94 protein-coding genes and 1 pseudogene (2 of these 95 running past the window's edge) are annotated in these 115,343 nt (G+C 72.2%); 48 read left to right on the top strand and 47 right to left on the bottom strand.

From position 1 onward, the window contains the following. The 8 genes from ngcE to dxs all read left to right on the top strand — a co-directional run. Nucleotides 1-921, top strand: partial view of an N-acetylglucosamine/diacetylchitobiose ABC transporter substrate-binding protein gene (gene ngcE, locus KME66_RS05485; RefSeq protein ID WP_073220983.1) — the 3' portion only. The gene continues 525 nt to the left of window position 1, outside the view; the window shows 921 of its 1,446 coding nt (coding positions 526-1,446); its start codon lies beyond the left edge, outside the window; the stop codon is at nt 919-921. A 49-nt stretch (nt 922-970) separates the two neighbouring features. After that, nucleotides 971-1,891 carry a carbohydrate ABC transporter permease gene (locus KME66_RS05480; RefSeq protein WP_073220986.1) on the top strand — a complete coding sequence of 307 codons (921 nt, stop codon included), beginning with the start codon at nt 971-973 and terminating at the stop codon, nt 1,889-1,891. After that, nucleotides 1,891-2,841, top strand: a complete 951-nt coding sequence (locus KME66_RS05475) for a carbohydrate ABC transporter permease (protein ID WP_073220989.1) — start codon at nt 1,891-1,893, stop codon at nt 2,839-2,841. Before KME66_RS05480 ends, KME66_RS05475 begins: the two co-directional genes overlap by 1 nt. A 231-nt stretch (nt 2,842-3,072) precedes the next feature. After that, nucleotides 3,073-4,272 carry an ROK family transcriptional regulator gene (locus tag KME66_RS05470; RefSeq protein ID WP_216319591.1) on the top strand — a complete coding sequence of 400 codons (1,200 nt, stop codon included), beginning with the start codon at nt 3,073-3,075 and terminating at the stop codon, nt 4,270-4,272. 120 nt (nt 4,273-4,392) lie between these two features. Then, nucleotides 4,393-5,505 carry a sugar ABC transporter substrate-binding protein gene (locus KME66_RS05465; RefSeq protein ID WP_073220995.1) on the top strand — a complete coding sequence of 371 codons (1,113 nt, stop codon included), beginning with the start codon at nt 4,393-4,395 and terminating at the stop codon, nt 5,503-5,505. 300 nt (nt 5,506-5,805) lie between these two features. Further along, nucleotides 5,806-6,594 (top strand): ATP-binding cassette domain-containing protein, encoded by a 789-nt coding sequence (locus KME66_RS05460; protein ID WP_073220998.1) that lies wholly within the window; start codon nt 5,806-5,808, stop codon nt 6,592-6,594. Further along, complete coding sequence (locus KME66_RS05455; protein ID WP_216319588.1) at nt 6,591-7,925, top strand: sugar ABC transporter permease; 1,335 nt, start codon at nt 6,591-6,593, stop codon at nt 7,923-7,925. Before KME66_RS05460 ends, KME66_RS05455 begins: the two co-directional genes overlap by 4 nt. Before the next feature lie 164 nt (nt 7,926-8,089). Next, complete coding sequence (gene dxs, locus KME66_RS05450; RefSeq protein ID WP_073221001.1) at nt 8,090-10,003, top strand: 1-deoxy-D-xylulose-5-phosphate synthase; 1,914 nt, start codon at nt 8,090-8,092, stop codon at nt 10,001-10,003. A 353-nt stretch (nt 10,004-10,356) separates the two neighbouring features. Here dxs and KME66_RS05445 read toward each other — a convergent pair whose 3' ends face one another. The 9 genes from KME66_RS05445 to KME66_RS05410 form a co-directional block, all read right to left on the bottom strand. Beyond that, complete coding sequence (locus KME66_RS05445) at nt 10,357-12,498, bottom strand: prolyl oligopeptidase family protein (RefSeq protein WP_216319585.1); 2,142 nt, start codon at nt 12,496-12,498, stop codon at nt 10,357-10,359. Continuing rightward, complete coding sequence (locus KME66_RS05440; RefSeq protein ID WP_216319580.1) at nt 12,495-13,937, bottom strand: MFS transporter; 1,443 nt, start codon at nt 13,935-13,937, stop codon at nt 12,495-12,497. Before KME66_RS05440 ends, KME66_RS05445 begins: the two co-directional genes overlap by 4 nt. Next, complete coding sequence (locus KME66_RS05435; protein WP_216319577.1) at nt 13,937-14,896, bottom strand: hypothetical protein; 960 nt, start codon at nt 14,894-14,896, stop codon at nt 13,937-13,939. Before KME66_RS05435 ends, KME66_RS05440 begins: the two co-directional genes overlap by 1 nt. After that, nucleotides 14,893-16,089 carry a radical SAM protein gene (locus tag KME66_RS05430; RefSeq protein WP_073221013.1) on the bottom strand — a complete coding sequence of 399 codons (1,197 nt, stop codon included), beginning with the start codon at nt 16,087-16,089 and terminating at the stop codon, nt 14,893-14,895. The genes KME66_RS05435 and KME66_RS05430 overlap by 4 nt, the downstream gene beginning before the upstream one ends. Continuing rightward, nucleotides 16,086-17,078 (bottom strand): hypothetical protein, encoded by a 993-nt coding sequence (locus tag KME66_RS05425; protein WP_216319574.1) that lies wholly within the window; start codon nt 17,076-17,078, stop codon nt 16,086-16,088. The genes KME66_RS05430 and KME66_RS05425 overlap by 4 nt, the downstream gene beginning before the upstream one ends. After that, nucleotides 17,053-18,249 carry a glycosyltransferase gene (locus KME66_RS05420; RefSeq protein WP_216319571.1) on the bottom strand — a complete coding sequence of 399 codons (1,197 nt, stop codon included), beginning with the start codon at nt 18,247-18,249 and terminating at the stop codon, nt 17,053-17,055. Before KME66_RS05420 ends, KME66_RS05425 begins: the two co-directional genes overlap by 26 nt. A gap of 426 nt (nt 18,250-18,675) precedes the next feature. Next, nucleotides 18,676-18,798: a hypothetical protein gene (locus tag KME66_RS34385; RefSeq protein ID WP_269086418.1), complete on the bottom strand. Its 123-nt coding sequence runs from the start codon at nt 18,796-18,798 to the stop codon at nt 18,676-18,678. Between the two features lie 382 nt (nt 18,799-19,180). After that, the gene (locus tag KME66_RS05415; protein ID WP_216319568.1) at nt 19,181-19,594 is read right to left on the bottom strand and encodes an NTP pyrophosphohydrolase; all 414 of its coding nucleotides are present in this window, start codon (nt 19,592-19,594) and stop codon (nt 19,181-19,183) included. Between the two features lie 39 nt (nt 19,595-19,633). Further along, complete coding sequence (locus KME66_RS05410) at nt 19,634-20,713, bottom strand: LCP family protein (protein WP_216319565.1); 1,080 nt, start codon at nt 20,711-20,713, stop codon at nt 19,634-19,636. 171 nt (nt 20,714-20,884) lie between these two features. On the opposite strand from KME66_RS05410, the gene galE reads away from it, so the two are divergent. From galE to KME66_RS05375, 7 genes are all read left to right on the top strand, one after another. Beyond that, the gene (galE, locus tag KME66_RS05405; RefSeq protein WP_216319563.1) at nt 20,885-21,919 is read left to right on the top strand and encodes a UDP-glucose 4-epimerase GalE; all 1,035 of its coding nucleotides are present in this window, start codon (nt 20,885-20,887) and stop codon (nt 21,917-21,919) included. A 73-nt stretch (nt 21,920-21,992) separates the two neighbouring features. Further along, on the top strand, nt 21,993-23,096 hold the full coding sequence (locus KME66_RS05400) for a hypothetical protein (protein WP_216319560.1): 1,104 nt from the start codon (nt 21,993-21,995) through the stop codon (nt 23,094-23,096). Next, the gene (locus KME66_RS05395) at nt 23,093-24,616 is read left to right on the top strand and encodes a hypothetical protein (RefSeq protein WP_216319557.1); all 1,524 of its coding nucleotides are present in this window, start codon (nt 23,093-23,095) and stop codon (nt 24,614-24,616) included. The genes KME66_RS05400 and KME66_RS05395 overlap by 4 nt, the downstream gene beginning before the upstream one ends. A 183-nt stretch (nt 24,617-24,799) precedes the next feature. Next, nucleotides 24,800-26,038 (top strand): CDP-alcohol phosphatidyltransferase family protein, encoded by a 1,239-nt coding sequence (locus KME66_RS05390; protein ID WP_216319553.1) that lies wholly within the window; start codon nt 24,800-24,802, stop codon nt 26,036-26,038. Next, entirely contained in the window at nt 26,035-30,579 is a 4,545-nt protein-coding gene (locus KME66_RS05385) for a glycosyltransferase (RefSeq protein WP_216319549.1), read from the top strand. The genes KME66_RS05390 and KME66_RS05385 overlap by 4 nt, the downstream gene beginning before the upstream one ends. 58 nt (nt 30,580-30,637) lie before the next feature. Further along, nucleotides 30,638-31,384: a GDSL-type esterase/lipase family protein gene (locus tag KME66_RS05380; protein ID WP_253208238.1), complete on the top strand. Its 747-nt coding sequence runs from the start codon at nt 30,638-30,640 to the stop codon at nt 31,382-31,384. Beyond that, nucleotides 31,381-32,124 (top strand): Ig-like domain-containing protein, encoded by a 744-nt coding sequence (locus KME66_RS05375; protein WP_216319546.1) that lies wholly within the window; start codon nt 31,381-31,383, stop codon nt 32,122-32,124. Before KME66_RS05380 ends, KME66_RS05375 begins: the two co-directional genes overlap by 4 nt. A gap of 100 nt (nt 32,125-32,224) precedes the next feature. Here the strand turns inward: KME66_RS05375 and KME66_RS05370 are convergent, their stop codons facing one another. The 5 genes from KME66_RS05370 to KME66_RS05350 all read right to left on the bottom strand — a co-directional run bounded on the left by KME66_RS05370 (nt 32,225) and on the right by KME66_RS05350 (nt 38,800). Beyond that, complete coding sequence (locus tag KME66_RS05370; protein ID WP_216319542.1) at nt 32,225-34,354, bottom strand: 3-hydroxyacyl-CoA dehydrogenase NAD-binding domain-containing protein; 2,130 nt, start codon at nt 34,352-34,354, stop codon at nt 32,225-32,227. Beyond that, entirely contained in the window at nt 34,351-35,577 is a 1,227-nt protein-coding gene (locus KME66_RS05365) for an acetyl-CoA C-acyltransferase (protein ID WP_073221044.1), read from the bottom strand. Before KME66_RS05365 ends, KME66_RS05370 begins: the two co-directional genes overlap by 4 nt. A gap of 296 nt (nt 35,578-35,873) precedes the next feature. Further along, on the bottom strand, nt 35,874-37,148 hold the full coding sequence (locus KME66_RS05360; protein ID WP_216319539.1) for a ribonuclease D: 1,275 nt from the start codon (nt 37,146-37,148) through the stop codon (nt 35,874-35,876). 114 nt (nt 37,149-37,262) lie between these two features. Then, a complete protein-coding gene (locus tag KME66_RS05355; RefSeq protein WP_003965521.1) occupies nt 37,263-37,925 on the bottom strand; it encodes a response regulator transcription factor in 663 nt (220 codons plus the stop codon). Nucleotides 37,926-38,137: 212 nt separating this feature from the next. Next, the gene (locus KME66_RS05350) at nt 38,138-38,800 is read right to left on the bottom strand and encodes a DUF3000 domain-containing protein (RefSeq protein ID WP_216319536.1); all 663 of its coding nucleotides are present in this window, start codon (nt 38,798-38,800) and stop codon (nt 38,138-38,140) included. Nucleotides 38,801-38,892: 92 nt separating this feature from the next. On the opposite strand from KME66_RS05350, the gene hemE reads away from it, so the two are divergent. Next, nucleotides 38,893-39,990, top strand: a complete 1,098-nt coding sequence (gene hemE / locus KME66_RS05345; protein WP_073221052.1) for a uroporphyrinogen decarboxylase — start codon at nt 38,893-38,895, stop codon at nt 39,988-39,990. A 46-nt stretch (nt 39,991-40,036) separates the two neighbouring features. On the opposite strand, the gene KME66_RS05340 is transcribed toward hemE, so the two are convergent. Together KME66_RS05340 and KME66_RS05335 are read right to left on the bottom strand one after the other, a co-directional pair. After that, the gene (locus KME66_RS05340; protein WP_216319534.1) at nt 40,037-41,428 is read right to left on the bottom strand and encodes an FAD-dependent oxidoreductase; all 1,392 of its coding nucleotides are present in this window, start codon (nt 41,426-41,428) and stop codon (nt 40,037-40,039) included. A gap of 67 nt (nt 41,429-41,495) precedes the next feature. Then, on the bottom strand, nt 41,496-42,476 hold the full coding sequence (locus tag KME66_RS05335) for a DUF4349 domain-containing protein (protein ID WP_216319531.1): 981 nt from the start codon (nt 42,474-42,476) through the stop codon (nt 41,496-41,498). A 126-nt stretch (nt 42,477-42,602) separates the two neighbouring features. On the opposite strand from KME66_RS05335, the gene hemG reads away from it, so the two are divergent. Beyond that, complete coding sequence (gene hemG, locus KME66_RS05330) at nt 42,603-44,066, top strand: protoporphyrinogen oxidase (protein ID WP_216319528.1); 1,464 nt, start codon at nt 42,603-42,605, stop codon at nt 44,064-44,066. Nucleotides 44,067-44,070: 4 nt separating this feature from the next. Further along, complete coding sequence (gene hemQ / locus KME66_RS05325; RefSeq protein WP_073221064.1) at nt 44,071-44,799, top strand: hydrogen peroxide-dependent heme synthase; 729 nt, start codon at nt 44,071-44,073, stop codon at nt 44,797-44,799. Nucleotides 44,800-44,949: 150 nt separating this feature from the next. On the opposite strand, the gene KME66_RS05320 is transcribed toward hemQ, so the two are convergent. The 5 genes and pseudogenes from KME66_RS05320 to KME66_RS05300 all read right to left on the bottom strand — a co-directional run bounded on the left by KME66_RS05320 (nt 44,950) and on the right by KME66_RS05300 (nt 50,964). Next, nucleotides 44,950-46,512, bottom strand: a complete 1,563-nt coding sequence (locus KME66_RS05320; RefSeq protein ID WP_216319525.1) for an alpha/beta hydrolase — start codon at nt 46,510-46,512, stop codon at nt 44,950-44,952. Between the two features lie 150 nt (nt 46,513-46,662). Further along, a complete protein-coding gene (locus KME66_RS05315) occupies nt 46,663-47,730 on the bottom strand; it encodes a TIGR04222 domain-containing membrane protein (RefSeq protein ID WP_216319522.1) in 1,068 nt (355 codons plus the stop codon). 5 nt (nt 47,731-47,735) lie between these two features. Beyond that, nucleotides 47,736-49,149 (bottom strand): annotated as a pseudogene (locus tag KME66_RS05310) (DUF692 family multinuclear iron-containing protein). A gap of 121 nt (nt 49,150-49,270) precedes the next feature. Continuing rightward, nucleotides 49,271-50,017 carry a DUF4142 domain-containing protein gene (locus KME66_RS05305; RefSeq protein WP_216329097.1) on the bottom strand — a complete coding sequence of 249 codons (747 nt, stop codon included), beginning with the start codon at nt 50,015-50,017 and terminating at the stop codon, nt 49,271-49,273. Between the two features lie 206 nt (nt 50,018-50,223). Next, complete coding sequence (locus KME66_RS05300) at nt 50,224-50,964, bottom strand: aminoacyl-tRNA hydrolase (RefSeq protein WP_216319519.1); 741 nt, start codon at nt 50,962-50,964, stop codon at nt 50,224-50,226. Nucleotides 50,965-51,035: 71 nt separating this feature from the next. Between KME66_RS05300 and KME66_RS05295 the strand changes: the two genes are divergently transcribed. Together KME66_RS05295 and KME66_RS05290 are read left to right on the top strand one after the other, a co-directional pair. Further along, complete coding sequence (locus KME66_RS05295) at nt 51,036-51,710, top strand: AIM24 family protein (protein WP_073221080.1); 675 nt, start codon at nt 51,036-51,038, stop codon at nt 51,708-51,710. A 138-nt stretch (nt 51,711-51,848) separates the two neighbouring features. Further along, complete coding sequence (locus KME66_RS05290; RefSeq protein ID WP_216319515.1) at nt 51,849-52,043, top strand: hypothetical protein; 195 nt, start codon at nt 51,849-51,851, stop codon at nt 52,041-52,043. Between the two features lie 18 nt (nt 52,044-52,061). Here the strand turns inward: KME66_RS05290 and KME66_RS05285 are convergent, their stop codons facing one another. The 4 genes from KME66_RS05285 to zapE all read right to left on the bottom strand — a co-directional run bounded on the left by KME66_RS05285 (nt 52,062) and on the right by zapE (nt 56,236). Beyond that, nucleotides 52,062-52,784 carry a polysaccharide deacetylase family protein gene (locus KME66_RS05285; RefSeq protein ID WP_253208237.1) on the bottom strand — a complete coding sequence of 241 codons (723 nt, stop codon included), beginning with the start codon at nt 52,782-52,784 and terminating at the stop codon, nt 52,062-52,064. A gap of 242 nt (nt 52,785-53,026) precedes the next feature. Beyond that, on the bottom strand, nt 53,027-54,400 hold the full coding sequence (locus KME66_RS05280; protein ID WP_073221085.1) for an alkaline phosphatase PhoX: 1,374 nt from the start codon (nt 54,398-54,400) through the stop codon (nt 53,027-53,029). Nucleotides 54,401-54,621: 221 nt separating this feature from the next. After that, nucleotides 54,622-55,047 carry an OsmC family protein gene (locus KME66_RS05275; protein WP_216319512.1) on the bottom strand — a complete coding sequence of 142 codons (426 nt, stop codon included), beginning with the start codon at nt 55,045-55,047 and terminating at the stop codon, nt 54,622-54,624. Nucleotides 55,048-55,141: 94 nt separating this feature from the next. Next, nucleotides 55,142-56,236 (bottom strand): cell division protein ZapE, encoded by a 1,095-nt coding sequence (zapE, locus tag KME66_RS05270; protein WP_079185608.1) that lies wholly within the window; start codon nt 56,234-56,236, stop codon nt 55,142-55,144. A gap of 37 nt (nt 56,237-56,273) precedes the next feature. Between zapE and KME66_RS05265 the strand changes: the two genes are divergently transcribed. The 4 genes from KME66_RS05265 (at nt 56,274) to msrB (ending at nt 59,615) form a co-directional block, all read left to right on the top strand. Beyond that, entirely contained in the window at nt 56,274-57,062 is a 789-nt protein-coding gene (locus KME66_RS05265; RefSeq protein WP_216319509.1) for a pyrimidine reductase family protein, read from the top strand. Between the two features lie 162 nt (nt 57,063-57,224). Continuing rightward, nucleotides 57,225-57,677: an indole-3-glycerol phosphate synthase gene (locus tag KME66_RS05260; protein WP_178378997.1), complete on the top strand. Its 453-nt coding sequence runs from the start codon at nt 57,225-57,227 to the stop codon at nt 57,675-57,677. A gap of 78 nt (nt 57,678-57,755) precedes the next feature. Next, complete coding sequence (gene murC, locus KME66_RS05255; protein WP_073221098.1) at nt 57,756-59,156, top strand: UDP-N-acetylmuramate--L-alanine ligase; 1,401 nt, start codon at nt 57,756-57,758, stop codon at nt 59,154-59,156. Nucleotides 59,157-59,207: 51 nt separating this feature from the next. Next, a complete protein-coding gene (gene msrB, locus KME66_RS05250) occupies nt 59,208-59,615 on the top strand; it encodes a peptide-methionine (R)-S-oxide reductase MsrB (protein ID WP_073221101.1) in 408 nt (135 codons plus the stop codon). 105 nt (nt 59,616-59,720) lie between these two features. Here msrB and KME66_RS05245 read toward each other — a convergent pair whose 3' ends face one another. The 6 genes from KME66_RS05245 to KME66_RS05220 form a co-directional block, all read right to left on the bottom strand. After that, nucleotides 59,721-59,867 carry a hypothetical protein gene (locus tag KME66_RS05245; RefSeq protein ID WP_175467698.1) on the bottom strand — a complete coding sequence of 49 codons (147 nt, stop codon included), beginning with the start codon at nt 59,865-59,867 and terminating at the stop codon, nt 59,721-59,723. 69 nt (nt 59,868-59,936) lie between these two features. Then, complete coding sequence (locus KME66_RS05240) at nt 59,937-60,581, bottom strand: glyoxalase (RefSeq protein WP_216319507.1); 645 nt, start codon at nt 60,579-60,581, stop codon at nt 59,937-59,939. Between the two features lie 142 nt (nt 60,582-60,723). Beyond that, a complete protein-coding gene (locus KME66_RS05235) occupies nt 60,724-61,188 on the bottom strand; it encodes a hypothetical protein (protein WP_216319504.1) in 465 nt (154 codons plus the stop codon). Nucleotides 61,189-61,372: 184 nt separating this feature from the next. Then, a complete protein-coding gene (locus KME66_RS05230) occupies nt 61,373-61,843 on the bottom strand; it encodes a hypothetical protein (protein ID WP_253208236.1) in 471 nt (156 codons plus the stop codon). A 64-nt stretch (nt 61,844-61,907) separates the two neighbouring features. Next, the gene (locus tag KME66_RS05225) at nt 61,908-62,153 is read right to left on the bottom strand and encodes a DUF397 domain-containing protein (protein ID WP_216319500.1); all 246 of its coding nucleotides are present in this window, start codon (nt 62,151-62,153) and stop codon (nt 61,908-61,910) included. Beyond that, complete coding sequence (locus KME66_RS05220) at nt 62,150-63,028, bottom strand: helix-turn-helix transcriptional regulator (protein WP_216319497.1); 879 nt, start codon at nt 63,026-63,028, stop codon at nt 62,150-62,152. The genes KME66_RS05225 and KME66_RS05220 overlap by 4 nt, the downstream gene beginning before the upstream one ends. A 153-nt stretch (nt 63,029-63,181) precedes the next feature. Here KME66_RS05220 and KME66_RS05215 point away from each other — a divergent pair, with 153 nt between their 5' ends. Next, the gene (locus KME66_RS05215; protein ID WP_216319495.1) at nt 63,182-63,643 is read left to right on the top strand and encodes an ATP-binding protein; all 462 of its coding nucleotides are present in this window, start codon (nt 63,182-63,184) and stop codon (nt 63,641-63,643) included. A 203-nt stretch (nt 63,644-63,846) separates the two neighbouring features. Beyond that, nucleotides 63,847-64,584, top strand: coding sequence for a dienelactone hydrolase family protein (locus tag KME66_RS05210; protein WP_216329093.1), 738 nt, complete (start codon nt 63,847-63,849; stop codon nt 64,582-64,584). A gap of 10 nt (nt 64,585-64,594) precedes the next feature. Here the strand turns inward: KME66_RS05210 and KME66_RS05205 are convergent, their stop codons facing one another. Continuing rightward, nucleotides 64,595-65,044 carry a MarR family winged helix-turn-helix transcriptional regulator gene (locus KME66_RS05205; RefSeq protein WP_073221124.1) on the bottom strand — a complete coding sequence of 150 codons (450 nt, stop codon included), beginning with the start codon at nt 65,042-65,044 and terminating at the stop codon, nt 64,595-64,597. 63 nt (nt 65,045-65,107) lie between these two features. On the opposite strand from KME66_RS05205, the gene KME66_RS05200 reads away from it, so the two are divergent. After that, nucleotides 65,108-65,476: a VOC family protein gene (locus tag KME66_RS05200; protein ID WP_216319493.1), complete on the top strand. Its 369-nt coding sequence runs from the start codon at nt 65,108-65,110 to the stop codon at nt 65,474-65,476. Nucleotides 65,477-65,563: 87 nt separating this feature from the next. Here the strand turns inward: KME66_RS05200 and KME66_RS05195 are convergent, their stop codons facing one another. Both KME66_RS05195 and KME66_RS05190 read right to left on the bottom strand, forming a co-directional pair. Continuing rightward, the gene (locus KME66_RS05195; RefSeq protein ID WP_216319491.1) at nt 65,564-65,962 is read right to left on the bottom strand and encodes a hypothetical protein; all 399 of its coding nucleotides are present in this window, start codon (nt 65,960-65,962) and stop codon (nt 65,564-65,566) included. Nucleotides 65,963-65,971: 9 nt separating this feature from the next. Beyond that, entirely contained in the window at nt 65,972-69,589 is a 3,618-nt protein-coding gene (locus KME66_RS05190; RefSeq protein WP_216319479.1) for an ALF repeat-containing protein, read from the bottom strand. Nucleotides 69,590-70,007: 418 nt separating this feature from the next. On the opposite strand from KME66_RS05190, the gene KME66_RS05185 reads away from it, so the two are divergent. The 4 genes from KME66_RS05185 (at nt 70,008) to KME66_RS05170 (ending at nt 75,345) form a co-directional block, all read left to right on the top strand. Then, nucleotides 70,008-70,532: a hypothetical protein gene (locus KME66_RS05185; RefSeq protein WP_253208235.1), complete on the top strand. Its 525-nt coding sequence runs from the start codon at nt 70,008-70,010 to the stop codon at nt 70,530-70,532. 54 nt (nt 70,533-70,586) lie between these two features. Beyond that, complete coding sequence (locus tag KME66_RS05180; RefSeq protein WP_253208234.1) at nt 70,587-72,761, top strand: trypsin-like serine protease; 2,175 nt, start codon at nt 70,587-70,589, stop codon at nt 72,759-72,761. Between the two features lie 130 nt (nt 72,762-72,891). Then, entirely contained in the window at nt 72,892-73,800 is a 909-nt protein-coding gene (locus KME66_RS05175) for an alpha/beta hydrolase (protein ID WP_216319473.1), read from the top strand. An 81-nt stretch (nt 73,801-73,881) separates the two neighbouring features. Continuing rightward, the gene (locus tag KME66_RS05170; protein WP_216319470.1) at nt 73,882-75,345 is read left to right on the top strand and encodes an FG-GAP-like repeat-containing protein; all 1,464 of its coding nucleotides are present in this window, start codon (nt 73,882-73,884) and stop codon (nt 75,343-75,345) included. A gap of 355 nt (nt 75,346-75,700) precedes the next feature. On the opposite strand, the gene KME66_RS05165 is transcribed toward KME66_RS05170, so the two are convergent. Continuing rightward, entirely contained in the window at nt 75,701-78,196 is a 2,496-nt protein-coding gene (locus KME66_RS05165; protein WP_216319467.1) for a GTPase-associated protein 1-related protein, read from the bottom strand. A gap of 465 nt (nt 78,197-78,661) precedes the next feature. Here KME66_RS05165 and KME66_RS05160 point away from each other — a divergent pair, with 465 nt between their 5' ends. From KME66_RS05160 to KME66_RS05135, 6 genes are all read left to right on the top strand, one after another. Continuing rightward, entirely contained in the window at nt 78,662-79,405 is a 744-nt protein-coding gene (locus KME66_RS05160) for a hypothetical protein (protein WP_216319464.1), read from the top strand. Nucleotides 79,406-79,414: 9 nt separating this feature from the next. Then, entirely contained in the window at nt 79,415-81,601 is a 2,187-nt protein-coding gene (locus KME66_RS05155) for a bifunctional serine/threonine-protein kinase/ABC transporter substrate-binding protein (protein ID WP_216319462.1), read from the top strand. Between the two features lies 1 nt (nt 81,602). Continuing rightward, nucleotides 81,603-84,029 carry an ABC transporter substrate-binding protein gene (locus KME66_RS05150; RefSeq protein WP_216319459.1) on the top strand — a complete coding sequence of 809 codons (2,427 nt, stop codon included), beginning with the start codon at nt 81,603-81,605 and terminating at the stop codon, nt 84,027-84,029. Nucleotides 84,030-84,283: 254 nt separating this feature from the next. Next, nucleotides 84,284-85,312, top strand: coding sequence for an L-threonine 3-dehydrogenase (gene tdh, locus KME66_RS05145; RefSeq protein ID WP_216319456.1), 1,029 nt, complete (start codon nt 84,284-84,286; stop codon nt 85,310-85,312). Between the two features lie 70 nt (nt 85,313-85,382). After that, complete coding sequence (locus KME66_RS05140; protein ID WP_073221148.1) at nt 85,383-86,585, top strand: glycine C-acetyltransferase; 1,203 nt, start codon at nt 85,383-85,385, stop codon at nt 86,583-86,585. A gap of 93 nt (nt 86,586-86,678) precedes the next feature. Then, a complete protein-coding gene (locus KME66_RS05135; protein WP_073221151.1) occupies nt 86,679-87,605 on the top strand; it encodes a LysR family transcriptional regulator in 927 nt (308 codons plus the stop codon). A 232-nt stretch (nt 87,606-87,837) separates the two neighbouring features. Here KME66_RS05135 and KME66_RS05130 read toward each other — a convergent pair whose 3' ends face one another. Together KME66_RS05130 and KME66_RS05125 are read right to left on the bottom strand one after the other, a co-directional pair. Then, nucleotides 87,838-89,115 carry a low temperature requirement protein A gene (locus KME66_RS05130; protein WP_216319454.1) on the bottom strand — a complete coding sequence of 426 codons (1,278 nt, stop codon included), beginning with the start codon at nt 89,113-89,115 and terminating at the stop codon, nt 87,838-87,840. A 61-nt stretch (nt 89,116-89,176) separates the two neighbouring features. Further along, nucleotides 89,177-89,569, bottom strand: coding sequence for a VOC family protein (locus tag KME66_RS05125; protein ID WP_073221157.1), 393 nt, complete (start codon nt 89,567-89,569; stop codon nt 89,177-89,179). Between the two features lie 113 nt (nt 89,570-89,682). On the opposite strand from KME66_RS05125, the gene KME66_RS05120 reads away from it, so the two are divergent. After that, on the top strand, nt 89,683-90,357 hold the full coding sequence (locus tag KME66_RS05120) for a nucleoside/nucleotide kinase family protein (protein ID WP_216319450.1): 675 nt from the start codon (nt 89,683-89,685) through the stop codon (nt 90,355-90,357). Between the two features lie 429 nt (nt 90,358-90,786). Continuing rightward, nucleotides 90,787-91,935 (top strand): aminopeptidase P family protein, encoded by a 1,149-nt coding sequence (locus KME66_RS05115; protein ID WP_216319447.1) that lies wholly within the window; start codon nt 90,787-90,789, stop codon nt 91,933-91,935. 18 nt (nt 91,936-91,953) lie between these two features. Here the strand turns inward: KME66_RS05115 and treZ are convergent, their stop codons facing one another. After that, complete coding sequence (treZ, locus tag KME66_RS05110) at nt 91,954-93,714, bottom strand: malto-oligosyltrehalose trehalohydrolase (protein WP_216319444.1); 1,761 nt, start codon at nt 93,712-93,714, stop codon at nt 91,954-91,956. A gap of 171 nt (nt 93,715-93,885) precedes the next feature. On the opposite strand from treZ, the gene KME66_RS05105 reads away from it, so the two are divergent. Together KME66_RS05105 and KME66_RS05100 are read left to right on the top strand one after the other, a co-directional pair. After that, nucleotides 93,886-95,307, top strand: coding sequence for a GH1 family beta-glucosidase (locus tag KME66_RS05105; RefSeq protein ID WP_216319441.1), 1,422 nt, complete (start codon nt 93,886-93,888; stop codon nt 95,305-95,307). A 15-nt stretch (nt 95,308-95,322) separates the two neighbouring features. After that, nucleotides 95,323-96,453: an alpha-L-fucosidase gene (locus KME66_RS05100; RefSeq protein ID WP_073221166.1), complete on the top strand. Its 1,131-nt coding sequence runs from the start codon at nt 95,323-95,325 to the stop codon at nt 96,451-96,453. Here the strand turns inward: KME66_RS05100 and KME66_RS05095 are convergent. From KME66_RS05095 to KME66_RS05085, 3 genes are all read right to left on the bottom strand, one after another. Further along, a complete protein-coding gene (locus KME66_RS05095) occupies nt 96,425-97,336 on the bottom strand; it encodes a GNAT family N-acetyltransferase (protein ID WP_216319438.1) in 912 nt (303 codons plus the stop codon). The genes KME66_RS05100 and KME66_RS05095 overlap by 29 nt on opposite strands. A 248-nt stretch (nt 97,337-97,584) precedes the next feature. Beyond that, the gene (locus KME66_RS05090) at nt 97,585-97,830 is read right to left on the bottom strand and encodes a hypothetical protein (RefSeq protein WP_216319435.1); all 246 of its coding nucleotides are present in this window, start codon (nt 97,828-97,830) and stop codon (nt 97,585-97,587) included. Then, on the bottom strand, nt 97,827-98,807 hold the full coding sequence (locus KME66_RS05085; protein WP_216319432.1) for a GNAT family N-acetyltransferase: 981 nt from the start codon (nt 98,805-98,807) through the stop codon (nt 97,827-97,829). Before KME66_RS05085 ends, KME66_RS05090 begins: the two co-directional genes overlap by 4 nt. Before the next feature lie 142 nt (nt 98,808-98,949). On the opposite strand from KME66_RS05085, the gene KME66_RS05080 reads away from it, so the two are divergent. Continuing rightward, the gene (locus tag KME66_RS05080; RefSeq protein ID WP_216319430.1) at nt 98,950-99,690 is read left to right on the top strand and encodes a DUF1707 and FHA domain-containing protein; all 741 of its coding nucleotides are present in this window, start codon (nt 98,950-98,952) and stop codon (nt 99,688-99,690) included. A gap of 471 nt (nt 99,691-100,161) precedes the next feature. After that, entirely contained in the window at nt 100,162-101,208 is a 1,047-nt protein-coding gene (locus KME66_RS05075; protein WP_216319427.1) for a cytochrome P450, read from the top strand. Nucleotides 101,209-101,575: 367 nt separating this feature from the next. Here the strand turns inward: KME66_RS05075 and treY are convergent, their stop codons facing one another. Together treY and glgX are read right to left on the bottom strand one after the other, a co-directional pair. Further along, nucleotides 101,576-103,948, bottom strand: a complete 2,373-nt coding sequence (treY, locus tag KME66_RS05070) for a malto-oligosyltrehalose synthase (protein WP_216319425.1) — start codon at nt 103,946-103,948, stop codon at nt 101,576-101,578. An 80-nt stretch (nt 103,949-104,028) separates the two neighbouring features. Continuing rightward, nucleotides 104,029-106,158 (bottom strand): glycogen debranching protein GlgX, encoded by a 2,130-nt coding sequence (gene glgX, locus KME66_RS05065; RefSeq protein WP_073221187.1) that lies wholly within the window; start codon nt 106,156-106,158, stop codon nt 104,029-104,031. A gap of 415 nt (nt 106,159-106,573) precedes the next feature. On the opposite strand from glgX, the gene KME66_RS05060 reads away from it, so the two are divergent. Further along, the gene (locus KME66_RS05060) at nt 106,574-107,809 is read left to right on the top strand and encodes an SAV2148 family HEPN domain-containing protein (protein ID WP_073221190.1); all 1,236 of its coding nucleotides are present in this window, start codon (nt 106,574-106,576) and stop codon (nt 107,807-107,809) included. A gap of 89 nt (nt 107,810-107,898) precedes the next feature. Further along, nucleotides 107,899-108,612, top strand: a complete 714-nt coding sequence (locus tag KME66_RS05055; RefSeq protein WP_216319423.1) for a 3'-5' exonuclease — start codon at nt 107,899-107,901, stop codon at nt 108,610-108,612. A 62-nt stretch (nt 108,613-108,674) separates the two neighbouring features. Here the strand turns inward: KME66_RS05055 and KME66_RS05050 are convergent, their stop codons facing one another. Together KME66_RS05050 and KME66_RS05045 are read right to left on the bottom strand one after the other, a co-directional pair. Beyond that, nucleotides 108,675-109,028, bottom strand: coding sequence for a DUF4333 domain-containing protein (locus KME66_RS05050; protein WP_216319421.1), 354 nt, complete (start codon nt 109,026-109,028; stop codon nt 108,675-108,677). 135 nt (nt 109,029-109,163) lie between these two features. Beyond that, a complete protein-coding gene (locus KME66_RS05045; protein ID WP_216319419.1) occupies nt 109,164-110,030 on the bottom strand; it encodes a phosphotransferase enzyme family protein in 867 nt (288 codons plus the stop codon). 202 nt (nt 110,031-110,232) lie between these two features. Between KME66_RS05045 and mgt the strand changes: the two genes are divergently transcribed. From mgt to KME66_RS05030, 3 genes are all read left to right on the top strand, one after another. Beyond that, nucleotides 110,233-111,432 carry a macrolide-inactivating glycosyltransferase gene (mgt, locus tag KME66_RS05040; protein ID WP_216319416.1) on the top strand — a complete coding sequence of 400 codons (1,200 nt, stop codon included), beginning with the start codon at nt 110,233-110,235 and terminating at the stop codon, nt 111,430-111,432. A gap of 558 nt (nt 111,433-111,990) precedes the next feature. Continuing rightward, nucleotides 111,991-113,193 carry a S8 family peptidase gene (locus KME66_RS05035; RefSeq protein ID WP_216319413.1) on the top strand — a complete coding sequence of 401 codons (1,203 nt, stop codon included), beginning with the start codon at nt 111,991-111,993 and terminating at the stop codon, nt 113,191-113,193. A 327-nt stretch (nt 113,194-113,520) separates the two neighbouring features. Then, nucleotides 113,521-114,069 carry a DUF1697 domain-containing protein gene (locus KME66_RS05030; RefSeq protein WP_216319410.1) on the top strand — a complete coding sequence of 183 codons (549 nt, stop codon included), beginning with the start codon at nt 113,521-113,523 and terminating at the stop codon, nt 114,067-114,069. Between the two features lie 413 nt (nt 114,070-114,482). Here the strand turns inward: KME66_RS05030 and KME66_RS05025 are convergent, their stop codons facing one another. Beyond that, on the bottom strand, nt 114,483-115,235 hold the full coding sequence (locus KME66_RS05025; RefSeq protein ID WP_216319405.1) for a sirohydrochlorin chelatase: 753 nt from the start codon (nt 115,233-115,235) through the stop codon (nt 114,483-114,485). An 8-nt stretch (nt 115,236-115,243) separates the two neighbouring features. After that, nucleotides 115,244-115,343 carry the final stretch of an ABC transporter permease gene (locus KME66_RS05020; RefSeq protein WP_073221213.1) on the bottom strand. 830 nt of this gene lie beyond the right edge of the window, so the window shows 100 of its 930 coding nt (coding positions 831-930); its start codon lies beyond the right edge, outside the window; the stop codon is at nt 115,244-115,246.

Below are 115,343 nucleotides of genomic sequence, written 5' to 3'. Positions count from 1 at the left end.
GACGGCGACCCGGTCTGGATCATGTACTACGCGTACACGGTCTACGGCGTCTGGTACTCGCAGACCGCGCTGGAGAAGCTCGACGCCACGTACCCGGAGACCTGGGACGACATGCTCGCGCTCTGCGCGAAGGCGAAGAAGAAGGGCATCGCCGGCTGGACCTACCCCGGCAAGCACCCCTACTACCTCCCCTTCTCGCTGTACCCCTTCATCGCGAAGATCGGCGGCAACGAGGTCCTCGACGCGATCGACAACCTGGAGCCGAAGGCCTGGGAGCACCCCGCGGTCAAGGCGGCCTTCGAGGCGTACTACGAGCTGGTCGCCAAGGACTACATCCTGGAGGGCACCCCCGGCCTCGACCACCGCGGTTCGCAGGGCGCGTGGGCCCGCGGCAAGGCGCTGTTCATCCCGAACGGCTCCTGGGTCGAGAACGAGGAAGCGGCGATCATCCCCAAGGACTTCAAGCTGTCCGTGGGCGCCCCCTCCAGCCTCGACTCCTCGGACAAGATGCCCTTCGGCACCCTCTGGGCGTCGGGTGGCGAGCCGTTCATCGTCCCGAGCAAGGCGAAGAACGTCGAGGGCGGCATGGAGCAGCTGCGCATCATGCTCAGCGAGGCGTCCTCCAAGTCCTTCACCGCCAGCACGAAGTCGCTGTCCGCCTTCAACGGCGGCACGGACGGCATCGAGCTCTCCGACGGCCTCAAGTCCGGTGTCGCCGCGCTGGAGAAGGCCGGTACCAACGTGGTCAACCCGCGCCTGCAGGACTGGTACGTGAAGCTCCAGAAGGAGCAGATCGGTGTCGCCGCGCTCGGCGAGATGATGGCGGGCCGCGCCAAGCCGGCCGAGACCATCAAGAAGATCCAGGCCTTCGCCGACGCGACCGCCAAGGACCAGTCCATCAAGCACTTCAAGCACCAGTGACCACGCGTCACCAGCGGCGGGCAGCACGGGAAGGTCGGAGTCGGTAACGATGCAACACGGTAAATACCGGTTCATAGTCGGTTTCTTGGTGGCCCCGATGACGTTGTACGTCATCTTCGTCATCTGGCCCTTCATCCAGTCCATCTACTACTCGTTCACGGACTGGACGGGTCTGAGCCCCGACTTCACGATGGTCGGGTTCGACAACTACGCCAAGATGCTCGACGACGACGTCTTCTGGAAATCGCTGCAGCACAGTGTGCTGCTGGCGGTGCTGCTCCCGCTGGTGACGCTGGGCCTCGCGCTCTTCTTCGCCTTCATGCTCAACGTCGGCGGGCGGCGCCGCAAGGGCGCCGCCGTCACCGGCGTACGGGGCTCGGGGTTCTACAAGATCGCGTACTTCTTCCCGCAGGTGCTCTCGATCGCGATCGTGGCCATCCTGTTCCAGTTCGCCTTCGACCCGGCCCAGGGCATGATCAACGGCATGCTCAAGGCCGTCGGCTTCACGGACGTACCGACCTGGCTGGGTGATCCGCAGCTGGCGCTGTGGGTCATCATGGCGGTCCTCGTCTGGTGCACGACCGGCTTCTTCGTGGTCCTGTTCTCCGCGGGAATGGCCTCCATCCCCAAGGACTTCTACGAGGCCGCCCTGCTGGACGGGGCCAGCCGCTTCACGACCTTCTTCCGGATCACGCTGCCGCTGCTGTGGGACACGGTCCAGTCCGGCTGGGTCTACATGGGCATCCTGGCGCTCGGCGCCGAGGGTTTCGCCATCGTCCACATCATGAGCGTCGGTCCCGGCGGGCCCGACTACTCGACCACCGTCCTGCCGCTGTACGTCTACCAGGCGGCGTTCCGTGACGGACAGGCGGGCTACGCGACCACGATCGGTGTCGCCCTGCTCATCGTGACGCTGGCCTTCGCCGCCATCGTCATGCGGGTGGGCCGGCGCGAGCGGCTGGAGTTCTGATGAAGACCACTGACACCCCTGCGTCCGGACCCTCCGAAGCCCCGTCCGGGGCCGACGCCGCCGAGGTGCCGGCCCAGCGCGCCGGCACGGTCTCCAAGGGCGCCCCGGCCCCCGCGAAGAGCAGCGAGGGCCACGTCCTCAACGTCTTCTCCCACGGGGTGCTGATCCTGTGGGCGATCATGGTCGTCCTGCCGCTGTTCTGGGCGGTGATGTCCTCGTTCAAGACCGACTCGGACATCTTCAACACCCCGTGGTCGCTGCCCGACTCGCTGAACTTCGACAGCTGGGGACGGGCCTGGAGCCAGGCCCACATGAGCGAGTACTTCCTGAACACCATCCTGGTGGTGGGCGGGTCGCTCGTCGGCACGCTGGTCCTCGGGTCCATGGCCGCCTACGTGCTCGCCCGCTTCGAGTTCCCCGGCAACCGCTTCATCTACTTCCTGTTCGTCGGCGGCATGAGCTTCCCGATCATGCTGGCGCTGGTCCCGCTGTTCTACGTCATGGACAACATGGGGCTGCTGAACACGATCCACGGCCTGATCGCCGTGTACATCGCGTACTCGCTGCCGTTCACCGTGTTCTTCCTGACCTCGTTCTTCCGTACGCTGCCGACCTCGGTGGCGGAGGCGTCGATCATCGACGGGGCCTCGCACACCCGCACGTTCTTCCAGGTCATGCTGCCGATGGCCAAGCCCGGCCTGATCAGCGTCGGGATCTTCAACTTCCTGGGGCAGTGGAACCAGTACATGCTGCCGACGGTGCTGAACACCGACCCGGAGAAGCGGGTGCTGGCCCAGGGCCTGGTGGAGCTGGCCGCCAGCCAGGGCTACAAGGGCGACTACTCCGGCCTCTTCGCCGGTCTGGTGATCGCGATGCTGCCCGTGCTGGCCGCGTACATCATCTTCCAGCGCCAGGTCGTCTCCGGTCTGACGGCGGGCGCGCTGAAGTAGCCCCCTCCCCGAGAAGGTCACGTATCCACAACGGCCCGGTGCCCCGGCGGACTCGATCCGCCGGGGCACCGGGCCGTTGCCGGGTGCGCCGGTGCTCAGGTCTTGACGGGAGGCACCCCCGAACGGTCAGCTTAGAGTTCACATGTTGGAGGAAGCCGGGGTCTCATCGCTGCGGCCCCGGCCGGGGCGGTCCTCAGGGACCGCCCGCCAAGGGCAGGAGTGGATGAGTCGATGGAGACTCCCGGGTCGCAGACATCGCTGCACAGGGCCAATCTGGAGCGGGTCGTACGCGCCGTACGGATGGCGGGTTCGCTCACCCAGGCGGAGATCGCCCGGAGCACCGGCCTCTCCGCGGCCACCGTCTCCAATATCGTCCGGGAGCTGAAGGACGGCGGAACGGTCGAGGTCACCCCCACCTCCGCGGGCGGCCGCCGGGCCCGCAGCGTCTCGCTCAGCGGCGACGCGGGCATCGTCATCGGCGTCGACTTCGGCCATACGCATCTGCGCGTCGCCGTCGGCAACCTCGCCCACCAGGTCCTCGCGGAGGAGTCCGAGCCGCTGGACGTCGACGCCTCGTCCGCCGAGGGCTTCGACCGGGCCGAGGTGCTGGTCAAGCGGCTGATCGAGGCCACCGGGATCGGCCCGGACAAGGTGATCGGCGTCGGCCTCGGCGTGCCCGGCCCCATCGACGTCGAGTCCGGCACCCTCGGCTCCACCTCGATCCTGCCGGGCTGGACGGGCATCAACCCCAGCGACGAGCTCTCCGGCCGCCTCGGCGTGCCCGTGTACGTCGACAACGACGCCAACCTCGGCGCGCTGGGCGAGCTGGTCTGGGGCAGCGGCCGGGGCGTCAAGGACCTCGCGTACATCAAGGTGGCCAGCGGGGTCGGGGCCGGCCTGGTGATCGACGGGACGATCTACCGCGGCCCCGGCGGCACGGCCGGCGAGATCGGGCACATCACGCTCGACGAGTCGGGCCCGGTCTGCCGCTGCGGCAACCGCGGCTGCCTGGAGACCTTCACCGCCGCCCGCTACGTCCTGCCGCTGCTCCAGCCCAGCCACGGCCCCGGGCTCACCATGGAGCGGGTGGTCCAGCTGGCCCGCGAGGGCGATCCGGGGTGCCGCCGGGTGATCGGGGACGTGGGCCGCCACATCGGCAGTGGTGTGGCCAACCTGTGCAATCTGCTCAACCCCAGCCGTGTCGTGCTCGGCGGCTCGCTGGCGGAGGCCGGGGAGCTGGTCCTGGGGCCCATACGGGACTCCGTGTCGCGGTACGCGATCCCCAGCGCCGCCCGGCAGCTCTCGGTCCTTCCCGGGGCGCTCGGCGGCCGTGCCGAGGTGCTGGGCGCACTCGCCCTGGTGCTCAGCGAGATGGGGGATTCAACCCTTTTGGAGAGCACCCTCCCCGTGGCGACTCCTGCCTTCACTTAGATAACGAATGGCACCGTTGTCATCTCGTTAAGGATTTACTCCTTGACGCTGGCGCTGCGGCCGAGTTGACTTCCAGCCACCTCGGCCGCAACGTCGCGGCCTCGTCAGGGAGGTTCGAGAATGAACACGCGTATGCGTCGTGCCGCCGTTGCCGTTGCCGCCACCACGATGGCGATCTCGCTGGCCGCTTGCGGGAGCGCCAAGGAGTCCGGCGACAAGGCCGAAGAGAGCTCCGAGAAGAAGGGTGACGACCTGAAGATAGGTCTGCTCCTTCCCGAGAACCAGACGGCCCGCTACGAGAAGTTCGACCGGCCGATCATCGAGAAGAAGATCAGCGAGCTCACCGGCGGCAAGGCGAAGGTCACCTACGCCAACGCCAAGCAGGACGCGACCACCCAGTCGCAGCAGGTCGACACCATGATCACTAACAAGGTCGACGCCCTCATCCTGGGCTCGGTCGACTCCAAGGCGATCGCCAACAGCGTCAAGAAGGCCAAGGACGCCGGCATCCCGGTCGTCGCCTTCGACCGCCTCGCCGAAGGCCCCATCGACGCCTACACCTCCTTCGACAACGAAGAGGTCGGCCGGGCCCAGGGCACCGCCCTGCTGGAGGCCCTCGGCGACAAGGCCGACGGCGGCACGATCGTGATGATGAACGGCGCGATCACCGACCCCAACGCCGCGCTCTTCAAGTCGGGCGCCAAGTCCGTCCTCGACGGCAAGGTCAAGTACGGCAAGGAGTACGACACCAAGGAGTGGAAGCCGGAGAACGCCAACTCCAACATGGAGGCGGCGATCACCGCGCTCGGCAAGGACAAGATCGACGGCGTCTACTCCGCCAACGACGGCATGGCGGGCGGCATCATCACCGCCCTCAAGGCCGCCGGCATCGACCCCCTGCCGCCCGTCACCGGCCAGGACGCCGAGCTCGCGGGTGTGCAGCGCATCGTCTCCGGTGAGCAGTTCATGAGCGTCTACAAGTCCTACCCGGCCGAGGGCATCGTCGCCGCGGAGATGGCCGTCGCCCTCGCCAAGGGCGAGAAGCTCGACTCCATCGCCACCTCCGAGGTCGACAGCGCCACCACCAAGGGCATCCCGACGGTCCTCGTCCCGGTCGTCTCGCTGACCAAGGACAACATCAAGGACACCGTCATCAAGGACGGCATCTGGACGATGGACGAGATCTGCACGGCCAAGTACAAGGCCGCCTGCGACAAGATCGGTCTGAAGTAGTCCTCCGGGGCTCCGGCCCCGGGGACCCGGCCCGCCCCCGAGCCGCCGGGTCCCGCCCGCTCCACCGCCACCCGGCCCGCCGCGCCCCGCGCGAGGGCCGGGCGGCCCACCGCCCGCGCGGGCGCAGGCCCCGGCCCGCCCGCGCCACGAAGCCTGTCCGGCGTCCCGCACACCAACCGTCCCGCTACCGGGCGGGGCGCCGGACGGAACGCTTCACCCCTATATCCCGTATCTCTTCTGCTCGACACCGCCGCGCCTTCCCCCGGGCGCGGCATCCCCGCCGGTCAGGCGGCGAAGGAGATGGTTCATGTGTCCGCTACGCCTGTGTTGGCGTTGCGAGGGGTCTCCAAGCGCTTCGGTGCCGTCCAGGTACTCACCGATGTAGAGCTTGAGGTCCACGCCGGCGAGGTGGTCGCCCTCGTCGGCGACAACGGCGCCGGTAAATCAACGCTGGTCAAGACGATCGCCGGAGTGCACCCCATCGATGACGGCGTCATCGAGTGGGAGGGCCGCGCGGTGCAGATCAACAAGCCGCACGACTCCCAGAACCTCGGCGTCGCGACCGTCTACCAGGACCTCGCGCTGTGCGACAACATCGACGTCGTCGGCAACCTCTACCTGGGCCGGGAGCTGCGCAGGTTCGGCATCCTGGACGAGGTGGAGATGGAGCGCCGCTCCCGCGAGCTGCTCTCCACGCTCTCCATCCGGATCCCGAGCGTCCGCATCCCGATCGCCTCGCTCTCCGGCGGTCAGCGCCAGACCGTGGCCATCGCCCGGTCGATGCTCGGCGAGCCCAAGCTGGTCATCCTCGACGAGCCGACCGCCGCCCTCGGCGTCGAGCAGACCGCCCAGGTCCTCGACCTCGTCGAGCGGCTGCGCGAGCGCGGTCACGCGGTCATCCTCATCAGCCACAACATGGCCGACGTGAAGGCCGTGGCCGACAAGGTCGCGGTGCTCCGGCTCGGCCGGAACAACGGTGTCTTCGATGTGAAGACCACCTCCCAGGAAGACATCATCTCCGCCATCACGGGCGCCACGGACAACGCCGTGACCCGACGTGCGGCGCGCAACGCGGAGGTTTCCCAGTGACCACAGACGAGACCACCGGCACGGTGGACAAGAGCAGCACCTCGCTCGACCAGGGCAGCGTTGCGGCGGACACGGTGCCCGAGAGCAACCCGGACGCCGCCGACGGCGCTGCCACGGTCGTCGACCCCCGTCTGCTCGTCCGCGAACAGGGCCTGGCCGGCTACGTCACCGAGTTCAAGCGCAAGATCAGCGGCGGTGACCTGGGCTCGATCCCGGTGGTCATCGGCCTCGCGATCATCGCCATCGTCTTCCAGAGCCTGAACTCCGAGTTCCTCTCCGCGAAGAACATCAGCGACATCGCGGTCACCATGGTCGCCACCGGCATGATGGCCGTGGGCATCATCTTCGTCCTGCTGCTCGGCGAGATCGACCTCTCGGTCGGTTCCGTCTCCGGTGTCTCCGGCGCCGTGGTCGCGGTGCTCAGCGTCACCCAGGGCATGAACGAGTGGCTGGCGATCCTCGTCGCCATCGTCAGCGGTGCGGTGATGGGCGCGATCCACGGCTTCTTCTTCGCCCGGATCGGGGCGCCGGCCTTCGCCGTGACCCTGGCCGGCCTGCTGTTCTGGCTCGGCTTCATGCTCCAGCTGCTCGGCGACTCGGGGACGATCAACCTGGACGGCGAGGGCGTGGTCGGCCGGCTGACCACGTACTACTTCACCGACGTCGCCGCCGCCTACGGGCTGGCCGCCGTCGCGGTCATCGGCTACTTCGCCGCCGCCTTCCTGGACAGCCGCCGCCGCGAGGCCGCGGGCATCCCGTCCCGCCCGGTCGCCGACATCACCGTGCGCACCGTGGTCCTCGCGGTGTTCGCCTTCGCCGCCGCGTACATGTTCAACCAGTACCGCGGCCTGCCGCTCGCCCTGGTCCTCTTCCTGGTCGTTCTGGTCGGCACGGACTTCCTGCTCCGCCGGACGGCCTACGGGCGGAAGATCTTCGCACTCGGCGGCAGCGTCGAGGCCTCCCGGCGTGCCGGTATCAACGTCACCGCGATCCGGATCTCCGTCTTCTCCATCGCGGGCACCTTCGCGGCGATCGGCGGCCTGTTCTGGGCCTCCAAGATCGCGGCGGCCAACCAGGGCTCCGGCACCGGCGACCTCCTGATGAACGTCATCGCGGCGGCCGTCATCGGCGGCACCAGCCTCTTCGGCGGACGCGGCCGCACCTGGAACGCGCTGCTCGGCGTCATGGTCATCGTCTCGATCCAGTACGGCCTGTCGCTGGAAGGCATCGCCACGCCGATCCAGTACATGGTCACCGGCGCCGTGCTCCTTGCCACGGTCGTCATCGACTCCGTCACCCGGAAGACCCAGAAGACCGCGGGTCGCGCCTGACCGCACGTTCGCGCAGGTGCCCGGCGTCCCGAGAGGGGCTGCCGGGCACCTGCGCGTGTCCGGGTATCGCTACGAACAGGCCCGCCCGCTGCTCACGTCCGGTAGCGGAACATTAGACTCATCGGATCGGCACGCTCGATCAGCTCAAACGCAAGGAGGCACGGGTGGATCTGCTGACCCGCATCAAGGGACCGCGCGACCTGGACCGGCTCAGCCTCGGTGAGCTGGACCAGCTCGCGGAGGAGATCCGCACCTTCCTGGTGGACGCGGTGTCCAAGACCGGCGGCCACCTCGGACCCAACCTGGGCGTCGTCGAGCTCACCATCGCCCTGCACCGGGTCTTCGAGTCCCCGAAGGACAAGGTGCTGTGGGACACCGGCCACCAGGCTTACGTCCACAAGCTGCTCACCGGCCGCCAGGACTTCTCCCGGCTCAAGAGCAAGGGCGGCCTCTCCGGCTACCCCTCCCGTGCCGAGTCCGACCACGACATCATCGAGAACAGCCACGCCTCCGGGGTCCTCGGCTGGGCCGACGGCATGGCCAAGGCGAACGAGGTCCTCAAGAAGAACGACCACGTCGTCGCCGTCATCGGGGACGGCGCGCTCACCGGCGGGATGGCCTGGGAGGCGCTGAACAACATCGCCGCCGCCAAGGACCGCCCCCTCGTCATCGTCGTCAACGACAACGAGCGCTCCTACGCGCCCACCATCGGCGGCCTGGCCAACCACCTCGCCACGCTCCGCACGACCGACGGATACGAACGGTTCCTCGCCCGCGGCAAGGACTTCCTGGAGCGCACGCCCGTCGTCGGCCGCCCGCTGTACGACACCCTGCACGGCGCCAAGAAGGGCCTCAAGGACTTCATCGCCCCGCAGGGCATGTTCGAGGACCTCGGCCTGAAGTACGTCGGCCCGATCGACGGCCACGACATCGAGGCCCTGGAATCCGCGCTCCAGCGCGCCAAGCGCTTCGGCGGCCCGGTCATCGTGCACTGCCTGACCGAGAAGGGCCGCGGCTACACCCCGGCGCTGGAGGACGAGGCCGACCGCTTCCACGCGGTCGGCAAGATCCACCCGGACACCGGCCTGCCGATCTCCACCTCCGGCCTCGACTGGACCTCCGTCTTCGGCGAGGAGATGGTCAAACTCGGCCAGGAGCGCGAGGACATCGTCGCCATCACCGCCGCCATGCTCCAGCCGGTCGGCCTCGGCAAGTTCCAGCAGGCCTTCCCGGACCGGATCTACGACGTCGGCATCGCCGAGCAGCACGGCGCGGTCTCCGCGGCTGGCCTCGCCACCGGCGGCCTCCACCCGGTCTTCGCGGTCTACGCCACCTTCCTCAACCGCGCCTTCGACCAGGTCCTGATGGACGTGGCCCTGCACAAGTGCGGTGTCACCTTCGTCCTGGACCGGGCCGGCATCACCGGCACCGACGGCGCCTCGCACAACGGCATGTGGGACATGTCGATCCTCCAGTGCGTGCCCGGTCTCCGGATCGCCGCCCCGCGCGACGCCGACCAGGTCCGGGCCCAGCTGCGCGAGGCCGTCGCCGTCGACGACGCGCCCACCGTGGTCCGCTTCTCCAAGGGCGCGGTCGGCCCCGCCGTCCAGGCGGTCGGCAGGGCCGGCGGCATGGACGTCCTGCGCGAGCCGAAGGCGACGCGCCCCGACGTGCTGATCGTCTCCGTCGGAGCGCTCGCCCCGATGTGCCTGGAGATCGCCGACCTGCTGGACGCCCAGGGCATCTCCAGCACCGTCGTCGACCCCCGCTGGGTCAAGCCCGTCGACGAGGCACTCGCCCCGCTCGCCGAGCGTCACCGCGTCGTCGTCACCGTCGAGGACAACAGCCGTGCCGGAGGCGTCGGCTCCGCCGTCTCCCAGGCCCTGCGCGACGCCGGTGTCGACGTACCGCTGCGCGACTTCGGCATCCCGCCGGTCTTCCTCGACCACGCCTCGCGCGGCGAGGTCATGACCGAGATCGGGCTGACCGCGCCGGACATCGCCCGGCAGGTCACGGGCCTGGTCGCCAAGCTGGACGGCCGCTTCGAGAGCCGCGCCGTGGAGCCCGCCCGCGACTGATCCAGCCTCCGCACGGCCCACGGCCGGGGGTACGACCCGTGCGGGAGTCGTACCCCCGGCCCGTTCGCACGGGCCGGTCCGGACGGCGCGCGTCCTGACGGACCGCACCGCACCGCACCACGGCGTACACCGTTCCCGCCCGAAGATCCGCGGGCGAGCCGGCGGAGGGCCGCCCTGCCGGGGGACTCCCGCGGTGCCGCCGCGTCCGGGACCCGTCCCCGGCGGCACCGCGGGGGTCCTGTCCGGCCGTCCCCCTTCCCGGCCGGACCGCCCTTCCCCGGACGGTCCGGCCGTCCCCCCTCCCGGTCGGACCGTCCGGGGAAGGCCCCTGCGGTCCCCGCCGGACCGCATCCCTACCCCGCGGCGCCCCCGGCCGGCGCCGGCAGCCCCACCTGCCCGGCCAGAAACGCCAGGCACTCGGCCTCCAGCGCCACCACGCGCGAGACGGCGCGGGCGCCGTGGCCGACGCCCCGTTCCAGGCGCAGCAGGACCGGACCGGCGCCGGACGTCGCGTGCTGGAGAGCGGCGCACATCTTGCGCGCGTGGAGCGGATCGGTCCTGGTGTCGCCGTCCGACGCGGCCAGCAGCACCGCCGGGTAGGCGGTGCCGGGCGTGACCCGGTGGTACGGGGAGTAGCTCAGCAGCGTCCGCGCCTGTGCGGGGTCGCGCACACTGCCGTACTCGGGCACCCAGCTGGGCCCCAGCCCCGACGACTCGAAGCGGACCATGTCCAGGAGCGGGACCCGGCACACCGCGGCGGCGTACTTCCCGGGCTCCTGGGTGAGGGCCGCGCCGACCAGCAGCCCGCCGTTGGAGGAGCCCATGACCGCGACCCGGCCCGGTGCGGCCCAGCCGGCCGCCAGCAGATGGTCGGACGCGGCGGCGAAGTCGTCGAACGTGTTCTGCTTGTTGGCCCCGCTGCCGGCGAGGTGCCACTCCTCGCCCTCCTCGCCGCCGCCGCGCAGCCCCGCCCAGGCGAAGACGCCGCCCGCGCGGACCCAGGCGAGGACCTGCGGCCGGTACTGGGGCGACATGATCTGGCCGAAGCCGCCGTATCCGGCGAGGAGGGCGGGGCGCGGCACGTCCGGACGTCCGGTGGGGGAGATCACGAACATCCGGACCGTCGTCCCGTCCCGCGACGGGAAGGCGACCTGCCGGGTGACCGCCCCCGCCGTCTCCGGAACGTGCCGGGCGCCGTGCTCCCACCGCGTCACCCGGCACGTCCGCCCGTCGAAACGCAGGATGCGCGTCGGCGTCACGAAGTCGGTGTAGGTGAACCAGGCCTCGTGGCTGCCGTCCGGACCGGCCGCGAAGGCGCCGACGGTCCCGCTGCCCGGCAGCGGCACCGAGGCCACCTGTCTGCCGTCCGTCAGGTCGTGCACGGTCACTTCCGCCACCGCGTGGCGGGTCCAGCCGGCCAGGCCGAGCGGATGGTCGAGCTCCGGTCCGGAGACCACCGCGAAGTGGTTGAGGACCGCGTCGGAGCGTGGCGCGATCACCTCCCGCCACGCCTCGGGCCCGCGCTGGAGGGCGTCCGGAGGGCAGGCGACGACACGGCCGCGAGCGGCCGAGTGGTCGGTGCGCAGCCACACCGGGTCCTGCGGCGCGGTCCCGGGCGCCACGTGCAGATGGGTCGCGGCCGGGGTGTTCTCCTGGACCGGCGTCAGTGACGGCCGCTCCGGCGGACCTGCCGTCAGGTCGGCCAGGTAGAGGTCGGTGCGCCGGCCGGTGCCCCGGGTGGCCCTGATCCCCAGCCAGCGGCCGTCGGCGGAGACGGACACGCTGTAGAACTGGGTCTTCTCCCGGCCCTCGCCGAAGACCAGGACGTCGGCGCCGGGCGGGGTCCCGAGCCGGTGCAGCCAGACCCGGCGGTGGTACTGCTCCTCGCCGGGGTTCAGCCGGGGGTCCAGCCGCCGGACGTAGTAGAACGCCTCGCCGCCGGGCAGCCAGGCGACCGACGACCGCCGTACCCGGTCCACCGGCCCGTCGACGATCCTGCCGGTGGCCACCTCCATCACCTGGAGCCGGGAGTCCTCGGTGCCGTCCCGGGAGATCTGGAAAGCCAGCAGATCGCCCTCCAGGGACGGCTGCCAGGCGTCGAGGACCGTGCGGCCGGACCGGTCCAGGACCTGGGGGTCCAGCAGTACCCGCCCGGTGCCCGCGCCGGGCTCCGCCACCATCAGCACGGGCTGCTCCCGGCCCGCGTCCTGCCGCAGCCAGAAGACCCTGCCGCCGCGGACCCTGGGCGGTGCCGCGCGGTCGACGGCGGTGAGCGCCGCCACTTCCGCCTCCCACCGCTCCCGGCCGGGCCAGGCCGCACGCTCCGCCGCGTACAGCGCCTCCTGCTCGGCGTCCCAGCGGACCACCGCGGGCGCCTTCGCGTCCTCCAGCCAGCGGTACGGGTCGTGGACGGGTGTCCCGTGCAGCTCGTCCACGACGTCCTGCCGGGCGGTGCTGGGATAGGCGTACGGTGTGGTTCGGGCGGCGGAGGTCACGCGGTGCTCCCTCGTCGTGGTGGGGCGGGCGCGGCAGCGGGGGCCCGTACGGCGGTCTCGTCGGCCGGTCCGCCCGCCTCGCCGGCCGGCTCTTCCCGGGCCGGCTCTCCGGCGGGCTCGCCGCCCTCGGCGGTCGCCGTCTCCGGCAGGGCGCTGCGGGCGTAGAAGCCGGACAGCAGGATGCACAGCCCGGCGGCGGCGATGATCGTGTCGACGGGACCGAACCGGAGCCCTGCCACCGAGCCCTCGAACCCGTGCAGCACGCTCCCGGCGAGCCAGCCGGACAGCGCCGCCGCGACCATCGCCGCCAGCTGCGTCATCGGCTGGAACACGGCGACGACCCGCCCGCGGTACTCGGGGGTCGCCGCCGAGAGCAGCAGAGGGGCCATCGCGGTGTTCAGGACGGTGATGGGAACGGTGAACAGGACCAGTACGACGATGCCGCCGACGAACCCGGTCTGCCGGGAGTAGACGACCAGCAGGGTGCCGCTCACCAGCAGGCTGACCCAGGTCGTCCGCCGTGCCCCGAGCCACTGCACCACACGGCCGGCGCACAGCGCGCCGACGACGCCGCCCACCCCGATCGCCATGCCCACGTAGCCGAAGAGCCGGGCCGACATGCCGAGGTTCTCCGTGGTGAAGAAGATGTTGAGCGTGTTCAGCGCACCGGCCCCGAACTGGCCGATCACGGCGAAGACCAGCAGTGCCACCAGGAACGTGCTGCGCCGGAAGAAGCGGAGGCCCGCCACGAACTCCGGCAGTACGCCGGAGCGCCCGGCGGCGGCCTTGCCCGTGCCGCCCCCGTCGGCGGGAGCCGGCTTGGAAGGCGTCACCCGGACCGCGTGGATGGCGACGTACGACACCAGGTAGGACAGCGCGTTGAAGAGCATGGCCCATTGCACGCCCAGGGTGAAGAACAGCGGGGCGGCGAGCGGCGGGCCGACGATCAGCGCCGTCTGGCTGGTCGCCTGGGTGATGCCGGCCGCCCTGGCCCGGTCGGCCTCTCCGGTCACCAGGTCCGCGATGATCGTGAAGCGGGCCGGGGCGAAGAACCGGGCGGACGCGTGGAGCACCAGCACGGTGCCGTAGACGAGGACGAGCCACACCCCGGCCGGCAGCGCGTCGGCCGGCAGGAAGGAGACGGCGGCCAGCAGGGCCACCAGCCCGCCGCGCAGCGCTTCGGTGCCGAGCATCGTGCGGCGTTTGTCCCAGCGGTCGACGAAGACCCCCGCGATCGGACCGACGACCAGCACGGCGGTGCCGCCTGCCACCAGGACGCCGCTGACCGCCGCCGGGGCCCAGGTCTCGTCCTTCGCCAGCACGGTGGCCACCCAGAGCATCAGGGTGGTGCTGAAGACCATGTCCCCGACGGACGAGACGGCCTGGCCGAACCAGAGCCGTGTGTAGTCGCGGTTGATGAGGATCGGACGCGGTGCCATCACGGCCTCCCCGTGGACAGGACGATGGTCATGAGCGCGGTCACCAGCGTGGTGTGGTACGCCTTCGTGAAGAACTCCGCGGGCGGGGCCGACGGGGACGCCATGAGCGCGGCCGACCGGCCCGGGATCGCCCCGTCGGACCGCTGTGCCCGAGCCAGGCACGCCACCGCGGCGGCTCCCGAAGGGGTGCGCAGCGGCTCCTGCCCCAGGATGTACTGGGTGATGACGAGTTCGGCGGCGAGGTCCCACCGCTCCTGCTCGACGCAGTGGTCCAGCATCCGGCGGACCAGGTCGCGCAGGGGTGCCAGGGCTTCCTCGGAGAGTCCGGTCGCGGTGTGCCCGTAGTCGCCGAGGAAGAACGCGGCGTGGGTGAGGGAGTACCCCTCGGAATCGCTGAGCGGCGCCTCGCTCTCCACCGACGGCGCTTCCCCGGCAGCGTCTCCCCGGGACACGTCTGCCCGCGCCTGCGCGGGCAGCGTGACCAGAGGGCTCAGCCCGACCAGTTCGGCGTACGGCTCGATGGTGTGGTCCGCACCGGCCTTGTCCGCGTAGAAGCGGGTCTCCATGCGCTTGAGCGGAGACTTGCCGGCCGGTGAGAGGGAGTCGGGGCCGAGCCGGGCGAGCGTGGCCCGGCGCAGCGTGTCGTCGATCCCGTCGGGCGCGAGCGCGGCGAAGACCAGTCGGTAGGTGGGGGCGGAAGGGGGGTGCGTGTCGAAGAGCCGCGGGAAGTCCGGGTTCTGCCAGAGCTTGCGCAGCAGGGCGGTGGCCCCGTGCAGCCGCTCCCCGTGGGGGCCGCCGGTCCGGGCCGAGCAGTGGCAGAGCAGCGCCAGTTCCAGGACGGCCTTCGCCTGACGGTGCGTCGCCGCTCGACGGCCGGCCGCACAGGGGTCGAAGTGGTCCAGGCCGGCGCCCAGCCAGTCGAGCGTGCCGGCGGAGAGCCGGTCCAGGGACGAGGTCATCGCTGCAGGCGCTCCGTCTCGTCCAGGTAGTCGAGCAGGGTCGCGTCCACGTCGTCGCGGAACCGAGTGAGGGTACGGGCGTCCTCGTCGTACTGGTACAGGTCCTCGCAGGAGATCCAGCGGTCGCGGGTCGACTCGGCGGGCCGGTAGCCGTCGCTCACCGTGCCGACCTGCCAGTCGGGCTTGCCCGCGGTCTCCCAGCAGCTGGCCAGGGTCCCGTCCGCGCTGACCACCGCGCCGTAGCGGCCTTCGGTGTGGCCGCACGTCAGGCAGGGGCGGCGGGCGCCGGGACGGCTCACGGTGAAGCCGAGTTCGAGCGCTCTGCGCTGCCACCGGGTGAAGTGGGTCGAGAGCTCGCCCGTGTGCAGCAGGTCGTTCGCGTAGCCGATGCCCACGTCGCCGACCCGGGCGAAGTACAGGGCGCACCGGGAGGGGTCCAGCTCGCCCGCGAGCCGCTCGATGAGCGCGTCGACGCCGCCGAAGGTCTCCTGGGAGACGTTGACCCGCAGGGTCCACCGGATCGGCGTGACCTCACCGGCCGCGACGAGGTTGCGGACGATCTTGTCGTACGTGCCGCCGTTGTTCGCCCGGTTGACCCGGATGCGGTCGTGGTCCTCGCGGTCGCCGTCGAAGGTGACCTGGACGGAGTCGAGACCGAGGTCGGAGAGCCGGCGGGCGAGCCCCGGAGTGAGCAGCGTGGCGTTGGAGATCATCCAGGCCGATGTCATCCCGACGCCCGCGGCCCGTTCCAGCAGCTCCAGGCACCCGCGCGGATTGAGCAGGGGCTCCCCGCCGAACAACAGGATGCGCAGCCGGTCCAGTTCGGCGGCGGCCATCCGCCGCTGGGTGAAGTCGAGGATCGAGGTGATGGTCTGCGAGGTGAGACGCGTCCGGGCGATCCGGGGCGGGCGGCTGCCGTTCGCGGCGTCCTGGGCGGTGTTCTGGAAGCAGTATCCGCAGCCCAGGTTGCAGTTGGTGCTGGTGAGGACGGTCAGCGCGTAGGTGCGGACCGGCGGGGCGGTGAACATGCCGTGTTCGCGCAGTCGTTGCTCCGTGTCGGGCCGCAGGCCTCCCTCGGGGGTGACGTGCCGCCCGCCGAGGCGGACCACTCCGCCCCGGCCGAGGAACCACCAGTTGCGCTTGCCTTCGAGGAGGCGTGCGCCGTCCGGGAGTTGGAGCTGTTGCAGGCTCATCGCGTCCTCCGCGCTGTGGGTGATGCCAGGGTCGGGGTGGGGCGGGTGCGGCGGCTGTTGGTGAGGAGCAGCGTCGTCAGGGCGGTGACGAGCGTCGACTGGTAGGCCCACCGGAAGTACTCCTGCGGGGCGGCGGCCGCCGGGGCCCGCCGCTGGGCGGTCTTGCCGGGGATCGAGCCGTCGGGCGAACGCGCCTCCACGAGCATCCCGAGGACCGCTGTCCCCGAAGGCGTCCGCAGCGGGTCCGAGCCCAGGCAGTGCTGGGCGAGCAGCAGCTTGGCCCCGTACTCCCACGCGCCCTCGCGCACACAGTGGTCGGCGAGCCGCTCCAGCACGCCCAGCGCCCGCTCCCGGGCCTCCGCGTCCAGCCCGGTGCCGCGGAAACCGTAGTCGGACAGGTAGAACACGGTGTCCGTCACCTGGCAGACGTCGAGTTCGGCCGCCGTCATGTCGTCGGCCCGCGCCAGCAGGCTGCACGCCCACAGCTCCTCGTACGACGCGAGCTCGTGCTCCACGCCCGCGAGTTCGGCGTAGAACCTGGTTCCCAGGTGGAGGTACGGGGACTTCCGGCGCGGCAGCAGATAGCCCTCGGCGGACAGCCGGTCGAGCATCTCGCGTCGGGCTTCGGGGACCGTCCCGGCCGGGGCCAGAGCAGCCCAGATCAACCCGAACGGCCGTGCACTGCCGGGGGTATGGGCGAGGAGGCGCGGCATCTCCGGCCTGCGCCAGGCGCGTTCGACGACCGCGAGCACAGGCCGTGCGGCGATGTCGTCCGGTGCGGCCTTGAGCCAGCAGCGGCAGAGCAGCGCCAGTTGCAGCAGGGCCTTGACCCTCGGTGTCACGGGCAGTTCGGCGCGGCCGGAGGCGGAGTCGAGACGACCCGCGTGAAGCCCCAGCCACCGTCCCGTACTCGCGGCCAGGCCGGCGACGGTCTCCTCGGCGGCGGCTGTCCGACGGTCCGGGTCAAGGCCGGGCGCTCGCGTACTCATGGTCCTCCTCAGGGATCGCGGAGTGCCGGGCCACTCGCTCGACGATGTCGGCCGCGCGGGCGGCGCCGTCCGCGGCGGCCAGCCGTCGGCCCAGGGCCCGTGCACGGTCTCGCAGGGCGTCGTCCCGCGAGGCGGAGTCCAGCAGCGCCGGCCAGTTGGACAGCGCGGACTTGGGCAGGTGCACGGCCACACCGGCACGCATCAAGGCACCCGTGAGCAGGGGCTGTTCGGAGCCGTTGGGCGATGCCGCGAGAGGGCGGCCGCGCAGCAGGGCGCCCAGTACGGGGGCGGAGGTGCCGCTGGTCAGCACCATGTCGGCCAGGTCGATCAGCGGGCCCATCCAGGGCTTGCGCACCGTCAGGATGTCGGCTCCCGGGGCGGGTTCGGGGCTCGGGGAGCGCCCCTGCTCGACCACGGCCTGGAAACGGCCCCCGGTGAAAGCCTCGTTGAGGTGGGGCCACCGGCTGCCCCCTTCGAAGACCCGCCCGAGGTGTACGTACACCACGGGCTTCTCGGACCGCGCCACCTGCTCCCTGACCGCCTCCACCTCGCCCGGTCCGGGGGCCGGCTCCCAGCACAGCGGTCCCACGTGCCGGACCCGGTCGGGCAGTTCGGCTCCCGGGTACTCCAGAGCGGGATCACCGCGCAGCAGCAGCGCGTCGCCCGGCAGGGGGTCGTCGCCCCACCGGGAGCCGCGCCCCGGCAGCCCGGCCTGTTCCCGAACCTCGGCGTACTGCTGACGCATCTCGCGGGTCCGGTTGGGCCGGGGCCGGCCCAGTGGCGGTTCGCCGGTCCCGCCTCCGCGGTAGTCCCACAGATGGACGGAGAGTCCGACCACCACCACCGGGAGGTCGAGCACTTCGGCCGCGAGCAGGGTGCCGTGACACAGCACGGAGGTGATCAGGAGGTCGGCCCGGTCCGCGCGGGCGGCACGCACGGTCGCCCGGTACTGGGCCAGGGCGGACGTGCCCCACCACGCCACGGAGAACGCGCGCCGCTCGCCGAAGTCCTCCGTCGCCGCGAACGGCAGTCCGGCGTCGGCCGCGACCGGCGCGGCGCCGGACCGGCCCAGCACGCTGACGTGATGGCCGCGGCGCCGGAGTTCACGGCCGGCCGCGATCGCCGGGTAGAGGTAGCCGCCGTCGCTGAGCGGACACAGCAGGATCCTCATGACGCCTCCCGGCGGGGCCGGGCCGGGCGGATGCCGGACGGGGCGTACCGGAGCAGAGCGTCCGGTGCCGGGAATCCCGGCGCCGTGAGCCGGTGAGCCCGGTGCGAGCGCCGGTGCTGGGCCGGCGGAGCGGCGGAGGTCACGCGGTGCTCCCTCGTTGCGTGGCGGGCGGTGGCGGGCCCGAACGGGCGGGGCGGCCGGCGGTACGGGCCTGGGAGCCGCCGACGCGGCGGGGCTCGACACCACCGACGTGGCGGGGCTCGGAGCGGCCGGTGCGGCGGGCATCGGAGCCGCCGACGCGGCCGGCCCCGGAGCGACCGGCGATGACGGGCGGCGGAGGACCGACGGCGGCCGGGCCTCCGCCGCGCGGAACGCGATGTCCGAGCGCCGGAGGCCCGTGCGGTGCGCAGGACCCGATGGGACGAGTTACTGCAGCATCTCGCTGTTGTTCGTGATGCAGGTGCCCGCCTCGTCCTCGCCTTCCTCGCTGTGCGCGACGACCTCGAAGTCCTCGGACTCGGTCGGCTCCTGGCTCTGGTTCTCAGGCATGTTCGTCTCCTCGTGTCGACGGTGTCCGTTGCACCGGCTGAGAAAGAACGTACGGAGGTGCGGTATGGGAACGCCTAACCGCCGAGCCGACACCGGTATACGGCCCATGCCAGGGGCGCGGGACAGCAGGCCTCCTGCGGGGACCCGGCAGGAGGACCGGGGGCACGCGCCGGCCCCGCAGCAGGCGGGCGCGCGAGGGAGAAGGGCCGGTCAGCGTGGTCGGGGCGCGGCGGGGTCCGGACGGCCGGACCGGAGGAAGCATCGCGCCCTCAGCGCCGAGTGCCGCCGCGCTGCGACCCGGGGCGGCGGTCCGGGAAGCAGGTTCCGTGCGCCGGCCCGGACCGCGCCGCCGCGGACCGGAGGCAGCGGCCACCTGAGGCTGTCATGGCCGGAAAGGGCCGTGGGCGTTCCGCGACGGCCGTACCGTCCGGGGCCCCACGCACCGGGCCCCGTACGCCTCGACCCGCTGCCGTAGTCCGCGGTCGGCGGTGACGACGACGCACTCCCGGTCCGGCTCCGGGGCGGCCGCCAGCTCGGCGATCAGGTCGTCACCGCTGCCGGGGGCCGATGCGACCCGGACCCCGGGCACGGATTCGACACCTCGGGCGGCTCCCTCGACCACGAGCACGATCTCGACCGGTCCCGGCAGTCCCGGCAGCCCGGCCGCGGCGTACGGAACAAGGGAGTCGCGCAGCCGGACCGCCGCCCCGCGCCGGTCCCGCCACCAGCCGTCGGGGACGGACCCGACCACATTGGCGCCGTCCACGATCACCAGCACCGCTTCGTCCTCGCTCATCCCGGCAGGGTGTCACGGGGCGAGCGGTACGACGGTTCGTCAGCCCCCGGTCGCGGGGGACTTCTTCGCTTCCTCGGGGATCGCCGTGTCCTCGCGGATCGCCTTCCACAGCTGGCCGGCCTGCGGTTCTGCCGCGATCACCCGGTTCGGGTCGATCTTGTCGTACGCCACCGGCAGCATGATCGTCTCCATCGAGGCCGGGTCGACGCCGTTCATGGAACGGGCGAAATCCGCCAGCGAGGTGAGCGAGGCGAGAGAGGAGTCCGTGGTCAGCGCCTTGGTGGCCGAGTCGGCGATCTTGTAGGAGCCGGCCGGGCTGCCCAGCAGGTCCTGCGACTTGACCTCGCTCAGCAGGGCCATCAGGAACTGCTGCTGGAGCCCGATGCGGCCGAGGTCGCTGCCGTCGCCGATGCCGTGCCGGGTCCGGACGTACGCCAGGGACTCGGTGCCGTCCAGCTTCTGCGGGCCCGCGCTGAGGTGCAGCCCGGACGCCTTGTCGTCGATGTCCTGCGGTACGTCGACGGTGACCCCGCCGATGGCGTCGACCAGGTCCTTGAACCCGGCGAAGTTGATCTCCAGATAGTGGTCGACGCGGACGCCGGACATCTTCTCCACCGTCTTCACCACGCAGGCCGGACCGACCTGCGCGTAGACGGAGTTGAACATGACGCGGTCCTTGCCCGCCACCGTCGAGCCGTCGTCCTTGACGCACTCGGGCCGGGTCACCAGGGTGTCGCGCGGGATGGAGACGGCGACGGCCTGCGACCGGCCCTCGGGTATGTGCACCACCATCGCGGTGTCGGAGCGCGCGCCGCTGACGGCGCCGCCCCCGCCCAGCTCCCGGTTCTCCGCCCCGGCGCGCGAGTCCGAGCCGAGGACCAGCAGGTTCTGCCCGCTGGTGGGGAGCTTCTCCGGGCGGTCCTCACCGAGCGCCTTGTTGATGTCGACGCCCTTGATGTTCCCGTCGAGCCGGCTGTAGAGCCAGTAGACGGTGCCGCCGCCGGCGAGGAGCAGGACGAGCAGGACACCGAGCGTGATCTTGAGGCCGCGGCGGCGTTTGCGGGGCTTGGCCGCACGTCGGGAAGCGCGGGGGCCCGGGGCCGTCTCGTCGTTGCTCATCGTGCGCGAGTCCTCAAATCTCGTGGCCCGTGGGGCGCGGGGGACTCGGGTGGGGGGTGTGTCCGGTCCGTGAATGTTCGACTGACCGAGCACTATAGAACAGATGAGCGTTGGCGCTGGTGAACCCGATACGGGTAATGGGCCGCGAGCGCATCGAACTATTATTCGCTCATGACTTGGTTGATCACAGGCGGTGCGGGCTACATCGGGGCCCACGTCGTGCGTGCCATGACGGCCGCCGGCGAGGAGGTGGCCGTCTACGACGACCTCTCCACCGGGGACAGCGGGCGGGTTCCGGACGAGGTGCCCTTCGTGCACGGCTCGACGCTCGACGCCGCCGGTCTGCGCCGCACCATGAAGGATCTGGCGGTACGCGGCGTGGTCCACCTCGCAGCCAAGAAGCAGGTGGCCGAGTCGGTGGAGCGGCCGCTCCACTACTACCGCGAGAACGTCGAGGGTCTGCGGACCCTGCTGGAAGCGGCGGCCGGCAGCGGGGTGGAGGCGTTCCTCTTCTCGTCGTCCGCGGCCGTGTACGGAATGCCCGACGTGCCGCTTGTGACGGAAGACACACCCTGCGCCCCCATCAACCCCTACGGCGAGACCAAGCTCACCGGCGAGTGGATGGTGCGCGCCGCCGGCCGCGCCCACGGTATGGCGACCGCCTCTCTGCGCTATTTCAACGTCGCGGGTGCGGCCGCACCGCGCCTCGCCGACGCCGGCGTCTTCAACCTCATCCCCATGGTCTTCGAGAAGCTGACCGAGGGCGCGGCTCCGGTCGTGTTCGGCGACGACTACGACACCGCCGACGGCACCTGCGTACGTGACTTCATCCACGTCGACGACATCGCCTCGGCACACCTGGCCGCCGCCCGGGAGCTCACGGGCCGGACTCCGGGGACGGACCTGACGCTCAACATCGGCCGAGGGGAGGGGGTCTCGGTGCGGGAGATGATCGCGCTGATCGGAGAGGTGACCGGGTACGGCCCCGCGGCCGAGCCGGTCTCCGCCCCACGCCGGCCGGGCGACCCGGCCCGGGTCGTCGCCTCGGCGGACCGGATCCGCCAGGAGCTGGGCTGGTCGGCCGCCCACGACGTCCGGCGGATGGTGGAGTCGGCCTGGGCGGGCTGGTGCCTGCGGCACCCGGGCGCGCGGCGCGACCTCGCCGGGGTCCGGTCCGTGCCGTTGGGCGCGACCCTGCCCGCCTGAGGCATTCCCGTCACCCGCCATCCATGATCCATCTGCTCCCTCGCGCGGCGAGGGCCACCTGCCCGGGAGGGTGATGACCGTGCCCAGCCCCTCCCCGCGCCCGGTCGCGCGGCCGGACAACTCCCCCGGAACCGGCTTCGGTCCTCCTCTCGGCGGCCCCTGGCTCGTGCCCGGCCACGACGGCAGGCTGACGGTCTACGTCTCCGTCCAGGACGCGATCCTGCGGTGGACACAGACCGAGATCGGCGGCGTCCGCTGGCAGGGTCCGGAGGCACTCGCCGCCAAAGGCGTGACCCATGTGAGCGTCGTGTACGGGGAAAACCGCTACGCGCACTTCCTGGGGCTCCGGACACGGCCGACGGGCGACGGCTGGTCACGGGTCGACGTCATGTGCGCCACCCAGTACCAGACAGCCCGGCCCATGACGCGGTGGCACGCGCTCGGGAACCCGCACAAGGACATCGAGATGGCCGCCGAAGTGGGTGCGCCCACGGGGACCGTCACGCCCGACGGCGCACTCCACGTCTTCGTCCCGACCGGCTCGGGCACGGTGGAGCTGTGCCGCGAGGACGCGAAGGGCGCCTGGAGTGCCTGGAAGCGCCTTCCGGCGGCCGGCGTGACGGACGCCCCGGCCCCCGCGGCGACGTCGACCGGCCTGGTGGAGCTGCTCGTTCCCACCCGAGTGTCGGCCCTGCGTCTGCACGGGACGAAGCCCGGCGCCGCTCTCGAACGCGCGGAGGAGGCGGGGGTCGTCCCGGTGCCGGGTTCGGCGACCCCGTTGGAGACCGGCCCCGGCCGGATCACCTACTACCTGACCGACGCGGCCGGCGGCAGCGTGGTCGCCCTCCGGCCGGGATTCTGGCCCCTGCCGCTCGGAGGGGCCCCGGCGGACGGTCGCGTCGCCGCGCTGAGAGCCCCTCTCGACGGCCTCGACTGCACGGTGCTGGCCGTCCGGGGGGCCACCGGGACCGTCAACCTGGGCGTGTGCGCGACCGAGGGGGAGCAGTCCGGTCTGTGGTGGACCGACACCGCGATGCACTGTCGGAGCGACCCGTCGCTCGCGCGTGACGGGCACGGGCGCGTGGTCGTGGCGGTGCTGGACGCCGAGGGCCGGCCGGCGGTGGCGCGCCAGGAGGTCGGTCAGGGCCTGACCCTCAGTGACTGGAGGCTGATATGACCACCGCCGCTCTCCCGAGGGTGACGGTCGTCGCCGCCCAGCACCGGGACGCCGTTCTGCTCGTCGCCCAGCAGCAGGACGCCGCCGCCCTGGGGGTGCTCTGCGCCCGGAGCGACGACAAGGAGGGCCGCGCGGCTCTCGACCGGGCTCTGGCCGAGGCCGAGAGCCGTGGCTGCCGGGTCGTCCATGCCCCGCGGACGCTCACCGGGCAGTCGGGCACCAAGGAGGAACTGCTGCGGCAGTTCCTCGAACTCCGCCCGCAACGGCTGCTCCTGCCGGACCCCGATCCGGTCCGGGTGGGGTACGACCGGAGCGCCGGCGTGCCGCTGCACGACGTGCCGCCGGAGCAGGCGGCCACCGCACTCGACGCCTTGGCGGCAGCCCGGGAATATCAGCACAGCACGGGAGAGCCGGTCTTCGTCGACTGCCGCAGGGCGGGGGCGGACGCATCCGCCGATGCCGCCACCGTGGTGCGCTACCCGTGCACGACGCGCTGGCTGACCGAGGGCTTCGACGGGCGACTGAGCGCCTTTCTTCCCTCCGCGGGCGGTGTGCTGCGCTGGACCCAGGACGAGCAGGGCGGCCGCGCCTGGAAGGGACCCGAGCTGCTGGCCGGGCCTTCCCTGATGCCGGGCCTCTCCGTACTCCGTGATCAGCACGGGTTCGTCCACCTGCTGGCGCTGCGCAGGACGCCGCGGAAGGACGGCGGGGAGGACGTCGCCGTCGTGAGGGCGGCGCAGTACCGCGCGGGTGGCCCGCTCACCCCCTGGCACTCCCTCGGCAGCCCCAATCCCGGCGACCGGTACAAGAGCCGTGAGGTCGGGTTTCCGGCAGCTGGCTTCGACGCGTCGGGCACCCTGTTCGTCTTCGCCCGGAACTTCGGACACAGCCTCAGCTTCCGGGCGCAGGGGGCTGACGGCCGCTGGGCGCCCTGGCAGCACCTGAGGGGTGCGAGGATCGCCGACGAGCTCGTGACGGTGACCACGGCCCGGGGCGAGGTCGAGGTCTACGCCCGTGCCCGGGACTCCACCGCCGTGGTGCGGTGGCACCGGTCCGGTGCCGGCGGGGGCTGGACCGAGGACCGGACGGCGCTCTCCGCCGCTCCGGGCTCCCTGTCGGCCGGTCCTGAGCCGGGCACCCTCCTCTTCCGGGATCCGCACACGAATGAGCCCTGTGTCTGGCAGCCGGGCGCCGTCTCCGCCGTGCCGATCGGCGGTGCGGACGGCGTGGGACCCGTCACCGGGGTCCTCGGCGTCCAGGCGGAGGGCTGGACGTACTCGGCCCTGGTGCGTTCCGGTCCCGGTGGCAGCTGTGTGGTGGGCGCCCACGTACAGGGGAGGCCCGACGCCGGTGTCTGGTGGAACGACCTCGGCGCGCACTCCTCCCGCATGCCCGCGATGGTTCACGACCGCACGGGCGCAGTGACCTTGGCAACGGTCGACGTCAGGGGCCGGTTGTCGTGGACGAGCCGTTTGTCACCGAACGGGCCTTTCGAGTTCGGTTCGTGGCACACAACGTGACACTTCCCCGTCGAATGTGATCACTCTGCGACCTGAGCGGCGGCAAAAATCCCATGGTTGACTAGTGAACATTTGGTAATGTCGAAGGATCTTTCATGTGAAGGACCCACGGGGGTTGCGTGAACATGGAGGCTCTCCTGCCTCGGCGGGGGTGTTCGCTGTCGTTCTCGTGACTGAGGGGTTATGGCCAAGCTGTCCCTGCGTGCTGTCCAGAAACTCACCTGCAAGAAACGTGACGCCTGGTGGACCGTGGTCCTGGTCGACCCGGTCGCGACCCGCATGCTCATCGTCATGGCGCGGTTCAAATTCATCACCCCCAACGGGGTCACCTGGGCCGCGCTGTTCCTGGGCCTCGGCTCCGCCGGGTTCTTCCTCAGGGGGGACACCGCGTCCCTGTTCATCGGGGCCGCGCTGTACCACCTGAGTTTCATTCTCGACTGCATCGACGGGAAGCTCGCCCGGCTCAAGGGCAACGGCACCGTTTTCGGCGGCTGGCTCGACTACGTCTTCGACCGGATCCGGGTGCTCTTCTGCGCCCTGGCCCTGATGGGCGGCCAGTATCTCCGGAGTGAAGACGAAAGGTTTCTGCTCGCCGCGCTGATGGTCGTCTTCCTCGACATGCTCCGCTATGTGGACGCTCTCCAGATCTACAAGATGCGCATGTCGATGCGCGCGAAGATCGAGAAGGTCACCAAGGAGCAGCAGGAGGCGGAAGCCGCCGCCGCGGCTTCCCGGGCCGAGGAGGAAGTACCGCAGGTCCGCTTCATGGAAGACCTGCTCCGCGAGAACCCCGAGGCCGAGGCCGAGCTGCTCAAGCAGCAGGCCGGCGACGCCCAGGTCGTGGACCTGCACGCTCAGTTCCGCCACCGGTTCCCCTGGTACCTCAGGGTCCGTCAGGCTTTGCTGCGCAGCCGGATAAGACCGCACCTCATCAGTGGCATCGAGTTCCAGATGTTCGTCTTCATCGTGGGACCGCTGACCGGGCGGATCCTGCTGACGACCGTGGTCTCAGCGGTCCTGATGGGCGTCTTCGAGCTGATCATCATGTACAAGTTCTGGCTCTCCACCCGCGACTTCACCAGGGTCATGGCCGACCTGAACGCAGCCGCTCCGAGCACGGCCGGCAGCATCGCCCCCCACCTGCACCGCGGTCGGCACCGCCGCGGGGTACCGGAACAGATCCTGGCCGACACCGAACTCCTCAACCCCCAGCCGGAGGACGATCCCGGGTTCCAGCCCTACCCCCAGCCCTATGAGCCGCTCATCCCGGGCGAATGGCCACCGTACGCGCACGAACCCCAGCAGTCCGCGGGGCGGGCGTACGACTGGGAGACGCAGCCTCTGCGGCAGGCGCGTCCGGTGTACACCCCCCAGCCGTATCAGCAGCACAGTTTTCCGGGCGAGGGAGGGAGCGTCGGATGAGCTACGAACAGGACACCCCTGACGTCTGGGTGACGGTCGTCATACCCGCCTACAACGCGGCCACGACGATCGGGAAGGCGCTGCAGTCGGCCGTCAACCAGACCTACGAGCGGGTCGAGGTGATCGTGGTCGACGACGCCTCGACCGACAACACCCTCGACGTCGTCATGAGCTTCGGTGGGAACAACAACCGGGTCCGGGTGCTGCGCAGGCCGACGAACAGCGGCGGTGTGGGCGCGCCCCGCAACATGGGCATCGCTCAGGCGGCGGGCCAGTACGTGCTGTTCCTGGACTCCGACGACGAGTTGCCGCCCCGGGCGTGCGAGCTGCTGCTGGCCGGCGCGCTGGAGTCCGGCAGCGACATCACGGCGGGCCGGGCGATCCGGGTCAACCGCGCCACCGGTGACAGCGAGGCGTGGGCCCCGGAGGTGTACGCGATGGCGCGCACGGTGCCGGGCCTCGTGGAGTTCCCCCTGATGCTGACCGACCCCATCGCGGCCGCGAAGCTGTATCGCACGGACTTCCTGCGCGGGGCGGGCGTGTGGTTTCCGGAGGGGGTCTTCTACGAGGACACCTACTTCTCCACTGTCGCCGGGTGTCTCGCCGAGGGCATCACGGTCATCACCGACCCGGTGTACCGGTGGATGTGGGAGCCCGACGGAGGCTCCATCACCGGGCGGACGGGCGAACTGCGCAGCATCATGGACCGGGTCGCCGTCCACCGTGCCACGGACGCCTTCCTGCTGGACCGCGGTCTGTGGCAGCTCAAGGTCCGTAAGGACTCCAAGTTCCTCGCGCACGACCTCAGGCTGTACATGCGGGCCCTCGCGGAAGGCGATCCCGCGTTCCAGCAGGGCTTCGCGGAGATCGCGAGCGAATACCTGTTCTCGGTCAGCGACGAGGCGTTCGAGCTGTGCGACCCGGTCGACCGGGTGCGGGCCTACTTCGTCATGTACCAGGAGATCGAGGCGGCGCTGACGACGCTGGACTACGCACAGCGCAAGAGCGTCCTCTCGTCCTTCCTCCTGGAGGACGAGGGGCGCGTCTACTGGTCGGGTGACCATCTGCACCTCCCCGACGCCCGGCGCATGCTCGATGTCACCGAACTCGGTCTGACCGCGGACAAGCTCGAACGCGAGCCGCTCTTCGCCCAGCTCGACAGCTGGTCCTTCGACGGGCCGTCGGCGTTCCGCTTCGAGGGCCGGCTGGTCAACAGGTTCGGGCGGATCACGTCCGGTGACGACTTCCGGCTCACGCTCGCCGCACGCAACCGGCACACCAAGAAGGACATCACGGTCCCCGTGCCGGACATCGAGATCGATGACCGTTTCGTGCTGTTCGGTGGTGTGGCGGATCTCGCGGAGCTGATCGGTGACGAGCACGTGGAGAGCACCGTCTGGAACGTCTCCCTCGTGGTCGAGCGGAACCGGACCCGTTCGCGCTCGGCCCTCAACGTACGCGACATCGAACTCGGCGGCCTCGGCTTCACCTCGGACGGCGAGGACTTCGAGGGCTATCGCACCATCAGCGGGAACCTCGCACTGCGGCGGGCGAAGGCGGGCCGCCGCACCTTCGAGATGGCCCAGAGCGACCCCGAAGCGCCGTGGATGTGGTGGCGCGGCCGGCTCCACCGGGCCTTCGCGACGCAGGATCACCGCTTCGAAATCGCCGTCGTCGTTCCCTGCTACAACGTGGCCAAGTACCTGGACGACTGCCTGAGTTCCATCGCGGCCCAGGAGGGCTTCGCCGCCACCCAGGTCATCCTGGTGGACGACGGCGCGACCGACGAGACACCCGGGATCCTGGACCAGTTCGCCCGGTACTACGCCAATGTGACCGTGGTGCACCAGCAGAACGGCGGGCTCGGCAACGCCCGCAACACCGGACTCGACCACGTCACCGCCCCCTACGTCACCTTCCTCGACTCCGACGACATCCTCGGCGAGCGTGCGCTCTCCCTGATGCTCCAGGCAGCCTGGCGGGACGGCTCGGAGGTGGTCATCGGCGACCTCGTGAACTTCCCGGACCGGCCGTACGGTCCGTGGAAGAAGTACTTCGGCGCCGGAGACCGCAGGATCGACGACTTCGCCGCGGTGCCCGACCTCATCTTCAGCGGCTCCGCCTGCAACAAGGTCTTCAGCACCGACCTGCTGCGCAGGCTGGGCCTGCGGTTCGGCGAGGGCGTCCACTTCGAGGACTCCTGGGTCACGCTGCCGAGCATGCTGCGGGCCAACGCGATCAGCCTCGTCGACCGCCCGGTCTACTACTACCGAGGTCGCCCCGACGGCTCGTCCATCATGGACTCGCTGTGGAGCAAGCCGGCCAACTACCGTGACCACCTGCGGCTCAACCACTTCCTGCTCAACTACACCGCCACCGAGCGGGCCGACATCCGGCGCATGTTCCAGCGCTATGTGACGCGTACGTACAAGGGCTTCCTGGGCAATGCCCGCAACGTCATGGGGCGGACCCAGCTGGAGGAGATGTTCCCGGACATCCACCGGCACTACACCCAGATACCCGACGACGTCATTCTGGAGTTCGCTACCAACGCTGTTCAGCAACTGGACCACTACGCAGCCAAGAGCGGCAACTTCGAACTCTTCCGCGACCCGGCGCCGTTCCTCGCCCAGGCTCCGCTGCGGCTGGAGATCGACGACGACGGGTTCCACCGCAGTTTCGAGGGCGGTGCGGGAAACACCCGTGCCGCGCGGGTCAACGACCCCAATGTCGTCGTGGAGTCGGTCCGTACCCGCGGCGACGTGCTGGTCGTCGAGGGCTGCATGTCCATCCCGGGGATGGATATCAGCGGCCCGATGCACAACCCCATGGAATTCGTCTACCAGACGGCTCAGGCCAAGATCAGCGTGGAGCTGCGGCAGGTGGCCCGGCGTGACCTCTGGAACTCCCGCAACGGCCGCGACCGCTACGCCGGCTGGTACGCCGAGATCCCTCTCGCCGACCTGGTACGCGGCGGTTTCGGGGTCGGGGACTTCCGGCTCCGGATCCACCGGGTGGACCGGACGCGCCAGCGCAACGTCGTCATGAAGGCACGCCTGCCGCTCCATCGGCTCAAGGGACCCGGGCGGATCGGCCGGCACCCCTACATGCTCACCATCGGTGGTCAGGAGGCACTCCACCTGCGGCTGATCGACCGGAAGCCCATGGCCCGGGTCAAGCACACACTGTGGCGCGTGGCCCGCGAGATCCGCATCCTCAAGACCCGCAACCCCGGGTGGCGCATGCGGCTCGCCTACTGGCTGACCTACCCGTTCCTCAACTCCCGCGAGATCTGGCTCATCGGCGAGCGGACGGACACCGCCCAGGACAACTCGTACCACTTCTTCTCGTGGCTGCGGACCCACCGCAAGCGCCGTCGCGCGTACTACGTGATCGACGGCAAGTCCGCCGATCACGCCAAGGTGGCCCGCTTCGGCAGGGTGATCAAGCTCGGCTCGTTCAAGCACCGGATGTACCTGCTGCACGCGACCAAGCTCATCGGCTCCTACGACTCCGAGTCCTATCTGGTGCCCGAGGGCTACCGGAAGGTGCTCTTCCTGCACCGGTTCGGCGAGTTGCTGAAGTACCAGCGGATCTTCCTGCAGCACGGAGTCATCTACAACGACGTGACCGTCGGCGTGGATCAGCGGATCACCAGCTACGACATGATCGTGACCACCGGACACCAGGAGCGCGAGCACCTGGCCCTGGAGGCCGGCTTCGGGGACCGTGCGGTGCTGGCGGGGCTGCCCCGCTTCGACGCGCTTCGCCGTGAGCCGGCCGAGCGGCCGAGGATTCTCCTCATGCCGACGTGGCGCCAGTGGATCGTGACGGCGTCCTACAAGAAGTCGGCAGGTCCCGCCAAGACGGCCTTCACCCAGTCCGAGTACTTCCGCTTCTACCGTTCGCTGCTGTCCGACCGGCGGCTCACGACGGCGCTGGAACGCTTCGGAGTCGACCTGGAGTTCTTCCCGCACTACGAGATCCGGCCGTACCTGCACAACTTCCGCATGAACTCCTCCGCCATCAAGGTCGCCGACCCGAAGACCCGCAACGTCCAGCAGGCCATGAAGGAGTGCTCCCTCATGGTCACGGACTACTCGTCGGTCTTCTTCGACGTGGCCTACATGGGAATCCCCCTCGTCCACGTTCCCTTCGACGAGGAGGATTTCTACGGACGGCACTACAAGCGGGGCTATTTCAACCTGTCGGAACACGGCTTCGGCCCGGTCTGCCGCACGGTCGACCAGGCGGTCGACGAGATCATCGCGGCCGTCGCACGGAAGTTCACGGTCGAGAGCCCCTACCGGGAGCGGGCCGAACAGTTCTTCGCGCACAGCGGGGGCGGCAACTGCGAGCGGGTGTACGAGGCGATCGACGCCCTGGGTGACGCGAACGCAGCCGACCTCGGACCGTCCGGGCCGTTGGGTGTTCCGGTCGCGGCGGCCGCCCACCTCGACACGGCGCCACTGGGCGACGACACCGGCCTCCACGCGGAGCGGGATCTTGTAAGGAACGGAGGGTGGGAGCGTGCGGTGTGACGGAGACCTTCGTCCGGCGGGGCCGCCCAGGATCTTCCTGACCGGAGGATCAGCGGTCGTGACGCGCGAGATGAGCAAGGCGCCCATGACCGGATGGGGGCAGGTACTCCACCTCTTCCTCGCCCCCGAGATGGAGGTCGTGAACTGCGCCCGCGCCGGAGCGAGCACCCGGACGTTCAGCGATCGAGGCCGCCTCGACTGGATCCTGGCGAACATCCGCCCGGGCGACTATCTGCTCGCCTCCTTCGGGATCAACGACGGCAAGCCCGAGGAGTGGCTCCGGACCGAGGCGTACGGTGACTTCCCGGTCTACCTGCGCCGGTTCATCGACGGAGCACGGGAGCGCAACGCGCATCCGGTCCTGGTCAGCCCGCACGAGCGCGACACCCACGACGTGCACGGCAATCTGCCGCAGAGCATCACCGAGTACGTGATGGCACAGGCGGACCTGGCGACCGAATGCAGCGTCCCCTACATCGACCTCTACGGTCAGAGCCGCACCTGGTGGTCGGAGCTGGGCCCCGAGGGCGTGCGTCCCTTCTTCGTGCACCTGGAGCCGGGCGAGCACCCGAACTACCCCGAGGGCTTTCACGACCCGGGCCACCTGGTGCCGGCCGGAGCGATAGCCTGCGCGCGCTTCGTCGCCTATTCGCTGGCGGCGGGGCAGATCATCCCCGAGCACTGGGTCCGTGACCTGGACCGTTCGCACTTCCCGCCGGACGCGGTGACCTGGCTCGACGACGCTACCCATGAGGCCCTGACCCGAGCACGCACTCTGGGCGGGACGGAGAGGCGGACGACATGAGCGACTTCATCCTGGCCCGGTTCCGCAGTGTGCAGAGCGATGACCCCTCGATCGTCTGCCAGTCGGAGCTGCGCTGCGACCACGACCCCGATCTGCCGGCCCGCCCCGGCCAGCAGATCGGCTTCGCATGGACCCTGACTCCGCACGGCAACGGAACGCGCTACTACGGCTACCTCATGGCGCAGTCCTTCACCCGGGTCGCCACCATCGGCAACCTGGTCGGGGTGAGCCTGCTGCCGTCCGGTGAGCGCTACGCCACCTCGACGGGCCCCGGAGTGGAACGCGTCGCCCGGTTCACCCTCCGGGTGAACACCTACGTACCGTCCGACGCCTTTCTGGTCCCCGTCCTGCGAGCGGGCATCATCGCGGACGGCGGCAAAGGACTCACCTCCACGACCTTCTCCATCAAGGACCGCGGCTTCCGGGTGGCCGCGGTGCCTCCGCAGGGCCGCAGCCTGCTGCTGATGCCGGGCCACCGCGGGGTCCTCAAGGGCCTTGCCGACGGCCTGGGCGAGGACGCCCGGCTCATCGGGGTCGGGCCGGCCCGGCACGGCGTCACCACCGTCGAACCGGATGGATCGGTGATGTACGACCCGTTCCACGGGCACCTGGGCTACGACTGGTTCGACTACGTAATCGATCCAGGCACGGGTGTCCCGGTGCGGGGCCGCGTCACGGTCCACGTGGGGGACCTGGGCCCCGTGCCCGGCGTCCTGCGTCCTGCCGCGCGTCATCACTGAGGCGCGCCCCGCGCACACGTCCGGCCGGCCGAAGTACCGGGCACACGGAACGGGCCGTACGGGATGATCCCGTACGGCCCGTTCCGGTGTGGACCGAGCGTTACGCCGGAACGCTCGCCACGCCCTGCTCCAGGAACGGCTTGCCGTTCACCCGCTGGGAGACGCCCTCACGGTCCAGGTACGGCGTGATGCCGCCCAGGTGGAAGGGCCAGCCCGCACCGGTGATCAGGCACAGGTCGATGTCCTGGGCCTCGGCGACGACGCCCTCCTCCAGCATCAGGCCGATCTCCTGCGCCACCGCGTCGAGCACGCGGTCGCGCGTCTGCTCCTCGGTCAGGACGGTGTCGCCCTGCTTGAGGAGCGCCGCGACCTCGGGGTCGAGGACCGGAGCACCGGAGTCGTAGACGTAGAAGCCGCGCTTGCCGGCCTTCACGACCGCCGCGAGGTTCTGCGAGACGGTGAAGCGCTCCGGGAAGGAGCGGTTCAGGGTCTCGGAGACGTGCAGGCCGATGGCCGGGCCGACCAGCTCCAGAAGGACCAGCGGGGACATCGGCAGGCCGAGCGGCTCGACGGCCTTCTCCGCGACCTCGACCGGGGTGCCCTCGTCGATGACGTTCTGGATCTCGCCCATGAAGCGGGTGAGGATGCGGTTCACGACGAACGCCGGGGCGTCCTTCACCAGGACCGCGGTCTTCTTCAGCTTCTTGGCCACGCCGAACGCGGTCGCCAGCGAGGCGTCGTCCGTCTGCTCGCCGCGGACGATCTCCAGCAGCGGGAGGATCGCGACCGGGTTGAAGAAGTGGAAGCCGACGACCCGCTCGGGGTTCTTCAGCTTCGACGCCATCTCGGTCACCGACAGCGAGGAGGTGTTGGTGGCGAGGATCGCGTGCGCCGGGGCGACCGCCTCGACCTCCGCGAACACCTGCTGCTTGACGCCGATCTCCTCGAAGACGGCCTCGATGATGAAGTCCGCGTCCGCGAAGCCCTCGGCCTTGTCGAGGACACCGGAGACCAGGCCCTTGAGGCGGTTGGCCTTGTCCTGGTTGATGCGGCCCTTGCCGAGCAGCTTCTCGATCTCGGCGTGGACGTAGCCCACACCCTTGTCGACGCGCTCCTGGTCGATGTCCGTGAGGACGACCGGGACCTCCAGGCGGCGCAGGAACAGCAGCGCCAGCTGCGAGGCCATCAGGCCCGCGCCGACGACGCCGACCTTGGTGACCGGGCGGGCCAGGTTCTTGTCCGGGGCGCCGGCCGGACGCTTGGCGCGCTTCTGGACCAGGTTGAAGGCGTAGATGCCGCTGCGCAGCTCGCCGCCCATGATCAGGTCCGCGAGCGCCTGGTCCTCGGCGTCGAAGCCGGCGGACAGGTCGCCGTCCTTGGCCGCCGCGATGATGTCCAGCGCGCGGTACGCCGCCGGGGCCGCGCCGTGCACCTTGGAGTCGGCGATGGCCCGGCCGCGGGCGACCGCCGCGTCCCAGGCGCCACCGCGGTCGACCTCGGCGCGGTCCACCGCCACCGAGCCCTTGAGCACGTTCGCGGTCCACACGAGCGACTGCTCCAGGAAGTCCGCGCCCTCGAAGATCGCGTCCGCGATGCCGAGCTCGAAGACCTGCTTGCCCTTGAGCTGACGGTTCTGGTTCAGCGAGTTCTCGATGATCACCGAGACCGCGCGGTCCGCGCCGATCAGGTTCGGGAGCAGCGCGCAGCCGCCCCAGCCGGGGACCAGGCCGAGGAAGACCTCGGGCAGCGAGAACGCCGGGAGCGCCTTCGAGACGGTGCGGTAGGTGCAGTGCAGACCGACCTCGACACCGCCGCCCATGGCCGCGCCGTTGTAGTACGCGAAGGTGGGCACCGCGAGGCCGGAGAGTCGGCGGAAGACGTCGTGGCCGCCCTTGCCGATGGCCAGCGCGTCCTCGTGGCGGCTCAGCAGCTCGACGCCCTTGAGGTCGGCGCCGACGGCGAAGATGAACGGCTTGCCGGTGAGGCCGACGCCGGTGATGGTGCCCTCGGCGGCCTCCTTCTCGACCTGGTCGATCGCGGCGTTCAGGTTCGCCAGCGACTGGGGCCCGAAGGTGGTGGGCTTGGTGTGGTCCAGGCCGTTGTCCAGCGTGATGAGCGCGAACCGCCCGGCGCCGAACGGCAGGTCCAGGTGGCGTACGTGCGCCTGCGTGACGACCTCGCCGGGGAACAGCTCGGCCGCGCCCTTCAGAAGCTCAGTGGTGGAGCTCACTTGTTGCCTCCGTCAGCGTTGAAGTGCGGGTTCTCCCAGACGACCGTCGCGCCCATGCCGAAGCCGACGCACATCGTCGTCAGGCCGTAGCGGACCTCGGGCTGCTCCTCGAACTGCCGGGCCAGCTGCGTCATCAGGCGGACACCGGAGGAGGCGAGCGGGTGGCCGTACGCGATCGCGCCGCCGTACTGGTTGACGCGCGCGTCGTCGTCGGCGATGCCGTAGTGCTCCAGGAAGGCGAGCACCTGCACGGCGAACGCCTCGTTGATCTCGAAGAGGCCGATGTCGTCGATGGTCAGACCGGCCTGCGCCAGCGCCTTCTCGGTCGCCGGGATCGGGCCGTAGCCCATGACCTCCGGCTCGACGCCGGCGAAGGCGTAGGAGACCAGGCGCATCTTGACCGGGAGGCCCAGCTCACGGGCGACGTCCTCGGCCGCGAGCAGCGAGGCGGTGGCGCCGTCGTTGAGCCCCGCGGCGTTGCCGGCCGTCACACGGCCGTGGGTGCGGAACGGGGTCTTCAGGCCCGCCAGCGACTCCATGGTGGTGCCCGGACGCATCGGCTCGTCGGCGGTGACCAGGCCCCAGCCCGTCTCGCCCGCCTCGGGGTTGGTGCGGCGCACCGAGACCGGTACCAGGTCCTGCTGGATCTTGCCGTTGGCGTACGCCTTGGCGGCCTTCTCCTGCGAACGCACCGCGTAGGCGTCGGCGCGCTCCTTGGTGATCGTGGGGTAGCGGTCGTGCAGGTTCTCCGCCGTCATGCCCATGAACAGGGCGGACTCGTCGACCAGCTTCTCCGAGACGAAGCGCGGGTTCGGGTCGACGCCCTCGCCCATCGGGTGGCGGCCCATGTGCTCGACGCCACCGGCCACGACGACGTCGTACGCGCCGAAGGCGATGGAACCGGCCGTCGAGGTGACGGCGGTCAGCGCGCCCGCGCACATGCGGTCGATCGAGTAGCCGGGGACGGACTGCGGCAGACCGGCCAGGATCCCGGCGGTGCGGCCCAGCGTGAGGCCCTGGTCGCCGATCTGCGTGGTCGCGGCGACGGCGACCTCGTCGATCTTCTTGGGGTCCAGGTCCGGGTTGCGGCGCAGCAGCTCCCGGATGGCCTTCACGACGAGGTCGTCGGCGCGGGTCTCGTGGTAGATGCCCTTCGGGCCCGCTTTGCCGAACGGGGTGCGGACGCCGTCGACGAAGACGACGTCCCGGATGGTACGAGGCACGGTGGCTCTCCTCCAGGGTGCGGGATGGCACTGCTGCGGGGCGCGCCACGGGGACGCACCGCCTGCCATCATGCTACTTGCGGGTAACCAGACTGCCCACCCCTCACGCCGCGAGCGGTGAAGGTCACACCCGGAAAGGGCCCGCGGCGGCGTACGGGAGGCGGAGGGCGAGGCTCCGAACCTGGCCTGATTTCGACCATCGGTTCGGTCCGCGAACAGGGCCGCAGCGAAGCCGGGCGGCCCCGGGCAGCGGAAAGCCCCCGGCCGGTGACCGGGGGCTTTCGAGGTGCGAGGGGTCAGGCGGTGGCGTCCAGGGCCCGGACCAGGAGCGGGGCGACCTGCTGGATCTGCCAGCTCCGCGCCCCGTATCCGGCGAGGGTGTCCTCGACCGCGCCCGGGGTCGGGTTCTTCGGCGGCTCCCAGCAGATCCGGCGCACGGTGTCCGGGGTGATCAGGTTCTCCTGGGGCATGCGGAGGCGTTCCGCCAGCGCGGAGACCGCCGTGCGGGCGGCCGAGAGCCGGGCGGCGGCGGCCGGGTCCTTGTCGGCCCAGGAGCGCGGCGGGGGCGGCCCGGCGGGCTGCTGACCCGGCTGCGGCAGCGCCGACTCCGGCAGAGCCTTGGCCCGCTCCACGGCCGCCTGCCACTGCTCCAGCTGGCGGCGTCCCATGCGGTGGCCGAATCCCGGCAGAGCGGTCAGGGCCTTCACATCGACGGGCAGTGCGAGCGCGGCCTCGACGATCGCGGCGTCGCCGAGCACCTTGCCCGGAGAGACGTCGCGGCGCTGGGCGACCTGGTCCCGGGTGGTCCACAGCTCCCGGACGACGGCCATCTGACGGCGGCGGCGCACCTTGTGCATGCCCGACGTGCGTCGCCAGGGGTCCTTGCGGGGCGGGGCCGGCGGTGCGGCGGCGATGGCGTCGAACTCCTCGCGGGCCCACTCCAGCTTCCCCTGCCGGTCCAGCTCCTCCTCCAGCGCGTCGCGCAGGTCGATCAGGAGCTCCACGTCGAGCGCGGCGTAGCGCAGCCAGGGCTCGGGCAGCGGGCGGGTGGACCAGTCGACCGCGGAGTGGCCCTTCTCCAGGGCGTAACCGAGGACGTTCTCGACCATCGCGCCGAGGCCCACGCGCGGGAACCCCGCGAGCCGTCCGGCCAGCTCGGTGTCGAACAGCGAGGTGGGGGTCATGCCTATGTCCCGCAGGCACGGCAGGTCCTGGGTCGCGGCGTGCAGGATCCACTCGGCGCCGCTCAGCGCGGTGCCGAGGCCGGAGAGGTCGGGGCAGCCGACCGGGTCGACCAGGGCGCTGCCCGCGCCCTCGCGGCGCAGCTGCACGAGGTAGGCGCGCTGGCCGTAGCGGTATCCCGAGGCGCGCTCGGCGTCGACGGCCACGGGGCCGGTGCCCGTGGCGAAGGCGGCGATCACCCGGTCGAGGGCGTCGCCGGACGTCACCACCGGGGGAATGCCCTCGCGTGGCTCCAGCAAGGGGATCGGCGCCGGGGCGACGTCGTCCGGGGGAGCGCCCCCGGTGGTTCGCAGTGAAGTGTCTGCTGCGGTCTCTTGGGCGTCGGTCACGTGTCAAGGGTATCGGTGTATGCGCGGAGCCCGTCGACGGAACGTTCCGTCGACGGGCGGCCATGCACGTAATCCAGCCGGAGGCGCATCGGTGCACGTCCCGGCGGGGTGCGGTCAGTGGATGATGCCGGTCCGCAGGGCGACGGCGACCATTCCGGCTCTGTCTCCGGTGCCGAGCTTGCGGGCGATGCGGGCGAGGTGGGACTTGACGGTCAGGGCGGAGAGGCCCATCGAGACGCCGATGGCCTTGTTGGACTGGCCTTCGGCGACCAGGCGGAGCACCTCCACCTCGCGTCCGGACAGCTCGCGGTAGCCGCCCGGGTGGCTCGGGGAACCGGGAGGCCTGCGGTGCATCCGGGCCGCGTTGGCGCCGATGGGGGCGACGCCGGGGCGGGTGGGGTGTCCGATGTTGGTGCGTGTGCCGGTGACGACGTAGCCCTTCACGCCGCCCGCGAGGGCGTTGCGAACGGCGCCGATGTCGTCGGCGGCGGAGAGGGCGAGACCGTTGGGCCAGCCTGCGGCACGGGTCTCGGACAGCAGGGTCAGCCCGGAACCGTCGGGCAGATGGACGTCGGCAATGCAGATGTCGCGCGGGTTGCCGACGCGGGGACGTGCCTCCGCGATGGACGACGCCTCGATGACGTCACGTACTCCGAGGGCCCACAGATGGCGGGTGACGGTGGAACGGACGCGCGGGTCGGCCACGACGACCATGGCCGTCGGCTTGTTCGGGCGGTAGGCGACCAGGCTTGCGGGCTGCTCAAGGAGAACGGACACCAGGCCTCCTGGGGGGAGTGGCGGGACGGGCCGGCTCGGGGGATGAAGCCGGGGGCGAACCGTGCTTGAAGGGTCATTGACCTCTTCGGCAGCGGACCCGTCCTCCTTTAGGGGAAGATCACGATTTGGTGAGTAACAATTCGGGCAAATAGGACGCGCGATCGATTGTACGAAAAGAGATCCGGCGTATGTGCGATACAGATGACGGAGCGTTACGGCGCCTGCGGACCACGCCGCTGCGGCAGGGTCACCACCGCCGCGTCCGACAGATCGGACGGCGGCAGCCCCGCGATCTGGCACAGCAGATCGCCCCAGGCCACCAGGTGCGACCCGGTGTCCGGGACGCCGCCGCGCGATTCCTTCGGCGTCCACGAGGCGCGGATCTCGATCTGCGTCGCGGGACGGCGCGCGGACAGCGCACCGAAGTAGTGCGATCCGGCGCGTGTCACCGTCCCGCCGGCCTCCCCGTACGACAGGCCCCGGGCGTCCAGCGCACCCGTCAGCCAGGACCAGCACACCTCCGGCAGCAGCGGGTCCGCCGCCATCTCCGGCTCCAGCTCCGCACGGACCAGGGTCACCAGCCGGAACGCGCCCTGCCACGCCTCGTGCCCCGCCGGGTCGTGCAGCAGGACCAGCCTGCCGTCCGCGAGATCCTCCTCGCCGTCCACCACCGCCGCCTCCAGGGCGTACGCGTGCGGCGCGAGACGCCGGGGCGGCCGGGTCGCCTCCACCTCCAGCTCCGGCCGCAGCCGCGCCGAGCGCAGCGCGTCCACCGCCGCCAGGAACGCGGGAGGCACGGGTGGGCCCTCCTCCGTGCGGTCCTTGCCTTCAACGCCGTCGGAATGATCGGAAAACTGTCCCTGAGCCGGAGCCATGCGGGGAAGAGTAGGCGGAAGGCGAGCCGCGTGCAGGGAGAGACACCCGTGCGGGGCCGGGCTCCTTCGGCACGCGTGCGAAGATTCTGTGCGTGAGTGCCAACGACAGCCCTTCGGGCCAGCAGACGACGACCTCCGCCAGCCTCGACGCGGTTCGCGACGCCACCCACGACTCGGCGTTCCTGAAGGCCTGCCGCCGTGAGCCCGTGCCGCACACCCCGGTCTGGTTCATGCGCCAGGCGGGACGCTCGCTGCCGGAGTACCTGAAGGTCCGCGAGGGCATCGCGATGCTCGACTCCTGCATGATGCCGGAGCTCGTCGCCGAGATCACCCTGCAGCCCGTCCGCCGCCACAAGGTCGACGCCGCGATCTACTTCAGCGACATCGTGGTGCCCCTGAAGGCCATCGGCATCGACCTCGACATCAAGCCCGGCGTCGGCCCCGTCATCGCCGAGCCGATCCGCACCCGCGCCGACCTCGCCCGGCTGCGCGACCTGACCCCCGAGGACGTCCCGTACGTCACCGAGGCCATCGGCATCCTCACCGCCGAGCTGGGCGCCACCCCGCTCATCGGCTTCGCCGGGGCCCCGTTCACGCTCGCCAGCTACCTCGTCGAGGGCGGCCCCTCGCGCAACCACGAGCGCACCAAGGCCATGATGTACGGCGACCCGCAGCTCTGGGCCGACCTCGTGGACCGGCTCGCGGAGATCACCGGCGCCTTCCTCAAGGTCCAGATCGAGGCCGGGGCGTCCGCCGTCCAGCTCTTCGACTCCTGGGTCGGCGCGCTGGCCCCCGCCGACTACCGCCGCGCGGTGCTCCCCGCCTCCGCGAAGGTCTTCGACGCCGTCGCCCCCTACGGAGTCCCCCGTATCCACTTCGGCGTCGGCACCGGCGAACTGCTCGGCCTGATGGGCGAGGCCGGAGCGGACGTCGTCGGCGTCGACTGGCGGGTCCCGCTGGACGAGGCCGCCCGCCGCGTCGGCCCCGGCAAGGCGCTCCAGGGCAACCTCGACCCGGCCGTGCTCTTCGCCCCCACCCCGGCTGTCGAGGCGAAGACCCGCGAGGTGCTGGACGCCGCCGCCGGGCTGGAGGGGCACATCTTCAACCTGGGCCACGGCGTCATGCCGAACATGGACCCGGACGCGCTCACCCGCCTCGTGGGGTACGTCCACGAGCAGACCGCGCGCTGAAGCACGGAGGCTGCAGGGGGCCGGCCGGACGGCCGGCCCCCGGTGTTCAGCTCCCCGCGCCCCGTACCGCCGCCACCGTCTTGCGGGCGGCGACCAGCACCGGGTCCCAGACCGGGGAGAACGGCGGAGCGTACCCGAGGTCGAGCGCCGTCATCTGCTCCACCGTCATCCCGGCCGTCAGCGCCACCGCCGCCACGTCCACCCGCTTCGCCGACCCCTCGCGGCCCACGATCTGCACCCCGAGCAGCCGACCCGTCCGCAGCTCCGCGATCATCTTCACCGTCATCGGCTTCGCCCCCGGGTAGTACCCCGCCCGCTGCGTCGACTCGATCGTCGCCGTGACCCAGCGCAGCCCGGCCGCGCGGGCGTCCTTCTCCCGCAGCCCGGTCCGGGCGATCTCCAGGTCGCAGACCTTGCTCACCGCCGTACCGACCACACCGGGGAACGTGCCGTAGCCGCCCCCGACGTTGGAACCGATCACCTGGCCGTGCTTGTTGGCGTGGGTGCCCAGCGCCACGTGCCGGGTGCGGCCCGCCACCAGGTCCAGGACCTCCACGCAGTCGCCGCCCGCCCAGATGGTGTCGTGGCCCACGACCCGCATGGCCAGGTCCGTCAGCAGCCCGCCGTGCGGCCCCACCGGCAGCCCCGCCGCACGGGCGAGCTCCGTCTCCGGCTCCACCCCGATACCGAGGACCACCACGTCCGCCGGCCAGGTCCCCGCGTCCGTCGCCACTCCGGTGACCCGGCCGTCGGTCCCGGTGAGGATCTTCGTCACGGCCGCCCCGTTGACCGTGGTGATGCCCAGGCCGTCCATCGCCTCGTGCACGAGGCGCCCCATGTCCGGGTCGAGCGTCGCCATCGGCTGCTCGCCCCGGTTGAGGACGGTCACCTCGAAGCCCCGCTTGAGCATCGCCTCGGCCATCTCGACGCCGATGTAGCCCGCGCCCACCACGACCGCCCGCCGCGGCCCCTCTCCCGAGCGCAGCGCGTCCAGCGAGTCCAGCAGCGCCTGCCCGTCGTCCAGGGTCTGCACCCCGTGCACCCCGGCCGCGTCCATCCCCGGCAGCGCCGGGCGCACCGGACGGGCCCCGGTGGCGATCACGAGCTTGTCGAAGCCCGTCCAGTACGCCTTCCCGCTCTCCCGGTCCAGCGCCCGTACCCGCTGCCCGGCCACGTCCAGTTCGGTCACCTCGGTCCGCATCCGCAGATCGATGTCCCGCTGCCGGTGCTCCTCGGGGGTGCGGGCGATCAGGTCGTCCCGGGCCGCCACGTCGCCGCTCACCCAGTACGGGATGCCGCAGGCGGAGTACGAGGTGTGGCGGCCGCGCTCGAAGGCGACGACCTCCAGCGCGTCCGGCCCCTTCAGCCTGCGGGCCTGTGACGCGGCGGACATGCCCGCCGCGTCACCGCCGATGACCACCAGTCGCTCCGCTGCCATGCCGGGTCCCTTCCGCCGGTTCGCCGCATCGGCGAATCAGGGCCCCACGCTACGACGCCGCAGGGGTTCAGGAGTCCGGGGCACCGTCCTTCCCGGCCGGGGCCGCCGTGACCGCCGGGGCGGCCCGACGCGCCGCGCGCTGCCTCAGCACCCGCCACACCCCGGCCACCAGGGCCGCCGCGAGCACGAAGGGGAACGTCGCCCCGAACACCACCGCGATCCACCGCAGCATCGTCACGAACGCGTCCCAGCCGCCCTCCAGCGCGTCCAGGAACCCGGGGTCGTCGTCCTTCTCCCCGTCGTCGCCCGGGGCGTCCGGCGGCGTCAGGTCCAGCGTGACCGTCGCCAGCGAGGTCCGGTCCTTCAGGCTCTCACGCTGGGCCAGCAGCGACTCCAGGTCGGACTGACGGCTGCTCAGCTCACCCTCCAGGGCCACCACATCGCTGATCCTCTCCGCCCGGTCCATCAGCTCCCGCACCCGCGCCACACTCGCGCGCTGGGTGGCGATCCGGCTCTCCACATCCACCACCTGGTCGGTGACGTCCTTCGCGTTCGAGGTGCGCGACAGCAGCTTCCCGGAACCCGCCAGCTCGCGCAGCACCTCCTCGAACCGCTCCTGCGGCACCCGCAGCACCAGGTGCGAGGTCTCGGAGCCGTCGTCGAGCCGCTCGGTCTCCTCCGAGGCCACCAGGCCCCCCGCCCCCTCCGCCGCACCCCGCGCGGCGGCCACGGCCCGGGTCACGCTCTTCACCTCGACGGAGAGCGTGGCCGTACGGATCACATGGGTGGCCCCCGCCTTCGGCGCCGCCTTCTTCCCGGCCGGCTTGTCGTCCGCCCCCTCCTCGGGAGCGGCGGAGGCGGCCGCCCCGCCCTCGTCCGCGAACCCCTCGCGCGGTGCCGCCCCTCCCTTCGCCGCCCTCACGCCGCTGTCCGCCGCGTCGCCCGACGCCCCGCAGCCGCCGACGGCGATCAGCAGGCCGAGCGACCCGGCCACAAGTGCCGCGCGTGCGCGGACGAACGACCGCCCGCTCGTGTTCCGCCTCTGCATAACTGGTCCCCCCAGAAAGCTCGTTGATGGTGACCGTTCGACGTGGCGGCCCCGGAGCCGGTTGCCGGGGAGCGGTTTCGAAGTGGTCACGGTCGGGACTCGGTAAGGGTTTGAGAGAGTGGACCCATGCAGCGTTCTCAACAGCGTGCGGAAACGCCCCCGGGGCACGTCGTCGTCATCGGCGGCGGCATCGCCGGGCTGGCGGCCGCCCACCACCTGGTCGCCACCGGCCTGCGGGTCACCCTCCTGGAGGCGACGGACCGGCTCGGCGGCAAGCTCATGACCGGCGAGGTCGCGGGCGTCCAGGTCGATCTGGGGGCCGAGTCGATGCTCGCCCGGCGCCCCGAAGCGGTCGACCTGGCCGGGGCGGTGGGCCTGGCCGGCCGGCTCCAGCCGCCCGCCACCGCCACCGCCTCGCTCTGGACGCGCGACGCGCTGCGCCCCATGCCGACGGGCCACGTCATGGGTGTCCCCGGTGACCCGGCGGTCCTCGGCGAGGTGCTGTCCCCCGAGGGCCTGGCGCGGATCGCCGAGGAGCGCGACCTCACCCCGACCGCCGTCGGCGACGACGTCGCGGTGGGCGCCTACGTCGCCGACCGGCTCGGCCGCGAGGTCGTGGACCGGCTGGTGGAGCCCCTCCTCGGCGGGGTCTACGCGGGCGACGCCTACCGGATCTCGATGCGCGCCGCCGTGCCCCAGCTCTTCGAGGCCGTCAAGGAGGGCGGCCCGCTGCTCGACGGTGTGCGCCGCATCCAGGAGCGGGTCGCCGCCCGGCAGCAGACCGGCCCCGTCTTCCAGGGCATCGCGGGCGGCATCGGCACCCTCCCGGCCGCCGTGGGCGACGCCGTACGGGCCGGAGGCGGCGAGATCGTCACCGAGACCCCCGTCCTCGGCCTGACCCGTACGGCAGCGGGCTGGGCCGTCCGCACCGACACCCGGACCATCGCCGCCGACGGCATCGTCCTGGCCACCCCCGCCTGGTCCGCGGGCACCCTGCTGGCCGCCGAGTCCCCGGCCGCCTCCGCCGAGCTGTCCGGCGTCGAGTACGCCTCCATGGCCCTGGTCACCCTGGCCTTCCGGCGCACCGACATCGAGGCGTACGAAGCCCTGCGCGGCCGCTCCGGCTTCCTGGTGCCGCCGGTCGACGGCCACACGATCAAGGCGTCCACGTTCTCCAGCAACAAGTGGCAGTGGGTCGCCGACGCCGCCCCCGACCTGTTCGTGCTCCGCACCTCCGTCGGCCGCTACGGCGAGGAGGAGCACCTCCACCGCGAGGACGGGGAGCTCGTCGCCGTCTCCCTGCGTGACCTCGCCGCCGCCACCGGCCTCACCGCCCGGCCCGTCGACACCGAGGTCACCCGCTGGATCGGCGGCCTGCCGCAGTACCCCGTCGGCCATCTGGCCCGGGTCGCCCGCATCCGCGACGAGGTCGCCAAGCTGCCCGCCCTGCGGGTCTGCGGCGCGGTCTACGACGGGGTCGGCATCCCCGCCTGCATCGCGAGCGCCCGGCGCGCGGCCGACGAGATCGCGAGCGAGATCATCGCCACGCCGACCCTGGTTCGGGGCACGGGGAGCGAGGCGGGACAATAGCCGTATGAGTGCTCCCGAGACTGTGACATCCAGCAAGAGTCCGAACGCCGGCAAGAAGGCCAAGGACCTCAACGAGGTCATCCGCTACACCCTGTGGTCGGTCTTCAAACTGCGCGACGTGCTCCCGCTCGACCGCGCCGGATACGCCGACGAGGTGCAGGAGCTCTTCGACCAGCTCGCGGCCAAGGACATCACCGTCCGGGGCACCTACGACCTGTCCGGGCTGCGGGCCGACGCGGACCTCATGATCTGGTGGCACGCCGAGACCTCGGACGAGCTCCAGGACGCGTACAACCTCTTCCGCCGCACCAGGCTGGGCCGCGCGCTCGACCCGGTCTGGTCGAACATGGCGCTGCACCGCCCCGCCGAGTTCAACAAGTCGCACATCCCCGCGTTCCTCGCCGACGAGACGCCCCGCGACTACATCAGCGTCTACCCCTTCGTCCGGTCCTACGACTGGTACCTGCTGCCCGACGAGGACCGCCGCCGCATGCTCGCGGACCACGGCAAGATGGCCCGGGGCTACCCGGACGTCCGCGCCAACACCGTCGCCTCGTTCTCGCTCGGCGACTACGAGTGGATCCTCGCCTTCGAGGCGGACGAGCTGTACCGCATCGTCGACCTGATGCGTCACCTGCGCGCCTCCGAGGCACGGCTCCACGTGCGCGAGGAGGTCCCGTTCTACACGGGCCGCAGGAAGAGCGTCGCAGACCTGGTGGCCGGGCTCGCATAGCCAGCGAGTCCCGCACCACCCCAGCCCGGAAGATCAGAGGGACGGGCACCGGGCACCGATCGTGCCGTCCGCCCCTCCAGCGACACCGGGTTCGGCTCCGGGGGCCGTCGTACCGTGCAGGTGCGGCGGCCCCCGCTCCGTGGCCCCCGGTCAGTCCAGCGACACCGGGTTCGGCTCCGGGTGCGCGGCGCAGTCCGCGCCCCGCCCCGGCACTTCGCCGGTCAGCAGATACCGGCGCAGATGATCGTCGACACAGGCGTTCCCCGCCCCGCCGATGCCGTGCGTCCCCGCGTCCCGCTCCGTCACCAGCGACGACCCGGGCAGCCGCTTCCGCAGCTCCAGCGCCCCCTGGTACGGGGTCGCCGCGTCCCGCTCCGCCGCCAGGATCAGCACCGGCGGCAGCTCGCCCCAGCCGACGCGGACGTCCAGCGGCCGCTGCCGGGGAGCGGGCCAGAAGGCGCACGGCAGGTTCGCGAAGGCGTTGTCCCAGGTCTCGAAGGGCGCGACGCGCGCCAACTCCGTGTGGTCGCGGTCCCAGACCGCGAAGTCCTCCGGCCAGGGCGCGTCGTTGCACTCGACGGCGGTGTACACCGCCTGCGCGTTCTCGTTGTCCTTCGCCGCCACCGCGCGCGGGGACGCCTGCGCGACCAGCGGCTCCGGATTGCCCCGGACGTACTCCGACAGCGCCGTCGCCCGCATCGCCCAGTAGTCGTCGTAGTAGCCCGCACCCAGGAACGCCGAGTGCAGCTGCCCCGGCCCGATCTTGCCGCCCGCGGGCTTCACCGCCAGCTCGGCGCGCACCTCGTCGTAGCGCCGCTGCACCGCCTCGGGGGTGGTCCCCAGGTGGTACACGTCGTCGTGCCGGGCGACCCAGCGCCGGAAGTCCTCCCAGCGCGCCTCGAAGGCCAGCGACTGGCCCATGTTGGAGCGGTACCAGATCTGCTCCGGGTCCGGATCGACCGCCGAGTCGAAGACCATGCGGCGTACGTGGGAGGGGAACAGCGTCGCGTACAGCGCCCCGAAGTACGTCCCGTACGAGGCCCCCATGAACGTCAGCCGGCTCTCGCCGAGCGCGGCCCGCAGCACGTCCAGGTCCCGGGCGTTGTTCAGCGAGGTGTAGTGCCGCAGCGTCTCGCCCGCGTGCTCCGCGCAGCCCCGCGCGTACGCCTGCGCACGGGCGACGCGCCGCTCCTTGTCCTCCCGGGTCGGATGCGTCGGCGCGTCGGTCGGGCCCTTCGTGTACGCGGCGGGGTCCTGGCAACTCAGCGGGTCGGAGGAGCCGTTCACTCCGCGCGGGGCGTAGCCGACCAGGTCGTACGCCTCGGCGATCTCCTTCCACTCCGGCAGCTCCCCGGCCAGCGGGAAGGTGATGCTGGACGCGCCGGGGCCGCCCGGGTTGTAGACGAACGCGCCCTGCCGCTCCTCGGCCGGACCGGTGGCGGGGGTCCGGCTGACGGTCAGTTCGAGCTGCGGCCCGTCCGGCTCCGCGTAGTCGAGGGGCACTTTCACCGTGCCGCACTTCAGCGAGTCCGGGAGCATCTCCTCCTCGGGGCAGGCGACGAAGTCGATGCCGGCGGCCGTGGCCCGGGCGGCGGCGATCGCGGTGCCCCGGGCCTCGGCGGTACCGGGGCGTTCCCAGGCGCCCGCCGGAGCGGCGGCGAGGGCGGACAGGACCAGGGAGCCGATCGATGTGTACAGCGCAGCAGTTCTCACGCGCGGGGGCCTCTCTGCGGATGCGGAGAGGGATGGTCGGGCGAGTGGGCGCCGATGTCCAGCACCGCCCGGGAGAGCCACCGGGAACCACCCTGACGGCCGGTCAGGAATCGGACGTACGTGGCTGATTCAGAAACGGGGGAGACCGGTTCAGGAACCGCCGCCACAACTGGAACCGCCCCCACAACTGGACCCGCCGCCACAGCCGGCCCCGCCGCCTCCGCCGCCACAGCCGGAGCCGCTCGAACCGTCGCAGCCCGCCCCGCTGCCGCCCCCGCAACCGGACCCCGAGGAGCATCCGGCCCCGCCGCCACAGCCCGCATGGGAGCCGCCCCCGGCCGACCCGCCGCAGCTGGAGCCGCCGGGGCCGGAGGCGGCGCACCAGACCGCTGCCACGCCGACCGCGGTGGCCCCGGCCGCCGCGCCACCGGCGACGTACGACGAGGAGCGCCCGCGCGGGGCGCTCAGCCGCGCCGCCGCCGCCAACTGGGCCTGGAAGACCGGGTCCGGCAGCGCGCGGAGCCCCAGGGCGGCGACGAGACGGGCCGGGGCCGCCCCCTGGGCGCAGGAGGTCCGGAACGAGAGGGCGGCGTGGCGGCCCGACGTCGTGAGGCGGCTCGCGGAGGAGGCCGCGACGATCAGGCCGGTGCACGCGCCGATCACGATCGCGGGCAGCATCGTCACGAGGAACGGGACCGGCAAGCCGGCGGAGTCGGCCGCGGCGAACTGGACGAACGTGAGGACCAGGCTCACCGGCAGGGCGACGAGGCACGTCACTCCCTGGACCAGCCCCCACCGCCGCAGCGGGCGGAGCCGGTGGGGCGGCACCATCAGCCCGCGCGCGGCGAGCCCGTCGCCGACCTCCTGGATGGCGGGGTGCCGCATCACCGCTTCCCGCAGCACGTGCAGGGCACCGTTCGGGGCGGCGGCCAGCTCCTGCAGCACCGCGCGCTCCACCGGGTCGTTCACCTGTGCCCGCCGTACGGCGACGATGCCGGGCCCGCCGACGGCCAGCCGGCCGTCCGCGTGCAGTGCGGTCAGGGCGGTGTCCACGACCCTGGCCGGACCGCCGTTCAGGAACGCGGCCTCGTACAGGTCGTGAACGGCGGCGCCGGGACCGGGGGAGGGGCGCCGGGAGCGCTCGGCCACCGTCCTGACGACGAGCAGGACCGACGAGACGACCACCACGAAGGTCGCCGGCAGCGCGAACACGTTCACAGCGGTCACCTCCGCACGAGGACGGCACGAGCCGCCCGGACCAGTCGGGTCGCACGGCGCGGGGGCCGGGCGCCGGACCGGTCCTGCCACCAGTACGTCAGCCGGCGCCGCGCCGCCGGATCGGCCGGACCGCCCGCGACGAGCACGTGCTCCGCGAAGCCCAAGGCGTCACGGCGGTAGCCACCGGACATCGGGCGGCTCCGGGCGTACGCGAGGAACGCGGCACGGTAGCCGTCCCCCAGGATCTCCGGCAGTTCGGGGGCCACCTTGGCGACGACATCGGCGCGCTTGGCGGCCAGCGCCCGGCTCTGCACCCGCAGCCGCCGGTGGTCGAAGCCCTCCGGGGCGGGGGTTCCGGCGACCAGGGCGGAGAGCAGGGCGGCCTGCGCGACGGCGGTACGGTCACGGGTGCCGGCGGGGACGGGCGCGGGCGCGGCCACGCCCGTACGGTCCCCGGAGCCCCCGGAGCCCCCGGAGCCCCGGAGCCCCGGAGCCCCGGAGCCCCGGAGCCCCGGAGCCGTCGGACGCGGGAGGGGCGTCCGGGCCCGTCGGCGGTGCCGTCCTCCGCCGCCCGTCCGGCCCCGGGCCCGCCGGGGGCGCCGCCTTCCGCAGCGTCGCCCGGATCGCGTCGAGTTCGCCCGCCAGCTCCGCGCCCGGCGGGAAGGCGTCGTCCCGCTCCAGCAGCACGCCGGGCGGATCGACCCGGGAACGCAGCTCGGCCAGCACGTCCAGGACCGGTGGGGACACCGGATGGGCGTGCGTGTCGTGCCAGACGCCGTTCTTCTCGACCCCGCCCGCCACATGGACGTACGCGATGGCCTCCACCGGCAGCTCGTCCAGCGCCTTCGCCGGGTCCTGGCCCAGGTTGACGTGATTGGTGTGCAGATTCGCCACGTCGATCAGCAGCCGCACCCCGGTCCGCTCGACCAGCTCCGCCAGGAACTGCCCCTCGGTGAGCTCCTCGTCCGGCCAGGTGATCAGCGCGGCGATGTTCTCCAGGGCGAGGGGCACCGGCAGCGAGTCCTGCGCGATCCGCACGTTCTCGCAGAGCACGTCCAGCGCGTCCCGGGTGCGGGGCACCGGCAGCAGGTGTCCCGCTTCCAGCCTCGGCGACGCGGTCAGCGGCCCCCCGGCCCGTACGAACGCGATGTGCTCGGTCACCAGGGGCGCCCCGAGCAGTTCGGCGCGCGCCGCCAGAGCGGCGAGCCGGCCGGGGTCGGGGCGGTCCGCGCCCCCGAGGCCGAGTGCCACCCCGTGCGGCACGACCGTGACCCCGCGCTCGCGAAGCCGTGCGAGGGAGCCGGGAAGGTGGTCGTCGCAGAGGTTCTCCGCGACCGCCTCCACCCAGTCGACCCCGCTCAGCGCCTCCACCTCGGCCGCGATCTCCGGCCGCCAGCCGATCCCCATGCCCAGTTCCATGGTGCCCCCGTCCCCCTGCTCACCTCGGCCTGCTCTGGGGTCATGGCCCACTCGCGCGGCGATGAACCCGACCGGGGGGACGTTCAGAGCTTCATTTGAGGTTCCGGGACCACCGCCGCCGTTACGGCATCGGCATCATCGTGGGCGCCACCGGACGCGAGGTGAAGGACTGGTCGCCGGTCGGCGTCGCCGGCACCGGGGCCAGCGGGACCTGGCCGTCCCGGGGCATCGACGGGCCCGAAGGACTGGCGGTCGACCCGCTCACCGCTTCGCGCGCCAGGGCGTCGAAGTCGACGAACCCGGTCCCCTCCAGCATGGTGATGTGGTCCAGCACGGTCTGGTTGGCATCGGTCGCCAGCTGCCGGATCAGCGTGTTCCGGGTCGTGTGGCGGACCTGGCCGATCAGCCCGAAGACCTTGCCGTGGGCGGCGCGCAGGATGTTGGCGAACTTCCGCTCGTACGCGTCCCCGCTCGCCGCCGTCAGCTCCCGCAGCCATCCCTGCTGCTGGGCGGTCGGCTGGTTGGGCAGCTCCACCCCGAGCTTTGCCGCCACGTCCCGGGCCCGCCGGTCGAGGTCCGTGTGCCCGACGACGAGGTGGTCCCCGGCGGCCTTCGTCGCCTCGCTGGGCGCCCGTTCGATCGCCTGCTGCCCGGCGGGCAGCTCCCACAGCCCGGCGAGCCGCACTTTGACCAGGAAGTCCCGGTCGGTGGCGGAGAGCGGTCCCCACTGGGTGGCGACGCTGGAGGCGTTGAGATTCGCCTCGCCGGTGCCCGAGCGGTCCGCGTAGGACCAGACGGGGAACGCGAGCGCGCCGAGTGTGGCGACCAGTGCCGCGATGATGAGGGCCGTGCCGTTGATGCGTCGCAACAAGGTGTCTCCCGGGCCGAGGCGTGGCAGCGTCGATGGAACTGGCGTCAATCAACCGCCGATCGACTGGCTGTGCAGGCTACTTGGCGGTAAAGCCGAACAGGGCAGTACCGGGAGATACGCAGAAGGGAGCAGGAACACTCAACGCGCGGGCGACGGCGACGCGGCCGGCTCGGCGGCTCGGCGACGCGGGCGGACCGCCGTGGTCACCGTCCCGACGCGCGGCGCAGCGCCGGGTGGTCGGCGATCACCGTGCAGGAGCCCGGGGCGATCTCGGTGAACCCCGCGTCGCGCACCACCGGCAGCCCGCTCGCCGTCAGCTCCCGCCAGTGCTCCGCCCCCGGGGTGGCCACTGAGAGCGGGAACCCGGCCTCGCGCCAGGCCTTGCGCTCGGTGTCGGACAGCTCCCACCAGGCGAGCTGAGCCCCGTGCCCGGCCTGCGCCATCGTCTTGCCCGCCGACATCTCGACGTCGGGGTTCAGCCACAGCACCGGGCCCGCGAGATCGGGCTCGGCGGGCGGCTCGGGGTCGTCCAGGTCGGTGCCCGACACCTGGAGCTTGGCCAGTTCCTTGGGCCAGCCGTCCAGCGGGACCGGCGGGAACACCCGGACCTCCGCGCCGTCCTCGCCCGTCACCGTGATGCCGTCGAGCGCCGCCGCCTTGCGCCACTCCGCGCCGCGTGCCCGGCGCACGACCTTGCGGATCCGGGCGTCCTGCCAGTCCCGCATGGCCGCCGCCCACTCGCCGTCGCCGAGGGACCGCTCGTCGGAGAGGATCGTCAGCACCGCCCGGGCGGCGGCCCGCAGCGCGTCGGTGCGGGCGGGCGGGTCCGTCTTCTCCAGGTGGAGCACCAGGGGCAGCACGAACTGGGGCGCCTGGTCGCGGTCGGCCGGGCCGCTGGAAAACGGACTCCCGGAGGTTTGGGAGGGGGTGTCATGGCTGGTCACCGTCCCAGTCTGCCAGGCGCACGAGACCACCTGCTTGGCGGAACGACCGGGTCGGGGCGAGGATGCTCCGCATGAAGAGCGATCTCTTTTCCAGCGAGCACATGGCGCAGCCGGCCACCGCCCCCGGGATGACCCTGCAGAACGCCAAGTCGATCAAGTACGCCGTCAACGGGGAGATGCACGCCCGGCAGGGCGCGATGATCGCCTTCCGCGGCAACCTCCAGTTCGAGCGCAAGGGCCAGGGCATCGGCGGCCTGCTCAAGCGGGCCGTCACCGGCGAGGGCCTGGCGCTGATGGCGGTCCGGGGCCAGGGCGAGGCATGGTTCGCGCACGAGGCGGCGAACTGCTTCATCGTGGAGCTGGACCAGGGCGACTCGATCACGATCAACGGCCGCAACGTCCTCTGTTTCGACCCCACGCTCTCCTACGAGATCAAGACCGTGAAGGGCGCCGGGATGGTCGGCGGCGGCCTTTTCAACAGCGTCTTCACGGGCTACGGCAAGCTCGGCCTGATGTGCGAGGGCACCCCGATCGTGATCCCCGTGACGGCCGCCCAGCCGGTCTGCGTGGACACGGACGCGGTCGTCGGCTGGAGCCAGCAGCTCACCACCAGCCTGAACCGCTCCCAGAGCGTCGGCTCGATGGTCCGCGGCGGCTCCGGCGAGGCCGTGCAGCTGATGCTCCAGGGCGAGGGCTTCGTCATCGTCCGGCCCAGTGAGGCCCGGCCGGACAAGACCTCCAACTGATCCGGGACGCGCGGGTCGTGGGGCACCGGTACGGCATCGCGGGCCGCCGGGTGCCGCGTGGGGCCGGCCTCACCCCGCCCGCACGCCCCCGTCCCGGGGCGAGGGCGTGCGGCGGCGCGGCTGAGTAGGCTCGTGGGCGTGGACGACGACACCTACTGCGAGCCCTCGGGGCTCCCCGCCCCCGCTCCGCCCGCCGGACCCGCCGAAGGCCCTCCGTACGCCGAGTGCGTGCTGTGCCGCGAGCCGACCGAGTACCCGGAGTCGACCAGGGGCGCCACGCTCTGCCCGGTCTGTGCCTGGCAGGAGGCGGGCCGCACGGCCTGCTCCGGCTGACGTCCGGTCCGGCCCCGCTCAGGCGCCGTCCTCCATCAGCTCCGACACCTTCACGAAGCGGTAGCCGCGCTCGCGCAGTTCCGGCACGATCCTGCGTACCGCCGCCTCGGTGGCCGGGGCGGCGCTGCGCGTGCAGTGCAGCACCACGAGCGAGCCCGGCCGGACCCCGTCCAGCACCTGGCGGGCGACCGCGTCCGCGTCCGTGGCGAAGGCGTCGCCGCCGACCACGTCCCACTGGACGGCCGTCACGTCGGCCGGGGCCAGGGCGCGCAGGGCCTTGTCGTCGTAACAGCCGCCGGGGAAGCGGAAGTACGGCACCACGTTCCGCACCCCCGCCTCCCGGAACGCGGTGAAGGCGCGTTCGACGTCGCGGGTCATCGCGTCCTTCGCCACCGCCGGCAGCCCGTAGCAGGGGGAGCTGAAGGCGTGGTGGCTGTAGGAGTGGTTGGCGACCTCGAACAGGGGGTCGGCTCCGATGGCCTTCGCCTGGGCCGGGTACTCCTCGGCCCAGCGACCGGTCATGAAGACCGTGGAGGGCACCTTCAGCCGGCGCAGCAGCGCGACCAGCTCCGGATTGTCGAACCGCTCGCCGGCCGCGGCCCGGGGACCCTGATCGGCCGTCATGTCGGCGTCGAAGGTGAGCGCCACGACCTTCTCCGCCGCACCGCCGCCCGCGCCCGCGCCCCCTTCCGAAGCCCTCCGCTCGAAGACCGGGGTGCGGCCCGCCGGGCCGGGAGCCATCGTCGGCGGCTTCTTCGGGGCGGGCGATGCCGAAGCGGGCGGGGGCGGGGGACCGGGTGCGGGGGCCTTGTCCCCGCACCCGGTCAGGGCCAAGCCGGCCAGCAGAACCCCGACTGCCGAGACCGTCGTCTTCCGTGTCGTCCGCAACCTTCGCGCAGCAGTGATCACCCACGGAAAATATCCGACAATATGGTCATTTCGGCCGACGGCGCTCCGAAGGCGCGAGCCAGGGGGCGGTTACCTCAGCACCACGGCCCCGTCACCGCGAACGTCGTCCCCGGCCTGTAGCAGTTCACGTACATCGTCGAGCCGTCCGGTGAGAACGTCACCCCCGCGAACTCGCCCCACTCCGGCTCCCCGGGCGTCCCGATGTTCTGCCGCCCGCGTGCCATCGCGTACACCTCGCCGCGCCGGGTCACCCCGAGCACGTGCTGCGCGCCGCCGCCGTCCTCGCAGACCATCAGCCCGCCGTCGGAGGCCAGGCAGATGTTGTCGGGGGACTCGCCGGGCAGCTGGATGTCGGTGTCCGGGCCGAAGACCACCACCAGGGTCAGCCGGCGCTTCCTCGGCTCGTAGCGCCACACCTGCCCGTAGTGGTCGGCCGCCGAGCCGTCGTCGCGGCGGGCGAAGCTGGAGACGAAGTAGACCGACGAGCCGCCCCAGTAGCACCCCTCCAGCTTCTGTGCGTGGGTGATGCCCCGGGGCCCGAAGTCCTGGAGCCGGACCGGGGTCCCGGCCGCCAGCGGGTCCGGTACGGGGACCCACTCGATCCGGTCGAAGCTGGTCCCCGTCTCCTGGACGACCGACAGGTCGGGCACGCCCGGCACCCGCATCGCCTCCAGCTCCCCGCCCGCCCGGAGCGAACCGGTGCCGCCGAGCGGCTTCTCGGGCAGGAAGCGGTAGAAGAGCCCGAACGGCCGGTCGAACGCGTCCTCCGTCTCGTACACGATCCCCGACTTCGGGTCGACGGCGATCGCCTCGTGCTGGAAGCGGCCCATCGCGGTCAGCGGGACGGCCCCGGTACGGCGCGGATCGGCGCCGTCCACCTCGAAGATGAAGCCGTGGTCCTTGGTGTACCCGTTGGTCCCGGCCTTGTCCTCGTTCTCCTCGCAGGTCAGCCAGGTGCGCCAGGGGGTGGGCCCACCCGCGCAGTTGACCGCCGTGCCGGCGATGGCGACCCGCTCGCCGAGCACCTTGTTGCGGCCGTCCAGCTCCAGCGACGTACAGCCGCCCTTGGCCGCCGGGTCGTAGGTCAGCCCTTCGACGGCCGGCACGCCGATCTCGGCGTAGTGCCGGTTCTCGTGGTTGCGGACGAGGTGGATCCGCCCGTTGCGGCCCCGCAGGGCCGCCATGCCGTCGTGGTTGCTCGGCACCGGGCCCTCGCCGGAGCGCATCGGCTCGCCCTCCCGGGACAGCACCCGGTAGCGGAATCCTTTCGGCAGGTCGAGCAGGCCGTCCGGATCCGGGACGAGGGGGCCGTAACCGTGGTGGCCGCGCGCGGCTGCCGTGCCCGCGAAGAGTTCGGAGAAGGCCCCCGTGAAGGCGACCGCGGCGGCTGCGCCGCTGCCTGCCAGGACCTGACGTCGGGTTGCGGTGGAGCGGGGTGCGGTGGACATGAGGTGACTCCCTGTTGGCGGACAGGTGAAGTGACCCGCACGTGTGTAGCACGCACGAAGGCGCGGGGGAACCATGCGCGGCCCCGCGCCCCGTGTCGCCGCTGGGACGGCCCGGACGGGAGGAGCCGTCCGTGGACGGCTCCTCCCGCCGACGTTCAGCCGTGGACCGTCGGGCCCACGGGATCGACCGTCCGGGCCGACGGGCCCGGCGGACCGGCCGGTCAGGCCAGCGTGGCCGACAGGGTGATCGGCGCGCCGGTCAGCGCCTGGCTGACCGGGCAGTTCGCCTTGGCGTCCTCGGCCGCCTTCACGAAGTCCGCCTCGTCGAGACCGGGGACCGTGCCCTCGACCGTGAGGTGGATTCCGGTGATGCCGGTGCCGGGCTGGAAGGTGACGTCGGCCTTCGTCTCCAGCTTGGTGGGCGGCGTGCCCGCCCCGGCCAGTCCGTGCGAGAGCGCCATCGAGAAGCAGCTGGAGTGCGCGGCGGCGATCAGCTCCTCCGGGCTGGTCTTCCCGTTCGCCGCCTCGGAGCGGGACGGCCAGGAGACGTCGTACTCACCGATGCCGGAGGAGTCGAAGGTGACGACCCCCTTGCCCTCGATCAGGTTGCCTTCCCAGACCGTGTGCGCCTGACGCGTGGTAGCCATGCTGGATCCCTTCGAACGGTGTGCGCGGTTGTACGGCATAACAGGGGGGGCATCTCGCGGCGCGTGGTGCCCCGTTCGCGTTACGCCCCCGAACCTACTGCGCCACCAGACCCTTCGCGTCACGCGCCAGCGCCGTCAGCCGGGAGATCGCCCGGAAGTACTTCTTCCGGTACCCGCCGTTCACCATCTCGTCGCTGAACAGCCGGTCGAACGGCACCCCGGAGGCGAGCACCGGAACCTCCCGGTCGTACAGCCGGTCGGCCAGCACCACCAGGCGCAACGCCGTCGACTGGTCGGGCACCGGCGTCACCCCGGTCAGGCACACCGCGCCCAGCTCGTCGGTGAGCGCGCCGTACCGGCTCGGGTGCACCTTCGCCAGGTGGTCCAGCAGACCCGCGAAGTCGTCCAGCGACGCGCCCGGCGTGGCGTACGCGGCCCGGGTCACCTGCTCGTCGCTGTACGGCGGCGGGGCCTCGGGCAGACCGCGGTGCCGGTAGTCCTCGCCGTCGATGCGCAGCGGGCGGAAGTGCGCGGACAGCCCCTGGATCTCGCGCAGGAAGTCGGCCGCGGCGAACCGGCCTTCGCCGAGCTTGCCCGGCAGCGTGTTCGAGGTCGCGGCCAGCGCCACCCCCGACTCCACGAGCCGGCTGAGCAGCGAGGACACCAGCACGGTGTCGCCCGGGTCGTCCAGTTCGAACTCGTCGATGCACAGGAGCCGGTGCCCGCTGAGCGTCTTGACGGTCTGCTGGAACCCCAGCGCGCCCACCAGGTTGGTCAGCTCCACGAAGGTGCCGAACGCCTTCAGCGACGGCTCGGCGGGCGTGGCGTGCCAGAGGGAGGCGAGCAGGTGGGTCTTGCCGACGCCGTAGCCGCCGTCGAGGTAGACCCCGCGCGGCCCGGCCGGCGCGGCCGGCTTCCTGCTCCCGAACCACCTGCGGCGGCCGGAACCCGTCGCGTGCGCCCCGCCGAGCCCGGCGGCGAAGCCCGCCAGGACCGTGACCGCCTCGCTCTGGCTGGGCTGGTTCGGGTCGGGTACGTACGTGTCGAAGCGCACCGCGTCGAAGCGCGGCGGGGGCACCATCTCGGCGACCAGACGGTCGGCGGGGACGTGCGGCTCGCGGGCGCACAGGGACAGCGGGGCCGTTTCGGCAGGGGGGCTCTGCCCCGGAAACGCGGTGGAGGACGACACAACTCTCCACCCTAAGGCCCGTGCCAGACTGCACCCCATGCGAAGCCTGTTCCCTGTGACGGACCTGACAACGACGGGCGCCGCCGCCCCCGACCGCGAGTGGAGCCTCGACGAGCTGGCGGAGGCGTACGCCTACCCCGCGGGCCTGTCCGGCGGGACCCCCTGGCTGCGCGCCAACATGGTCTCCACCCTCGACGGGGCCGCCCAGCACGACGGTCGCTCGCAGCCCATCTCCTGCGCCGCCGACATGCGGATCTTCGGCACCCTGCGGGGCCTGGCCGACGTCGTGATCGCCGGGGCCGAGACCGTACGCCAGGAGGGGTACCGTCCGGCCCGCGCCCGCGAGGCGTTCGCCGCGCGCAGGGCCCGTGCCGGGCAGGGCCCCGCACCCGCCGTCGCCGTGGTCACCGGCTCCCTGGACCTGGACCTCTCGCTGCCGCTGTTCACCGAGCCGCTCGTCCCGACCCTCGTCGTGACCGGTGCCGGGGCCCCCGACGACCGGATCGACGCGGCCCGGAAGGCGGGCGCCGACGTGGTGATCGCGGGTGACGGGACCGGGGCGGACCCCGTCCGGGTGGTGCGCGAGCTGGCCGCCCGGGGGCTCACCCGCCAGCTCACCGAGGGCGGGCCCCGGCTGCTCGGCCAGTTCGTGGCGGCGGGAGCTCTGGACGAGCTGTGCCTGACCCTCTCCCCGATGCTCACCGCGGGTGACGCCCAGCGCATCGCCGGGGGTCCCGGGGTCGCCTTGCCGGAACGTTTTTTCCTGGCATCGCTGCTGGAAGAGGCCGGTTTCCTCTTCTCTCGGTACCGTCGGACCGACAGTTAGCGGAATTTACCGTTCCGCTTAGCTCCTGCTGGGCACACTTACCCCTGCAACCCCGTGGAAGCACGGGGAAGGATGGTTTCAGCAAGCGACCGTCGACGGTCGAGCCGGCGGTCGACGAGACGAAGAAGCGGAAGGGCGCCTGTCGTGTTCACAAGCGTTTTGATGATCGAGAAGCCGCTCACCGCCGAGGACGTGGACTTCGTCACCACGCTCCACGGCGAGGAGCGGATCTCGTTCGTCGTTCTGTTGCAGCCACGCGGTGACCAGGCCGATGTTCTGCTGCGCGCGATCGACGACGTGGCGATGGGGGAGCTGAAGGAAGCGGTGCGCGAGGGGGAGGAGCCGGAGGGCAACGAGGCCCGCGAACCCGCCGAGATCGGCCTGGAGTACTCCCTACGGGCCCTGCGCCAGGCGGGCGCCGAAGCCGTCGGACAGGTGGTCGAGGACCATCCGCTGGACAAACTGACGACCGTCGTCGAGGAGGCGGGCGCGGACGAGGTCATCGTCCTGACGGCCCCGCACTACGTGGAGGAGTTCTTCCACCGGGACTGGGCCTCCCGGGCCCGCCACAAGGTGGGCGTCCCGGTGCTCAAGCTCTTCGCGCACAGCGAATAGGCTGAGGGCCGCGCGGACGGCCGGAGGGCAACCCGGAACCGCGTAGGACGCTCACCAGGAACACCTTCGGAGGCAACGATGGCACCCGGCATTCCCGCCGCCATGGAACGACCCCACTTCATCGGCATCGGCGGCGCCGGAATGTCGGGCATCGCGAAGATCCTCGCCCAGCGCGGAGCGAAGGTGGCGGGCAGCGACGCCAAGGAGTCCGCCACCGCCGAGTCGCTGCGGGCGCTGGGGGCGACCGTGCACATCGGGCACGCGGCCGGGCACCTGGCCGAGGACGCGTCCTGTGTCATCGTCTCCAGCGCCATCCGCGCCGACAACCCGGAGCTGCTGAGGGCGAACGAGCTGGCCGTCCCGGTCGTCCACCGCTCGGACGCCCTGGCCTCCCTGATGAACGGGCTGCGGGCCATCGCGGTGGCCGGCACCCACGGCAAGACCACGACGACCTCGATGCTGGCCGTCGCCCTCTCCTCGCTGAGCCTGGCCCCCTCGTACGCCATCGGCGGCGACCTGGAGGGCCCCGGCACCAATGCCACCCACGGCGAGGGGGACATCTTCGTCGCGGAGGCGGACGAGAGCGACCGCAGCTTCCAGAAGTACGACCCCGAGGTCGCGATCGTCCTCAACGTCGAGCTGGACCACCACGCGAACTACGCCTCGATGGACGAGATCTACGACTCCTTCGAGACCTTCGTCGGCAAGGTCGTCCCCGGCGGCACCCTGGTCGTCTCCGCCGACCAGCCCGGCGCGGTCGAGCTGACCCGCCGGGTCCGCGACCTCTCCGACCTCAAGGTCGTCACCTACGGCTCCGCCGAGGACGCCGACGTACGCGTCCACAAGGTCACCCCGCGCGGCCTGACCAGCGAGGTCACGGTCCTCCTCAACGGCAGGTTCCTCACCTTCACGGTCTCCGTCCCCGGCGCCCACTACGCCCACAACGCGGTCGCCGCGCTCGCCGCCGGGGTCGCCCTCGGCATCCCCGCCCACAACCTCGCCTCGGCCCTCGGCTCCTACACCGGGGTCAAGCGCCGCCTCCAGCTCAAGGGCGAGGCGGCGGGCGTGCAGGTCATCGACTCGTACGCACACCACCCCACCGAGATGACCGCCGACCTGGAGGCCATGCGCGGCGCTGCCGCCGACTCCCGCATCCTGGTCGTCTTCCAGCCGCACCTGTTCTCCCGCACCCAGGAGCTGGGCACCGAGATGGGCCAGGCCCTCGCGCTGGCCGACGCCTCCGTGGTCCTGGACATCTACCCGGCCCGCGAGGACCCGATCCCCGGCATCACCAGCGCCCTGATCATCGACGCGGCGAAGGCGGCGGGGGCCGAGGTCACGGCCGTCCACGACCAGGCCGACGTGCCCGCGGCGATCGCGGGAATGGCCAAGCCCGGCGATCTCGTTCTCACCATGGGAGCGGGCGACGTCACCGACCTCGGCCCGCGCATCCTGGACCACCTGTCGAGCGCCCGGTAGCCGGCCGGCCACCGAGCGCACCGACCCCATCGCCGAGCTGAGGAGCGAGCCGTGCCGTACGACGTCGAGAAGCCGGACGAGCAGTGGCGGGAAGAGCTGACCCCCGCCGAGTACGCGGTGCTGCGCCAGGCCGGCACCGAGCCCGCCTTCCGCGGTGAGTACACCGACACCAAGACGGCGGGCGTCTACTCCTGCCGGGCCTGTGGGGCGGAGCTGTTCCGTTCCGACACGAAGTTCGAGTCGCACTGCGGCTGGCCGTCCTTCTACGACCCGAAGGACACCGACGCGGTCGAGCTGATCGAGGACCGCAGCCACGGCATGGTCCGCACCGAGGTGCGCTGCGCCCGCTGCGGCTCGCACCTGGGCCACGTCTTCCAGGGCGAGGGCTACCCCACTCCGACGGACCAGCGCTACTGCATCAATTCGATCTCGCTGAACCTGACGCCCGACGAGGGCTGAGCCGGACCCCGGCAGAACGCGAAGATGCCCGCACAGGAGATCTGTGCGGGCATCTTCCGCGTACGCTTCCGGGCGCCGCTCCGGCCGCCCGCCCGAGCGCCGGTGTCACCGGCGTCCGCGCAGCCGTCCCAGCAGGCCGCGCGCCTGGGCGCGCTTGCGCGGGTCGGCCGCGGCACGACGGGCCGAAGCGATGGTCCGGCGGCCCTGGGGGCTGCGGGTGAACCGGGTGATGCGGGCGATCAGGCGCGACATGGTTCCTCCTCGGGGACGTCTGCCTCTCGCCTACCCCGGGAGCGCCCGATCGCACGCTCCCGGCGGATCTCAGGACTGTGCGGCCTCCCAGACGAAGCCGTCCGGGTCGGTGAAGCCGTTGCCGCCAGCGGAGCCGATGACGATGCGGTGCGAGCCGGTGCCGTCGGCGGGGACACCGAGGTCCTTGGCCAGCGCCCGGTGCTTGTACAGCGCCAGCTTGACCGGGCAGGCGTCACCGGAGGCGAACTCGGCGTACTTCCCGCCGAAGCTCTTGCCCACGGTCAGACCCCGCTCCACGTAGAACTGCTTGGTGGCCTTCACGTCCTGCACCCCGAGCAGCAGGACGACCTCGTCGATGTCACGGGTGGCGGGTCCGGTGTCCTTCTTCGCGGAAGTCGCGATCTTCCAGATCGTCCCGTCGGGCGCCTGGACGACGCCGCCGTACCCCCACAGCGACTTCGTGGCGGGCTTCAGCACCGTGGCGCCGGCGTCGACGGCGGCGGAGACGAAACCGTCGACGGTGGCCGGGCCGGAGACCGTGAGGGCCAGGGTGAAGCCGCGAAACCCGGTCGAGGCCGCTGAGGATGCCCGCAGGCTGACGTATCCGTCCACGCCGAAGGCCCGGTAGAAGTGGCCGGCGGTCTCGGGGTCGGCCACCTCAAGGGTGACGGAGGCGAGGGCGGTGGGGGCTGCGGAGGAAGTGTTGGTTGCCATGTCCCTCACGCTAGAGGCGGGAAGGCCACCGGGGCTTCTCCAAACCTGACCGGTCTCGCCCCGACCGGGACTGTCCTGACTGTTCCCGCCCCGACCGGTCCTGTCCTGACCGGTCCTGTCCTGACCGGGCCTCGCCGCCCCCTCACTCCGGGCCGTTGCCGCTCCCGGTGCGCAGCAGCGGGTGGATGACCCCCGGGAAGACGGTCGCCTGCACGGCCTCCTCGCCCGACCCGCCCGTGACGACGGTCTCGGCGACGCCCCAGGGCCGCCCGGCCAGGTGCACGGTGATCGTGTACGAGGAGGAGCAGCCGGTGCACTCGTAGCGGTCGGCCCAGGTCTCGACCTCGGTGGTGGAGCCCGGGTAGCGCTTCACATGCCGGTGGCGGGCGTGGCAGTGGTCGCAGGTCTCGCCGGGCTCGCAGGTCCCGCCGCAGGGGCAGGGCACGTCGAAGGACTCGGCGGGCGTCCAGCGCTGCACGAGGACGGCGTCGCGGGTCGCGGCCGTGTCCTTCATGGCCTTGAGGTTGCGGGCGGCGACGTTGTACGACTCGCCGGTGGCGGCCATCCGGTCGCGGATGACGTCCTTGCGTCCACGGTTGGTCGTCATGCGGTTCCTCCTGGGTTCACGCAGCCCGCCAGGAGGCTCACGAGTCGTACGGATATCCCTTTACGGTACCGGCCCGGCCCGTACGTTCCCGCCTCCCCGTACGGCGGGGACGGATCAACACGTGGCGCTACGTCCCGGGCCGGGGGCACGGGAGGACCGAGTCACGACGACGACGGACCCCGTGTCACCGCGCGGGAGCGACCGCCGGCGCCACAGCGGCCCGGGACGAGGAATCCGTGGTGAAGGCGGTGGCTGCGGGGAGGGAGTAGCCCGCCGCGTCGTGGCCCTTGCAGAAGCGGCTGTCTGCCGGATACCGGCGGCGCGTCCTGCCCGTCCCGGTGACGTCGGGCTGGGGCAGCCAGGCCCGGTCAGGGTGACGGAAGCGCAGGTGTGACATGGCCCGGCGCACCACGCGCCCCTCGCAGAGGGACAGGGGAACGCGCGTGGTGGTCATCTGACCGGCCGGACAACGGTCGCAGAGCCGGTAGGAGAACTCACCGACCACTCTGCGGTGCTGGACCAGGAGCAGGTGATGCTCGCTGGACCCGGCCGGGGGCGGACAGGCCGTCCACTCCAGGCGATCCAGCAGACGTGCGTGCCAGCGCTTGCGCGCCCAGCGCCGCCGAACAGCTTCGAACCGACGATTCCCGACCATGCCCATGCGTCCCGGGTGCCCCGGCGTTCTCTCGCCATGCTTCCCTGTTCGGGGGTCCCAGGAATCAGCCCCGGACGGCGTACGAGAGGAAGCGCGTCCAGGATGCCGGGGCGAGGGCGAGCCGGGGGCTCTCGTCGAGCTTGGAGTCGCGGACGTGGACGGTGGAGGGGCAGGCGGCGACCTCTACGCAGGAGTCGCCTTCGGCGCTGCTGTAGCTCGACTTGTGCCACTCCAGGGCGACCTCCACACAGGAGTCGCCGTCGCCGCCGCTGTAGCTGCTCTTGAACCAGGCCAGGGGTGTGGTGCTCATCTCGCTCCTCGCATCCGCCGCATCAGGCTCTGGGAGTCGTCCAACGAGAGAGCCTGTGAACGCATACTGGCACAGCGCATCTGGATCACGCTGACCACTTTGGGGTCGGAGACGAACTGCCCGTACAACTGCCCTTCCAGGTATCCGAACCACTGGTGATCCAGAGTCTCCAGCAACTGCATGGGGCCGTCGATGGCAGCGTGACGATGCCGCACCAACGGCATGATCTGAATCTCCACATTGCGCAGCTCGGACAGATCGAGGATGTGGTCGAGCAGTTCCCTGGTGACGTCCTCGCCGCCCAGGTCCCGAAGGAGCAGATGCTCTTCGAGGATGAAGCTGAACGAGGTGTTGGGGCGCTCGTGCAGCAGCCGCTGACGCTCCAGCCGAGCCGCGAGCCGCGCCTCGATCTGCTCGTCGGCGAGAGGTGGCAACCGATCGGCCAGCAGCCTCCGTACGTACGCCGGTGTCTGCAACAGCCCCGGAATCAACCGGCACTCGTACGTGAACAGGCTCAGCGCCGACAGCTCCAGTTCCGCCCACTGCCGGAACCAGCTCGCCAGCCCCTTCCGCCGCGTCAGATGCTTCGCCGCCGCCAGGATCACCCCGAACGCGTCGAGGATGCTGTCCGCGCGCTCCGCGAAGTCCGGCGGCGGGAGGCGGCGGCCCTGCTCGATGGAGGCGACGGTCTCGGGGGAGTACCCGACGAGCGGGGCGAACTGTTCCTGCGTCAGCCGTGCCCGCTTGCGGAAGGTCTTGACGACCTCGCCGAACATCTTGAGGCTGTACTGCGGTTCGGGCTCGGGGCGGCGCGCGCCGCCGTTGCCGAAGGTCCCGTACATCGGGCTTTCGATGCTGTCCGTGCCGTGCGTCATGTACGGCCACCTCCCCGTGCGCCTGTCCTGGTTCGCGACCCGTCCATGCTCACGGAACGTGACCCGTACCGTCCACCCTTCGCGCCCGTACGCTGACACAGCGTACGGGTTGCCGACCTGGTGAGGGGGGCCCGCGCCCCGGAATCTGGGGGCATGGAAGCACCTGTAACGACTCAACCTCCGGTAACCGTACGTGTGTTCAAGCATCAATACCCGGCGGAACCGCGAGGGGCCCGCCTCGCCCGCCGCGTGGGCCTGTACAAGCTGCACACCTGGGGCATCCGGTATCTCAGTGACGCCTCGGAGTCGGCGGCCCTGATCATCGGAGAGCTGGCGGCCAACGCGGTGACCCACGGCCGCGTCCCCGGCCGCGACTTCGAGCTGCGCCTGTCGTACCTGCCCGGCGACCCGGAAGCGCCGGGCCTCCTGCGGATCGAGGTCTCCGACACCCGCGGCGAGCGCCGGCCGCCCAGCCCCGGCGAGATCGCGGCTCCGGTGGACGGCTCCGACAGCGGGCGCGGGCTGCTGATCGTGGAGGCTCTGGCGGACCGCTGGGCGGTGCTCGACCGCAGCCCGGGCAAGACGGTCCGGGCGGAGGTGGACCTGCTGTACTGAGGAGCGGGCGGCGTGCATCTGGACGCGGCCGGTCCGGCTCTGCCGCGCGCCCGGCTTCTGCCCGTGGCAGAACATCGGCCGGGGCGGGCTACGCGGCCGCTACGGTCCCGTTCCATGGCGACGATGACAGCGCTGACGGAGATGGCAGCGCTGACGGAGATGGCAGTGGTGACGGAGATGGCGGCGTGACGGGGACGACAGCGGTGACGGCGGTGACTACGCGCACGGTCGAGTATGCGGCCGACGGTCTGACGATGGCCGGGTACCTGGCACTCCCGGCCGGAGCCGCCCGGCGGCCGGCGGTGCTGCTCGGGCCGGAGGGCATAGGGCTCAGCGACGTCGAGCGCCGCCGGGCCGACGCGCTGGCCGAGCTGGGATACGTAACGCTGGCCTTCGACCTGCACGGCGGGCGCTACTTGAGTGACCCCGAGGAGATGCTGGCCCGTTGCCTGCCGCTGCTCGCCGATCCCGACCGGATGCGGGGCATCGGTCATGCGGCGCTCGACGTGTTGCGCGCCGAACCGCGGACCGACCCCGACCGGATCGCCGCCGTCGGCTACGGCACCGGGGGAGCGATCGGGCTGGAACTCGGGCGCGACGGCGTCGGCCTGCGCGCGATCGGGACGGTCAACGCCACGACCACCGGCCGACCGGGCGAGGCGGCGAACATTCGCTGCCCGGTGTGGGCCGGGGTCGGGTCGGAGGACCCGATCATGCCGCCAGCGCAACGGGACGCCTTCACCGCCGAGATGCAGGACGCGGGTGTCGACTGGCGTCTCACGGTCTACGGCGGCGCCTTGCACGCCTTCCACCACCCGCCGGTCGACCACCCCACCGTCCCCGGCGTCGGCCACCACCCCCGGCACGCGCGGCGCGCCTGGCGCGACGTCGTCGACCTGCTCGCCGAGTGCGTGCCTATGGAGGGCGGGCTGGGGGCCTGACCCAGGTGGACTATGCGGGGCCGCGCAGTGAATGGATCATGCTCCGGAGGGCCCGGAACGCACTTTCCTGCTCGTTCCCGGTCATGCCGGCCAGCATTCTGACCTCGACGGCCCTGACCGCCGCGGACGCCTCCTCCAGGCTCTGTCGTCCACGAGGTGTGAGCTGTGCGGGGAGAACCTTCCCTACTGCCGCCTCGGCGGGCCTGGTCACGTAGCCGTCCCGCTCCAGGGCCTGGAGCAGCACGTTCATCGACTGCCGTGTCACGAACGCGCCCCGAGCGAGCTCGGAGTTCGACATGCCCGGCCGTTGCGCCAGCAGTTCGAGGCAGGAGTAGTGCGTGACGGTCATCCCGAGGGGGCGGAGGACCTCCTCCATGGCTACCCGCAGGGCGGTCGAAGCCTCTTTCAGCAGGTAGCCCAGTGACTTGTCCAGGTCGACGCCCGCACCCTCTTTGCTCATGTCAGAAGTCTGACATACGGTGGCGCGTGTCAGGAAGCTGACATGAATCGAAGGAGTGTCACCATGCCCGCCACCGGTCCCGACTTCATCTCGTTCCAGGCGCGCGACCTCGCCGCCTCGCAGGCGTTCTACGAGCAGTACCTCGGCCTCGTCCGCTCACCGGCCGGACCTCCGCACGCCGTCGTCTTCGAGACGAAGCCGATCGCGTTCGCCCTGCGCGAGGTCATTCCCGGGACGGACTTCGCGTCGGTCGCCCAGCCCGGCATCGGTGTCGCGATCTGGCTCCACGCCACGGACGTCCAGGCCGTCCATGACGCGCTCGCCGCCGACGGGCACACCATCGTCTCGACACCGATCGACGGCCCCTTCGGTCGGACGTTCACCTTCGCGGACCCGGACGGCTACCACGTCACGCTGCACGACCGGGCCTGACGGGGCGGGTTCTGTCCGGCTTCAGCTTCGGAGTGCCCTGTGGGGGCATCGCGAAATTCCCGCTGACGCACCCACAGGGTCATCCTTCTACGACGGATCGCCCCCGTGTAGGGACGTCCGAATGTGGTGGTACTGGGCGTACATGGAGGTGAGCGCCCAGGAGTTGTCGCGCACTTCTAGGAATTCAAGGACCAGCGAGAACAGGTGCTCCACGGCCTGTTGCTCCTGCTCAGGCTCCAGGTGCAGGTTCTCGAATCCCCGGAAGTCGAGTTCTGGCAGCGTTTGGGCGAGCACCCTCCGGACCCAGTGCTGACTGGACAGCTCACCCTTGCGAACGGCCAGCCACTCGTGGAACCCGCGAAGCAAGCCACCGGCGCGCGCCTGATTGAACCCCATGATGAACATGGCTGTCGAGTGGTAAGTTCCGTTCAGTCCGTACGCGCTCTGGTTCGCTCGGATGCGTTCAATTATTTCCTTGTCGGTCATTGATCCTCCCTAGAATCCGAAGTTGATAGTGTCACCTTTTGCCCATCGGGACTTGTACACTGCAATGGGTTCTCCTCCGGTGGGAGTCCAGGCATCATAAACCTTTCCGTCGAGTACTACGACGACGTGGTAGAACCAACCCGCGTCTATGCCGTGGTACTTCGGGAGGATGGCATCAGTTGCGGTCGGGCCGGGCTCGATCGTTACCATGTTGCCCTCTCCGAGACTGTCAAGGATTTCCCTTGCGCATGCTTCACATCCGTAGGAATTGCGGATTTTCTCTACGTCCTTGGGCAGGCCGGGGACGTCGTGATTGAAGCACGGAAGATCGGGCGATGCCGCCATTGTATTCCGTGTCAGGCCGGTGGTCTTACCAGCCTTCTTGCAGCCGCGCTTCAATAGTTTGAGGCTGTCGTACGCCTTTTTCAGCGCCTTGACTTTTGCGCCGACCAGAACTTCCCCGACGAGGACGGCGCAGCTGGTGAAGTCCTTGTCCCTCAGGCACGCTTCGAGCTGGCCAAGACCGGCGAGTTCCTTGGTGATCTCCATCGATTTTTCCAGCGCGGCACCGATTTCCCTGCCGTTTTCGAGGATCTGGCAATTGACCGGTGATTGCATGCACCAGCGGGTGTACTTGTACGGATCGCAGGGGATGATCCCCTGCCCGCATCGGTACAGCTCTCTGGCCCGTCGACCGGCCTCGTTCTTCTCCTTGTCCTCGACAGCGGCCTTACGCCGCGCTTCTTCTTCCTGCCGCTTCTTCGTGACCGCGATGGAGAACGCTTCGGTGGACGCCTTCAACGCCTCCGCCGCGTCCTTGCCCGCGGCGATCGCCGACTGCCGCGCCTGATCGGCGGAGTGCCAGGCGCTGGATGCGTGGACCTGGGCCATCTCCGAGGAAAGCGTGGCATCGGCTGCCGAACTCGCGGCGTCGGTAGCGGCGATGTCAGCGCTCTTCGCAGCATCGGCGGCGGTCTTGGCGGATGCGGCCGCGCTGGCCGCGGAGGCTTCGGCATCCTTGGCGTGCTGCGCCGCTTCGTCGGCGTAGCCCTGTGCCTTGTCCGCCGAGGCTTTGGCCTTCTCCGCCCACTCGTTGGCTTCGGCGGCCGCCTTGCGGGCAGTCGCGGCGACCTTCTGCGCTGTCTGCGCGTTCTGCTGTGCGGTGGCAGCGATCTTCGCCGCGTCGGCGATCAGCTTCTGAACCTGCGCCGTGTGGGTGGTGTTGAGGAGGTCCTGGCGCTGTTTCTTGTACTGCCCGGTCGCGATGAAGGCGTGGAGGGTCTGCGGGGATCCCGCCAGAGCGATGCGGGCTGCGGACTTCACCTCCGGTCCACCGGAGGAGAGCAGTTGCGCTGCTCGGACCCGTTCGTCCTGGGTGCGCGCGGTGTGCTGGGTGTCGGTCAGGAAGACGCTGAACTTCTTCGGATCGTCCGTGGCGAGAGCCGTTCGGCCGGCTTCGGCCAGGATCGGCCCCGCGCCGTCGATGGTCTGGACGATGGCGATGCGCATATCCGCCGCGCCGACTTGGTACTGACCGTTCTCGATGAACTCGGTAATGGCGGCGGCGTCGCCGTTCAGCGCGGTCTCGGCCGCGTCCCTGACCGCCTTGGTCAAGCTTTCCTCTGCGAGGCGCTCGACATAGGAGCGGTCGTCCTGCTGCTTGGCCGTTCCCCAGCCGTTACGCAGGTAGTCGATGACCACCTCGTCAGGGCCGGCGAGGGCGGCCTCGGCGGCAGCCCGGCCCCAGGCCGTGCCGTTCTTCATCACCAGCACGGCCAGCTCGCGCCCCTGAACGGCGACGGCCGCCAGGTCGGCTCCCGGTTCGGAGGCCACGGCGACCAGCCGGTCACGCTCGGTCTCCCGGTCCTTCACCGCCTGCTCGAAGGCGTCGCTCGCGGCGAGCCGGGCCTCTTCGGCGGCCTTGTGGTCTGCGGCCCGTTCGAGGCCCGCGTTGGTCCGGCCGAGGAGTTCCTCCGTCTCCACTTCACGCGCGAGCGCGTATATCTCCTGGGCCTTGGCCACCGCACTGCTCGCCGCGTTCGCGGCCACGGTGGCCGCGTTGGCGTGCGTGGTGGACCGCGCGGCTGCCTGCGCCGCGTCGTGTGCTTGGTCTGCGGCCTCGTCAGCGGCCGCTGCCGCGTTGTTCGCGTGCGCAGCGGCTGACCTGGCTGCCACACCCGCCTCACGGGCTGCCTTCGCCGCCTTGCGGGCCAGATCCCTGGCTGCGGCCGCGGCCCGGTTGGCCTCGGCGGCATGGCGCTTGGCGGCCGCGGCCGCGGCGCGGGCCTCGGCGCCGGCTGAGGTGGCCTGCCCGGCGAGGTTGCCCGCCGTGGTCGCCGCATTGGCCGCGATGTCCGCGTTCGTTCCCGCGCTGATGGCAGAGTCGGCGGCATCAGCGGCTGCCTCCGCTGCGATCACAGCCTGGTCGGAGGCGTCAGCGGCCAGAGCGGCACCCTTGCCCGCGTCCCGGGCCTTCTCCGCCGCCGTACGCGCCGCGGCGGCGTTGTTCTTGTCAACAGCCGCGGCAGCGGCAGCGTTCCGCGCATTCGACGCCGCCTGCGCAGCGCCGGCCGCAGCGGCCGCAGCCTGAGATGCCGCACTCGCAGCCACGCGCGCCGAATTGTTCGCCGCGTGCGAGGCGTTGATCGCCGTCTGCGCCGCACTCGCCGCCTGAGAGGCCGCCTTCGCGGCACGCCCGGCCGCGCGGGCCGCCGCCGCCGTGTCGTCCTTGGCGGCCTCCGCCTCTTTCGCCGCAGTCAACGCGGCTTCTTTGGCCAGCTCGGCGGCCTTCACCGCCTTGTCCGACTCGGACTTGGCCGCCACCGTTTCCTTCGCGGCCTGCCGTCCGGCTTCCTGCGCCAGCGCCGCCAGCTGAGCGACCGTGGCATGCTCCTGGTCCTTGGCCCGCGCGACGAACTGCCCGACCTCCAAAAACTCCCGGATGTCCTCAGCGGTGCCGTTCAGCGCCAGACGACCCGCGGCCTGTACATTCGCGCCCCCCACGCTGAGTATCTGAACGAGCTGCACCCGTTCATCCTGTTTTCGCTGTGCGTACTGTCCCTCCTTCAGGAAGGCGGCTACATCATCCGCGGAACCAGCCAGCGCGGCACGACCTGCATCCTGAACAGCGGGCCCCCCGGCGCTGATGACCTGCGCGACCTGAACGCGTTCGTCCTGTCTCATCGGCGCTTCCCAGCCCCAGCTGAGGAAGATCTCAAGTTCTTCACGGGTCCCCGCGAGGGCGGTGCGGGCGGCTGCCAGAAGCTCCGCACCGCCGACACTGGCGATCTGTGCGGCAGATACACGCTTGTCCTGAAACTCGATGTCCTCGGCCGCCGTCAGGAACGCCTGCAGTTCGGCTTCGGTGCCGGTCAAGGCTGCTTCTGCGGCCGCCTTGACGCCCGGGCCGCCCTCGACCCAGTAGTCGACCGCGCGGCCACGATCGCTCGGTGTGGCCTGGGCCAGAGCAGCGATCCGCCCAGTGGTCGGCTCAGGTTCCGCAGCCGAGACGGGTGCTGCGCCCAGCAGGCCACAGGCAAGGGCCAGTGGCAGCAGGCCCAGTACCAGGGACCGTAGCGCGCCTCGTATTCGCCTTCGGCGGCCAAGCCTTTTGAATCTCTGGTTCATGAATTTCTCCCAGCTTTGGCGGTTTCCATCAGGGCTTTACTGCTGGTGGCCCGGCGATCATACGGCCGGCTGGGCCGGGCGCGCTCCGACTGTCTGGTTTGAGAAGTTGAGGAAGGATTGATTCCTTTACCCCTGCTTTACCTCAATCCTTCGTGTGTCCATGGGGGATCCCTCGCGGCTGGGGGTCACTTACGGTCATTGTTGGCGCGAACGTATGTGATGACATGTGGTCACTTTGTGGTTGCTGGATGGGTCATGCTTGCCGTCGATATCGGCGTAAAGTGCACCAATTGAGGCATGTTATTTCTTTGACTCGACCTCAACCGGGGGTTATGTTGCAGGTGCATTTCACTCTTCCTTCACACTTCTAGGCGGGGGCCTCCGGAAGCGCAGGCGCCATGCCTGAAAGGATTTTTCGGTGGCTTATCGCGCACGCGCATTGTTTGTTTCCGGAGTCATAGGCGCGTTGGCGGTGCTGGTCGGTGTACCGCTTGCCTTCGCCTCCCAGGCGTCAGTGACCTCTGCGCCGACGGCGGGTGCTGACACCCTGCCGTCCACGGTCGAGGACTTCTCCTATCCCGGTGCCGCCAACATCCTGGCGACCAAGGGCATCAAGCTGAAGAAGGGCGACGGTCGCGTTCTCCTGACCGACTGTGAGCCGAATGCCGACCAGATCGTGGTCAGAACCGTCGCGGACGCGGAGGTCGGTCGTGCCGACAACTACTGCTTCCGCACGACTGCCAAGACCGGCTACCTCACCCTTGAGCTGCCCCGAGTCTTCATGATCGAACTTCTGGCCTCGGAGCACCCCATCAGCGCCGATCTGACCGCCAACAACGAGACCACGACGGTGGATGTCGAGGCGGGCGGGTTCGCGAGTGTCGGAGAGGGGCAGATCGGTGGCCCCCGATCGGTGCTGGTGGAGATCCGCGTAACCGGCTGACCTCCGTACCCCGCACTCTCCCCTCAGCCCTTTGACATGAGCAAGGATCAGATCGTGCCCAGAACACGCCCGCGCGCGGCCCTCTTCACAGGGCTGCTCGCGACCTCCCTCGCTGTCGGCGTCCTCACCGCCGCTCCAGCTCAAGCTCTCTCCGGAACCGCCGTCGCCAGCGGCACTTACACTTTCACCGCGAAGCTCGAGATCGGTGAGGGCGACGCGAAACGTGCCTGTACCGGGGCTCTGATTGACCCCCGGTGGGTTCTTACCGCCGCCAGCTGCTTCACCAGCGGGACCACGAGTCCCGTCCGGGGAAAGCCAGAGGCGAAGACGACCGCGACGATCGGCCGCACCGACCTGACCACGACGGGTGGACATGTCAGCGAGATCAGCGAGATCGTCCCGTACGAAGGACGGGACCTGGTGATGGCCCGTCTCGCCGCGCCCGCTGCGGGCATCAGTCCCGTCGGCATCGCCACGACTCCTGCCACCGTCGGCACCACGCTCACCGCGGTCGGGTACGGGCGGACCCGGACCGAGTGGGTGCCCGACAAACTCCACGCGGGGTCGTTCCTCGTCAACGAGGTCACCGGGCCGGCCCTGGGCATCGTCGGTGCGAGTGAGGGCAGTGCGATCTGCAAGGGTGACGCAGGTGGCCCCGTCCTGCGGCAGGACAGCGGCACCGTGGCCCTCGTGGGGGTGAGCGGTGGCTCCTGGCAGGGCGGATGTATCGGGGAGACCGAGACACGCACCGACGCTGTGGCCGCCCGCGCCGACGACCTCCAGCCGTGGATCGATGAAGTCATCGCCGGAGCCAGTGACTTCAACTGCGACGGTGCGCGTGACGTAGCGATCGCTGACCCCGACGCCACGGTGAACGGTGCAGCGAAGGCCGGTCGTGTGCAGCTGGTCTACGGTGCGGGCAAGGGCAACGCGGAGTTGTCGCAGGCGTTGCCGATCGTGTCCGGTGCCGCGGAGGCCAATGACCGGTTCGGTGGTTCGCTGGCGACGTTCGATCACAACCTTGACGGCTGCACCGACCTGGCCGTCGGCGTTCCGGGCGAGGCGATCGGCACGAAGGCCGGTGCCGGAGGGGTGCACATCTTCTACGGTTCGCCCGCCGGGCTCGGCCAGGGCAAGGCCACGGTGAACCTGGTCCAGGGGACCGGCACCGGGGCCCTGGGCAGCATGGGTTCGGAGGCGGGTGACCGCATGGGCGAGGCGATCGCCGCGGGGACGACGATCGCCGGGGTTCCGTATCTCGCGATCGGCCTGCCGGGTGAGGACGGCTCGGGGTTCACGAACGCCGGCGCGGTGGTCTATCTGCACGGCACGGGGCAGACCAACGTCCTGATCAACCAGGCGTCCGAAGGTGTGGCCGGTGCGATGGAGAGCAACGACGACTTCGGTGCCTCTCTGGCCGGATCGCCTCAGCATCTGGCCATCGGCGCGCCGGGGGAGGCGATCGGCGGTATGGCCGACGCCGGTGCGGTGAGCGTGTTCAACCACAAGCTGAACAGCGCGAAGATCCCCACCGGTATTGCCGGGCTGACTCAGGATCTTGCGGAGATCGAGGACGCGTCGGAGGCCGGTGACACGTTCGGGTTCTCGCTGAGCATGACCGCCTATCGGCCCAACGCGGCCGCGACGGGCACCGAGTCGTTGCTCGTGATCGGTACCCCGGGTGAGGGTACTTCCACCATCACGGCCACCGGGCGCATCGACGTCGTCCGCCTGACTCCCTCCGGGTTCAGCCACCTCTCCGGTGTCCACCAGGGCACGGCGGGGGTGGCCGGGGCGAACGAGAACGGCGACCGGTTCGGACACACCGTCTCCGCCGTCAGCACGCGCCCCGAGTCGGTGAGCACCGCTGCCAACACCCTGGTGGCGGTCGGCGTTCCCGGGGAAGACATCGGCAGCGCCACTGACGCCGGAGGCATCATGACCTTCGGTCTGCTCGGGGCCCCGGGAGACTCCGACGGCACTGTCCACCCGGGTACCGCAGGCCTGCCCGGTGCTCCGGTGACGGGGGAGAAGGTCGGCAGTGCGATCACCGCCACCGGCACACACCTCTATGCCGGTATTCCCGACGGCCCCAGCGCCCACGGCCGTGCCTATGCCCTGCCGTGGGTGAACGCCACCGCCGGTGCCGGTGAGCCCGTCACCGCGTACGAGCCCGGCAAGGACGGACTCCCCGCGACCGGCCAGCGGTTCGGCGCCGGCATGCGCTGACCTCCCCACCCCGGACACCAGCATGCTCCGGCCCCGGGGAAACGCGGTCCGCGTTTCCCCGGGGCCGTCCTCCGCTGCTCCGGAGAAGCTCGGCCCTTCCCCTCACGGCCCTCTCTGAAAGAGACCCCTCGTGCGTCGCATTCTTCTGATCCTCGTGGCCGCCGTGCTGGCGACCGCCGGCACCACGGCCGCCGTGCCCGCAACTCCTGCCGCAGCCAAGGCGCCGGCCGCGGTGAAGGCCGAGGCCGCGGCCCAGCAGTACGGCACCCACCCCCACCAGACGGTGGACATCACCTGGAACCCGTCGCCGGCGCCGCGCCCGGCAGTCATCCTGATCACCGGCGGGTACTGGTACACCCACGCCAGCTGGGCGACCTGGGAGAAGCAGCTTGCCGACCAGGGCTTCCAGGTCTTCGCCATGAAGTACCGCCTGAACTTCGAGGCGGCCTGGCCCGCCCAGCGCGACGACGTGGCCCGCGCGGTGAAGTGGGTACGCGACAACGCAGACCGGTACGACACCGACGCCGAGAACATCCTCCTGGTCGGCTCATCGGCCGGCGGGCAGATGGCCACCGACGCCGCGACCCGCGGCACCAACAGCCTCGACCTCAAGGGCATCGTGGCCCTGTCCCCGGTGGCCTCCCCGTACCGGGCCTGGCAGGACGGCAATACTTCCACCGTCGGCAAGATCCGCAAAGTCCGGGACAACGCCACCCTCCTGGCGCGCTGCTACCCCGACCCCGCCGACAACTCCACCGCCTACCGGGAGATGGGCTGCTGGGACACCTGGCGCGACATGGAATCCAAGAACGCCGTCGGCAAGGGAGACGCGCCGATGCTCCTGGTCCACTCCGACGGCGACTTCGTACCCGCTGCCCACTCCACCGAACTCGAAGCCGCCGCGAAGGCCGCCGGGGTTCCCGCCTCGGACGTGGCCACGCGCATCGTCACCGGCTCCACCGCCCACGGGCAGGCCCTCCTCGGAACACCCGGCATGTTCGCCACGGTCGTCTCCTGGCTCAAGGCCCGCACCACCTGACCCACCCCAGCACGGCCCGGTGTTCCCCGGGGCTGTGCTTCATGCCTTCAGCCCGTCCGTACTTTCCTCAAGGAGCAGCAGATGACTCGGCGTGCCCGAGCCGTACACCCGTCCGCGCCGCGCGTCCGCGCCGCGACCGTCGTCCTGGCCATGACCGGAATCGGCAGTCTTGTCTGGCCGGGTGCTGTCCACGCGGCGCCCGCTGCGGCAACGGCGAGCGGGGCGGACTTCACCAACGACGGGATCGGCGACCTGATCGCCGGTGTCCCGCAGGCATCGTCCGCGGCAGGGCAGGTGTCGGTCCTGCCCGGGAGCAGCAGCGGCCCCTCGACGACAGGACGGACGATCATCACACAGAGCGGTTCCGTTCCGGGGGCGCCCGAGCCCGGTGACCGCTTCGGAGCCGATGTGGCGTACGGAGATGTCGACGGTGACGGCCTCACCGACCTCGCCGTCGGCTCGCCCGGCGAGGCGGACAGCGTGTTCAAGGAACGCGGCAACGTCACCGTCCTGACCGGCAGCAGCCGGCTCACCCAGGGCGACTACTTCACCACCGCCGACGACGACCCCCGCAACCCCGGCAGGGCCCGCCTGGGCACAGCGGTCGCCATGGGCGACTTCACCGGCGACGGCCTCGACGACGTCGTCGGCGTCGGGCTCGGCAACGCGGGCTCGGGCGGCTGGCTGGTCTGGCGCGACAGCGCCACCAAGAAGGCCACCACCCTGCGTCTCACCTTCGAAGACCTCAACCACGTCGACGTCGCCGCCGGGGACTTCAACGGCGACGGATACGACGACGTCGCCGTCACCACCGTCGACCGCCACGGCCAGGCACGCGCCTACGAGTACGCGAGCGCCGGCCCGGTCGGCCTCACCCACGCCATGGCCATCCAGATGGGCGCCGGCCGCAGCATCGCCGCCGGAGACATCAACCAGGACGGCCGTGACGACATCGTCATCGGACAACCCGCCCCCACCGAGACCGCCCCCGCCTACGGCGCTGCCACCGGCGGGCAGGTCACCGTCAAACTCGGCCAGCCCTACGGGCTCTACTACCGCGGCCACACCACCACCATCAGCCAGACCACCCCCGACGTGCCCGGCGAAGCGAAGGAAGGTGACGCCATGGGCACCTCGGTCGCCCTGCACGACCTCGACGGAGACAACACCCTCGACATCGTCAGCGGCATCCCCGGCAAGGATTCCACCGTCAACGGAGTCACCAGCACCGACGCCGGAAGCGTCCTCCTGCTCAAGCTCACCACCACACCGGACGGCATCGCCCTCAAGAACGCCACCAGCCTCAGCCAGGGCACCGGCAGCATCGGAGGCGGCGGCGAGACCGACGACCAGTTCGGCACCGCCGTCACGGCGGGAGACTTCACCGGAGACGGCACGACCGGCCTCGTCCTCGGAGCCGCGGGTGAGAACAACAACGACGGCACCACCGTCTACCACCCCGCCACCGGACGCGCCTCCTTCCTCGGCAAAGGCATCGTCGGAACCCCCACCGGAAGCCGCCTCGGCAGCGTCCTCACCTCCTGAGGTCCTGGGGAACGCGGCGCACCGCGACCACACCCTCAACGATTCCCGCGGCTGGTTGATCCACCGCGGGAACAACGTCCTCGGACAGGTCCCTTCCATCGACAGAGACGAGACCCCCATGCCTGGTGACCCCGCTCCCGCATCGCTCCACACGGCAGACCGACGGAAGGGGCCGTCCCGAGGCCCAGGGGAATGGCCGGACGGATTACCGCAGGAGGGCACGCCCCTGTGTCCTCCGAGTCCCGATGAGGAGACGGGGATGTGCGACTGCACCCTCGACTGGATAACGTTGCGGCACTCCGACGGCTGTCCGTCACCGCATTGACGCCCTCAACGTTCCCGGAGAGGCCGCGCGTCACCCCCGCCGCACCCGCCCCACGATCCGGCGGCCCAGCCGGCCGAGCGTTCTGGCGCGGTTCCAGGTGCGGAAGGCGTCCGCCCGGCCGCTGCTGCCCGTGCGGCCCACCGTCGCCTCGACCTCCGCCACGTCCTCGGGGGACATGGCGCGCACCGCCGGGCGCAGGACCTCGTCGAGGAGGGCGGCGGCCACCGGGGGCCAGGTCCTGCCCGCGTGCGGGTGGGCCGTCCAGACGGTGAAGCAGTCCGCCGCGTAAGCGGGTTGGGTGCGCAGCCGGATCCGAACCGGGTCCGTCCGGGCGGTGCGGTCGTACGCGGCGATCAGCTCGGCGTCGTCGCCGTGGACGAAGTCGTACAGTTCGGCGCCCGGGCGGTCCGGGGCGAGCAGGCGTTCGGCCAGGGCCGTGTGCGCCCGCTCCCGGAGGGCCGGTTCGACCGGGTCCGCCTGGGCGCACAGGGTGCGGACCGCCTCCGCCCAGCCGGGTTCCGGTGCGCCCGTGCGCAGTTCGCGGACCAGGTCCAGCAGCAGGAGACCCGCACGCTGCCGGCCGCCGATCTCCCCGGGGAATCCGCGCAGCAGGTCGTGGGCGAGGGCCGCCGCCTCGTCGGTGCTCGCGGCGGGCGAGCCACCGGCGGTCGGCTTCGCGGCGGGCGCGCCCAGTGCCGCGTCGACCAGGCGGGCCCACGTGCCCGCCGCACGGTGCGCGTCCGAGGTCGCCGCGTCCAGCAGCAGGCGGGCCTCCTCGATCGTCGGGGCCCGGTCCGCCCACACCAGGCCCACCGCCGTCCGCAGCACCAGGGGCTCCGCGAAGGGGGAGAGGCCGGCCGCCCGCAGCACCCGGTGCCACACCGCCGCCCGGTCCCCGCCGAGCGTCGCCATCGCCCCCGGCACCTCGGCGCACATCCGCAGGTGCGGCAACGCCTGCGTCCCCGTGAACGGCAGCGCCACCCGCTCCAGGAACCGGGCCACCGCCCCGGGGTCCTGCGGGGCGAGCCGGTCCAGCGCGCCGAGCAACGCCGTCCGCACCTCGAACTGCTCGTCCAGCAGCTCCAGCAGGGCCGGGGCGAAGCCCACAGGCTCCTCGGAACCCGCCCCCCGGCTCTCCTGCGCCGCCGCCTCCGCCAGCAGCGCCGGTGCCAGGCGGTCCACGACCCCCGGCAGCGACTCCGTGCTGTCCACGCCCAGCAGCCGTGCCACCCGCAGCAGTTGTACGGTTCTCGCGACCGAGCGGGGCCCGGCCCTGTCGCCCAGCTCGGTCAGGATCTCCGGGGCGAGCCGCTCCGCGACCGCTGCGCCCTCCGGCCCCACGAACGCGTCCCGGCGCGGCAGTTCCAGCGAGCCGTTGCCGCCCCGTACCGCCTCCGTCACCAGCATCGCCGCGAGCGGAGCGGTCACCGACGCGGGGCATCGGCCCTCCAGGGCGCCGAACAGCCGTCCCACCGCGTCGAATTCGGGCCCCGTACGGTCGTCGATGCCGGGGGATGCGAGAGCGTCGACCAGGTGGCCCGTACGGTCGGCGTCCAGGACGTACGGGCGGTCCGCCGCCCAACCGGCCGCCGCCGCACGCTCGTCCGGCCCGAGCGTGATCCCCGCGCACAGGGCCGTCACCGCCAACGGGCCTGCGGCGAAAGGCTCCCCGGGCAGTTCCCGTGCCTCCCGGAACAGCTCCGACGACCGGCTCCGCCAGACCCGCGCCGCCGTCGTCGCCCACGCGTCGTCCCCGCCCCCGGCCGACGGTGGCTGCCCCGCGCACACATGCACCCGCAGGCCCGCCGCCCTGGCCGCCTCCCCGTCCTCGGGCAGCACCCCCACCACCCGCGCCGCCGAACTCCCCGGCCGCCTGGTGTACGTGGTGAACGTCAGCCGCTCCGCGCTCTCCCGCGGCAGGGTCACGGACGCGAGCCCCAGCCACCTGGCCACGTCCGCGCACCGCCGCTCCACCAGGACCACCGGCCGCCCGCCGGAATCCTCCGGATCGCTCGCCCGGCGCAGATCGGCCAGGACGGCGGCGAGCCAGGGGCCGCGCGACACGGCGAAGTCGTCCAGTCCCTCCGAGACGGCCGTCGGCCCCGGTGGCAGCGTCAACGGGTCCGGTATCGCGCCGCCGGGCGTGACCGCCACCCAGTGCGGCGACCGCCACGTCTCGACCGGCAGCCGGTCGCCCGGCAGCGGCACCCCCGGCGGCAGATGCACCGCGTGCGTGTGGAACCGGAACCCCTGACCCGCGCCGCCGGCCGTGTCCCGTACCGGTATTGACCGGAACACCAGGCGGCTGCCGTCGGAAAGGGTGGCGTAGGTGAACGCCTGGGGTAGCGAGCGGAGTTCGGCGTCCGAAGGGCGGTCGGGGGTGCCCTCGGGAAGTTCGTAGCGCAGCAAGGGCTCGATCTCCGCCAGCAGAGCCCCGGTCACCCCGGGGCCGACGGCCGTGAACCTGCCGCCCGCCCCCTCGTCCCCCGGCGCGGCGGAGGTGTAGTGCACCTGTGCAAGGCTCATCTGTCGGCCCTCTTCGTCCTGCCGCGCCCGGTCCCCGTGCTCACCCCGTACGGCTGGGTCGGGGGGAGAAGTCCGCAGCCGCGGGGGCGACGTTATCAAGGACGGAGGCCTCTTCCCCACGCTGCGTCAGGTCCTGGCCCGAGGGTGGCCGGGCACAGCGCCTCCCCTGGTGTCGTCGTGAGCGGTGTGAGGCTGTCCACGGGCCCGACCGTCCACTTCGGCGCCGGCGGCGGCGGGCCCGTCGAGCACCTCCGCACCGTCCGGACGAGACCGGCCTACGGAGCGGTACCGGCACACCTGGCACCGGTCCCGCGCAGGTCCCGACGAGGTAACAGTCCCTTCCCGGAACTCTGTTGGCCACGGCGGGCGAACCTATGATCGATGCGGCGTCGAGAGGAACGGGGAAACGCTGTGACCGGTCATGTGCCGTTAAGGAGGGGCCGGTACGCCCTGCCCCTGACACTGGTGGCCGTGCTGCTCGCCGGCTGCTCCGGGGCGGCGGACGCCCCGGAGCAGGGGGATGCTTCGACGAGCGCGCACCCGGACCGCGACCCCGACGCCGGGGACACGTTCGTCCCCGACCCCGCCCGGCTCCCGGCGTCCCGGGCCGAGGCGCGCGACCTCATCGGCCGCGTCATCGCCGGCCCCGACAGCTTCGGCCCCGGAGTCGTGAAGCGGAGCCCGTACGAGAGCGACCCGGCCACCTGGTCCGTGCTCGGCGAGGACTGCGTCTGGCGCCGGCAGAAGCCCGCACCCAGCGTCCTGGCCACCCTCACCCGGTCGTTCGAGGCGCCGGCCGCGGCCGGCAAGGGGCCGGTGCGCCTGGCGGCCGTCGTCACCGTCCACCGCACCCGCGAGGACGCGGCCTGGGAGATGGCGGAGTCGATCGAGGAGAGCATGCGCTGCCCCACCCAGCAACTTCGCGCGGGGGAGACGATCGGATCACTGGTCGCCGGGGCGCTCTTCGGCGGCGAGAGCGGCCAGGGCAGCTCCGAGGACTTCCTCAGCGAGGTGGGGGAGTACCGGAGCTCCGAACTGGGCGGGCCGCACCACTACTCCTGGCAGCAGGCGCAGACCCTCCAGCTCACCGTCGCCGTCACCGGCCAGGGAGCCGAAGGCCGCACCAAGGACGAGATCGACGCATGGGTCAGCAAGGCGCAGGGCGTCATGCTGTCCCGGCTCGAAAACGCCGTCGAGAAGCGGAACTGAGGCCTGGTGATGGACGATCTGCGACCCGCCGACCCCGCCCGGATCGGCGGTCACCGGCTCCTCGGCCGCCTCGGCGCCGGCGGCATGGGTGTCGTCTACCTCGGGCGCACCGACTCCGGAGCGCTCGCCGCGATCAAGGTCATCCTGCCCGGTCTCGCGGACGAGGACTTCCGGACCCGCTTCCGGCGCGAGACCGAGGCCGCCCGCCGGGTGGACAGTCCCTGGGCCGTACGGGTCATCGGCGCCGACACCGAGTCCGAACGCCCATGGCTGGCAACGGAGTTCGTCCCCGGCCCGACGCTCGTCGACGTCGTCGCCCAGTGCGGTCCGCTGCCCGTGCGCAGCGTCACGGTGCTGGGCCGGCTGCTGTCCCGCGCCCTGGCCGCCGTGCACGCCGCCGGGCTCGTCCACCGCGACGTCAAACCGGGCAATGTCCTGCTGACGGCCGACGGGCCCCGGCTGATCGACTTCGGGATCGCCCGCGCGGCCGACGCCACCGCCCTGACCGCCACCGGAGTCGTCGTCGGCACCCCCGGCTTCCTGCCGCCCGAGCAGGCATCCGGCCGCACCGCCGGACCGGCCGGGGACGTCTTCTCCCTCGGCTGCCTCCTCGGGTACGCGGCCACCGGCCGCCCGCCGTTCGGCACGGGGCCGGCCGACGCCCTGCTCTACCGGACCGTCCACGACGCGCCCGACCTCGACGGCGTCGAGGAGCCCCGGCTGCGCGCACTCCTGGAACGCTGTCTGGCCAAGGACCCCGCCACCCGCCCGTCCGCGTCCGCTCTCGACCGGCTGATGACCGAGGACGCGCCCACGGGGGAGCGAGCCACCTGGCTGCCCGAGGACGTCGTCCGGATCATCGCGGACCGGTCCGCCGCCGTGCTCGCCCTGCCCGGCATCGACGCCACCGTCGCCGAGGAGCCCCGCCCGCCGGAACCCGCGCCCGGCCGACGGCGTTTCCTGCTCTACGCGGCGGGCGGCGCCGCGGCCCTCGGCGCGGGCGCCCTCACTGCCGTACGCATCGGCGCCGACCGCTCCGGCGCCGGCGGCCCGGACGGGGAACCGGGCGGACGCCGCTGGATCGTCGGCGTGCACGCCGACCTGACCGGACCGCTGAGCGCCGCCGGGCGAGCCCAGGAGCGGGGCGTCCGGCTCGCCGTCGACCGCTTCAACTCCACCGGCGACCAGCCCTTCCGGCTCGCCGTGAAGGTCCTGGACGACACGGGGGACCCCACCCGCTCCGCCCGCGTCGCCGAGGAGTTCACCCGCGACCCGGAGGTCGCGGCGGTCATCGGTCCCACGAGTGACGCCGCGGCCGTCGCCGCGCTCCCCACGTACGACGAAGCGACCCTGCCGGTGCTGACGGTGTCGGCCCTCCAGATCGTCTTCCCGCCCCGGGCCAACGGCGCGCTCTTCCAGGCCGGTCCCTCCTACGCGTCCCTCTCGATGCCGATCGTCCACCGCCTCCTGACGCACCCCGGCACCGAGCGGCTGGGCATCCTGATCGACCGCGCCGGCGGGCAGGCCGCCTATCAGGCGGGCTACGCCGCGAACCTGATGACGCCCAGCCTCACCACGGGGACCACCCACCCCCGTGTGGTGCCCGCCGGGACGAGCGCCTTCGAACCGGTCGTCGCCGACCTCCTCGCCCACCGCAGCGACGCCCTCTTCTACGCCGGCGACGCGGCGGGCGCCTCCCGGGTCGCCCGCGTCCTGGGGGGCCTCTCCTTCGACGGACCGCGTATGGCCCAGCACACCGCCATGGGACGGGAGTTCCTGGAGCGCGCGGGCGCGGCGGCCGACGGCTGGGAGTTCGTCGCACCCTTCACCGACGCGAGCGCCCCGGCCGCCGCGACGTTCGCCGAGGCCCACCGCAAACGCTTCGGCGCCGAGCCCGCGGCGTGGTCGGCCGAGGCCTACGACGCCGCCGGTCTCGTCGCCCGTGAACTGGCCGCCCTGGCCGGCCGGGCGACGGCGAGCGCGCAGCCGAGCGCCGGGGCCTCCGGAGACGGCCACCCCGTCCGCACCCGGCTCACCGCCGCGATCGCCGCCTCCCGGTACGAAGGCGTCTCCCGGACCTATGCGTTCGACGAGGAGGGGCAGCAGCTCGTCGGCGAGGAAGCCCACGTGTACCGGGTGGAGGACGGCCGCTTCCGCTACCTCGGCGCGGCCGGGCAGCCGGAGCCGAAGAGCTGACGTGCGGCCCCTCACCCGGGAGGACCCCCGCACCGTCGGCCCCCATCGCACCCTCGCCCGGCTCGGCGCCGGCGGTATGGGAGTGGTCTACCTGGCACGCTCGCCGGGCGGGGCGCTCGCCGCGGTCAAGGTGATCCGGGCCGAACACGCCGCCGACCCGGGGTTCCGTACCCGCTTCCGGCGCGAGGCCGGGGCGGCGGGCCGGGTCGAGGGTCCGTGGGTGGTCCCGGTGCTCGGCGCGGACACCGAGGCCCGCGAGCCGTGGCTGGCCACCGCGTTCGTCCCCGGGCCCTCCCTGGCCCAGGTGGTGGCGGCCGGCGGCCCCCTGCCGACCATCACCGTCCGGGCGCTCGGGTGCCGGCTCGCGGAGGCCCTCGTCGCGGTCCACGAGGCCGGGCTGGTCCACCGCGACGTGAAACCCGGCAATGTGCTCCTCGCCCTCGACGGCCCGCGCCTCATCGACTTCGGGATCGCCCGGCACGAGGGCGCCACCGCGCTCACCGCCACCGACGCGGTGATCGGCACGCCCGGCTACCTCGCCCCCGAACAGGCGGTGGCCGGCCCGGTCGGCCCGCCGTGCGACGTCTTCTCGCTCGGCTGCGTGCTGGCGTACGCGACGACGGGCCGGCGGCCGTTCGGGGAGGGGGGCGCGGCCGGTGTCCTGTTCCGCACGGTCCACGAGGAGCCGGACCTGACGGGGGTGCCGCCCGAACTGCTGTCCCTGATCACCGCCTGCCTGAGCAAGGACCCGGAGGCCCGGCCGACGGCGGGGCGGATCGGCGACGACCTGGTGAGGGCCGGGGCTACGGGCGGGGGAGCCGAGGCCGCTCCGGGCGGGGGTGGCGATGGCGCTGGGCGCCCGTCTCCGGACCGGCGGGGTGCCGAGGCCCCTCCGGGGAGGGCTGGGGGCGGGGGTGCCGAGCGTGCCCCGGACCGGGCTCCGCCCCCGGAGCGGGAGACCGTTCCGCCCCTGGAGCCGGAGGTCGCTCCGCCCCCCGAGGCGGAGACCGCGACGCCCTCGGAGCCGGAGACCGCTCCGCTCCCGGAGGCGGAGACCGCGACGCCCTCGGTGCCCTGGCTCGCACCCCCCGGGCTCGCCGCGCTGGTCGCCGAGCGTTCCGCGGCGGCACTCGCCTTGCCGGACCCCGAGCCGCCGCCGCCCGTCACCTTCCCCCCGCCCGACGAGGAGGCGGCACGGCCGGCGGCGGGGCTCGCCCGGCGCAGGTTCCTGATCGCGGGCGGTGCCGCGGCCGTCGTGGTCACCGGTGGCGCCGGCGCGGCGTGGCTCGCCGGGCGGCGGTCCGGCGGGGCCGGGCCGGGCGCCGGCGCACCGCCCACGTACACGATCGGGCTCCAGGCCGACCTCAGCGGGCCCGGCCGGGGCACCGGCATCGCGCACCGGCGCGGCGTCCTGCTCGCGATCGCCGATCACAACGCCCGCGCCGGGACGACGTTCCGCCTCGCCCTGCGGACCGAGGACGACGCGGGGGACCCGGACCGGGCGCTTCGGGCGGCCGGCCGGCTGGGGGCAGCCCCCGGCCTCATCGCCACGATCGGGCCGACCGGCGCCGTACTCGCGGCCGACGTCGTGCAGCGGTACGCCGAGGCACAGCTCGCCCTCGTCGTCGTCGCGGCGGGCTCCACGACGGCGTCCGGGACGGCCGCCCACCTGTGCGTGACCCGGCCGTACGACCGCATGCTCACCCCGGGCCTCATCGGCTACGTCGCCCACACGCGTCCCGCCGCCCCCGTCCTCCTCGTCGAGGACGGGGGCGGCGCCCGCCTCGCAGGAGAGCTGGGCAGCGGGTTCCGCAACACCCCGCCCGCCGGCGTCACCCTCGCCGAACACGTTCTGCCACCGGGCGACGCGGGCTTCGCCGCGACCGCCCGCAAGGCCGTGGCAGGCCGCGCGGACGCCGTGGTGTTCGCCGGCGGCGACGCGACCCGGGCCGCCCGCCTGGCCACCGCACTGGCCCGCGAGGGCTACACCGGCGGCCGGGTCGCCGCCGGACCCGCCCTGGGGCCCGCCTTCCTCGACGAGGCGGGGGAGGCTGCCGACGGCTGGGTCTTCGCCGAGGCCTACGCCGACCCCGAGGCCCTCCCGTCGGCCGGGGCGTTCACCGCCGCCCACCGCGAACGCTTCGGCGCACCCCCGGCGACCTGGGCCGCCGAGGCGTACGACGCGGTCGGCCTCATCGCCCGTGCCGCCGCGACCACCGGCGGTCCGTGGGAGATCCGCGGCGGCATGGCTCGGCGGCTCCTGCGCACCGAGCACCGGGGGATCGTGCGTCGGCTCGCCTTCCGTCCGTCCATCCGCCAGGTGCGGTACGACAACGGGATCTTCCTGTACCGGATCGAGCAGGGCCGCCCCCGCTTCCTCGGCCCGTTCCGGGAGGTCCGGGAGGCGTCCGGCGGCAGCGGTCGGTGAAGCCCCGGCCAGGTGTGAAGATCTTCTGCGGCGGCGCTTAAGAAATCCTCGATGGACCGGGGACCCGTCCGTACGGCAGCCTTTTCGGTGACGGCCGGGGACGGCGCGTGGAGCTTTCCGAGATGCTCCGTCCCGTCCCGCCGAACCCCCACCATGGGGGGTGACACCCAAGACCACCCCGGGCCGCAGGGTCCTCCGACATGCCCCGCGGCCCGGGGTATTCACTCGCGTACCGACGTCAGGGAGCCACCGCCGTGAAGGCACTCGTCAAGCAGAAGGCCGAACCCGGACTGTGGCTGATGGACGTGCCGGAGCCGGAGTACGGCCCCAACGACGTCCTGATCAAGGTCCTGCGCACCGGTATCTGCGGCACCGACCTGCACATCCGCGCGTACGACGGCTGGGCCCAGCAGGCGGTCACCACCCCGCTGGTCCTCGGCCACGAGTTCGTCGGTGAGGTCGCCGCGACCGGCTCCGACGTCGCCGACATCGCCACCGGCGACCTGGTCAGCGGCGAGGGACACCTCGTCTGCGGCAAGTGCCGCAACTGCCTCGCCGGCCGCCGCCACCTCTGCCGCTCCACCGTCGGCCTCGGCGTCGGGCGGGACGGGGCGTTCGCGGAGTACGTGGTCCTGCCCGCCTCGAACGTATGGGTGCACCGGGTCCCCGTCGACCTCGACATCGCGGCGATCTTCGACCCGTTCGGCAACGCCGTGCACACCGCGCTCTCCTTCCCGCTGGTCGGCGAGGACGTCCTGATCACCGGCGCGGGCCCGATCGGCATCATGGCCGCCGCCGTCGCCCAGCACGCCGGCGCCCGCAACGTCGTCATCACCGACGTCAGCGAGGCCCGTCTCGCCCTCGCCCGCAAGGTCGGCGTCAGCCTCGCCCTGAACGTCGCGGAGAACACCATCGCGGACGGGCAGCGCGAACTCGGCCTGCGCGAGGGCTTCGACATCGGCCTGGAGATGTCCGGCCGCCCCGAGGCGATGCGCGACATGGTCGCGAACATGACGCACGGCGGCCGGATCGCCATGCTCGGCCTGCCCGCCGAGGAGTTCGCCGTCGACTGGGCCCGCATCGTCACCTCGATGATCACCGTCAAGGGCATCTACGGCCGTGAGATGTACGAGACCTGGTACGCCATGTCCGTCCTGCTGGAGGGCGGCCTCGACCTCAGCCCCGTGATCACCGGCAGGTACGGCTTCCGTGACTTCGAGGCGGCCTTCGACGACGCGGCGAGCGGCCTCGGCGGCAAGGTCATCCTCGACTGGACCGCCTGACGCGCCCGGCGCCTCCACCGGTCTGCCACCTGATCTCCTGGTCCGTTACCTGATCTCTTAAGGAATCCGCATGTTCGACTCCGTACGCGACGATCTGCGCACCACCCTCGACGAGATCCGCGCCGCCGGGCTGCACAAGCCCGAGCGCGTGATCGGCACCCCGCAGTCCGCGACCGTCGAGGTCACCTCCGGCGGCCGCCCCGGCGAGGTCCTCAACTTCTGCGCCAACAACTACCTCGGCCTCGCCGACCACCCCGAGGTCGTCGCCGCCGCCCACGAGGCGCTCGACCGCTGGGGCTACGGCATGGCCTCGGTCCGGTTCATCTGCGGCACCCAGGAGGTCCACAAGGAGCTGGAGCAGCGGCTCTCGGCCTTCCTCGGCCAGGAGGACACGATCCTCTACTCCTCCTGCTTCGACGCCAACGGAGGAGTCTTCGAGACCCTGCTCGGCCCCGAGGACGCGGTCATCTCCGACGCCCTCAACCACGCCTCGATCATCGACGGCATCCGGCTCTCCAAGGCCAAGCGCCACCGCTACGCCAACCGCGACATGGCCGAGCTGGAGACGCAGCTCAAGGAGGCCTCCGGGGCGCGCCGCCGCCTCATCGTCACCGACGGCGTCTTCTCCATGGACGGGTACGTCGCCCCGCTCCAGGAGATCTGCGACTTGGCCGACCGCTACGACGCCATGGTCATGGTCGACGACTCCCACGCCGTCGGCTTCGTCGGCCCCGGCGGCCGCGGCACCCCCGAACTGCACGGCGTGATGGACCGGGTCGACATCATCACCGGCACCCTCGGCAAGGCGCTCGGCGGAGCCTCCGGCGGTTACGTCGCGGCCCGCGCGGAGATCGTCGCCCTGCTGCGCCAGCGCTCGCGCCCGTACCTCTTCTCCAACACCCTCGCCCCGGTCATCGCCGCGGCCTCCCTCAAGGTCATCGACCTGCTGGAGTCCGCCGGGGACCTGCGCGAGCAGCTCGCCGCGAACACCGAGCTCTTCCGTACCCGGATGACCGCGGAGGGCTTCGACATCCTGCCCGGCGACCACGCCATCGCCCCCGTGATGATCGGCGACGCCGGCCAGGCGGGCCGCATGGCGGAACTGCTCCTGGAGCGCGGTGTGTACGTGATCGGCTTCTCGTACCCCGTCGTGCCGCAGGGCGCGGCCCGCATCCGGGTCCAGCTCTCGGCCGCGCACTCCGCCGCCGACGTGAACCGTGCCGTGGACGCGTTCGTCGACGCGCGGGCCGCCCTGGAGGCGGAAGGCGCCTGACCGGCCCGCCCGGGGCCCCGGACCCGCCCGACCCGGTCGGCGCTCGCGCCTGACCGGGTCGGTGGTTCCGCCGCCACCTGGGACAATGGGCACATGATCGATGCGCGGCGGCTGCGAATCCTCCGTGCGGTGGCCGACCACCGCACGGTGACCGCGGCCGCCGCCGCGTTGTACCTGACCCCCTCCGCCGTCTCCCAGCAGCTCGCCGCCCTGGAGCAGGAGACCGGCCACCGCCTCGTCGAACGCGGATCGCGCGGGGCCCGGCTCACCGCCGCCGGGGAGATCCTGCTGAGCCACGCCAACCTGGTCCTCGCCCAGCTGGAGCGGGCCGAGGCGGAGCTGGCCGACTACAGCGCGGGCGTCGCCGGTACGGTCACGGTCGCCGCGTTCGCCACCGGCATCGGCCTCGTCCTCGCCCCCGCCCTCACCGAGCTGGCCCGCACCGCGCCCGGCATCCGGGTCAAGGTCCAGGACGCGGAGGGCGACGCGAGCGTGCCGATGGTGCTGGACCGGCAGGTGGATGTGGCGGTCGCCGTCGAATACCGGGGCGCGCCGGCCGAGGACGACCGCAGGCTCACCCGCGTCCCGCTGTACTCGGAGCCGTTCGACGCCGTGCTCCCGGTGGGCCACCGCCTCGCCGACCAGGACCAGGTCGCCGTCGCGGACCTGGCGAAGGACCCGTGGATCGGGCCGTACCCGGGCAACCCCTGCCATGACGTGGTGGTCCTGGCCTGCGAGTACGCCGGTTTCGCCCCGCGCCTGGACCACTCGTCGGACGACTTCCACGCGGTGGTCGCCCTGGCCGGGGCCGACGCCGGAGTGGCCCTGGTGCCCCGCTCCGCGCTGCGCGGGATGGAGCTGACCGGGGTGGTCGTCCGCCCGGTCGAGGGCAGCGCCCCCACCCGCCGGGTCTTCGCCGCCGTGCGCCAGGGGGCGGAGAGGCATCCGCTGATCCGGCCGGTGCTGGACGCGATGGAGACGGTGGCCCTGCGCGAAGCGGGCCTGGCCGCCCGGTCGTGACCCGAGAGCCGCGGGCCTCGGCCGGGGGTGGTCCGGCCCGAGGCCTGTACGTCGGCGGCCTGCCCTTCTGGCTCGGCTCCGGGCGGTCCGTCCTGAGGTCTGTCCCGGGCGGCCTGTCCCCCGGGGGCTTGCCCCGCACCACGGGGGCCCGCGCCACCGGCCAGGAGGCCCCTGGGACGGTTGACCGGCACCCGTGCCACCGGCACCCGTGCCCCGGGACCTGCGCCCCCGTTCAGGCGCCCCCGTTCCGGCGCCCCCCGGGTACGGTTCGCCGGAACCCCTGCCACCCGCGCCCTGCCGCCGCCCCGGCCGGCCGCCCCGGGTCGTAGGCGATCTGCCAGCAGACCAGCGCCACCAGGATCCAGATCGTCACCCAGGCCGGCAGCTCCACGCCGAGCGGGGCCAGCGCGACCGAGACCGTCAGGCAGGGCAGTGCCCAGCCCAGGAGCCAGAGCCGGTCGGACCGGTCCGCGAGCGGCAGCGCCGCCACCAGGCCGGCCGCGAAGTACCCGGCCATCGCCCCGCACAGCAGCCAGTGCTGCTCCTCGGGCAGGACGTCGTCGACATGCGTGATCGCTGATCCCAGTGCGGTCGCCAGAGCGACCAGGAAGCCGGTCATCAGGGCGTGCAGCAGCATCGCCAGCCTCGGCGCGAGCGCGCCTCTGCGCAGGTGCGGGATGCCGTTGGTGCCGTAGATCAGACTCAGCGCGCAGATCGAGGCCAGCAGCCCGAACGCGCCGAGCCCGGTGGCGGCGAGCGGTCCGTCCCAGGCGTCCCGCTCCGACGCCGCGTTGATGATCTGGATGACGCCCTCGCCCAGCACGATGATCACGTACAGGCCGAGCCGTTCGCTCATGTGCGCCGTGTCGATCCGCGACTCGCCGATCCGGGGCGGTCCGGCGACCGGTCCGTGCGCGGGGCACGGCGGCGGGCGGCCGCCGCGGCGGCGTGCGGCGCGTTCGCCGGCCCGGCGCAGGGCGCGCTCGCGGGTGGAGATGAGCAGGGTGACGATGTCCAGCGCGATGCCGAGCGCCCAGAGCCAGTAGCGCAGCGGGGTGTCCACGAAGAGCGAGACGAGCCAGGGCACGGCCCCCGCCCCGAACTGGGCCAGCGGCCAGTCCACCACGATGCTGCCGCGCTGCCAGACCCGGCCCGCCTGCCAGCGCAGCGCGACATAGGCGACGACGAAGGCGATCGCGTGGCTGGACCGGACCGTGTGCACGGAGGCGGCCATCACGGCCATGCCGAACATCGCGAGCAGCAGGGTGCGGAGCCGGGTTTCGGAGGCCGCGATGTCCCCGTAGACGGCGATCCCGGCCCAGGTGGTCCAGAAGGCCAGGTAGAGGACCGTGTAGAGCGCGAGGTCCGTCAGATGCGGTCCGTCGTGCAGCAGTTGGGCCAGCTGGCCCGCCCCGGCGACGACGACGAGGTCGAAGAACAGCTCGTTCCATTCGGCGTGCCGCTCGGCGGGCGCGGCGCTCCCCGTCTCCGGGGACTCCTTCGACTCCATGCACTCATGGTCGTCGGAGGGCGTCGTGCCGCGCCTCGGCTGTGGGCCGAATGGCGACGGCTCAGACGGCGGGCTGGAGCAGGTCCCACCGGTTGCCGTACAGGTCCTCGAAGACCGCGACCGAGCCGTACGCCTCGTGGCGCGGCTCCTCCAGGAAGCGCACCCCGGCCGCGCGCATCCGTGCGTGGTCGGCCGCGAAGTCCTCGGTGTGCAGGAAGAACCCGACCCGGCCGCCCGTCTGCGCCCCGACGGCCGCGCCCTGCGCCGCGTCCTTCGCGCGGGCGAGCAGCAGCCCCGTGCCGTCCGCCGCCCCGCGCGGGCGCACCACCACCCAGCGGCTGCCGTCGCCCCGGTCGGTGTCTTCGACCAGGTCGAAGCCGAGCGCGTCGCGGTAGAACGCGAGCGCCTCGTCGTAGTCGCGGACGACCAGGGTGACCAGGGCGATGCGGGACATGGGCGGCCTTTCGGGAGGCTGAACGGCGCGGGGGAGGGGCGGGCGAGCCGGGACGTTGAAGTTATACGTAACACTAACGCTTCGGTCGCCGTCCGCCGGGCACAATGCGCCGCATGGACTTCGTGGACGCGACGAGCACCGGCGGCCGGGCCGCGCTGAACGACCGGGCCCGTGCGCTCGCCGGCGCCGGACAGCGGCGCATCCTCGGGATCGCGGGCCCGCCCGGTGCCGGCAAGTCCACCCTGGCGGACCGGCTGGTCGCGGCCCTGGACGGACGCGCCGCCCTCGTCCCCATGGACGGCTTCCATCTGGCGGCCGCCGAGCTGGACCGCCTCGGCCGCGCCGGCCGCAAGGGTGCGCCGGACACCTTCGACGCGGCCGGGTACGCGGCGCTGCTGCGGCGGCTGCGGACGCCGGACCCGGTGCACGCGGTCTACGCCCCGGCCTTCGACCGGTCCCTGGAGGAACCGGTCGCGGGGTCGCTGCCGGTCCCGCCGGACGTCCCTCTCGTCGTCACCGAGGGCAACTACCTGCTGCTCGACGACGGCCCCTGGGCCCCGGTGCGCGGGCTGCTGGACGAGGTGTGGTTCCTGGATCTCGACCCCGAGGTCCGGGTGCGCCGGCTGGTCGACCGGCATGTGCACCACGGCAGGCTCCGGCGCGACGCCGAGGAGTGGGTGGCCCGGTCCGACGAGGCGAACGCCCGGCTGGTGGAGCGGGGCCGTGACCGGGCGGACCTGATCGTGCGGCTGCCCGACGGGCGACGGCGGTCGAGGGCCGACGGCTGACGCCCGGCCGGGCACGCCGGAGCCGGACGCGTCGGAGCCGGGCACGTCGGCCGCGATCTGACCGCGGGCGCCGGCCCGCAAGCCGACCGCGGCCACGGAAGAGGGCCTGCCGAACCGCAAGCCGACCGCAGGCACGGAAGGGGGCCTGGCGAACCGGAAGCCGGTCGTGGGCAGACCGACACCGCCATGGCGCCCGGAAGCCGGTCGTGCGCACGCCGGTGTCCCGCGAGCGCCCGCAAGCGGGACGCGGACACGCCGGGGCCGGGCGCGTCGGCCGGGCAGGCGCTCGCGTACGCCCGTGGCCGTAATCGCCGCCTGGGAAAGCGGTCGCGCACGCCCGTGCCCGGACACGCGGCAGGAAGGCGGTCGCGTGCGCCACGCCGTACGGGCAGGATGCTGTGTGCCGTGTCGCACCGCCAGGAGGCCCTGATGCCGAGCCCGAGCCCGTCCGCCCAGCCGTCCGCCGCACCCCAGCCCTTCACCGCCGAGGACTACCGGGCCCGGATGGCGCGGGCCGCCGAGTCCGCCGCCGAGGCCGGGCTCGCCGGGGTGATCGTCGCGCCGGGGCCCGACCTCGTCCACCTCACCGGCTACCGCCCGGTGAGCACCGAGCGCCTCACCCTCCTCGTGCTGCGGGCCGGCCACGACCCGGTGCTGGTCGTCCCGACCCTGGAGGCCCCCGACGCGGCCGCCGCCACCGGGGCGCCCGCGCTGACGCTGCGCGACTGGACCGACGGCAAGGACCCGTACGGGGTGACCGCCCCGCTGCTGGACGCCGAGGGCCGCTTCGGGGTCAGCGACAACGCCTGGGCGATGCATCTCCTGGGCCTTCAGCGGGAGTTGCCCGGAACCTCCTACACCGCGCTCACCGAAGCCCTCCCGATGCTCCGCGCCGTGAAGGACGCCGCCGAGCTGGAACGGCTCGCCGCCGCCGGGGCCGCCGCCGACGCCACGTACGAGGAAATCCTCAGGGTGCGCTTCTCCGGACGCCGGGAGGTCGACGTGGCCATGGATCTCGCGGCGCTGCTGCGGGAGTTCGGGCATTCCCAGGTCGATTTCACCGTCGTCGGATCGGGCCCCAACGGAGCCAACCCGCACCACGAGGCGGGCGAACGCACCATCGAGCGCGGCGACATGGTCGTCCTCGACTTCGGCGGCCTGAAGCACGGTTACGGCTCCGACACCTCTCGTACGGTCCATGTCGGCGAACCCACCGCCGAGGAGCAGCGGGTCCACGACATCGTCCGCGAGGCCCAGCGGGCGGGCTGCGCCGCCGTCCGGCCCGGCGTCGCCTGCCAGGAGATCGACCGGGCCGCGCGCGCGGTGATCACCGAGTTCGGCTACGGCGACCGGTTCATCCACCGCACCGGCCACGGCATCGGCGTCACCACCCACGAACCGCCCTACATGATCGAGGGCGAGGAGCAGCCGCTCGTCCCCGGCATGTGCTTCTCCGTGGAACCGGGGATCTACCTCCCCGGCCGCTTCGGCGTCCGGATCGAGGACATCGTGGCGGTGACCGAGGACGGCGGCCGACGCCTCAACACCACCGGCCGTGAGCTCGCCGTCGTGGAGTAGCGGCGCAGGGAGGGGAGTTCAGTCGTCCGCGAGGACCACACAGGACTCCGGCGGCAGATGCAGCACCCCGTCCGGCCCCGGTGCCCCGACCGGCTCCCAGGCCGCCAGCACCCGCCCTCCGGAACGCCGGTGGCGACCGAGGCCGAGCGGGATCGCCGCAGGCCCGTCCGCCAGGTTCACCACGATCCGCAGATCCCCTCGGCGGTAGGCGAACCACCGCGCCTCCTCGTCGAACGCGGTCTTCACCGAGGCCAGATCCGGATCGTGCAGATCGGGCAGCGTCCGCCGCAGCGCGATCAGCTCGCGGTACCAGGAGAGCAGCCGTGCGTGCGGTTCGCGCTCCGGCTCCGACCAGTCGAGGCAGGACCGGTCCCGGGTCGCGGGGTCCTGCGGGTCGGGGATCTCCTCCTCGGCCCAGCCGTGCGCCCCGAACTCCCGCCGCCTGCCGTTGCGCACCGCCTCGGCCAGCTCCGGGTCCGTGTGGTCGGTGAAGAACTGCCAGGGGGTGCGCGCCCCCCACTCCTCGCCCATGAACAGCATCGGGGTGAAGGGGCCGGTCAGCACGAGCGCGGCGGCGCACGCCTGAAGGCCGGGGGAGAGCGCGGAGGCCAGCCGGTCGCCCAGCGCCCGGTTGCCGATCTGGTCGTGCGTCTGGGCGTAGCCGACGAAGCGGTGCGCCGGGGTGCGGGACACGTCGACCGGGCGGCCGTGGGTCCGGCCCCGGAAGCTGGACCACGTCCCGTTGTGGAAGAACGCCGACGTCACCGTCTTGGCGAGGGCGGCCAGCGGCGCCCGTGCGAAGTCGGCGTAGTAGCCCTGGGATTCCCCGGTGAGCGCGGTGTGCAGGGCGTGGTGGAAGTCGTCGTTCCACTGGGCGTGCAGCCCGAGACCGCCCGCCGGACGCGGGGTCGTGGTGCGCGGATCGCAGAGATCGGACTCGGCGATCAGCCCCAGCGGCCGTCCCAGCTCCACCGCCAGCGCGTCGACCGCCGCCGCCAGCTCCTCCAGGAAGGTCAGCGCCCGGGTGTCGGCCAGCGCGTGCACCGCGTCGAGCCGCAGCCCGTCCAGCCGGTAGTCGCGCAGCCAGGCCAGGGCGCTGCCGATCAGGAACGCCCGCACCTCGTCCGAGCCCGGCGCGTCCAGATTGACCGCCGCGCCCCACGGGGTGTGGTGGGTGTCGGTGAAGTACGGGCCGAAGGCGGGGAGGTGGTTGCCGGAGGGCCCCAGGTGGTTGTGGACGACGTCCAGGACCACCCCGAGCCCCAGCCCGTGCGCCGTGTCGACGAAGCGTTTCAGCCCCTCGGGTCCGCCGTACGGCTCGTGCACCGCCCACAGCGAGACGCCCTCGTACCCCCAGCCGTTGACGCCCGGGAACGGACAGAGGGGCATCAGCGACACATGGGTGACCCCCAGCTCCGCCAGATGGCCCAACCGGGCCGCCGCCGCGTCGAACGTGCCTTCCGGGGTGTATGTCCCCACGTGCAGCTCGTACAGCACGGCCCGGTTCAGCCGCCGCCCCGCCCAGCCGTCGCGCCAGGCGTACGCCTCCTGGTCGACGACCGCGCTCGGGCCGTCGGGCCCGTCCGGCTGACGCCGCGAACGGGGGTCCGGCAGCAGGGGGCCGTCGTCCACCCGGAAGCCGTACCGGTCCCCGTCCGAGGCCTCCGCCCGAGCCGTCCACCAGCCCTCGCGCCCCGCGTCACGCTCCATCGGGGACCGTACGTCCGCCGCCTCCAGCACGACCGAGTCCGCGTCGGGGGCCCACACCTCGAACTGCATCCACCACTCCTCGTCCCTGGGCGAGGGCGCGCGGCCGCCCCGGGCGGGCTCCACGATCCTCGCGACAGGCTCTGTTGCCGCCCGCCACCGGCCATTAAGGTCTGGTCCTGATCATTGCCCGGCGAGGCGCCCGCTCATACGGATTCCCACGTACGGCTGCTGGAGGCCGCGATGTCCCTGCCGATCTTCCCGCCCGGCTTCCTCTGGGGAGCCTCGTCCTCCGCGTTCCAGACCGAGGGGGCGGTGGACACGGACGGCAAGGGCCCCTCCGGCTGGGACGCCTTCGCCGCCCGGCCCGGCCGGATCAAGGACGGCACCGACACCACCCGGGGCACCGGCTTCCACGCCCGCTACCGCGAGGACGTCGCCCTGCTGGCCGGGCTCGGCGCCGACGCCTTCCGGTTCTCCGTCAGCTGGCCCCGTGTGGTGCCCGGCGGCAGCGGGGCCGTCAACGCCGACGGGCTCGACTTCTACGACCGGCTCGTCGACGAGCTGTGCGCGCACGGCATCACCCCCGCCCCGACCCTCTACCACTGGGACACCCCGCTCCCGCTGGAGGAGGCGGGCGGCTGGCTCGACCGGGACACCGCCCACCGCTTCGCCGAGTACGCGGGCATCGTCGCCGAACGCCTGGCCGACCGGGTCCCGCTGTGGATCACGATCAACGAACCCGCCGAGGTCACGCTCCTCGGCTACGCGCTCGGCGAGCACGCCCCCGGCCGCCGGCTCCTCTTCGACGCCCTGCCCGCCGCCCACCACCAGCTCCTCGCCCACGGCCTCGCCGTCCGCGCCCTGCGGGCGGCGGGCGCGGACAACATCGGGGCCGCCTTCTCGCACGCCCCGGTCTGGACGGCCGGGGACAGCGACGAGGACCGCTTCGGCGCGGAGCTGTACGACACCCTCACCAACTGGCTCTTCGCCGATCCCGTGCTCACCGGCCGCTATCCGGACGAGAACCTCGCCGCCCTGATGCCGGGCCCGGTCGCCGACGACCTGAAGATCATCTCCACCCCGCTCGACTGGTACGGGGTCAACTACTACAACCCGACCCTCGTCGGCGCACCCCGCCCGGAGGCCCTGGAGACCTTCTCCGGCTTCACCATGCCCGCCGAACTCCCCTTCGGAATCCGGGAGATCGAGGGGTACGAGAAGACCGGCTTCGGCTGGCCCGTCGTCCCCGAGGGCCTCACGGAGATCGTCACCACCCTGCACGCCCGCTACGGCGACCGCCTCCCGCCGCTCTACATCACGGAGAACGGCTGCGCCCTGGAGGAAGCCCACGCCGACGACCGCCGCATCGCCTACCTGGAGAGCCACCTCACCGCGCTGCGCGCCGCGATGGACGCCGGGGCGGACGTACGCGGCTACTTCACCTGGTCGCTGACCGACAACGTGGAGTGGACGGAGGGGGCCTCGCAGCGGTTCGGGCTGGTCCACATCGACTACGAGACCCTGGCCCGTACGCCCAAGCGGTCCTACGCCTGGTACCGGGATCTGATCCGCGCCCAGAAGACGCAGGACACGCGGCGGACCCCGGCCGCCCGGAAGGAGAATCCGACGGCCGAAAAGGCTTACGTGACGCCCCCCGAGTGATCGATACTTCCCGCCATGGTCGCTTCATGGTGGTCCCGGGCCCGACTGGGGATCTTCGTTCACTGGACACCCGCATCCGTCCCCGGCTGGGCCCCGCCCTACGCCCCCGCCGGCGAACTCCCGGCGGCGGGCCGGCGTGCGCCGCTGGCCTGGACCTCGTACGCGGAGTGGTACGAGAACGCGCTCCGCTTCCCCGGCTCGCCTGCCGCCGCCCACCACCGCGCCACCTACGGCAACCGCCCGTACACCGACTTCGGCCGCGACTTCGAGGACGGGCTCGCCGCCTGGGACCCGGCGGCCTGGGCCCGCTCCTTCCGCGAGGCCGGGGCCGGATACGCGGTCCTGGTCACCAAGCACCACGACGGCTTCTGCCTCTGGCCCTCGGAGACCGAGAACCCGCACCGCACCGGCTGGCACACCACCCGGGACGTGGTCGGCGAGTTCGCCGAAGCCGTACGGGCCGAGGGGCTGCGCTTCGGCGTCTACTACTCCGGCGGGCTCGACTGGACCTTCGACGACCGGCCCATCGGCACGGCGGCCGACATGTTCTCCGCCGTCCCGCGCGGACGCTACCCCGCCTACGCCGACGCGCAGATGCGGGAGCTGATCCGCCGCTACCGGCCCGACATCCTCTGGAACGACATCGCCTGGCCCGCCTCCGCCGGCGAGATCCGCTCGCTGGTCGACTTCTACCGCTTCACCGTCCCCCACGGCGTCGTCAACGACCGCCTCCTGCCCTACGCACCGCACTGGCGAGGACTGGGCCTGCCGGGCGCGAAGGCGCTGTACAACTGGTGGGACCGCCGGACGGTGGCGCAGGGCGAGGGCTTCGTCCCGCGCACACCGCCCGTCTTCGACTTCCGCACGCCGGAGTACGCCCGTTACGAGGGCTCCGACCCGTACGAGATCACCCGGGGCGTCGACCACAGCTTCGGCTACAACCGCAACTCCGGCCCCGACGCCTTCATCGGCCGCGAGGCGCTGACCTCACTGGTCCGCGACACGGCGGCCGACGGCGGCAACGTCCTGCTCAACGTGGGGCCGCGCGGCGAGGACGCGACGATCCCCGCCGAGCAGCGGCTGCGCCTGGAGTGGCTGGCCGAGGAGGCCGGGGCCCTCACGCCAGATGGACCCACTCCTGGATGACCGGGTATCCGGCACGGGCGAACGCGGCGGCCATCGGCGCGTTCCCCTGGTCCGTCGCCCCCGCGACGAACTCGGCGCCCTGCTCGACCAGGAAGCGCGTGCACTCCACCAGCAGGTCGTAGCCGTACCCGTGCCCGCGCGCCTCGGGCACGACCCCGATGAAGCCGACGCAGGGCCCCGACGGGTTGTGCGCGGGCACCTGGATGCCGGCCACCTCCCCGTCCGGCGTGTACGCGAGGCGCCACCACTCCCGCGGCGAGGGGCACCAGTGAAAGAAGTCCAACTCCTCGCGCGCCGCCGCGTCCAGACCGCCGGGGCCCTCGACGGCCTTGCGGGCGTGGGCGTCCAGCGTCGCCGAGTGCACCCGGCGCAGCACATCGAGGACGACCTCGTCGTCCGGCTCCGGGCGGTAGGTGAGCCGGCCCGTCCGCTCGGGCAGCGGGCAGCCGGGGGTCCAGCGGTAGCGGTAGCGCTCGACCAGCGGCTCCATCCCGGCCGCCGTCGCGGCGGCGACCCGCTCCTCGACGGCGGCCCGCGCCGCCGGGTCGTCCCGCCATCCGGCGGGCGCGATCAGCTCGTACTCCTTGTCGAACGGGGCGCGGCGCAGGAGTTCGGCACCCGCCTCCGCCTCCCCGTCCGCGAAGTCGAACCAGTTGAGCACGACGGGCTCGGTGTCCCCGGGCCCGCCCCACCAGGCGGCCCTGGCGACCACCCTGCCGTCGCGCAGGGCGACCCACGACCAGTCGGGGCGGTACTCGCCGCCGTCGGCGGTCGAGGTGTAGGGGTGGCCGAAGGCGGCCCGGCCGACGAAGGGGCTGTCCTGGAACGTGCTGAAGAGTGCGGCGTCGCTCGGCGTGAGCGCGCGGATGACCACATCGGTCATGAAGGTGTCCTCCGGGACGGAATGCCGCGCTCCCGGTCAGACGGGGTCCGACACCGCCCGGCGGACGGGACGGGAGCGCGAAAGTGGTGTACTGCGATTGCTGGTGTGGTTGTTCGCGCGCATGTCTCTCGCCTCCTTCCACGACGGGCGTCAGGTGTCGAAGCAGACCGTAGCCACCACCGACATCCGCCGTCCACCGAATATCCGGCGAGCATCCGGGTCCCTGCTCGCGGGCGCGCCCGGGCCCCTCACCCCCGGTCGCGGCTCCGGCGCTGCAACGCCTCGCGGCGCCTTCGGAGCGCGGCCTGCCGACGGTGGACGGCCTTGCGCTCGCGGGCCCGCCTCCGGTCCTCGGGCGTACGGTGCTTGCGCGGGCTGACGAAGACGACCATCGCCAGCCCACCGAAGACCACGAGCACCAGGAGCGCGACGACCACGCCCAGGACCGTGACGCCCGCCGGTTCGCCCGCCGCCAACGCCGACCACGCGTTCATCCGGTGTGCTCCTCGCTCTTCTCCGCGTCCCACACCATGGTGAAGGCCCGCTCGAAGTTGACGTACCCGAGCCGCTCGAAGGACTTCGCCATCGGTACGTTGCCGAGGTCGGTCGCCGCCCGGATCCGGTCCACGCCCTCGGCCGCCAGCACCCTGGTCCCCTCGGCGAGGAGATCGTCGATGTACCCGTGGCCGCGCCGGGCGGGCAGCACCCCGATGTAGGCGATGATCGGGTGGTAGTTGTTGCGGGCCGGGATCACGAAGCCGACCGGTTCGCCGGTGGGCAGTTCCGCGATCCGCCACCAGGCCGTCGGGGTCGAGTACCCCGCCAGCTCCTCGTCGTAGTGTTTCGCCGCCGCCGCGCGGGCGTCGAGTCCGGACGCCAGATCCGCCTGCCCATGGGCATCGAGGGTGCCCTCCATCACGGGCGTCATCAGCGCCAGCAGATCGTCCCGGCCGGTGACCGGGCGGAACACCAGCCGGCCGGAATCCACGGGCACCGGCGTACCGGCTCGCCACTCCAGCCGCAGCCGCTCGACCAGCATCCGCGCCCCGGTCGCCTCCACCGCCGCGATCCGCGCCCCGACGGACTCCCGGGCCACCGGGTCCTCGCGCCAGTCCGGCGGTACGAAGCGCCCGTACCCCGGCCGCCGCGCACCGGCCGGAACCACGGCCTCCGTCGCCGTCTCCAGCAGCCGGACGCCGATCGCGACCCGCTCCGGGGCGGGCAGTGCGTCGTCCAGGTCGAAGAAGTCCAACGCCAACGGCGCGCCGCCCGGCGCGTTCGTCCACCAGGCCGCCCTGGCGACGACCCGCTCGCCGTCCAGAGCGACCCACATCCACTCCGGGAGGCGGCGTCCGGTGGCGAGGTCGTCGGCCAGCTCGTGGTCGAGTACGTACGAAAGGCTCTGGAACAGCGCGAGTTCTCCGGTCCCGGTGAGCGGACGGAAGGTCAGGCGCGATGACACAGGGGGCACACGGTCTCCTCGTCGTGGGTGAGCGGCAGACCCTAGCAACGGGATCCGGCTGCCGTCCTGTGAGAAAGCGGCGCAGGTCAGCGCGAGAGCCGGCAGGGGCTCGTCTGGACACCCCGAGCCCTTCGGCCCGACAATCGTCGACGTGACGTCCTCCTTCGAGTCCCACACGAGTTCCGCGCGGCTGTCGGACGCCCAGCGCGACCGTGTCGTCGGCGTGCTCCGCGAGGGCGCCGCACAGGGCAAGCTGTCGCACGACACCTTCCTGCGGCGGATGGAACTCGCCCTCGTCGCCCGCCGCCCGGAGGAACTGGCCGCCCTCACCGCCGACCTGGAGAACGGCGGCCGCTGGTCGAAGGGCCTGGTCCGCGCGGTGGGCGGGATCTCCGCCTTCCCCGGGCGGCTGCGCCGTGCCTGGCAGACCGAACGGCTCCCCAAGCTGCTGCTCCCCGCGCCCGGCCCGTATCCGCTGCTCATCGGCCGCGACCCGGCGAACGGACTGCGCCTCAACCACGAGACGGTGTCCCGGCTGCACGCCGAGCTGTCCGCCCAGAACGGCCGCTGGGTGCTGCGCGATCTCGGCTCCACCAACGGCACCTGCGTCAACGGCCAGCGGCTCGTCGGCTCCATCCCGGTGCGCGACGGCGACCAGGTGAGCTTCGGCCGGATGAGCTTTCGCCTCACTGCTCCGGACCGGCTTCCCGTGCCGTCGTCCGGGCCGCAGGACCCACGGCCCGAACTGCCGCCGCAGGCGGCCCGGCCGCCCGCAGCCGCATCGCCGCCGCCGCGCCCACCGCGCGCCCCCGAACTCCCGCGGCACGGCTCCGCACCCCTGCCGGACGGACCCGGCCGCCCGCAGCAGGGCCCTGGTCTTCCTCCGCCCTGAGCCAGGGCCACGGTCTTCCGCCGTCCTGAGCACGGGCTCCGACGCCGGCCCGCGAAGCTCCCTGTCTCCGGCCCGGCCCCGCAAAGCCCCAGGTCTCCGGCCCGGCCCGCGAAGCTCCCCATGTCCGGCCCGGCCGCAAAGCCCCAGGTCTCCGGCCCGCCCCCTGGGTTCCGCTCCCTGTGCCGCCCGGTGCCCCCCTCATCACCCGCCGACCTGACCCGCCCCCTGGGCCCCGCCCGTTGGTCCGCCTGGCGCCCCCGTCGCCCGTCGCCCGACCTCACGGCCCGCCCCTGGGCCCCGCTCACCGGCCCGCCCGGCCCCGCCGCCCGCCACCCGTCCCCACGACGCGCCCCCTGCGCCCCGGCGAACCCTCACCCGAACGGCCGACCGCCGACTGCGGCGCGCCCCCGTCGGTGGTCCGCTGGGAGGACGCGCGCCGACCGCCGGCGCACCGAATCCCGGGGGTGCGGGATGCCGGTCGAACGCCCCGACGCCCTGCCCGCCGCCCGGCGTCCGCACCGGCTCTCGGGCGGGCTGCCGGGTCTGCTGGCACCGGGGGCCACGACGGATCCGTACCGGCTGCGCCTCTACCGCCTGCTGCGCACCGACTACCCCCTCGGCTACGACCCGGCCCTCGGCGCCTGGCTGCTGAGCCGGTACGGGGACGTGGCCCTGGCTCTCACGGACCCCCGGTTCACCGGCTATCCGCACGACGGCGCTCCGCGTGGCCGGGCCCCCGTCCCGCTCGGCCTGTGCCGGGGCAGTCTGGTCTGCGCACCGCTGACCGTGCCGTGGAGCACCGCCGAACCCGCTGTCGAGCGCACCGCCTACGTCCTGGCCCGCCGGATCGCCGGGCGCGACCGGGCGGACCTGGTCGCCGACTTCTGCCGGTGGCTGCCCGCCGGGGCCGCCGTCGCGGCGGCGGGGCTCGCGCATCCGGAGCTGAGCGCCCTGCCCCGGGGCAGCCGCCAGGGGCGTGCCGTCGGGGGAGCCGCTGACTGCACCGGGTCCACCGCGCTCCGCGAGCATGCGCTCGCCTCCTTCCTGGCGAACATGCTCGACGACCCCGACCTGCTGGCCGCCGCGACCGCCGGGGAAGCGGGCGGGGGCGCGCGGGGGGAGGGCTCCGGGTCGCTGCTCGGCCGGGCCTGGGCGGAGACGCTGCGCCGCGATCCGCCCGTCCAGATCGTGCTGCGCCGTACCCGTACGGAGGTCGCCGTCAGCGGGGGCACCCTCCCCGCCGACGCGCCCGTGGCCTGTCTCATCGGCGCGGCGGGCCGCGACCCGGCCCGGTTCGCCGCACCCGACCGGTTCGACCCGCTGCGTGCCGACGCCGACCCGCTCCTCATCGGTCCGGCCGGCTGCCCCGCCGCCCTCCTCGGCAGGCTGGAGGCCGAACACGGCCTGCGGGCCCTGCTGACGGCGATGCCCGGCATCCGCTGGGCCGACGGCTTCCGACCGGTGGCGGGCGGCCTCCTCACCCGTGGCCCGAGGACCCTGCTCGTACGCCCGTCCTGACGGGCGGGAGCACGGCCGCCCCCGTGCCGTACGGGCGGCTTCGTACGGTGCGGGCGTCCCCGTGGCGGTGCGGGCTGCCCCGTACCGGGCGACAGCCCCCGTGCGGGGCGGGCGACGCCTGGACGGAGAAGCGGGTCCGCTCCCCGGCAGGAGACCACCCTGTCGGGAACCGGCCGCCGGCAGCTCCGCCAAGGGAGCGGCGGGTGGGCAGCCCGCCGACCGGAGACCGCTCCGCAGCTCCCCTCGGCCGGGAGCCCCGCCGCAAGAGCGGCCGGGTCGGGAACCCCGCCGCAAGAGCGGCTGCCGGGCAGTCCGTCGGCCGTGAGACCGTCCCGCAGCCCGACCTCCGGCATGGAGGCCCGCCGGGTCAGCCTCCCGCACGCCGCAGCAGCGCCACCGGCCGTTCCGCGAACAGTTCGCCCGCCCTCACCGCGCCCCCCGCGAACTCCCGGCCGGGCGACGCCGACAGCACGTCCCGCCAACGGCCGCCGGCCGGCAGATCCAGCACCGTGTCCTGCCAGCCGCCGCCCTCCGCCAGCCGCAGCGAAAGCCGGGTCACCGCCGTGACCACCTCGTCCGAGCGGCAGAACGCCAGCAGATGCGAGGCGGCCGGACCGGTCGCCGCCAGGGGCGCGTACGTCCCCGACTCGCTGAACGCCTCCGGCAGTTCGCGGCGCAGGCCGAGCGCGGCCGCCGTCACCTTCTGCTTCTCGTCCGGAACGTCCGGCCGCCGGAACGGCCGCCGGTTGTCCGGGTCGACCAGGGCCAGGTACTCGCCCTCCGTGCCCTGGTAGAGATCCGGGACCCCGGGCATCGTCAGGTGCACCAGGGCCGCCCCCAGCACCTGTGCCCGGACGTGCGGGGCGAGCGCGTCCGCGAACTCGGCGATCAGCCTCCGCGGAACGCCCTCCCCGCGCCCCGGCCCGGCCGCCACGAAGTCCGACACCGCGCGCTCGTAGACCGGATCCGACTCCGTCCAGCTGGTGAAGAGGCCCGCCTCGCGCACCGCCTTCAGCAGTGCCGGCTCCAGCCGCTCACCCAGTTCGTCGGGCGGGAACTCCGCGCAGCCGTATGCCGACTGCCAGGCGGTCCAGGCGAGTTGGGGGTCAGGGGCGGTGACCGGTGTCGCCGCCGTCAGCTCCGTCACCAGCGTCGCCCATCGCTCCGGGCACTGCGACAGCACCGCGATCCGGGCCCGGACGTCCGCGCTGCGCTTCGTGTCGTGCGTGGTCAGGACCGTGCCGGTGGCGGGCCAGTCGCGGGCGATACGGGCGGCGAAGTCATGGAACTCCTCCGGCGATACGGCCGGTTGCCCTGGATCGCCGCCCACCTCGGCGGCCGAGATCAGCGGGACGTAGCGGTAGAACGCCGTGTCCTCCACCGACTTGGCGTGCAGCGCGGACGCGGTCTGGGCGAACCGGGCGCAGAACGCCGCCTGGTCCACTCCGCCGCCGAGCCGCCCGAGCGCCAGATCCCGTACGACGTCGACGGCCGCCGCCTCCTCCGGCACCGAGAACACCGTCTTGGCGTCCCGTACCGCCTCGTCGGTCAGCGTCTTCTCGGCGATCCGGGTCGGCGGTTCGCCGGCCGTGACGTACGGACGGTAGACCGGGATGCGGACCAGCAGCTCCCGGATCGCCGTCCGCAGGGCCCACGGCGCGTGGTCGCGCAGCACCGGGTCGCGGTCGCAGACCGCGCTCGCCAGCCGGGTCAGCCACGCGGTCTCGGCGGCCAGTTCGTGCGTGGCCACCCGGTACGCCGCCCGGCGCACCGTCGCCGTCCAGTCGCCGCCCCGGTCGCCGGGCGGGACCGCGAACTCCCGGTAATGACCGACCAGTTCTGCCGCGCCGACCGGGTCGGTGAACAGCCCGTCGATCCGGCGCAGGGCGTCATACCCGGTGGTGCCCGCGACCGCCCACCGGGCCGGGAGGTGCTCGTCGCCGGTGAGGATCTTCTCCACCACCGTCCAGCGCCCGCCGGTGGCCTCGTCCAACCGCTCCAGATAGGCGGCCGGGGCGGCGAGCCCGTCGGGGTGGTCGACGCGCAACCCGTCCAGAACGCCGTCGCGGAGCAGTTCGAGGACCTTGGCGTGGGTGTCCTCGAAGACCTCCGGATGCTCGACGCGGACCCCGATCAGCTCCGGGACGGTGAAGAACCGCCGGTAGTTCAGCTCGGTGCGGGCCAGCCGCCACCAGCCGAGCCGGTAGTGCTGCCTCTCCAGCAGCTCCGGCAGCGGGAGGCCCGCCGTGCCCTCCCTGAGCGGGAACTCCAGATCGTGGTACCGCAGCACCTCCCCGTCCACGCCCAGGTGCTCCAGCTCCCGGCCGAGCGGCCCGGCGAGCACCGGCAGCAGCACCTGGCCGCCGCCCGCGGCCCAGTCGATGTCGAACCAGCGGGCGTACGGCGAGGCCGCGCCCTCGCGCAGCACCTCCCACAGCCGGCGGTTGTGCCGGGGCGAGGCGGCCATGTGGTTGGGCACGATGTCCAGGACCAGCCCGAGCCCGTGCTCCCGGGCGGCCGACGCGAGCGACCGCAGCCCCTCCTCACCGCCCAGCTCCGCCCGGACCCGGCTGTGGTCGACCACGTCGTAACCGTGGGTGGAGCCGGGGACGGCCTCCAGGACGGGGGAGAGGTGGAGGTGCGAGACGCCGAGCGCGGCGAGATACGGCACGGCCTTCTCGGCGGCGGCGAACGGGAAGTCGGGCTGGAGCTGAAGCCGGTACGTGGCGGAGGGCGTCATGGACTTCTACGTACCCCGCCCGGGGCGAACCGTGTCACCCCGGGCGGAACCTCACCCCTGCCGTCCCGGCCCGGACGGGCTCAGGCGGGGCGCTTCAGCACCGTCAGGCTGCGCCCGATCAGGGTGACCCGCTCGCCCTCGGCCACCTTCGCCCCCGTCCCCGGCTCCACCCCGTCCGGGCGCGCGGTGTCCACGACGACCTGCCACTGCTCCCCGTGGTCGACCGGAACCGCGAATTCCAGGGTCTCGGCGCTCGCGTTGAACATCAGCAGGAAGGAGTCGTCGGAGATCCGCTCGCCGCGCGGTCCCGGCTCCGAGATCGCGTGCCCGTTCAGGAACACGGTCATCGCCTTGGCGTGCGCCGCCTGCCAGTCCTGCTGCGTCATCTCCTCGCCCTCGGGGGTGAACCAGGCGATGTCGGAGAGCTCGTCGTGGGTGCCCTCCACCGGCCGCCCGTGGAAGAACCGGCGGCGCCGGAAGACCGGGTGGTCCCGGCGCAGCCACACCATCGCCCGGGTGAACTCCAGCAGGGTGGAGGCTGTGGCGTCGGCCGGTTCGTCCGGGTCGGGCCAGTGCACCCAGGCCAGCTCGTTGTCCTGGCAGTAGGCGTTGTTGTTGCCCTTCTGCGTACGGGCGAACTCGTCACCGTGGCTCAGCATCGGCACGCCCTGCGACAGCATCAGCGTGGCGATGAAGTTCCGCATCTGGCGGGCCCGCAGCTCCAGCACCTCCGGGTCCTCGGTCTCCCCCTCGGCGCCGCAGTTCCAGGAGCGGTTGTGGCTCTCGCCGTCCCGGTTGTCCTCCCCGTTGGCGTCGTTGCGCTTGTCGTTGTACGAGACGAGGTCGTGCAGGGTGAAGCCGTCGTGGCAGGTGGTGAAGTTGATCGAGGCGAGCGGGCGGCGGCCGTCGTCCTGGTAGAGGTCGGAGGAGCCGGTGAGGCGGCCCGCGAACTCCGCGAGCGTGCGCGGCTCGCCCCGCCACAGATCGCGGACCGTGTCGCGGTACTTGCCGTTCCACTCGGTCCACAGCGGCGGGAAGTTGCCGACCTGGTAGCCGCCCTCGCCGACGTCCCACGGCTCCGCGATCAGCTTCACCTGGCTCACCACCGGGTCCTGCTGGACCAGGTCGAAGAACGAGGACAGCCGGTCCACCTCGTGGAACTGGCGGGCGAGCGTGGCCGCCAGGTCGAAGCGGAAGCCGTCCACATGCATCTCGGTCACCCAGTACCGCAGCGAGTCCATGATCATCTGGAGGACGTGCGGGGACCGCATGAGCAGGGAGTTTCCCGTGCCCGTGGTGTCCATGTAGTACCGCTGGTCGTCGGTCAGCCGGTAGTAGGACGCGTTGTCCAGACCGCGGAAGGAGAGCGTGGGCCCGAGGTGGTTGCCCTCGGCGGTGTGGTTGTAGACCACATCCAGGATGACCTCGATGCCCGCCTGGTGGAGCGCCTTCACCGCCTGCTTGAACTCCAGGACCTGCTCGCCGCGGTCGCCCCAGGAGGCGTAGGTGTTGTGCGGGGCGAAGAAGCCGATCGTGTTGTAGCCCCAGTAGTTGGCCAGGCCCATGTCCGCGAGGCGGTGGTCCTGGACGAACTGGTGCACGGGCATCAGTTCGATCGCGGTGACGCCCAGCTCGGTGAGGTGGGCGATCACCTCCGGGTGGGCGAGTCCCGCGTACGTGCCGCGCAGCTCGGGCGGGAGCCCCGGATGGAGCATGGTCAGGCCCTTCACATGGGCCTCGTAGATGACGGTCCGGTGGTAGTCCGTACGGGGCCGGCGGTCGTCGCCCCAGTCGAAGTACGGGTTGACCACCACCGAGCTCATGGTGTGCGGGGCGGAGTCGAGGTCGTTGCGGGCGTCCGGCTTCCCGAAGGGGTAGCCGTACACCGCCTCGCCCCAGTCGATCTTCCCGGCGACCGCGCGGGCGTACGGATCCAGGAGCAGCTTCGCGGAGTTGCAGCGCGTCCCGTGCTGCGGTTCGTAGGGCCCGTGCACCCGGAAGCCGTAGCGCTGGCCCGGCATCACCCCGGGCAGATAGGCGTGGCGCACGAAGGCGTCGGTCTCGCGGAGCTCCACCGCCGTTTCTGAACCGTCGTCGTGCAGCAGGCACAACTCGATCCGTTGGGCGGCCTCGGAGAAGACCGCGAAGTTGGTGCCGGCGCCGTCGTACGTGGCGCCGAGGGGGTAAGCGTGTCCCGGCCAGACCTGCATGATGAAGACTCTTCCACTTCTGATCCGGGTGCGGTGGCTTTCCTCGGCCCGATACTCCTCGAATACTTCCCGAATACGTCTCGAATCTTCCCCGAAAACGGGGCGCTCACCTAGGACGCCGTGCGGTGCGGCCGCATCCCGTCGCCGGGCCCCGGCCGGACCGGTCAACTTCGGACACACGCGTGCCGCCCCGGACGTGCTTACGGACCCCGTCGCGCGGGGAGTGTCCGGTTCCCGCTCCGGGGCAGGGCCCCAATCGCTATGAATCCGCTCACTCCACCCGATCTCGCCGCAAGGAACAAGCCGCTCGATCACGGGAGTTGAGAAAGTCGCCTGCGCATCGGGCTGCGTCGGATCACGCTCCCGGAGTACCCTTCCTTGATCGTTGGGTGGGGGAGTGGAAGGCGGTAAGCGGGTGAGCTCGGGAGGGTTCGAGCTACCCCCAGGTGACGCAGGTCACGAGGGGGAGTCGACCGATGCCCCGCCCGGGGCGGTGTCCCTCGCGCAGCCCATGGAGATAGGCGCCGAGCTGGACTGGGGATCGGAGGCCTGGGGCGAGGTGCGCACGCGCGCACAGCGGGCAGGTCGGGCCTATATCTGGCTCAATCTGGTCGAACAGCGCCTACGGGCCGTCGTCGCCGCGGTGCTCCGGCCGATCTACGAGCCGGTGCACGGCGAGGAGTGGGTGGTGGCCGCGGCCGGACCGGCCGGGCAGGAGTGGGTGCAGCGCGCCGTCGCCGTACGCGAGGTCTCGCGCCGCAAGGGCTATCTGCTCGACCCGGCCGACGACAACGTCCTCAGCTTCCTGACGCTGCCGCAGCTGCGCGAGCTGATGGTCCAGCACTGGCCCTGCTTCGAGCCGTACTTCGACGACCGGCGCGATGTCGAGCTGGCCCTGGACGAGCTGGAGGTCGCCCGCAACGTGGTCTCCCGCAACCGCGCGCTGAACGAGGCCGTCCTCGCCCAGGCGGAACGGGCCTCCGCCCGCCTGCTCGACATCCTCGGCAGCGGGGCCGGGGTGCCGTCGGCCGACCGGCTGCCGGTGGACGCGGTGGAGGAACTGGTCGGCGACCGGTACGCGGACGTGGTGTCCGTCCACCCCGACCGGGTCCGGCTCCAGCGCCAGCTGCCCGCCGAGGACCTCTTCGGCGGGGCGCGGCGGCTCGACGCCATCGGCATAGGCCTCAACCTGCTCGTGCAGAACTTCTCCGGCCGCCGGCTGGTCCGGCTCGCGGAGTCGGGCTGCCGGGTCCGGCTGCTGTTCATCAACCCGGCCAGCAGCGCGGTCCGCCGCAGGGAGCGGGAACTCGGCCTCAAGAAGGGCGAGCTGAGCCGCTCGGTGGAGATGAACATCCTGCACATGCGCCGCGTCCGCTCAAGGCTCCGCGACCCCGGCGCGTTCCAGATCCAGGTCTTCGACGAGACCCCGCGCTTCACCGCCTACCTGGTGGACGGCGACGGCCCGGACGCGGTGGGCGTCGTCCAGCCCTATCTGCGGCGGGCCCGGGGCATGGAGGCGCCGGTGCTGGTGCTGCGCGGCGGGGGCAGACGGACGGTGGTGCGGGAGGGCCAGGACAACGAGCACGGGCTCTTCGAGACGTACCGCGAGGAGTTCGAATCGGTCTGGACGGACTCCCGGCCGGTCTCCTGACCCTCCACCGGGGCTGTCAGTGGGCCGTGCGAAGGTGGTCATCACTCGGGGGGAGTACCACGGGGGAGCACCACGAAGGAGGTATCGGGATGAGCTGGCACCAGGGCACACTGGTCGGCTTCGACCTGGAGACGACGGGGACCGACGTCGAGAGCGACCGGATCGTCACCGCCGCACTCGTCCGGCTGGAGCCGGACGGCACGGTCGCCGAGCAGCGGACCTGGCTGCTCGATCCGGGCGTGGTGATACCGGAGCAGGCCTCCGCGATCCACGGCATCGGCACCGAACACGCCCGCAAGCACGGGGCGCGGCCCGCGTCCGCCGTCGAGGAGATCGCCCGCGCGGTCGCCGAAGTGCTGTGCTCGGACGTCCCGCTGGTGGTGATGAACGCCCGCTACGACCTCTCGCTGCTGGACCGCGAGTGCCGCAGGTACGGACTGCCGTCGGTGGAGGAGCGCGTCGGCGGCGCGCCGTCCCCCGTCATCGACCCGCTGGTCATCGACAAGCACGTCGACAAGTACCGCAAGGGCAAGCGGGCCCTCCAGGCGCTGTGCGACCACTACGGGGTCACGCTCGACGGGGCCCACGAAGCGAGCGCCGACGCGGTGGCCGCGGTGCGCGTGGTGCGCCGGATGGGCGAGCGCCACCGGCCCGTCGCCACCCTGCCGCTCGGTGAACTGCACGCCCTCCAGGTCCGGGCGGCGGCCGAGCAGTCGGCCTCACTCCAGGCCTATCTGCGGCGCACCACGGATCCGGCGGCGGTGGTCGAGTCGGCCTGGCCGGTGATTCCCCGGATGCGCTGACCGGTTTCCGGTCAGCGCTCTCCGCGGAAGAACCCGACGCGTTGGCCCAGTCGGGCCAGGTGTCAGTTGGGGGCCGGGGACGCCGTGTCGTCGGCCTTGATGTCGAAGTTGATCTGATCCCCCTCGACCGAGGTCACCTTGACCGACACGCCCAGCGTGCTGCCGTCGTTCGCCGTGAGCGTGCAGCGGGTGGTGGTGCCGACCTTCCCCGTCAGATCCTCGGGGCAGGTGATGTCCGGCTCGGGCTGGTTCGTGGTGGCCGCGAGCTTTTCGGAGACGGTCGTGGCGAGCTTGTCCGAAGAGAGCTTCGGGTCCGAGTTTCCGACGCTGACCGACCCCGAACAGCCGACGAGCAGCGCACCGGCGGCCACGGCGGAGAGGCTCCGGATGGCTGCGGTCGAACGGGCCGAGTGCACGGGTGTTCCCTTCGGGTGGCGGGGGACGGCTGGGCGGAAGCGTACGCGGCACGGTGCCGCCGGTGGGCGGCCGGGAGAGCTTTCCGACGGGCCGCTCGGACCCTGCCGGGTGGCCCGCAACCGCCCCCGGCCCGCTCAGAACGGGTACCAGCGGACCTGGGGATCGCCCTCGCGCAGCGACACCACCCGGCGGCGGAATTCGGCGAGCGCCTTCGGGTTGGCCGGGGCGTGCTGGGAGACCCAGGCGCAGCTCGCCGTCTCGCGGGCGCCGCGCAGGACCGCGCATCCCTCCCACTCCCGGACGTCCCAGCCGTACGCGGCGGTGAAGGCGTCGTAGGCCGCCGGGTCCAGGCCGTAGCGGTCGCGGGAGAGGGCGAGGACCACCAGGTCGTGTTCCCGCAGGTCGGCGGAGAACGTCTCCAGGTCGACCAGGACCGGGCCGTCCGGGCCGACATGGACGTTGCGCGGGAGCGCGTCGCCGTGGATCGGGCCCGGCGGGAGGTGGGGGACCAGGGCGGCGGCCGCGGAGGCGAAGCCGTCGCGGCGCTCGCGGAGGTACTCGGCATCCGCCGGATCGATCGCGTCGCCCGCCAGGGTGAGCCAGCGTTCGACCCCGCCGAGCAGCTCGCGGCGCGGCAGCGTGAAGTCCGCCGGGGCGGGCAGCGCGTGCACCAGGGAGAGCAGTGGCGCGAGGTCGCGCGGTTCGGCGGTGCGCACGGCCTCCGGGAGCCGGTGCCACAGCGTCACCGGGTGGCCTTCGACCAGGCGCACCGCGCGCTCGGCGGCGCGCACGGCCGGGACGCCGGACGCGGCGAGCCAGTCGGCGAGCGCCACCTCCCGCTCGGCCCGGGCGCGCAGCTCGGGGTGGCCGGTGGCGTCCCGTCCGACCTTGACCACCAGATCGCCGGCGGCGAACACCGCGTTCTCGCCCACCGCGATCAGCTCCGCCGAGCCGGGGAGCCCGGCGGCTGTCAGTACCTCGCGCGCACGCATCTCGTCCATGGGTGCGATTTTCGCATCTTCGCGGGCCGTCACGACGAACCGGCGGACCGTCAGCGGACCTCCCTCTGCGGCCCGCGGGCATGGTGCGCCTCGCCCGGGCCGATGAGGTGCGACCACCGGGACCGAGGTGCCGACCGGTCCGTCGCTGCGGGGGACGGAAAGAGATTGCACGAGACGTCTCGTCTCGCTTAGAGTCGCCGGCATGACGGAATCCCCGCGTGCCCACATCGCCATGTTCTCCATCGCCGCCCACGGACATGTGAACCCGAGCCTCGACGTCATCCGCGAGCTCGTCGACCGTGGACACCGTGTCAGCTACGCCATCCCCGCCTCCTTCGCGGAGAAGGTCGCCGCCGTCGGCGCCGAGCCGGTGATCTGGACCTCCACCCTGCCGACCGACGATGACCCCGACGCCTGGGGGACGGAGCTGATCGACAACATCGAACCCTTCCTCGCCGATGCCATCCAGGCCCTCCCGCAGCTCGCGGACGCCTTCGCCGGCGACGAGCCCGACCTCGTCCTGCACGACATCACCTCCTATCCCGCCCGTGTTCTCGCCCACCGCTGGGGCGTCCCCGCCGTCTCCCTCTGGCCCAACCTGGTCCCCTGGGACGGGTACGAGAAGGAGGTGGCGGAGCCGATGACCGCCGAGCTGAAGCAGAGCGAGCGCGGCAAGACGTACTACGCGCGCTTCGAGGCCTGGCTCGCCGAGAACGGCCTCGGCCATGTCACCGCCGACGACTTCGTCTCCCGGCCGCGCCGCGGCCTCGTCCTGATCCCCGAGGTGCTCCAGCCGCACGCGGACCGGGTGAACCGCGCGATGTACACCTTCGTCGGCGCCTGCCAGGGCGACCGTGCCGACGAGGGGGAGTGGCAGCGGCCCGCCGGTGCCGAGAAGGTGCTGCTGGTCTCGCTCGGCTCCTCGTTCACCAAGCAGCCCGCCTTCTACCGCGAGTGCGTCGCCGCCTTCGGTGACCTGCCCGGCTGGCATGTGGTGCTCCAGATCGGCACGCACGTCGACCCCGCCGCACTCGGAGCCGTACCGGGCAATGTGGAGGTGCGCACCTGGGTGCCGCAGGTGGCCGTCCTCAAGCAGGCCGACGCCTTCATCACCCACGCAGGTGCGGGCGGCAGTCAGGAGGGGCTCGCCACGGGCACGCCGATGGTCGCCGTACCGCAGGCCGTCGACCAGTTCGGCAACGCGGACATGCTCCAGTCCCTGGGGGTGGCCCGGCATCTGCCGATGGAGGAGGCGGATGCCGGGCGTCTGCGTGAGGCCGTGCTCGCTCTCGTGGGCGACCCCGAAGTGGCCGCCCGGTGCGAGCATCTGAGGGATCGAGTGGCGCGGGAGGGTGGCACGCCCAGGGCCGCCGACCTCATCGAGGCGGAGCTCGCGCGCTGAGCGGGTCCGCCTGAGAGCTGTCCCGACGTCCTTTGTCCCGCCCCGACCTGCGGAGTTCCGGGGCGGGGCGCCGGTGTTGCGGCTGTGTGAAACCGGGGTCGCGGCGGGTCCGGTCGGCGCATCTGCACGCACGCCCTGGCGATTTCACAGCGGGAACCGGGAGTTCACCCCCCTTGCGCACACCTTCACGGGTCTTCACGTGTCTTCACGCATGGTCATTCCTGCCCCGGGGGCCCCGCCGGCGCTGCCGGCGTCGGTCGGGCGGGGTGCGTCCGGCGCTTCACGTGACCTTCTGAGCAGGCGGAATGCGGGATGCGGCGATCGTCCCTTGGTGGCCGCGCGGCCGTCGATCCGGCCGAGGTAACGCTCGGTCGGCCACCGTGGCCGCTGTGACCAGCCATGGCCGATTCCTTATTACGAAACCTTCTTGAGCAAGTCACACCTCCCTGAGGGTCTTGATCTGCGCTCGTCAATCGGTCAGGGTTTCGAGCCAGCCCCCGGAGATCTTCCGGCCGAGGGCCAATCCCCCCACAGAGAATGACGAGGAGAACCCTCTTCATGGCCAAGCACCAGCGCACCCGTCGCATCAAGCTCACCGCAGCGATCACCGCCGTGGCGGCCGCCGCCGGAGTCACCCTTCTCGGAACCTCGTTCGCGGGAGCCGCGCCGGCCCCCATGGGTACGGTCTACGGCACGGACGCCGCGACCGCGGTCTCCGGCAGCTACATCGTCATGCTGGACGAGAAGAAGGCCGACAAGTCCGAGCTCGCCAAGGAGTACGGCGGAAAGCTCAAGCGCGACTACTCCTCCAGCATCAACGGCTTCTCCGCCAGCGGTCTTTCGGAGACCGAGGCCAAGCGCCTCGCCGCCGACCCGGCCGTCGCCAAGGTGGTGCAGAACAAGAAGTTCAGCATCAACGCCACCCAGGACAACCCGCCGTCGTGGGGCCTGGACCGGATCGACCAGACCCAGACCGCCGGTGACGACGCCTACACCTACCCGGACGCCGGCGGCGAGGGCGTCACGGCGTACGTCATCGACACCGGTGTCCGCGTCACCCACGAGGACTTCGAGGGCCGCGCCACCTCGGGCTTCGACGCCGTCGACAACGACGACGACGCGGACGACGGCAACGGGCACGGCACCCACGTGGCGGGCACCATAGCCGGGGCCGCGCACGGCGTCGCCAAGAAGGCGGACATCGTGGCCGTCCGCGTCCTGGACGACAACGGCTCGGGCACCACCGAGCAGGTCATCGCCGGGATCGACTGGGTCACCGCCAACGCCAAGGGCCCGTCCGTCGCCAACATGAGCCTCGGCGGCGGGGCCGACCCGGCCCTCGACGAGGCGGTCCAGAAGGCCATCGCCGCGGGCATCACCTTCGGCGTGGCCGCCGGCAACGAGTCCAGCGACGCCGGCCAGGGTTCGCCCTCCCGCGTCCCCGAGGCGATCACGGTCGCCTCGTCCACGGAGGGCGACGAGCAGTCGGACTTCTCCAACCACGGCTCGGTCGTGGACATCTACGCCCCGGGCTCGGACATCACGTCCACCTGGAACGACAGCGACAGCGGCACCAACACCATCTCGGGTACGTCCATGGCCACCCCGCATGTCGTCGGCGCGGCCGCCGTCTACCTGGCGGGCCACCAGGACGCCACCCCGGAGGCCGTCGCCACGGCGCTCACCGAGGGGGCCACCCCGGACGCCATCAGCAACGCCACCGAGGGCACGCCGAACAAGCTCCTCAAGATCGTCGAGTAGGACCCGGTCAGTACCCCGGTTCCGACCGGACGCCGGGCGGCGGTGGCCCCACACCCCGCCGCCCGGCCACCGCCGCACACAGCTGCCGCCGCGCTCGCCCCCACGGGGCGCGGCGGCAGCGGCGTGTCCGGGGGCGTTCCCGGGCGTGTCGTCGGAATGCCGCCTGCCGCGCGACGCCTGGCACGTACGCTCGTGGCGTTGTCGAAGTGCCCTGGCAGCTCCGCCGCAAGACCATCCCGGCGCCTTGCGGTCGCACGCACCGGAGGCCGCGCGGCCGTCCTCCGGGCGACGGCGGCAGTCCGACGACAGGCTCTAGGGTGGATGGCCATGACGACGACATACGCGGCGCTGCTGCGCGGCATCAACGTGGGCGGCGCCAAGAGGGTCCCGATGCCCGAACTGCGCGAAGTGCTGGCCGGACTGGGCCACACCGGTATCGCCACCCACCTGCAGAGCGGCAACGCCGTCTTCCGCAGCGACGCCGAGGACGCCGACGCCCTCGCCGCAGGCCTGGAGCAGGCCCTGCGCGAGCGGTTCGGGTTCACCGTCGACTGCCTCGTCCGCGACGCCGCGTATCTCGCGGCCGTCGCCGACGCCTGCCCCTTCCCCGCCGCCGAACTGGAGGGCAAGCAGCTCCACGTCACCTACGCCGACCGTCCCCTGGACCCCGAACGTTTCGCGGACCTGGACGCGGGGGCCTTCCTGCCGGAGGAGTTCCGGATCGGCGACCGCTGCCTGTATCTCTACGCCCCCGAGGGCCTCGGCCGCTCCAAGCTGGCCGTCGCGCTGGGACGCCCCCGCCATGCCAAGGGCATCGTCACCACCACCCGCAACTGGAACACCGTGGCGAAACTGGTGGAGCTGACCCGCGACTGAGCGGCCGCCCGGTACGGTGGGCGGCCGTACGGAGGCGGGGCCCCTCGCGCCCGGCCCCCTGAAGGGGCTCATCCCGAGGGTCCGGTGGCGCTGCTTTCGCCGGGTGATGCCGTCGGCCGACGCCCTCGTCGGCCGAGGAACGGCTACCGGGGTGCCCATCGCGCGGTGAGCAGGTTGGCCTCACCCTCATCTGGCCGGAGGCCGGGGCCAGGTGGCCGGACATCGGCCGGACTCGTCGACAGCTTCCGCGTCCTCGCTGACCACCCGGGCTTCCTCGGACCCGAGCGGGCACGGTCCGGCGGGCTGTCCTACGACTGAGCCGCCACCGAGGCGACGGTCAGCGCGCGGTGACCGAGTGCGCGGCGAGGGGGCGATTCCCAGGCCCTCCGCGCCGCTGCGGCACGCCCGGCCCCTCACGCCGAGAGCGACGCCCCCACCGGCACCCGCGCCTCGTCGAACCGGTCCAGCAGCAGTCGTGCCAACTCCGGTGCGGGGCCCAGCACATCGGCCACCACGTCCGCGCCGGCCGCCTCGGCGCCCGCCGCGATGCGGTCGGGGAGCCGGCCGGGAGCGATGACGTACGGGGCCACCGCCACCCGGTCCACGCCCTCGGCGCGCAGGGCCCGTACGGCGTCCTCGGTGCGGGGAAGGGAAGCGGAGGCGAACGCAGGCCGCACGGCGCACCAACCGGTGTGCCGCAGCTCCCGCGCGATTTCAGCGATCACTGCGATCGCCTCCGGGTCGGATGATCCCGCCGCGGCCAGGACGAGTCCGGTCCGGGGGACGTCGCCGGGGCGGACCCCGGCCTCCCGCAGCCGCCGCTCCAGGGTGGCGTTGAGCAGCGGGGACGGGCCGAGGACGTCGGCCTGGCGGACCCGCAGTCCCGGCAGCCGGGTGCGGGCCTCGCGCAGGACCGAGGGGATGTCGGTCTTGGCGTGGAACGCCCGGGTCAGGAGCAGCGGCAGGGCGACGACCTCGTCCGCGCCCTGCGCCGCCAGGCGCTCCAGCACCCGGGGCACGGACGGGGCGTTGAACTCCAGGAACGCCGTCTCCACCCGCAGTCCCGGCCGCTCGGCACGGACCCGCTCGGTGAGCGCGTGCACGGTCGCGGCGTGCCGCGGGTCGCGGCTGCCGTGGGCGATGACGAGGAGCGTGGGATGCGTCATGGGAGGGCTCAGTTCTTGACGAGGAGACCGCGGCTGCGCAGCACCCACCGCTCCAGCGGACTGAAGATGAGCAGGTCGATGGCGATACCGACGAACAGGATGAGCAGG

Source organism: Streptomyces sp. YPW6 (assembly GCF_018866325.1).
Classification (GTDB): Bacteria; Actinomycetota; Actinomycetes; order Streptomycetales; family Streptomycetaceae; genus Streptomyces.
The sequence above is the reverse complement of the archived record's forward strand: the minus strand, read 5'-3'. Positions and strand labels throughout refer to the sequence as shown.

What these genes read in the sequence shown, in the direction of transcription:
- KME66_RS05480 (WP_073220986.1), top strand. Translation starts at nt 971, where the DNA reads ATGCAACACGGTAAATACCGGTTCATAGTCGGTTTCTTGGTGGCCCCG.
- KME66_RS05475 (WP_073220989.1), top strand. Translation starts at nt 1,891, where the DNA reads ATGAAGACCACTGACACCCCTGCGTCCGGACCCTCCGAAGCCCCGTCC.
- KME66_RS05470 (WP_216319591.1), top strand. Translation starts at nt 3,073, where the DNA reads ATGGAGACTCCCGGGTCGCAGACATCGCTGCACAGGGCCAATCTGGAG.
- KME66_RS05465 (WP_073220995.1), top strand. Translation starts at nt 4,393, where the DNA reads ATGAACACGCGTATGCGTCGTGCCGCCGTTGCCGTTGCCGCCACCACG.
- KME66_RS05460 (WP_073220998.1), top strand. Translation starts at nt 5,806, where the DNA reads ATGGTTCATGTGTCCGCTACGCCTGTGTTGGCGTTGCGAGGGGTCTCC.
- KME66_RS05440 (WP_216319580.1), bottom strand. Translation starts at nt 13,937, where the DNA reads ATGGCACCGCGTCCGATCCTCATCAACCGCGACTACACACGGCTCTGG.
- KME66_RS05435 (WP_216319577.1), bottom strand. Translation starts at nt 14,896, where the DNA reads ATGACCTCGTCCCTGGACCGGCTCTCCGCCGGCACGCTCGACTGGCTG.
- KME66_RS05430 (WP_073221013.1), bottom strand. Translation starts at nt 16,089, where the DNA reads ATGAGCCTGCAACAGCTCCAACTCCCGGACGGCGCACGCCTCCTCGAA.
- KME66_RS05425 (WP_216319574.1), bottom strand. Translation starts at nt 17,078, where the DNA reads ATGAGTACGCGAGCGCCCGGCCTTGACCCGGACCGTCGGACAGCCGCC.
- KME66_RS05420 (WP_216319571.1), bottom strand. Translation starts at nt 18,249, where the DNA reads ATGAGGATCCTGCTGTGTCCGCTCAGCGACGGCGGCTACCTCTACCCG.
- KME66_RS34385 (WP_269086418.1), bottom strand. Translation starts at nt 18,798, where the DNA reads ATGCCTGAGAACCAGAGCCAGGAGCCGACCGAGTCCGAGGACTTCGAG.
- KME66_RS05415 (WP_216319568.1), bottom strand. Translation starts at nt 19,594, where the DNA reads ATGAGCGAGGACGAAGCGGTGCTGGTGATCGTGGACGGCGCCAATGTG.
- KME66_RS05410 (WP_216319565.1), bottom strand. Translation starts at nt 20,713, where the DNA reads ATGAGCAACGACGAGACGGCCCCGGGCCCCCGCGCTTCCCGACGTGCG.
- galE (WP_216319563.1), top strand. Translation starts at nt 20,885, where the DNA reads ATGACTTGGTTGATCACAGGCGGTGCGGGCTACATCGGGGCCCACGTC.
- KME66_RS05400 (WP_216319560.1), top strand. Translation starts at nt 21,993, where the DNA reads ATGACCGTGCCCAGCCCCTCCCCGCGCCCGGTCGCGCGGCCGGACAAC.
- KME66_RS05395 (WP_216319557.1), top strand. Translation starts at nt 23,093, where the DNA reads ATGACCACCGCCGCTCTCCCGAGGGTGACGGTCGTCGCCGCCCAGCAC.
- KME66_RS05390 (WP_216319553.1), top strand. Translation starts at nt 24,800, where the DNA reads ATGGCCAAGCTGTCCCTGCGTGCTGTCCAGAAACTCACCTGCAAGAAA.
- KME66_RS05385 (WP_216319549.1), top strand. Translation starts at nt 26,035, where the DNA reads ATGAGCTACGAACAGGACACCCCTGACGTCTGGGTGACGGTCGTCATA.
- KME66_RS05375 (WP_216319546.1), top strand. Translation starts at nt 31,381, where the DNA reads ATGAGCGACTTCATCCTGGCCCGGTTCCGCAGTGTGCAGAGCGATGAC.
- KME66_RS05350 (WP_216319536.1), bottom strand. Translation starts at nt 38,800, where the DNA reads ATGGCTCCGGCTCAGGGACAGTTTTCCGATCATTCCGACGGCGTTGAA.
- KME66_RS05340 (WP_216319534.1), bottom strand. Translation starts at nt 41,428, where the DNA reads ATGGCAGCGGAGCGACTGGTGGTCATCGGCGGTGACGCGGCGGGCATG.
- KME66_RS05335 (WP_216319531.1), bottom strand. Translation starts at nt 42,476, where the DNA reads ATGCAGAGGCGGAACACGAGCGGGCGGTCGTTCGTCCGCGCACGCGCG.
- hemG (WP_216319528.1), top strand. Translation starts at nt 42,603, where the DNA reads ATGCAGCGTTCTCAACAGCGTGCGGAAACGCCCCCGGGGCACGTCGTC.
- hemQ (WP_073221064.1), top strand. Translation starts at nt 44,071, where the DNA reads ATGAGTGCTCCCGAGACTGTGACATCCAGCAAGAGTCCGAACGCCGGC.
- KME66_RS05295 (WP_073221080.1), top strand. Translation starts at nt 51,036, where the DNA reads ATGAAGAGCGATCTCTTTTCCAGCGAGCACATGGCGCAGCCGGCCACC.
- KME66_RS05285 (WP_253208237.1), bottom strand. Translation starts at nt 52,784, where the DNA reads ATGGCTCCCGGCCCGGCGGGCCGCACCCCGGTCTTCGAGCGGAGGGCT.
- KME66_RS05280 (WP_073221085.1), bottom strand. Translation starts at nt 54,400, where the DNA reads ATGTCCACCGCACCCCGCTCCACCGCAACCCGACGTCAGGTCCTGGCA.
- KME66_RS05275 (WP_216319512.1), bottom strand. Translation starts at nt 55,047, where the DNA reads ATGGCTACCACGCGTCAGGCGCACACGGTCTGGGAAGGCAACCTGATC.
- KME66_RS05265 (WP_216319509.1), top strand. Translation starts at nt 56,274, where the DNA reads ATGCGAAGCCTGTTCCCTGTGACGGACCTGACAACGACGGGCGCCGCC.
- KME66_RS05260 (WP_178378997.1), top strand. Translation starts at nt 57,225, where the DNA reads ATGATCGAGAAGCCGCTCACCGCCGAGGACGTGGACTTCGTCACCACG.
- murC (WP_073221098.1), top strand. Translation starts at nt 57,756, where the DNA reads ATGGCACCCGGCATTCCCGCCGCCATGGAACGACCCCACTTCATCGGC.
- KME66_RS05245 (WP_175467698.1), bottom strand. Translation starts at nt 59,867, where the DNA reads ATGTCGCGCCTGATCGCCCGCATCACCCGGTTCACCCGCAGCCCCCAG.
- KME66_RS05240 (WP_216319507.1), bottom strand. Translation starts at nt 60,581, where the DNA reads ATGGCAACCAACACTTCCTCCGCAGCCCCCACCGCCCTCGCCTCCGTC.
- KME66_RS05235 (WP_216319504.1), bottom strand. Translation starts at nt 61,188, where the DNA reads ATGACGACCAACCGTGGACGCAAGGACGTCATCCGCGACCGGATGGCC.
- KME66_RS05230 (WP_253208236.1), bottom strand. Translation starts at nt 61,843, where the DNA reads ATGGTCGGGAATCGTCGGTTCGAAGCTGTTCGGCGGCGCTGGGCGCGC.
- KME66_RS05225 (WP_216319500.1), bottom strand. Translation starts at nt 62,153, where the DNA reads ATGAGCACCACACCCCTGGCCTGGTTCAAGAGCAGCTACAGCGGCGGC.
- KME66_RS05220 (WP_216319497.1), bottom strand. Translation starts at nt 63,028, where the DNA reads ATGACGCACGGCACGGACAGCATCGAAAGCCCGATGTACGGGACCTTC.
- KME66_RS05215 (WP_216319495.1), top strand. Translation starts at nt 63,182, where the DNA reads ATGGAAGCACCTGTAACGACTCAACCTCCGGTAACCGTACGTGTGTTC.
- KME66_RS05205 (WP_073221124.1), bottom strand. Translation starts at nt 65,044, where the DNA reads ATGAGCAAAGAGGGTGCGGGCGTCGACCTGGACAAGTCACTGGGCTAC.
- KME66_RS05200 (WP_216319493.1), top strand. Translation starts at nt 65,108, where the DNA reads ATGCCCGCCACCGGTCCCGACTTCATCTCGTTCCAGGCGCGCGACCTC.
- KME66_RS05195 (WP_216319491.1), bottom strand. Translation starts at nt 65,962, where the DNA reads ATGACCGACAAGGAAATAATTGAACGCATCCGAGCGAACCAGAGCGCG.
- KME66_RS05190 (WP_216319479.1), bottom strand. Translation starts at nt 69,589, where the DNA reads ATGAACCAGAGATTCAAAAGGCTTGGCCGCCGAAGGCGAATACGAGGC.
- KME66_RS05170 (WP_216319470.1), top strand. Translation starts at nt 73,882, where the DNA reads ATGACTCGGCGTGCCCGAGCCGTACACCCGTCCGCGCCGCGCGTCCGC.
- KME66_RS05165 (WP_216319467.1), bottom strand. Translation starts at nt 78,196, where the DNA reads ATGAGCCTTGCACAGGTGCACTACACCTCCGCCGCGCCGGGGGACGAG.
- KME66_RS05155 (WP_216319462.1), top strand. Translation starts at nt 79,415, where the DNA reads ATGGACGATCTGCGACCCGCCGACCCCGCCCGGATCGGCGGTCACCGG.
- KME66_RS05140 (WP_073221148.1), top strand. Translation starts at nt 85,383, where the DNA reads ATGTTCGACTCCGTACGCGACGATCTGCGCACCACCCTCGACGAGATC.
- KME66_RS05135 (WP_073221151.1), top strand. Translation starts at nt 86,679, where the DNA reads ATGATCGATGCGCGGCGGCTGCGAATCCTCCGTGCGGTGGCCGACCAC.
- KME66_RS05130 (WP_216319454.1), bottom strand. Translation starts at nt 89,115, where the DNA reads ATGGAGTCGAAGGAGTCCCCGGAGACGGGGAGCGCCGCGCCCGCCGAG.
- KME66_RS05125 (WP_073221157.1), bottom strand. Translation starts at nt 89,569, where the DNA reads ATGTCCCGCATCGCCCTGGTCACCCTGGTCGTCCGCGACTACGACGAG.
- KME66_RS05120 (WP_216319450.1), top strand. Translation starts at nt 89,683, where the DNA reads ATGGACTTCGTGGACGCGACGAGCACCGGCGGCCGGGCCGCGCTGAAC.
- KME66_RS05115 (WP_216319447.1), top strand. Translation starts at nt 90,787, where the DNA reads ATGCCGAGCCCGAGCCCGTCCGCCCAGCCGTCCGCCGCACCCCAGCCC.
- treZ (WP_216319444.1), bottom strand. Translation starts at nt 93,714, where the DNA reads ATGCAGTTCGAGGTGTGGGCCCCCGACGCGGACTCGGTCGTGCTGGAG.
- KME66_RS05105 (WP_216319441.1), top strand. Translation starts at nt 93,886, where the DNA reads ATGTCCCTGCCGATCTTCCCGCCCGGCTTCCTCTGGGGAGCCTCGTCC.
- KME66_RS05100 (WP_073221166.1), top strand. Translation starts at nt 95,323, where the DNA reads ATGGTCGCTTCATGGTGGTCCCGGGCCCGACTGGGGATCTTCGTTCAC.
- KME66_RS05095 (WP_216319438.1), bottom strand. Translation starts at nt 97,336, where the DNA reads ATGACCGATGTGGTCATCCGCGCGCTCACGCCGAGCGACGCCGCACTC.
- KME66_RS05090 (WP_216319435.1), bottom strand. Translation starts at nt 97,830, where the DNA reads ATGAACGCGTGGTCGGCGTTGGCGGCGGGCGAACCGGCGGGCGTCACG.
- KME66_RS05075 (WP_216319427.1), top strand. Translation starts at nt 100,162, where the DNA reads ATGCCGGTCGAACGCCCCGACGCCCTGCCCGCCGCCCGGCGTCCGCAC.
- treY (WP_216319425.1), bottom strand. Translation starts at nt 103,948, where the DNA reads ATGACGCCCTCCGCCACGTACCGGCTTCAGCTCCAGCCCGACTTCCCG.
- glgX (WP_073221187.1), bottom strand. Translation starts at nt 106,158, where the DNA reads ATGCAGGTCTGGCCGGGACACGCTTACCCCCTCGGCGCCACGTACGAC.
- KME66_RS05055 (WP_216319423.1), top strand. Translation starts at nt 107,899, where the DNA reads ATGAGCTGGCACCAGGGCACACTGGTCGGCTTCGACCTGGAGACGACG.
- KME66_RS05045 (WP_216319419.1), bottom strand. Translation starts at nt 110,030, where the DNA reads ATGGACGAGATGCGTGCGCGCGAGGTACTGACAGCCGCCGGGCTCCCC.
- mgt (WP_216319416.1), top strand. Translation starts at nt 110,233, where the DNA reads ATGACGGAATCCCCGCGTGCCCACATCGCCATGTTCTCCATCGCCGCC.
- KME66_RS05035 (WP_216319413.1), top strand. Translation starts at nt 111,991, where the DNA reads ATGGCCAAGCACCAGCGCACCCGTCGCATCAAGCTCACCGCAGCGATC.
- KME66_RS05030 (WP_216319410.1), top strand. Translation starts at nt 113,521, where the DNA reads ATGACGACGACATACGCGGCGCTGCTGCGCGGCATCAACGTGGGCGGC.
- KME66_RS05025 (WP_216319405.1), bottom strand. Translation starts at nt 115,235, where the DNA reads ATGACGCATCCCACGCTCCTCGTCATCGCCCACGGCAGCCGCGACCCG.